Origin of the sequence: Actinosynnema sp. NPDC091369, from assembly GCF_044757065.1 — a bacterium.
Classification (GTDB): Bacteria; Actinomycetota; Actinomycetes; order Mycobacteriales; family Pseudonocardiaceae; genus Actinosynnema.
Genome location: NZ_JBIVUG010000010.1, coordinates 169,007 through 281,744, shown reverse-complemented (window position 1 = coordinate 281,744; position 112,738 = coordinate 169,007). Strand labels below are relative to the sequence as shown.

At 73.0% G+C, this 112,738-nt stretch carries 113 protein-coding genes and 2 pseudogenes (2 of these 115 cut by a window edge); 46 read left to right on the top strand and 69 right to left on the bottom strand.

Annotated features, from left to right (window positions below; translation table 11 throughout):
• The 6 genes in view from carB to pyrR are tightly spaced (each overlapping or abutting the next) and all read right to left on the bottom strand, a layout consistent with a single transcriptional unit that may run on beyond the window.
• Window positions 1-1,593: the beginning of a carbamoyl-phosphate synthase large subunit gene (gene carB / locus ACIQMJ_RS31530; RefSeq protein WP_499764631.1), read on the bottom strand. It extends 1,707 nt beyond the left edge of the window; only the first 1,593 of its 3,300 coding nucleotides appear in the window; it begins with the start codon at window positions 1,591-1,593; its stop codon lies off the left edge, out of view.
• The gene (carA, locus tag ACIQMJ_RS31525; protein ID WP_499764630.1) at window positions 1,593-2,720 is read right to left on the bottom strand and encodes a glutamine-hydrolyzing carbamoyl-phosphate synthase small subunit; all 1,128 of its coding nucleotides are present in this window, start codon (window positions 2,718-2,720) and stop codon (window positions 1,593-1,595) included. Before carA ends, carB begins: the two co-directional genes overlap by 1 nt.
• Window positions 2,717-3,202: a PH-like domain-containing protein gene (locus tag ACIQMJ_RS31520; protein WP_499764629.1), complete on the bottom strand. Its 486-nt coding sequence runs from the start codon at window positions 3,200-3,202 to the stop codon at window positions 2,717-2,719. Before ACIQMJ_RS31520 ends, carA begins: the two co-directional genes overlap by 4 nt.
• Window positions 3,199-4,482, bottom strand: coding sequence for a dihydroorotase (locus ACIQMJ_RS31515; protein ID WP_499764628.1), 1,284 nt, complete (start codon window positions 4,480-4,482; stop codon window positions 3,199-3,201). Before ACIQMJ_RS31515 ends, ACIQMJ_RS31520 begins: the two co-directional genes overlap by 4 nt.
• The gene (locus ACIQMJ_RS31510) at window positions 4,479-5,411 is read right to left on the bottom strand and encodes an aspartate carbamoyltransferase catalytic subunit (protein WP_499764627.1); all 933 of its coding nucleotides are present in this window, start codon (window positions 5,409-5,411) and stop codon (window positions 4,479-4,481) included. Before ACIQMJ_RS31510 ends, ACIQMJ_RS31515 begins: the two co-directional genes overlap by 4 nt.
• Window positions 5,408-5,980 carry a bifunctional pyr operon transcriptional regulator/uracil phosphoribosyltransferase PyrR gene (gene pyrR / locus ACIQMJ_RS31505; RefSeq protein ID WP_141982399.1) on the bottom strand — a complete coding sequence of 191 codons (573 nt, stop codon included), beginning with the start codon at window positions 5,978-5,980 and terminating at the stop codon, window positions 5,408-5,410. Before pyrR ends, ACIQMJ_RS31510 begins: the two co-directional genes overlap by 4 nt.
• Window positions 5,981-6,237: 257 nt before the next feature.
• On the opposite strand from pyrR, the gene bldD reads away from it, so the two are divergent.
• The gene (gene bldD / locus ACIQMJ_RS31500) at window positions 6,238-6,726 is read left to right on the top strand and encodes a transcriptional regulator BldD (RefSeq protein ID WP_015103676.1); all 489 of its coding nucleotides are present in this window, start codon (window positions 6,238-6,240) and stop codon (window positions 6,724-6,726) included.
• Between the two features lie 105 nt (window positions 6,727-6,831).
• Here the strand turns inward: bldD and nusB are convergent, their stop codons facing one another.
• Genes nusB through ACIQMJ_RS31485 form a run of 3 tightly spaced genes read right to left on the bottom strand, consistent with a single transcriptional unit; the run spans window position 6,832 to window position 8,962 of the window.
• Window positions 6,832-7,251, bottom strand: a complete 420-nt coding sequence (gene nusB / locus ACIQMJ_RS31495; protein WP_387496251.1) for a transcription antitermination factor NusB — start codon at window positions 7,249-7,251, stop codon at window positions 6,832-6,834.
• 1 nt (window position 7,252) lies between these two features.
• A complete protein-coding gene (efp, locus tag ACIQMJ_RS31490) occupies window positions 7,253-7,816 on the bottom strand; it encodes an elongation factor P (protein WP_073893456.1) in 564 nt (187 codons plus the stop codon).
• Window positions 7,817-7,876: 60 nt separating this feature from the next.
• Window positions 7,877-8,962, bottom strand: coding sequence for a M24 family metallopeptidase (locus tag ACIQMJ_RS31485; RefSeq protein ID WP_499764626.1), 1,086 nt, complete (start codon window positions 8,960-8,962; stop codon window positions 7,877-7,879).
• A gap of 136 nt (window positions 8,963-9,098) precedes the next feature.
• On the opposite strand from ACIQMJ_RS31485, the gene ACIQMJ_RS31480 reads away from it, so the two are divergent.
• Window positions 9,099-9,506, top strand: coding sequence for a hypothetical protein (locus tag ACIQMJ_RS31480; protein ID WP_499764625.1), 408 nt, complete (start codon window positions 9,099-9,101; stop codon window positions 9,504-9,506).
• Here the strand turns inward: ACIQMJ_RS31480 and ACIQMJ_RS31475 are convergent.
• The 6 genes from ACIQMJ_RS31475 to ACIQMJ_RS31450 form a co-directional block, all read right to left on the bottom strand.
• Window positions 9,503-9,889, bottom strand: coding sequence for a VOC family protein (locus tag ACIQMJ_RS31475; protein ID WP_499764624.1), 387 nt, complete (start codon window positions 9,887-9,889; stop codon window positions 9,503-9,505). The genes ACIQMJ_RS31480 and ACIQMJ_RS31475 overlap by 4 nt on opposite strands.
• On the bottom strand, window positions 9,886-10,992 hold the full coding sequence (gene aroB, locus ACIQMJ_RS31470; protein ID WP_499764623.1) for a 3-dehydroquinate synthase: 1,107 nt from the start codon (window positions 10,990-10,992) through the stop codon (window positions 9,886-9,888). The genes ACIQMJ_RS31475 and aroB overlap by 4 nt, the downstream gene beginning before the upstream one ends.
• A 19-nt stretch (window positions 10,993-11,011) precedes the next feature.
• Window positions 11,012-12,055 (bottom strand): DNA glycosylase AlkZ-like family protein, encoded by a 1,044-nt coding sequence (locus ACIQMJ_RS31465; RefSeq protein WP_499764622.1) that lies wholly within the window; start codon window positions 12,053-12,055, stop codon window positions 11,012-11,014.
• On the bottom strand, window positions 12,056-12,574 hold the full coding sequence (locus tag ACIQMJ_RS31460) for a shikimate kinase (RefSeq protein ID WP_499764621.1): 519 nt from the start codon (window positions 12,572-12,574) through the stop codon (window positions 12,056-12,058).
• Window positions 12,571-13,770 carry a chorismate synthase gene (gene aroC, locus ACIQMJ_RS31455; protein WP_499764620.1) on the bottom strand — a complete coding sequence of 400 codons (1,200 nt, stop codon included), beginning with the start codon at window positions 13,768-13,770 and terminating at the stop codon, window positions 12,571-12,573. The genes ACIQMJ_RS31460 and aroC overlap by 4 nt, the downstream gene beginning before the upstream one ends.
• 79 nt (window positions 13,771-13,849) lie before the next feature.
• Entirely contained in the window at window positions 13,850-14,800 is a 951-nt protein-coding gene (locus ACIQMJ_RS31450) for a hypothetical protein (RefSeq protein WP_499764619.1), read from the bottom strand.
• Window positions 14,801-14,876: 76 nt separating this feature from the next.
• Here ACIQMJ_RS31450 and ACIQMJ_RS31445 point away from each other — a divergent pair, with 76 nt between their 5' ends.
• Genes ACIQMJ_RS31445 through ACIQMJ_RS31430 form a run of 4 tightly spaced genes read left to right on the top strand, consistent with a single transcriptional unit; the run spans window position 14,877 to window position 17,398 of the window.
• On the top strand, window positions 14,877-15,320 hold the full coding sequence (locus tag ACIQMJ_RS31445; protein WP_499764618.1) for a YbaB/EbfC family nucleoid-associated protein: 444 nt from the start codon (window positions 14,877-14,879) through the stop codon (window positions 15,318-15,320).
• Window positions 15,317-15,622 (top strand): hypothetical protein, encoded by a 306-nt coding sequence (locus ACIQMJ_RS31440; RefSeq protein WP_499764617.1) that lies wholly within the window; start codon window positions 15,317-15,319, stop codon window positions 15,620-15,622. The genes ACIQMJ_RS31445 and ACIQMJ_RS31440 overlap by 4 nt, the downstream gene beginning before the upstream one ends.
• A complete protein-coding gene (locus tag ACIQMJ_RS31435; RefSeq protein WP_499764616.1) occupies window positions 15,619-16,941 on the top strand; it encodes a WXG100 family type VII secretion target in 1,323 nt (440 codons plus the stop codon). Before ACIQMJ_RS31440 ends, ACIQMJ_RS31435 begins: the two co-directional genes overlap by 4 nt.
• Complete coding sequence (locus ACIQMJ_RS31430) at window positions 16,925-17,398, top strand: DUF6346 domain-containing protein (RefSeq protein WP_499764615.1); 474 nt, start codon at window positions 16,925-16,927, stop codon at window positions 17,396-17,398. The genes ACIQMJ_RS31435 and ACIQMJ_RS31430 overlap by 17 nt, the downstream gene beginning before the upstream one ends.
• Here the strand turns inward: ACIQMJ_RS31430 and ACIQMJ_RS31425 are convergent.
• The 3 genes from ACIQMJ_RS31425 to ACIQMJ_RS31415 form a co-directional block, all read right to left on the bottom strand.
• On the bottom strand, window positions 17,387-17,944 hold the full coding sequence (locus ACIQMJ_RS31425) for a prepilin peptidase (RefSeq protein WP_499764614.1): 558 nt from the start codon (window positions 17,942-17,944) through the stop codon (window positions 17,387-17,389). The genes ACIQMJ_RS31430 and ACIQMJ_RS31425 overlap by 12 nt on opposite strands.
• Before the next feature lie 87 nt (window positions 17,945-18,031).
• Window positions 18,032-18,484, bottom strand: a complete 453-nt coding sequence (locus ACIQMJ_RS31420; RefSeq protein ID WP_499764613.1) for a PTS sugar transporter subunit IIA — start codon at window positions 18,482-18,484, stop codon at window positions 18,032-18,034.
• Entirely contained in the window at window positions 18,481-18,717 is a 237-nt protein-coding gene (locus ACIQMJ_RS31415; protein ID WP_033427848.1) for a PTS sugar transporter subunit IIB, read from the bottom strand. Before ACIQMJ_RS31415 ends, ACIQMJ_RS31420 begins: the two co-directional genes overlap by 4 nt.
• 165 nt (window positions 18,718-18,882) lie before the next feature.
• Between ACIQMJ_RS31415 and ACIQMJ_RS31410 the strand changes: the two genes are divergently transcribed.
• The 4 genes from ACIQMJ_RS31410 (at window position 18,883) to ACIQMJ_RS31395 (ending at window position 21,948) form a co-directional block, all read left to right on the top strand.
• Window positions 18,883-19,653, top strand: coding sequence for a GntR family transcriptional regulator (locus tag ACIQMJ_RS31410; RefSeq protein WP_499764612.1), 771 nt, complete (start codon window positions 18,883-18,885; stop codon window positions 19,651-19,653).
• Window positions 19,650-20,954 carry a PTS transporter subunit EIIC gene (locus tag ACIQMJ_RS31405; protein WP_499764611.1) on the top strand — a complete coding sequence of 435 codons (1,305 nt, stop codon included), beginning with the start codon at window positions 19,650-19,652 and terminating at the stop codon, window positions 20,952-20,954. Before ACIQMJ_RS31410 ends, ACIQMJ_RS31405 begins: the two co-directional genes overlap by 4 nt.
• Window positions 20,955-20,986: 32 nt before the next feature.
• Complete coding sequence (locus tag ACIQMJ_RS31400) at window positions 20,987-21,256, top strand: HPr family phosphocarrier protein (RefSeq protein ID WP_499764610.1); 270 nt, start codon at window positions 20,987-20,989, stop codon at window positions 21,254-21,256.
• A 164-nt stretch (window positions 21,257-21,420) separates the two neighbouring features.
• Complete coding sequence (locus ACIQMJ_RS31395) at window positions 21,421-21,948, top strand: AAA family ATPase (protein ID WP_499764609.1); 528 nt, start codon at window positions 21,421-21,423, stop codon at window positions 21,946-21,948.
• A 3-nt stretch (window positions 21,949-21,951) separates the two neighbouring features.
• On the opposite strand, the gene ACIQMJ_RS31390 is transcribed toward ACIQMJ_RS31395, so the two are convergent.
• The 6 genes from ACIQMJ_RS31390 to ACIQMJ_RS31365 form a co-directional block, all read right to left on the bottom strand.
• Window positions 21,952-22,791 carry a shikimate dehydrogenase gene (locus tag ACIQMJ_RS31390; RefSeq protein WP_499764608.1) on the bottom strand — a complete coding sequence of 280 codons (840 nt, stop codon included), beginning with the start codon at window positions 22,789-22,791 and terminating at the stop codon, window positions 21,952-21,954.
• A 2-nt stretch (window positions 22,792-22,793) separates the two neighbouring features.
• Entirely contained in the window at window positions 22,794-24,014 is a 1,221-nt protein-coding gene (gene mltG / locus ACIQMJ_RS31385) for an endolytic transglycosylase MltG (protein ID WP_499764607.1), read from the bottom strand.
• On the bottom strand, window positions 24,011-24,523 hold the full coding sequence (gene ruvX, locus ACIQMJ_RS31380; protein WP_141982380.1) for a Holliday junction resolvase RuvX: 513 nt from the start codon (window positions 24,521-24,523) through the stop codon (window positions 24,011-24,013). Before ruvX ends, mltG begins: the two co-directional genes overlap by 4 nt.
• Window positions 24,510-27,182, bottom strand: a complete 2,673-nt coding sequence (gene alaS, locus ACIQMJ_RS31375) for an alanine--tRNA ligase (protein WP_499764606.1) — start codon at window positions 27,180-27,182, stop codon at window positions 24,510-24,512. The genes ruvX and alaS overlap by 14 nt, the downstream gene beginning before the upstream one ends.
• A 75-nt stretch (window positions 27,183-27,257) precedes the next feature.
• Window positions 27,258-27,527, bottom strand: a complete 270-nt coding sequence (locus ACIQMJ_RS31370) for a hypothetical protein (RefSeq protein ID WP_073893430.1) — start codon at window positions 27,525-27,527, stop codon at window positions 27,258-27,260.
• Window positions 27,524-27,919: a DUF948 domain-containing protein gene (locus tag ACIQMJ_RS31365; RefSeq protein ID WP_387496189.1), complete on the bottom strand. Its 396-nt coding sequence runs from the start codon at window positions 27,917-27,919 to the stop codon at window positions 27,524-27,526. The genes ACIQMJ_RS31370 and ACIQMJ_RS31365 overlap by 4 nt, the downstream gene beginning before the upstream one ends.
• Before the next feature lie 270 nt (window positions 27,920-28,189).
• Here ACIQMJ_RS31365 and ACIQMJ_RS31360 point away from each other — a divergent pair, with 270 nt between their 5' ends.
• From ACIQMJ_RS31360 to ACIQMJ_RS31340, 5 genes are read left to right on the top strand one after another with little or no spacing between them, the layout of a single operon-like run.
• Complete coding sequence (locus ACIQMJ_RS31360; RefSeq protein ID WP_499764605.1) at window positions 28,190-29,572, top strand: pyridoxal phosphate-dependent decarboxylase family protein; 1,383 nt, start codon at window positions 28,190-28,192, stop codon at window positions 29,570-29,572.
• Window positions 29,569-31,239, top strand: a complete 1,671-nt coding sequence (locus tag ACIQMJ_RS31355) for an IucA/IucC family protein (RefSeq protein WP_499764604.1) — start codon at window positions 29,569-29,571, stop codon at window positions 31,237-31,239. The genes ACIQMJ_RS31360 and ACIQMJ_RS31355 overlap by 4 nt, the downstream gene beginning before the upstream one ends.
• Complete coding sequence (locus ACIQMJ_RS31350; protein ID WP_499764603.1) at window positions 31,236-31,814, top strand: GNAT family N-acetyltransferase; 579 nt, start codon at window positions 31,236-31,238, stop codon at window positions 31,812-31,814. Before ACIQMJ_RS31355 ends, ACIQMJ_RS31350 begins: the two co-directional genes overlap by 4 nt.
• Window positions 31,811-33,109: a lysine N(6)-hydroxylase/L-ornithine N(5)-oxygenase family protein gene (locus ACIQMJ_RS31345; RefSeq protein WP_499764602.1), complete on the top strand. Its 1,299-nt coding sequence runs from the start codon at window positions 31,811-31,813 to the stop codon at window positions 33,107-33,109. The genes ACIQMJ_RS31350 and ACIQMJ_RS31345 overlap by 4 nt, the downstream gene beginning before the upstream one ends.
• Window positions 33,102-34,847 carry an IucA/IucC family protein gene (locus tag ACIQMJ_RS31340; RefSeq protein ID WP_499764601.1) on the top strand — a complete coding sequence of 582 codons (1,746 nt, stop codon included), beginning with the start codon at window positions 33,102-33,104 and terminating at the stop codon, window positions 34,845-34,847. Before ACIQMJ_RS31345 ends, ACIQMJ_RS31340 begins: the two co-directional genes overlap by 8 nt.
• 51 nt (window positions 34,848-34,898) lie before the next feature.
• Here ACIQMJ_RS31340 and ACIQMJ_RS31335 read toward each other — a convergent pair whose 3' ends face one another.
• On the bottom strand, window positions 34,899-35,627 hold the full coding sequence (locus ACIQMJ_RS31335) for an SAM-dependent methyltransferase (protein ID WP_499764600.1): 729 nt from the start codon (window positions 35,625-35,627) through the stop codon (window positions 34,899-34,901).
• A gap of 41 nt (window positions 35,628-35,668) precedes the next feature.
• Window positions 35,669-37,003 (bottom strand): replication-associated recombination protein A, encoded by a 1,335-nt coding sequence (locus ACIQMJ_RS31330; RefSeq protein WP_499764639.1) that lies wholly within the window; start codon window positions 37,001-37,003, stop codon window positions 35,669-35,671.
• Window positions 37,004-37,108: 105 nt separating this feature from the next.
• On the opposite strand from ACIQMJ_RS31330, the gene ACIQMJ_RS31325 reads away from it, so the two are divergent.
• From ACIQMJ_RS31325 to ACIQMJ_RS31310, 4 genes are read left to right on the top strand one after another with little or no spacing between them, the layout of a single operon-like run.
• A complete protein-coding gene (locus ACIQMJ_RS31325; RefSeq protein ID WP_499764599.1) occupies window positions 37,109-37,873 on the top strand; it encodes a type VII secretion target in 765 nt (254 codons plus the stop codon).
• Window positions 37,873-38,892 carry a CHAP domain-containing protein gene (locus ACIQMJ_RS31320; RefSeq protein WP_499764598.1) on the top strand — a complete coding sequence of 340 codons (1,020 nt, stop codon included), beginning with the start codon at window positions 37,873-37,875 and terminating at the stop codon, window positions 38,890-38,892. Before ACIQMJ_RS31325 ends, ACIQMJ_RS31320 begins: the two co-directional genes overlap by 1 nt.
• On the top strand, window positions 38,889-39,167 hold the full coding sequence (locus tag ACIQMJ_RS31315) for a YbaB/EbfC family DNA-binding protein (protein WP_499764597.1): 279 nt from the start codon (window positions 38,889-38,891) through the stop codon (window positions 39,165-39,167). Before ACIQMJ_RS31320 ends, ACIQMJ_RS31315 begins: the two co-directional genes overlap by 4 nt.
• Window positions 39,155-39,409 carry a hypothetical protein gene (locus ACIQMJ_RS31310; protein WP_499764596.1) on the top strand — a complete coding sequence of 85 codons (255 nt, stop codon included), beginning with the start codon at window positions 39,155-39,157 and terminating at the stop codon, window positions 39,407-39,409. The genes ACIQMJ_RS31315 and ACIQMJ_RS31310 overlap by 13 nt, the downstream gene beginning before the upstream one ends.
• Window positions 39,410-39,519: 110 nt before the next feature.
• On the opposite strand, the gene ACIQMJ_RS31305 is transcribed toward ACIQMJ_RS31310, so the two are convergent.
• Window positions 39,520-40,290: an ESX secretion-associated protein EspG gene (locus tag ACIQMJ_RS31305; RefSeq protein WP_499764595.1), complete on the bottom strand. Its 771-nt coding sequence runs from the start codon at window positions 40,288-40,290 to the stop codon at window positions 39,520-39,522.
• A 54-nt stretch (window positions 40,291-40,344) separates the two neighbouring features.
• Between ACIQMJ_RS31305 and ACIQMJ_RS31300 the strand changes: the two genes are divergently transcribed.
• The gene (locus ACIQMJ_RS31300; RefSeq protein WP_499764594.1) at window positions 40,345-41,112 is read left to right on the top strand and encodes a helix-turn-helix transcriptional regulator; all 768 of its coding nucleotides are present in this window, start codon (window positions 40,345-40,347) and stop codon (window positions 41,110-41,112) included.
• On the opposite strand, the gene ACIQMJ_RS31295 is transcribed toward ACIQMJ_RS31300, so the two are convergent.
• From ACIQMJ_RS31295 to ACIQMJ_RS31275, 5 genes are read right to left on the bottom strand one after another with little or no spacing between them, the layout of a single operon-like run.
• Window positions 41,039-41,575: a hypothetical protein gene (locus ACIQMJ_RS31295; protein WP_499764593.1), complete on the bottom strand. Its 537-nt coding sequence runs from the start codon at window positions 41,573-41,575 to the stop codon at window positions 41,039-41,041. The two genes, ACIQMJ_RS31300 and ACIQMJ_RS31295, sit on opposite strands and share 74 nt — an antisense overlap.
• Before the next feature lie 29 nt (window positions 41,576-41,604).
• A complete protein-coding gene (locus ACIQMJ_RS31290) occupies window positions 41,605-42,243 on the bottom strand; it encodes a hypothetical protein (RefSeq protein ID WP_499764592.1) in 639 nt (212 codons plus the stop codon).
• Window positions 42,236-42,502: a hypothetical protein gene (locus ACIQMJ_RS31285; protein ID WP_387496153.1), complete on the bottom strand. Its 267-nt coding sequence runs from the start codon at window positions 42,500-42,502 to the stop codon at window positions 42,236-42,238. The genes ACIQMJ_RS31290 and ACIQMJ_RS31285 overlap by 8 nt, the downstream gene beginning before the upstream one ends.
• Entirely contained in the window at window positions 42,499-43,716 is a 1,218-nt protein-coding gene (locus ACIQMJ_RS31280) for a PPE domain-containing protein (protein ID WP_499764591.1), read from the bottom strand. Before ACIQMJ_RS31280 ends, ACIQMJ_RS31285 begins: the two co-directional genes overlap by 4 nt.
• A complete protein-coding gene (locus tag ACIQMJ_RS31275) occupies window positions 43,713-44,177 on the bottom strand; it encodes a hypothetical protein (RefSeq protein WP_499764590.1) in 465 nt (154 codons plus the stop codon). The genes ACIQMJ_RS31280 and ACIQMJ_RS31275 overlap by 4 nt, the downstream gene beginning before the upstream one ends.
• Window positions 44,178-44,314: 137 nt before the next feature.
• Here ACIQMJ_RS31275 and ACIQMJ_RS31270 point away from each other — a divergent pair, with 137 nt between their 5' ends.
• From ACIQMJ_RS31270 to ACIQMJ_RS31255, 4 genes are all read left to right on the top strand, one after another.
• Window positions 44,315-44,920 carry a uridine kinase family protein gene (locus tag ACIQMJ_RS31270; RefSeq protein ID WP_499764589.1) on the top strand — a complete coding sequence of 202 codons (606 nt, stop codon included), beginning with the start codon at window positions 44,315-44,317 and terminating at the stop codon, window positions 44,918-44,920.
• A 30-nt stretch (window positions 44,921-44,950) separates the two neighbouring features.
• A complete protein-coding gene (locus ACIQMJ_RS31265) occupies window positions 44,951-45,370 on the top strand; it encodes an SRPBCC family protein (RefSeq protein ID WP_499764588.1) in 420 nt (139 codons plus the stop codon).
• A gap of 113 nt (window positions 45,371-45,483) precedes the next feature.
• Window positions 45,484-46,776: an MFS transporter gene (locus ACIQMJ_RS31260; protein ID WP_499764587.1), complete on the top strand. Its 1,293-nt coding sequence runs from the start codon at window positions 45,484-45,486 to the stop codon at window positions 46,774-46,776.
• 141 nt (window positions 46,777-46,917) lie between these two features.
• Entirely contained in the window at window positions 46,918-48,048 is a 1,131-nt protein-coding gene (locus ACIQMJ_RS31255) for a lytic polysaccharide monooxygenase (protein ID WP_499764586.1), read from the top strand.
• A 27-nt stretch (window positions 48,049-48,075) separates the two neighbouring features.
• On the opposite strand, the gene ACIQMJ_RS31250 is transcribed toward ACIQMJ_RS31255, so the two are convergent.
• The 4 genes and pseudogenes from ACIQMJ_RS31250 to ACIQMJ_RS31235 form a co-directional block, all read right to left on the bottom strand.
• Window positions 48,076-48,849 (bottom strand): energy-coupling factor ABC transporter ATP-binding protein, encoded by a 774-nt coding sequence (locus ACIQMJ_RS31250; protein WP_499764638.1) that lies wholly within the window; start codon window positions 48,847-48,849, stop codon window positions 48,076-48,078.
• A 63-nt stretch (window positions 48,850-48,912) separates the two neighbouring features.
• Window positions 48,913-49,410: pseudogene (locus tag ACIQMJ_RS31245) on the bottom strand (energy-coupling factor transporter transmembrane component T family protein); the annotation flags it as partial.
• 89 nt (window positions 49,411-49,499) lie between these two features.
• Window positions 49,500-49,802 (bottom strand): PDGLE domain-containing protein, encoded by a 303-nt coding sequence (locus ACIQMJ_RS31240; RefSeq protein ID WP_499764585.1) that lies wholly within the window; start codon window positions 49,800-49,802, stop codon window positions 49,500-49,502.
• Window positions 49,799-50,488 carry an energy-coupling factor ABC transporter permease gene (locus tag ACIQMJ_RS31235; protein ID WP_499764584.1) on the bottom strand — a complete coding sequence of 230 codons (690 nt, stop codon included), beginning with the start codon at window positions 50,486-50,488 and terminating at the stop codon, window positions 49,799-49,801. The genes ACIQMJ_RS31240 and ACIQMJ_RS31235 overlap by 4 nt, the downstream gene beginning before the upstream one ends.
• 277 nt (window positions 50,489-50,765) lie before the next feature.
• Between ACIQMJ_RS31235 and ACIQMJ_RS31230 the strand changes: the two genes are divergently transcribed.
• The 8 genes from ACIQMJ_RS31230 to ACIQMJ_RS31195 all read left to right on the top strand — a co-directional run bounded on the left by ACIQMJ_RS31230 (window position 50,766) and on the right by ACIQMJ_RS31195 (window position 61,658).
• Window positions 50,766-53,249, top strand: coding sequence for a DEAD/DEAH box helicase (locus ACIQMJ_RS31230; protein WP_499764583.1), 2,484 nt, complete (start codon window positions 50,766-50,768; stop codon window positions 53,247-53,249).
• A gap of 44 nt (window positions 53,250-53,293) precedes the next feature.
• On the top strand, window positions 53,294-56,281 hold the full coding sequence (locus ACIQMJ_RS31225) for an AfsR/SARP family transcriptional regulator (RefSeq protein WP_499764582.1): 2,988 nt from the start codon (window positions 53,294-53,296) through the stop codon (window positions 56,279-56,281).
• Between the two features lie 310 nt (window positions 56,282-56,591).
• Window positions 56,592-56,900 carry a hypothetical protein gene (locus ACIQMJ_RS31220; RefSeq protein ID WP_499764581.1) on the top strand — a complete coding sequence of 103 codons (309 nt, stop codon included), beginning with the start codon at window positions 56,592-56,594 and terminating at the stop codon, window positions 56,898-56,900.
• Window positions 56,901-56,936: 36 nt separating this feature from the next.
• A complete protein-coding gene (locus tag ACIQMJ_RS31215) occupies window positions 56,937-57,776 on the top strand; it encodes a LytR/AlgR family response regulator transcription factor (protein WP_141982336.1) in 840 nt (279 codons plus the stop codon).
• Window positions 57,773-58,159: a DUF485 domain-containing protein gene (locus ACIQMJ_RS31210; protein WP_360449541.1), complete on the top strand. Its 387-nt coding sequence runs from the start codon at window positions 57,773-57,775 to the stop codon at window positions 58,157-58,159. Before ACIQMJ_RS31215 ends, ACIQMJ_RS31210 begins: the two co-directional genes overlap by 4 nt.
• Entirely contained in the window at window positions 58,156-59,877 is a 1,722-nt protein-coding gene (locus ACIQMJ_RS31205; protein WP_499764580.1) for a sodium/solute symporter, read from the top strand. The genes ACIQMJ_RS31210 and ACIQMJ_RS31205 overlap by 4 nt, the downstream gene beginning before the upstream one ends.
• A complete protein-coding gene (locus ACIQMJ_RS31200) occupies window positions 59,874-61,046 on the top strand; it encodes a histidine kinase (RefSeq protein ID WP_387496113.1) in 1,173 nt (390 codons plus the stop codon). Before ACIQMJ_RS31205 ends, ACIQMJ_RS31200 begins: the two co-directional genes overlap by 4 nt.
• A 57-nt stretch (window positions 61,047-61,103) precedes the next feature.
• Entirely contained in the window at window positions 61,104-61,658 is a 555-nt protein-coding gene (locus ACIQMJ_RS31195) for a hypothetical protein (RefSeq protein WP_499764579.1), read from the top strand.
• A 79-nt stretch (window positions 61,659-61,737) separates the two neighbouring features.
• Here the strand turns inward: ACIQMJ_RS31195 and ACIQMJ_RS31190 are convergent, their stop codons facing one another.
• The 3 genes and pseudogenes from ACIQMJ_RS31190 to ACIQMJ_RS31180 form a co-directional block, all read right to left on the bottom strand.
• Complete coding sequence (locus tag ACIQMJ_RS31190) at window positions 61,738-62,538, bottom strand: alpha/beta fold hydrolase (RefSeq protein ID WP_499764578.1); 801 nt, start codon at window positions 62,536-62,538, stop codon at window positions 61,738-61,740.
• A 16-nt stretch (window positions 62,539-62,554) separates the two neighbouring features.
• Window positions 62,555-62,806 carry a hypothetical protein gene (locus ACIQMJ_RS31185; protein WP_499764577.1) on the bottom strand — a complete coding sequence of 84 codons (252 nt, stop codon included), beginning with the start codon at window positions 62,804-62,806 and terminating at the stop codon, window positions 62,555-62,557.
• A gap of 103 nt (window positions 62,807-62,909) precedes the next feature.
• A pseudogene (locus ACIQMJ_RS31180) lies at window positions 62,910-63,251 on the bottom strand (transposase); the annotation flags it as partial.
• A gap of 417 nt (window positions 63,252-63,668) precedes the next feature.
• On the opposite strand from ACIQMJ_RS31180, the gene ACIQMJ_RS31175 reads away from it, so the two are divergent.
• Genes ACIQMJ_RS31175 through ACIQMJ_RS31165 form a run of 3 tightly spaced genes read left to right on the top strand, consistent with a single transcriptional unit; the run spans window position 63,669 to window position 66,674 of the window.
• Window positions 63,669-64,514, top strand: a complete 846-nt coding sequence (locus ACIQMJ_RS31175) for a metallophosphoesterase family protein (RefSeq protein WP_499764576.1) — start codon at window positions 63,669-63,671, stop codon at window positions 64,512-64,514.
• Complete coding sequence (locus ACIQMJ_RS31170) at window positions 64,511-65,170, top strand: 4'-phosphopantetheinyl transferase family protein (protein ID WP_499764575.1); 660 nt, start codon at window positions 64,511-64,513, stop codon at window positions 65,168-65,170. Before ACIQMJ_RS31175 ends, ACIQMJ_RS31170 begins: the two co-directional genes overlap by 4 nt.
• A gap of 25 nt (window positions 65,171-65,195) precedes the next feature.
• Complete coding sequence (locus tag ACIQMJ_RS31165; protein ID WP_499764574.1) at window positions 65,196-66,674, top strand: glutamate-cysteine ligase family protein; 1,479 nt, start codon at window positions 65,196-65,198, stop codon at window positions 66,672-66,674.
• Between the two features lie 99 nt (window positions 66,675-66,773).
• On the opposite strand, the gene ACIQMJ_RS31160 is transcribed toward ACIQMJ_RS31165, so the two are convergent.
• The 6 genes from ACIQMJ_RS31160 to ACIQMJ_RS31135 form a co-directional block, all read right to left on the bottom strand.
• Window positions 66,774-68,003: an SEL1-like repeat protein gene (locus ACIQMJ_RS31160; protein ID WP_499764573.1), complete on the bottom strand. Its 1,230-nt coding sequence runs from the start codon at window positions 68,001-68,003 to the stop codon at window positions 66,774-66,776.
• A 53-nt stretch (window positions 68,004-68,056) separates the two neighbouring features.
• Window positions 68,057-68,338, bottom strand: a complete 282-nt coding sequence (locus ACIQMJ_RS31155) for a hypothetical protein (RefSeq protein WP_499764572.1) — start codon at window positions 68,336-68,338, stop codon at window positions 68,057-68,059.
• Between the two features lie 87 nt (window positions 68,339-68,425).
• Window positions 68,426-69,853 (bottom strand): cellulase family glycosylhydrolase, encoded by a 1,428-nt coding sequence (locus ACIQMJ_RS31150; RefSeq protein WP_499764571.1) that lies wholly within the window; start codon window positions 69,851-69,853, stop codon window positions 68,426-68,428.
• Between the two features lie 116 nt (window positions 69,854-69,969).
• Window positions 69,970-70,362 (bottom strand): hypothetical protein, encoded by a 393-nt coding sequence (locus tag ACIQMJ_RS31145; RefSeq protein ID WP_499764570.1) that lies wholly within the window; start codon window positions 70,360-70,362, stop codon window positions 69,970-69,972.
• Window positions 70,363-70,401: 39 nt separating this feature from the next.
• Entirely contained in the window at window positions 70,402-70,809 is a 408-nt protein-coding gene (locus tag ACIQMJ_RS31140) for a hypothetical protein (RefSeq protein ID WP_499764569.1), read from the bottom strand.
• A 4-nt stretch (window positions 70,810-70,813) separates the two neighbouring features.
• Window positions 70,814-71,362 carry a TetR/AcrR family transcriptional regulator gene (locus ACIQMJ_RS31135; RefSeq protein WP_499764568.1) on the bottom strand — a complete coding sequence of 183 codons (549 nt, stop codon included), beginning with the start codon at window positions 71,360-71,362 and terminating at the stop codon, window positions 70,814-70,816.
• Window positions 71,363-71,408: 46 nt separating this feature from the next.
• Here ACIQMJ_RS31135 and ACIQMJ_RS31130 point away from each other — a divergent pair, with 46 nt between their 5' ends.
• Window positions 71,409-73,016, top strand: a complete 1,608-nt coding sequence (locus ACIQMJ_RS31130; protein ID WP_499764567.1) for an AMP-dependent synthetase/ligase — start codon at window positions 71,409-71,411, stop codon at window positions 73,014-73,016.
• On the opposite strand, the gene ACIQMJ_RS31125 is transcribed toward ACIQMJ_RS31130, so the two are convergent.
• From ACIQMJ_RS31125 to ACIQMJ_RS31090, 8 genes are all read right to left on the bottom strand, one after another.
• Complete coding sequence (locus tag ACIQMJ_RS31125) at window positions 72,983-73,696, bottom strand: DUF998 domain-containing protein (protein WP_499764566.1); 714 nt, start codon at window positions 73,694-73,696, stop codon at window positions 72,983-72,985. The genes ACIQMJ_RS31130 and ACIQMJ_RS31125 overlap by 34 nt on opposite strands.
• 83 nt (window positions 73,697-73,779) lie before the next feature.
• On the bottom strand, window positions 73,780-74,766 hold the full coding sequence (locus tag ACIQMJ_RS31120; RefSeq protein ID WP_499764565.1) for a LacI family DNA-binding transcriptional regulator: 987 nt from the start codon (window positions 74,764-74,766) through the stop codon (window positions 73,780-73,782).
• Window positions 74,767-74,820: 54 nt separating this feature from the next.
• A complete protein-coding gene (locus ACIQMJ_RS31115; RefSeq protein WP_499764564.1) occupies window positions 74,821-76,530 on the bottom strand; it encodes a discoidin domain-containing protein in 1,710 nt (569 codons plus the stop codon).
• Window positions 76,527-77,789, bottom strand: a complete 1,263-nt coding sequence (locus ACIQMJ_RS31110) for a DUF1996 domain-containing protein (RefSeq protein WP_499764563.1) — start codon at window positions 77,787-77,789, stop codon at window positions 76,527-76,529. The genes ACIQMJ_RS31115 and ACIQMJ_RS31110 overlap by 4 nt, the downstream gene beginning before the upstream one ends.
• Window positions 77,790-78,045: 256 nt before the next feature.
• Window positions 78,046-78,624, bottom strand: a complete 579-nt coding sequence (gene idi, locus ACIQMJ_RS31105) for an isopentenyl-diphosphate Delta-isomerase (RefSeq protein WP_499764562.1) — start codon at window positions 78,622-78,624, stop codon at window positions 78,046-78,048.
• 25 nt (window positions 78,625-78,649) lie between these two features.
• Window positions 78,650-80,002, bottom strand: a complete 1,353-nt coding sequence (locus tag ACIQMJ_RS31100) for a class I adenylate-forming enzyme family protein (RefSeq protein ID WP_499764561.1) — start codon at window positions 80,000-80,002, stop codon at window positions 78,650-78,652.
• 6 nt (window positions 80,003-80,008) lie between these two features.
• Entirely contained in the window at window positions 80,009-81,082 is a 1,074-nt protein-coding gene (locus tag ACIQMJ_RS31095; protein WP_499764560.1) for a 3-dehydroquinate synthase II family protein, read from the bottom strand.
• Window positions 81,083-81,167: 85 nt separating this feature from the next.
• Window positions 81,168-81,965 (bottom strand): 2-amino-3,7-dideoxy-D-threo-hept-6-ulosonate synthase, encoded by a 798-nt coding sequence (locus tag ACIQMJ_RS31090; protein WP_499764559.1) that lies wholly within the window; start codon window positions 81,963-81,965, stop codon window positions 81,168-81,170.
• A 211-nt stretch (window positions 81,966-82,176) separates the two neighbouring features.
• Between ACIQMJ_RS31090 and ACIQMJ_RS31085 the strand changes: the two genes are divergently transcribed.
• The gene (locus ACIQMJ_RS31085) at window positions 82,177-83,133 is read left to right on the top strand and encodes a LysR family transcriptional regulator (RefSeq protein WP_499764637.1); all 957 of its coding nucleotides are present in this window, start codon (window positions 82,177-82,179) and stop codon (window positions 83,131-83,133) included.
• An 87-nt stretch (window positions 83,134-83,220) separates the two neighbouring features.
• On the opposite strand, the gene ACIQMJ_RS31080 is transcribed toward ACIQMJ_RS31085, so the two are convergent.
• From ACIQMJ_RS31080 to ACIQMJ_RS31060, 5 genes are all read right to left on the bottom strand, one after another.
• Complete coding sequence (locus ACIQMJ_RS31080; RefSeq protein WP_499764636.1) at window positions 83,221-83,484, bottom strand: AfsR/SARP family transcriptional regulator; 264 nt, start codon at window positions 83,482-83,484, stop codon at window positions 83,221-83,223.
• Window positions 83,485-84,020: 536 nt separating this feature from the next.
• The gene (locus tag ACIQMJ_RS31075; RefSeq protein WP_499764558.1) at window positions 84,021-84,386 is read right to left on the bottom strand and encodes a cupin domain-containing protein; all 366 of its coding nucleotides are present in this window, start codon (window positions 84,384-84,386) and stop codon (window positions 84,021-84,023) included.
• Between the two features lie 173 nt (window positions 84,387-84,559).
• Window positions 84,560-84,901, bottom strand: coding sequence for an MmcQ/YjbR family DNA-binding protein (locus ACIQMJ_RS31070; protein WP_499764557.1), 342 nt, complete (start codon window positions 84,899-84,901; stop codon window positions 84,560-84,562).
• 21 nt (window positions 84,902-84,922) lie between these two features.
• Window positions 84,923-85,339, bottom strand: coding sequence for a hypothetical protein (locus ACIQMJ_RS31065; protein ID WP_499764556.1), 417 nt, complete (start codon window positions 85,337-85,339; stop codon window positions 84,923-84,925).
• Window positions 85,336-86,706, bottom strand: a complete 1,371-nt coding sequence (locus ACIQMJ_RS31060; RefSeq protein WP_499764555.1) for a hypothetical protein — start codon at window positions 86,704-86,706, stop codon at window positions 85,336-85,338. The genes ACIQMJ_RS31065 and ACIQMJ_RS31060 overlap by 4 nt, the downstream gene beginning before the upstream one ends.
• A 103-nt stretch (window positions 86,707-86,809) precedes the next feature.
• Here ACIQMJ_RS31060 and ACIQMJ_RS31055 point away from each other — a divergent pair, with 103 nt between their 5' ends.
• From ACIQMJ_RS31055 to ACIQMJ_RS31045, 3 genes are all read left to right on the top strand, one after another.
• On the top strand, window positions 86,810-88,198 hold the full coding sequence (locus ACIQMJ_RS31055; protein WP_499764554.1) for an SDR family NAD(P)-dependent oxidoreductase: 1,389 nt from the start codon (window positions 86,810-86,812) through the stop codon (window positions 88,196-88,198).
• Window positions 88,199-88,448: 250 nt separating this feature from the next.
• Window positions 88,449-89,399: a P-loop NTPase family protein gene (locus ACIQMJ_RS31050; protein WP_499764553.1), complete on the top strand. Its 951-nt coding sequence runs from the start codon at window positions 88,449-88,451 to the stop codon at window positions 89,397-89,399.
• Entirely contained in the window at window positions 89,396-91,675 is a 2,280-nt protein-coding gene (locus ACIQMJ_RS31045; protein WP_499764552.1) for a hypothetical protein, read from the top strand. Before ACIQMJ_RS31050 ends, ACIQMJ_RS31045 begins: the two co-directional genes overlap by 4 nt.
• A gap of 99 nt (window positions 91,676-91,774) precedes the next feature.
• On the opposite strand, the gene ACIQMJ_RS31040 is transcribed toward ACIQMJ_RS31045, so the two are convergent.
• From ACIQMJ_RS31040 to fxsA, 4 genes are all read right to left on the bottom strand, one after another.
• Window positions 91,775-92,959, bottom strand: a complete 1,185-nt coding sequence (locus tag ACIQMJ_RS31040) for a hypothetical protein (RefSeq protein WP_499764551.1) — start codon at window positions 92,957-92,959, stop codon at window positions 91,775-91,777.
• Window positions 92,960-92,990: 31 nt separating this feature from the next.
• Entirely contained in the window at window positions 92,991-93,953 is a 963-nt protein-coding gene (locus ACIQMJ_RS31035) for a hypothetical protein (RefSeq protein WP_499764550.1), read from the bottom strand.
• Window positions 93,954-93,972: 19 nt separating this feature from the next.
• Window positions 93,973-97,734 carry an FxSxx-COOH system tetratricopeptide repeat protein gene (gene fxsT / locus ACIQMJ_RS31030; RefSeq protein WP_499764549.1) on the bottom strand — a complete coding sequence of 1,254 codons (3,762 nt, stop codon included), beginning with the start codon at window positions 97,732-97,734 and terminating at the stop codon, window positions 93,973-93,975.
• 122 nt (window positions 97,735-97,856) lie between these two features.
• Window positions 97,857-98,024 (bottom strand): FxSxx-COOH cyclophane-containing RiPP peptide, encoded by a 168-nt coding sequence (gene fxsA, locus ACIQMJ_RS31025; protein ID WP_366201900.1) that lies wholly within the window; start codon window positions 98,022-98,024, stop codon window positions 97,857-97,859.
• A gap of 213 nt (window positions 98,025-98,237) precedes the next feature.
• Between fxsA and ACIQMJ_RS31020 the strand changes: the two genes are divergently transcribed.
• The 5 genes from ACIQMJ_RS31020 (at window position 98,238) to ACIQMJ_RS31000 (ending at window position 105,594) form a co-directional block, all read left to right on the top strand.
• Window positions 98,238-99,350, top strand: a complete 1,113-nt coding sequence (locus ACIQMJ_RS31020; RefSeq protein WP_499764548.1) for an FxsB family cyclophane-forming radical SAM/SPASM peptide maturase — start codon at window positions 98,238-98,240, stop codon at window positions 99,348-99,350.
• Window positions 99,347-100,489, top strand: coding sequence for an aKG-HExxH-type peptide beta-hydroxylase (locus ACIQMJ_RS31015; RefSeq protein ID WP_499764547.1), 1,143 nt, complete (start codon window positions 99,347-99,349; stop codon window positions 100,487-100,489). Before ACIQMJ_RS31020 ends, ACIQMJ_RS31015 begins: the two co-directional genes overlap by 4 nt.
• A 204-nt stretch (window positions 100,490-100,693) precedes the next feature.
• On the top strand, window positions 100,694-104,122 hold the full coding sequence (locus ACIQMJ_RS31010; RefSeq protein WP_499764635.1) for a TM0106 family RecB-like putative nuclease: 3,429 nt from the start codon (window positions 100,694-100,696) through the stop codon (window positions 104,120-104,122).
• A 71-nt stretch (window positions 104,123-104,193) separates the two neighbouring features.
• Entirely contained in the window at window positions 104,194-104,742 is a 549-nt protein-coding gene (locus tag ACIQMJ_RS31005) for a snapalysin family zinc-dependent metalloprotease (RefSeq protein ID WP_499764546.1), read from the top strand.
• Between the two features lie 198 nt (window positions 104,743-104,940).
• Complete coding sequence (locus tag ACIQMJ_RS31000; protein ID WP_499764545.1) at window positions 104,941-105,594, top strand: hypothetical protein; 654 nt, start codon at window positions 104,941-104,943, stop codon at window positions 105,592-105,594.
• Window positions 105,595-105,696: 102 nt separating this feature from the next.
• On the opposite strand, the gene ACIQMJ_RS30995 is transcribed toward ACIQMJ_RS31000, so the two are convergent.
• The 6 genes from ACIQMJ_RS30995 to ACIQMJ_RS30970 all read right to left on the bottom strand — a co-directional run bounded on the left by ACIQMJ_RS30995 (window position 105,697) and on the right by ACIQMJ_RS30970 (window position 112,118).
• Window positions 105,697-106,686, bottom strand: a complete 990-nt coding sequence (locus tag ACIQMJ_RS30995; protein ID WP_499764544.1) for a zinc-dependent alcohol dehydrogenase family protein — start codon at window positions 106,684-106,686, stop codon at window positions 105,697-105,699.
• Window positions 106,683-107,483, bottom strand: coding sequence for a carbohydrate ABC transporter permease (locus ACIQMJ_RS30990; RefSeq protein ID WP_499764543.1), 801 nt, complete (start codon window positions 107,481-107,483; stop codon window positions 106,683-106,685). The genes ACIQMJ_RS30995 and ACIQMJ_RS30990 overlap by 4 nt, the downstream gene beginning before the upstream one ends.
• Complete coding sequence (locus ACIQMJ_RS30985) at window positions 107,480-108,454, bottom strand: carbohydrate ABC transporter permease (protein ID WP_499764542.1); 975 nt, start codon at window positions 108,452-108,454, stop codon at window positions 107,480-107,482. Before ACIQMJ_RS30985 ends, ACIQMJ_RS30990 begins: the two co-directional genes overlap by 4 nt.
• Window positions 108,455-108,485: 31 nt before the next feature.
• On the bottom strand, window positions 108,486-109,829 hold the full coding sequence (locus ACIQMJ_RS30980) for an ABC transporter substrate-binding protein (protein ID WP_499764541.1): 1,344 nt from the start codon (window positions 109,827-109,829) through the stop codon (window positions 108,486-108,488).
• Between the two features lie 69 nt (window positions 109,830-109,898).
• On the bottom strand, window positions 109,899-110,660 hold the full coding sequence (locus ACIQMJ_RS30975) for a DeoR/GlpR family DNA-binding transcription regulator (RefSeq protein WP_499764540.1): 762 nt from the start codon (window positions 110,658-110,660) through the stop codon (window positions 109,899-109,901).
• Between the two features lie 384 nt (window positions 110,661-111,044).
• On the bottom strand, window positions 111,045-112,118 hold the full coding sequence (locus ACIQMJ_RS30970; RefSeq protein WP_499764539.1) for an alkene reductase: 1,074 nt from the start codon (window positions 112,116-112,118) through the stop codon (window positions 111,045-111,047).
• A 139-nt stretch (window positions 112,119-112,257) separates the two neighbouring features.
• Here ACIQMJ_RS30970 and ACIQMJ_RS30965 point away from each other — a divergent pair, with 139 nt between their 5' ends.
• Complete coding sequence (locus ACIQMJ_RS30965; protein ID WP_499764538.1) at window positions 112,258-112,731, top strand: MarR family winged helix-turn-helix transcriptional regulator; 474 nt, start codon at window positions 112,258-112,260, stop codon at window positions 112,729-112,731.
• On the opposite strand, the gene ACIQMJ_RS30960 is transcribed toward ACIQMJ_RS30965, so the two are convergent.
• Window positions 112,715-112,738, bottom strand: partial view of a glycoside hydrolase family 13 protein gene (locus ACIQMJ_RS30960; protein ID WP_499764537.1) — the 3' portion only. 1,497 nt of this gene lie beyond the right edge of the window; 24 of the gene's 1,521 nt are visible here — the last part of the coding sequence; its start codon lies off the right edge, out of view — the gene reads right to left on this strand; it ends in the stop codon at window positions 112,715-112,717. The two genes, ACIQMJ_RS30965 and ACIQMJ_RS30960, sit on opposite strands and share 17 nt — an antisense overlap.

Genomic DNA, 112,738 nt, shown 5'->3' with positions numbered 1-112,738 from the left:
GGCGGCGCACGTGTCGACCGTCTTGAACACCGGCCGCACGCCCAGGCGGTGGCGCAGGGCGCGGACGCCGTCCTCGCCGGCCAGCTCCGGGCGCAGCGCGGCGACCTGCCGGTCGGACAGGCCGGCCCGCTTGGCCTTGCGCAGCAGCCGCTCGTCCAGCACCGGCGCGGTCTCGATCTCCCGGCGCAGCTCCACCAGCCAGGCCAGCTGCTCCAGGAACCACGGGTCGATCCGCGAGGCTTCGTGGACCTGCTCGATCGTCGCGCCCAGGCGCAGCGCGCGGTCCACCGTGTACAGCCGGCCGTCGTGCCCGCTGCGCAGGGCGTCCAGCGTGGACTCCAGCGTCTCGTCCGGGTCCGGCGTGGTCCAGAAGCCCGCGGCCTTGGTCTCCATGGACCGCAGCGCCTTGCCCATCGCCTCGATGAAGCTGCGGCCGATGGACATGGCCTCGCCGACCGACTTCATGGTCGTGGTGAGGGTGCGGTCGGCGCCGGGGAACTTCTCGAACGCGAACCGCGGGATCTTCACCACGACGTAGTCGAGCGTCGGCTCGAAACTCGCGGGCGTTTCCCCGGTGATGTCGTTGCGGATCTCGTCCAGGGTGTAGCCGATGGCGAGTTTCGCGGCGATCTTGGCGATCGGGAAACCCGTCGCCTTCGACGCCAGGGCGGACGAGCGGGACACCCGCGGGTTCATCTCGATGACGACCATGCGGCCGTTGCCCGGGTGGATGGCGAACTGGATGTTGCAGCCGCCGGTGTCCACCCCGACCTCGCGGATGACCGCGATGCCGACGTCGCGCATGTGCTGGAACTCGCGGTCGGTGAGCGTCATCGCCGGGGCCACGGTCACCGAGTCGCCGGTGTGCACGCCCATCGGGTCGATGTTCTCGATGGAGCAGACGACCACGACGTTGTCGTTGCGGTCGCGCATCAGCTCCAGCTCGTACTCCTTCCAGCCGAGCACGCTCTCCTCGATCAGCACCTCGGTGACCGGGGACTCGGCCAGGCCGCTCGCGGCCAGCCGCTCCAGCTCCTCGGGGGTGTGCGCCATGCCCGAGCCGAGGCCGCCCATGGTGAACGAGGGCCGGATGACGACCGGCAGGCCCAGCTCGGCCACGGTCGCCCGGACGTCGTCCATGGTCTTGCACACCGCGCTGCGCGGCACGTCCGCGCCGATCCGGCGGACCAGGTCCTTGAAGATCTGCCGGTCCTCGCCGCGCTGGATGGCGTCGATGTCCGCGCCGATCAGCTCGACGTCGTACTTCTCCAGCACCCCGCGCTCGTGCAGCGCGATGGCGGTGTTCAGCGCGGTCTGGCCGCCCAGCGTGGCCAGGATGGCGTCGGGCCGCTCGGCCGCGATCACCTTCTCCACGAACTCCGGCGTGATCGGCTCGACGTAGGTGGCGTCGGCGAACTCCGGGTCGGTCATGATCGTCGCCGGGTTCGAGTTGACCAGGGAGACCCGCAGGCCCTCCTCGCGCAGCACCCGGCACGCCTGGGTGCCGGAGTAGTCGAACTCGCAGGCTTGGCCGATGACGATCGGGCCGGAGCCGATGACCAGAACGTGCTTGAGATCAGTCCTCTTCGGCATCAGCGGCCCTCGCCCATCATCGTCACGAACTCGTCGAACAGCGGTGCGGCGTCGTGCGGACCGGCCGCCGCTTCCGGGTGGTACTGCACGCTGAACGCGGGCACGTCCAGCACCCGCACGCCCTCGACCGTGCCGTCGTTGGGGCAGTAGTGGCTCAGCAGCACGCGGCCGAAGTCGGAGGTGAACTCCTCGCCCGGCTCGCCCTCCAGCGCGAACCCGTGGTTCTGGGAGGTGATCGCCACCTTCCCGGTCGCCACGTCGATCACCGGGATGTTGATGCCCCGGTGGCCGTAGCGCATCTTGTAGGTCTCACGGCCCAGCGCCCGGCCGAGGATCTGGTTGCCGAAGCAGATGCCGAACAGCGGCACCCGCCGGTCCAGCACGCCCCGGGTCAGCTCGACCGCGTGCGCCTGGGTGGCCGGGTCCCCCGGCCCGTTGGACAGGAACACGCCGTCCGGCTTGACCGCGACCAGGTCGTCCAGGGTCGAGGTCAGCGGCAGCACGTGCACCTCGATGCCGCGGGCGGCCATCATCCGCGGCGTGTTGGACTTGATGCCCAGGTCCAGCGCGGCCACGGTGAAGCGGCGCTCGCCGACGGCCTCGACCACGTACGGCTGCGGCGTCGTCACGTCGCCCGCCAGGTCGGCGCCCTTCATCTGCGGGGCGTTGCGGACCCGTTCCAGCATCTCCTCGGCGCTGCCCAGCTCGTCGCCGGAGAACACGCCGGCGCGCATCGCGCCCTGCTCGCGCAGGTGACGGGTCAGCATCCGGGTGTCGATGCCCGAGATGCCGACGACGCCCTGCCGGACCAGCTCGTCGTCCAGGCTGCGGGTGGACCGCCAGTTGGACGGCACGCGGGCCGGGTCCCGCACGACGTACCCGGAGACCCAGATGCGGCTCGACTCGTCGTCCTCGTCGTTCCAGCCGGTGTTGCCGATCTGGGGCGCGGTCTGCACCACGATCTGGCGGTGGTAGGACGGGTCGGTCAGGGTCTCCTGGTAACCGGTCATGCCGGTGGAGAACACCACCTCGCCCAGGCTCGCACCCACCGCGCCGTAGGGCTCACCGCGGAACACGCGGCCGTCTTCCAGCACCAATGCCGCGTTGGTCTTGACCGAGTTGTTCATGCGGGGCCTCCCAGCGCTTGCACCCACTGCTCGTACACGTCCTTGTCGTCGCCCCGGAACCCGGTGTCGAACACCCGGTCGCCGAGGTGCCAGCGCACGACCAGCAGGCCGTCCGCGGTCATCACCTTGCCCGCGAGCCCGCGGGCCGTGCGGGCGCCGTCGAGCTGCGCCGTGGGGATCCACAGGGCGCTCGCACCCGTGCGCTCCACCAGCACGCCCTGCTCGGTGAGCTTGAGGGTCGCCTCGGCCCGGTGGCCGATGTCGCCGACCGCGACCCGGTCCTGCCAGTCGTCGCCGATCGTGGTGCCGACGTACACGCCGGTCGTCTCCAGCATCGTCGCGCCGGTCTCGGCGGGCGGCTGGGGGAACTCGGGCAGCACCTCGGCCTGCCGGCGGGCGCGGCGCCGCCAGCCGTGCCACATGCCGTACAGGCACAGCAGGAAGATCGCCAGCACGGCGACGGACAGCAGCACGCGCGTCATTCGGCGATCCTTCCGCCGAGCGCCGTCACGCGCCCGCGCAGCAGCGTCGCCACCACCGCGCCGGGCAGCTCCATGCCCTCGAACGGGGTGTTGGCGGCGATGCTGGCGAACTCCGCGCCGCGCACCGTCCAGGTGGCGTCCGGGTCGACCAGGGTGAGGTTGGCGGGCTCGCCGACCTCGATCGGCCGGCCCTGGTCGGGCAGCCCCGCGATCTCGGCGGGCCGCTCGCTCATCACCCGCGCCACGCCCCGCCAGTCCAGCAGACCGGTCCTGACCATGGTCTCCACCACGATCGACAGCGCGGTCTGGAGGCCGAGCATGCCGGGCCGGGCCGCGGACCACTCGCAGTCCTTGTCCTGCACGGCGTGCGGCGCGTGGTCGGTGGCCACGCAGTCGATGACGCCCTCGGCCAGCGCCCGGCGCAGCACCTCGACGTCGGCCGCCGTGCGCAGCGGCGGGTTGACCTTGTTCACCGGGTCGTAGGTGGCCAGCCGCTCGTCGGTCAGCAGCAGGTGGTGCGGCGTGACCTCGGCGGAGACCTCGGTGCCGCGGGCCTTGGCCCAGCGCAGCACGTCCGCGGTGCCCGTGGTGGACACGTGGCAGACGTGCAGCCGCGCGCCCGCGTGCAGCGCCAGCAGGCAGTCCCGCGCCACGATCGACTCCTCGGCGGCGGCGGGCCAGCCCTGCAACCCGAGCCGGGACGCCTGCTCGCCCTCGTGCGCCTGCGCGCCGACGGTCAGCCGGGGTTCCTCCGCGTGCTGCGCGATGACCACGTCCAGCGCCTTGCTGTACTCCAGCGCGCGCCGCATGATCAGCGGGTCGTGCACGCAGTGGCCGTCGTCGGAGAACACCCGCACGCCCGCCTTCGCCATGGTGCCCAGCTCGGCGAGCTTCGCGCCCTCCAGGCCCACGGTGACCGCGCCGACCGGGTGCACGTCGACCAGGCCGACCTCCCGGCCGCGCCGGGCGACGTGCGCGACGACCACCTCGTTGTCGGCGACCGGGTTCGTGTTGGCCATGGCGAACACCGCCGTGTAGCCGCCCAGCGCCGCGGCGGCCGAGCCGGTGGCGATGGTCTCGGTGTCCTCGCGGCCGGGTTCGCGCAGGTGGGTGTGCAGGTCGACGAAGCCGGGCAGCAGGACCGCGCCGTTGCCGTCGACGACCTCCGCGCCCTCCTCCGCCACGGACCCGATCGCGGCGATCACGCCGTCGCGGACCAGCACGTCGACCGGGTCACCCTCGCCGTAAGGCCGTACTCCCCTGAGGATCAAGGGGTTCACGCGGTTTCCTCCTCGTGGGCAAGCAGGTGGTAGAGCACGGCCATGCGCACGTGCACGCCGTTGCGCACCTGGTCGGTGATGGCGGCGCGGGGCGAGTCGGCGACCGCCGAGGCGATCTCCATGCCGCGCAGCATCGGACCGGGGTGCAGCACGACGGCGTGCTCGGGCAGCAGCTTCAGCCGCCGCTCGCTCAGGCCGTAGGCGATCGAGTACTCGCGGGCCGACGGGAAGAACCCGCCGTGCATCCGCTCGGCCTGCACCCGCAGCAGCATCACCGCGTCGAGGCTGGGCAGCTCGGCGTCCAGCTCGTGGGAGACGGTGACCGGCCAGCTCGCCACGCCGGTCGGCAGCAGGGTCGGCGGCGCGACCAGCGTCACGTCCGCGCCCAGGGCGGTGAGCAGGTGCACGTTCGACCGGGCGACCCGGCTGTGCAGCACGTCGCCGACGATCGCGATCCGGCGTCCCCGCAGGTCGCCGAGGCGTTCCCGCAGGGTGGCCGCGTCGAGCAGGGCCTGGGTGGGGTGCTCGTGCATGCCGTCGCCCGCGTTGACCACCGACGTGCCCGCCTCGCGCAGCCAGCCGGCCAGCCGGTGCGCCGCGCCGGACGCCGGGTGCCGCACGATGACGCAGTCCGCGCCCGCCGCGGCCAGGGTCAGCGCGGTGTCGCGCAGCGACTCGCCCTTGCTCACGCTGGAGCCGGAGGACGAGACGTTCACCACGTCCGCGCTCATCCACTTGCCCGCGATCTCGAAGCTGACGCGCGTGCGGGTGGAGTTCTCGTAGAACATCGTGATGACCGTGCGGCCGCGCAACGTCGGCAGTTTGCGCACCTCACGGCCTTCGAGGGCCTGCTTGAGGCTCGCCGCCGTGTCCAGGATGGCGGTCGCCTGCGCCGGGTCGATGCCCTCGGTGGTGAGCAGGTGCTTCACCGCAGCACCACCCCGTCGCGCTGGTCGAACTCCTCCAGGAGCACGTGGACCTCCTCGGTGCGGGCCGTGGGCACGTTCTTGCCCACGTAGTCCGCGCGGATCGGCAGCTCGCGGTGCCCGCGGTCGACCAGGACGGCCAGCTGCACGGCGCGCGGGCGGCCGTGGTCGCGCAGGGCGTCGAGGGCGGCGCGGATCGTGCGGCCGGAGAACAGCACGTCGTCCACCAGGACCACGAGCTTGTCGTCGATGCCGCCCTCGGGCAGCTTCGTCGCCTCGAGCGGGCGGGTGGGGCCCCGGCGCAGGTCGTCCCGGTAGAGGGTCACGTCCAGCGTGCCGGTCGGCACCTCGACACCCGAGAACTCGGCGATCCGCACGGCCAGGCGGCGGGCCAGCGGCGCCCCCCGGCTCGGAATCCCCATCAGGACTACTGCGGGTGCGCTCGGTGCATCAAGAGCGGTCTTCTCGATGATCTGATGGGCCATTCGGGCGACAGTGCGCGCGACGTCGCCGGCCGACAGGAGCTCGCGCTCCCCGGCCGGGTCCGTCGCGCCACGTTGACGTGGCGCCACGGTTGGACCTCCTTCCCCGCCTCGCTGGACGGGTCCTTAAAGGACGTCGGACACCCGGCTGCGCCGGGCTGACCAGCACCGTATCAGGCGCGCGCGGTCAATCTTCCGGGTGGTGTGCGTGGTCTCGCCCACCTGTCCCATCGAGATCAGCTTGACCTGGTGACCACGGAGAGCAATCATTACTCTGCGTATTGATCTAAGCCTCCCCGCGGCAGTCCCCTACCGGCTGACGGGGCGAATGAACGGAGAACCGCCACATGGGCGACTACGCCAAGGCGCTGGGGGCAAAGCTCCGCGCGATCCGCCAGCAGCAGGGCTTGTCTTTGCACGGCGTCGAGCAGAAGTCCGGCGGTCGCTGGAAGGCCGTGGTCGTCGGCTCGTACGAGCGCGGCGACCGCGCCGTCACCGTGCAGAAGCTCGCCGAGCTGGCCGACTTCTACGGCGTCCCCGTGGCCGAGCTGCTGCCGGAGGGCCGGGTCCCGTCCGGTGCGGAACCCGCCACGAAGATCGTCATCAACCTGGAACGGCTGCAACAGCTGCCGGCGGAGAAGGTCGGGCCGCTCGCGCGGTACGCGGCCACCATCCAGAGCCAGCGCGGTGACTACAACGGCAAGGTGCTGTCCATCCGGACCGAGGACCTGCGCTCGTTGGCGATCATCTACGACATGACGCCCGGCGAGCTGACCGAGCAGCTCATCGACTGGGGCGTGCTGCCTCCCGAGGCCCGGCCGGCCAAGGAGGACTGAGCGCGCGAAAAGGGCCACCCGACGGGTCGGGTGGCCCTTTCGGCCTGGTCACGCGGGCCGCGGGGACGCGACCGGAGCACGGGCCGGGCCGGTGCGCGGTGTCGGCTAGAGCACGGCCCGGAGCTGGTCGGCGATGACCGCGATCCGGCCGAGCACGCCGTTGACGAACCGCGGCGAGTCGTCCGTGGAGAGGCCCTTGGCCAGCTCCACGGCCTCGTCGATCGCGACCGCGTCCGGCACGTCCGCCGCCCACAGCAGCTCGTAGAGCCCGATCCGCAGCACCGCGCGGTCGACCGCCGGCATGCGCTGGAGCGTCCAGCCCTCCGCGTGCTCGGAGATCAGGTCGTCGATGCGCGCCCGGTGCGCCGTGACGCCCTCCACCAGGACGATCGTGTAGTCGTTCACCGGCGGCACGTCCGTCGAACCGACCCGGTCCGCGAGCAGCGTCACCGGGTCGGCACCCCGCAGGTCGGCCTCGTAGAGGACGTCGACCGCGCGTTTGCGGGCCTTGCTCCGTGCGCCCATCTCAGCCGTTCACTCGGCCCAGGTAACGGCCGTCGCGGGTGTCGACCTTGATCTTCTCGCCGGTGGTGACGAACAGCGGCACCTGGATCTCCGCGCCGGTCTCCAGCGTGGCGGGCTTGGTGCCGCCGGTGGAGCGGTCGCCCTGCAGGCCCGGGTCGGTGTGCTGGATCACGAGCTCGACCGAGGTCGGGAGCTCGACGTAGAGCGCGACGCCCTCGTGCATGGCGACGATCGCTTCCTGGTTCTCCAGCATGTAGTTCGCCGCGTCGCCGACCGTCTCGGCCGGGATGCTGATCTGGTCGTAGGTGTCGCCGTCCATGAAGACGAAGTCGGCGCCGTCCTTGTAGAGGTAGGTCATGCCCCGCTTGTCGACGGTGGCCGTCTCGACCTTGGTGCCCGCGTTGAAGGTCTTGTCCACGACCTTGCCGGACAGGACGTGCTTCAACGTGGTGCGCACGAAGGCGCCGCCCTTGCCCGGCTTCACGTGCTGGAACGCGGTGACGGTCCACAGCTGGCCGTCGAGGTTCAGCACCAGGCCGTTCTTCAGGTCGTTGGTGGTGGCCACGGTGGTGGGCTCTCCTGTTGCGTGAGTGGAGGACGACGTCGGCGGGACCGACGATCCGCTTCAGATGACCACGAGCTCCTTCGTGGTCAGGGTGAGGAGCTCCGGGGCGCCTTCGCGCACCACGAGCGTGTCCTCGATGCGGACACCACCCTTCCCGGCCAGGTACACACCGGGCTCGACGGTGACCGCCATGCCGGGCAGAAGTGTACCGTCACCCGCCTTCGACAGCGCTGGAGCCTCGTGGATCTGCAGGCCGACGCCGTGCCCGAGGCCGTGCAGGAACTCGTCGCCGCGCCCGGCCTCCTCGATCACGCCGCGCGCCGCGGCGTCCACGTCCGCGAACGGCGTGCCGACCCCCAGCGCGGCCCGGCCCGCCGCCTGCGCGGCCGCGACCAGTTGGTACAGCTCCCGCTGCCAGTCCGCGGCCCGGCCGACGACCAGCGTGCGGGTCATGTCGGAGTGGTAGCCGTCGACCAGCGCGCCGAAGTCCAGCTTGACGAAGTCGCCGTCGCGGACCACCGCGTCGGTGGGCCGGTGGTGCGGCACGGCCGAGTGCGCGCCGGCGGCCACGATCGACTCGAACGACGGCCCGGCCGCGCCGTGGTCGAGCATGCGGCTCTCCAGCTCGCGGGCGATCTCGCGCTCGGTGCGGCCCGGCCGCAGGCCGCCGTGCTCGATCAGGTCGGCCAGCGCCCGGTCGGCCGCCGCGCACGCCATGCGCAGCGCCTCCACCTCGGCGTCGTCCTTGACCAGCCGCAGCCGTTCGACCAGGTCGGCGGCGCGCACCAGCTCCGCGCCGGCGGCGGCGTCGGCCAGCGCGTCCAGCCCGTCCACGGTGACGTGGCCGCTCTCGAACCCGATCCGGCCCGCCCCCGCCTTCACCGCCCGCTCGACCAGCGCCACGTCGCACGGCCGGTCGATGACCCGCTCCAGGTCGGGCACCTGGGCGGCGGCCTGGGTGAGGTAGCGGCCGTCGGTGCAGAACACCGCGGCCTCGTCGGCGTCGGCCCGCACCAGCAGCGCCGCGTTCGACCCGGTGAACCCGGTCAGGTAGCGGACGTTGAGCAGGTTGGTCACCAGCAGGGCGTCCAGCTCCCGGTCCCGGAGCGTGGCGCGCAGGGCGGCGCGGCGAGTGGAGTGCGGCATGTCCAGCAGCGTAAGGCCCGGTGGACCACCTCACCGTGACACTCGATCGGGTGAACCGTGCTGAATCGTGCGACTGGACGCGTGACGGACCGTGCCGGGCTGGGACGGGCGACCGGCCGCGCTTAGGGTGGGGTGCATGCGCGCGTGGCTGGTCCGAGGGTTCTGGCTGGGGTTGTTCCACGGCGGGGTGCAGACCGGCACCTCGGCGGTGGGCGTGCACAGCCCCGAGGCGGCCTCGTCGACCCGGTACATCGCGATCGGGCTGGTCGTCGTCATCGGCGCGCTGTGGGGCGCGCTGGACGCGTGGCGGGGTCTCGAAGGCCGCGGCGTGGTGTGGTTCGCCGCCGCGCTGGTGGCCGGTCCGCTGGCCGGGGTCACGGGCGTGGTCGGCCGGTCGCTGGTGGACCAGACCGGGCTGGAGTCGCTCGGCCCGGCGCTGACCGGCGGCGCGGCGTTCACCGCGTTGCTGGTCATGGCCGCGGCGGCGGTCGGGATGGGCGTGGGCAACGCCCTGCCCCAGCCCGACCAGGCCCGGACCCGCTAGCCCGCCACCAGCTCCACCTCGAAGCCGTCGGTGTTCTCCAGGTAGGCGGCGTAGTGCTCCGGGCCGCCCGCGTGCGGGTACCGGTCGGCGAACAGCGGCGACCACCCGTGGCCGGTCGCGGCGGCGGCCAACCGGTCCACCTCGGCCCGGCCCGCGACGTGGAACGCCAGGTGGTTCAGACCCGTGCCGAGCCGGTGGTGGGCGTCCAGCGCGGGCGAGTGCTCGACCACCAGGTACGTGGGGCCGAGCCGCCAGCTCACGCCCGCCGACCAGCGCTGGTGCTCGACCCAGCCCAGCTCGCCGAGCAGCCAGCCGATGCTGCGCTCGGCGCGGGCCAGGTCGGGCACCCACAGCTCGACGTGGTGCAGCTGACCGGCCGTCACAGCAGGACGCTGCCGCCCGACTTCGGCTCGTTCGCGACCGCGGAGTAGGCCGCCGCGATGAGCGCCGGGTCCGGGCCCTCCAGCCGACCGGGCTTGGCCAGGCCGTCGAGCACCACGAACCGCAGCACGCCCGAGCGGGTCTTCTTGTCGGTCTTCATGCCCTCCAGGAGCTGGCCGAGCGCGTCCGGGTCGTAGCCGGTCGGCAGGCCGAGCGAGGACAGGATCGAGCGGTGGCGGTCGGCGGTGGCGTCGTCCAGCCTGCCCGCGAGGCGGGCCAGCTCGGCGGCGAACACCAGGCCGACGCTGACCGCCGCGCCGTGCCGCCAGCGGTAGCGCTCGCGGCGCTCGATGGCGTGCGCCAGGGTGTGGCCGTAGTTCAGGATCTCCCGCAGGTCGGACTCGCGCAGGTCGGTCGACACCACGTCGGCCTTGACCTGGATCTTGCGCCGGACCAGCTCCTCGATCACCTCGCCGGACGGGTCCAGCGCGGCCTGCGGGTCGGCCTCGATCAGGTCGAGGATCACCGGGTCGGCGATGAAGCCGCCCTTGACCACCTCGGCCATGCCCGCGACCAGCTCGTTGCGCGGCAGCGTCTCCAGCGTGGCCAGGTCGACCAGCACGGCGCTCGGCTCGTAGAACGTGCCGACCAGGTTCTTGCCCGCGTCGGTGTTGATGCCGGTCTTGCCGCCGACCGCGGCGTCCACCATGCCCAGCAGCGTGGTCGGCACGTGGACCAGCTTCACGCCGCGCATCCAGGTGGAGGCCACGAAGCCCGCCAGGTCGGTCACCGCGCCGCCGCCCAGGCCGATCACGACGTCGGTGCGGCCGAGGCCGATGCGCCCGAACACGTCCCAGCAGTACCCGGCGACCCGCAGGTCCTTGCCGTCCTCGGCGTCGGGCACCTCGACGCGGTGCGCGTCGATCCCGGCGGCCTCCAGCTCGCCGCGGACCACCTCGGCGGTCTCGGCCAGCGTGGGCGTGTGGACGATCGCCGCCTTGGCCGTGCCCTTCAGGGACTCGACCAGGTCGCCGAGCAGGCCGCGGCCCACCACCACGTCGTACGGTCGTTCCGCGGCCACGCGGATCCGCACCGGCTCGCCCATCACCACTCCCCTCGTCGGGTCACCATTCGACCACGTCCGCTCCCAGGGCGTTCCCGCCCCACACCCCGGCCAGCACGTCGGCCTGCTCCTTGACGGCCCGCCGTGCCGAGCCCTTGACCTCCGACCAGCCCGTGACCTGGAACGTCACCGTGCGCCCGCAGAACTCGTGCCGCCACGCGCCCGCGACGCGGCCGTGCAGCACGAGCGCGCCGGGGCTGCCGACGGGCCGCCACACCCGCTTGGCCACGTCCGGGTCGGCGACCAGGTGCCGCGGGCCGAGCAGGTAGGGGTCGCGCGGGAACAGCAGCAAGCCGGCGGGCGGGTCCGGCGCTTCGGCGACGTCCTCGGCGGCGAGGTCTTCGGCGGCGAGCAGCCGCTTGCCGTCCACCCGGACCGGGCGCAGGTCGGGCCAGGCGTCCTGCGGGCCCGCGCCGAGCCACTTCTCCGCGTCGGCCTTGGCGAACGGGCCGACGAGCCGCGCGTAGTCGCGCAGCAGCGTCGGCTCGCCGGGCTCCTCGACGTCCGGTCTCGCGGTCGGGCGGCGGAAGACGAGCTTCGGGCCCAGGTGCTCGAGCTCGATGCCCGCGAGGAGGGTGGCCAGGCGGAACACGTTCTCGATGACGTGCTCCGCGCGACAGGTCGGGCAGTGCGGGGTGACGACGGCGGGCAGCAGCGGGCTGATCGCCGCGGACAGCTCGCCCTTGGTGGCCGTCTCGCCGGGGAACTCGCGGTGCAGGAGGTCGACGACCAGGTCCACGTGCTCCAGGCCGGGCACGGGGTGCGCGCCGCACCAGGCGGCCAGTTGCCGCGGGGTGCGCGGCCGGAGCCGGCGGCGCAGCGCGGGCAGGTCGTCGCGGCGGTGCAGGTGCGGCGCGCCGCGCAGGCTCAGCACCCGGACCAGGTCCTCGACGCCCGCACGGCGTCCTCGCACGCCCAACGCCGCCGCGCCGGTCTTCGGCGGGCTGTCCACCACTCCCAGCGGCAGCACCGCGTCGGGGTCGTCGCCGTGCAGGCCCTGCGCAGCGGCGCGGTGCGCGAGGACCTGTGCCCCGGTCAGGTCCACTCAGGTCCCTTGCGCCGGCTCCGTCGGGCGCAGCACCGCGTCGACCACCTGCTCCGGGGTGAGGTCGTCGGTGAGCACCTCGATCGTGGCGACTTCCCGGTACAGCGGCAGGCGGGCGTCCAGCAGGGACTTGAACGTGGCACGCGGGTTCACGCCCGCCAGCAGCGGGCGCGCGGTGGACAGGCCGGTGCGCCGCACGCCCTCGGCCGTGCCGACGTTGAGGAAGACCACGGTGTGGTCGGCGAGCCGGCCGCGGGTGGTCGGGGACAGCACCGCGCCGCCGCCCAGCGCGAGCACGCCGTCGTGGTTCTTCAGCCCTTCGGCGACGGCTTCTTCCTCCATCGCGCGGAACGCGGGCTCGCCGTCGTCGGTGAAGATGTCGGAGATCGGCTTGCCCGCAGTGGCCACGATGTCGTCGTCGGTGTCGCGGAAGGCGACGCCGAGTCGTTCGGCGAGCAGCAACCCGACCGTCGTCTTGCCGGCCCCGGGCGGGCCGAGCACGACGTAGCGCGGGCTCACAGGCCCTCCCAACGCGCTTCCAGCGCCTCCAGGTAGGAGGCGACGTTGCGCTTGGTCTCGGCGATCGAGTCGCCGCCGAACTTCTCCAGCGCGGTCTCGGCCAGCACCAGCGCCACCACGGACTCCAGCACCACGCCCGCGCGCGGCACCGCGCACACGTCCGAGCGCTGGTGGATCGCGACCGCGGGCTCTCCCGTTCGGACGTCCACAGTGGACAGCGCACGGGGCACCGTCGAGATCGGCTTCATGGCGACGCGCACCCGCAGCGGCTCGCCGTTGGTGATGCCGCCCTCCAGGCCGCCCGCCCGGTTGGAGCGCCGCGTGACGCCCTTCACGCCGGTGCCGCGGTCGATCTCGTCGTGCGCCTGGCTGCCCCACCGCTCGGCCGTGGTGAAGCCGTCGCCGATCTCCACGCCCTTCATCGCCTGCACGCCCATCAGCGCGCCGGCCAGCCGGGCGTCGAGGCGGCGGTCCCAGTGCACGTGCGAGCCGAGGCCCGGCGGCAGGCCGTAGGCGATGACCTCGATCACGCCGCCGACGGTGTCACCGGCCTCCTTCACCGCCTCGACCTCGGCCACCATCGCCTCCGTGCCGCGCGGGTCGAAGGCGCGGACCGGGCTGGCGTCGACGGCGGCCAGGTCGCCCGGGCCGGGCACGGGCGCGTCGGCGGGCGTCTTGGCCTTGCCGATGGAGACGACGTGGCTGACCACGTCCACGTCGAAGACCTGCTTGAGGAAGTGGCGCGCGACCGTGCCGAGGGCGGTGCGGGCGGCGGTCTCGCGGGCGCTGGCGCGTTCGAGCACCGGGCGGGCCTCGTCGAAGCCGAACTTCTGCATGCCGGGCAGGTCGGCGTGGCCGGGGCGGGGCCTGGTCAGCGCCTCGTTGCGGCCGGTCGGCTTGAGCTCGGACGGGTCGACCGGGTCGGCGGACATCACCTTCTGCCACTTGGGCCACTCGGTGTTCCCGATCCGGACCGCGATCGGGCCGCCCTGCGTGAGCCCGTGGCGGACACCGCCGAGGATCTCGACCTCGTCGGCCTCGAACCCCATGCGCGGGCTGCGGCCGAAGCCGAGTCGGCGGCGCTCGAGTTGAGCGGTCAGGTCGGCAGTGGTGACCTCGACCCCGGCGACCATGCCTTCCAGCACGGCGACGAGGGCCGGTCCATGGGACTCCCCAGCGGTGATCCAGCGCAGCACGACGACGATCCTTCCACAGTGTGAACAAAGGCCGGACGTCCAGGTCACGCGCGTCGGACGTGTCCCGCCAGGTGGACGCTCAGCCGGCTCCGACCGCGCTGCGCAACGCCCGGACCAGGGCGTCCGACGCGATGTCCCAGGACAGCCCCGACGAATCGGCCAGGTTCAGCCGCAGCGGTTCCCCGAGCCGGTCGAACACCACCGCGAGCTCCACCCCGGTGAACCGGTGCCACCGCGGCGGCCAGTCACCCGGCAGCGCCTTCGGTGAAGCGAACGCGTCGACCACCGCGCCCCGCGTCACGAGGTGCCCGCGGGGCGGGCGCGCGGGATCCGCCGGCAACACCAGCTCCGCCGCGAGCACGGCCGGGAGCAGGTCGTCCTGGGCCAGCTCCCCCTGGTGGACGAGCCGCAGCACGGCTTCCAGCTCGTTGGCCGGCTCGACCTCGGCGGGCTGGTCCGCGACGGGTGCGGACGCGGCGGCCCCGGGTGGGGCGGGCGGTGCGGTGGCTCGGGGCGGGGCGGGGTTCGGGGGTGCGGAGGGAAGGGCCGGCGCAGGTGGCTCGGCGGCCACCGACCCGGCGGGATGGGCCGGCGCGGAAGGGGTGGTGGCCATCGGGCCGGTACCCACGGGTCCGGTCGGGCGGGCAGGGGCGGGCGGGCCGGGAGGTGCGACACCGGGTGGCGCGACGGGGTGGGCAGGCGCGGGTCGACCGGCAGTCGCCGCCCCGCTACCCGTGGGCAGGCGGGCAGGCACCGCACCGGCTGGTGCGGCGGGGCGGGTGGGCGTCGGTGGAGCGGTGGCGCTCGTGGTCGAGGGAGCGGCGGTGGGTGGGGCCGGGCGGTAGCGGGGGTTGGGGACGTACTGGTCGGTGATCTCGCCCCGACTGTCCACGAGGTACCGGCCGATCACCGCCTCGGCCGGGGGGATGGCGGTGGAGACGCGGTGGTTCGGGTCGACCACGTGCAGCCAGGCGTTCGGGGTCGTGCGCGCCCTCGCCCGCATCTCGGGGGTGATCGGTGGTCGGTTCATTTCCGCCTTTCGCCGTGCGCGGTCGTGGGTTCGTGCCACGATGGCCGCGTTTCTCGACCGACCGATGTAGGGAACCATGACCGACCCGCACCAGTACGTCGAACGCTTCGAACAGCAGCTCCAAGACGCGCAGCGCAAGGCCGACGCGATCCAGGGCGCCTTCCGCGAGTCCCGCGCCGAAGCGCGCAGCCCCGACGGGGCGGTCGTGGTGGCCGTCGCCTCGGGCGGGCGGATCGAGTCCCTCCAGCTCACCCCGAAGGCGATGGACCTCGGCCACACCACGCTCGGCCGCACGATCATGGACACGATCCGGCGCGCGCAGGTCGAAGCCGCGCGCAAGATCGAGGAGTCGGTGCGCCCGCTGCTCGGCGACGGCGAGAGCATGCGTTACCTGCGCGAACAGGTCGAGCAGGGCATCGCGGTGATCGACCCGGGTGCTCCGCCGCCCGAGCAGCCGACGGCGAAGCGCCCGGCGAACCGCGACGACGACGACTTCGAAGGCGGCACGTTCCTGCGATGAGCGGTTTCGAAACCAGGGCCGACGCGGTCGAGGCGCACGGCAAGCTGCTGTCCGACCAGCTCGCGGCCGACCTCCAGGAGGCGGTCTCCGCCTCGCACACCAAGCTCGGCGCCGACGTCATGGGGCTGATCTGCCAGGTGTACACGTTCGTGTTCGACGACGAGTTGCGGCAGGCGCAGGACCTCGTCGCCAAGCTGCCCGCGGCGGTGGAGACCACCGGGGTCGAGCTCAAGGCGACCGCCGCCACCTACCGCGACGTCGACGGCGGCAACGCCACCGGGTTCGAGGGGATCAACGCGTGACCAACGAGCTGATCGCCAAGCCGCAGAAGGACACCAAGGTCCTGACCGGCGCCGGCCCGTTCGACACGGCCGAGGACCTCGTCCGCGACATCGCGCTGCCGTTCCAGGAGGGCAAGTCGATCGACCCGGTCGCGCTGGGCATCGACTCGGCCGCGATGGCGATGGACGTCGCGGGCGCGGTCGCCGACCCGCTGGGCACGCTCGCGTCGTCGGTGGTGGGCTGGATCATCGAGAACGTCGAGTTCGTGCGCAAGCCGTTCGACGACCTGGCGGGCGACCCGGCCGCCATCGAGGCCGCCGCGACCACGTGGACCAACATCGGCGCGCGACTCAAGGAGGTCCAGGAGGCGCAGCAGGCCGACCTGACCAAGCTCGCCGGGTGGACCGGACCCGCCGCCGACGCCTACAAGCAGCGGGCGGGCGACCTGATCACCGGCCTGGCGAACTCCGCCGAGGCCGCCGAGTCGGCCGCGAACAAGATCAAGGTCGCGGCGGCGCTGGTCGCGGCGACCCGCACGCTGATCCGCGACCTGCTCGCCGACCTCGCCGGCACGCTGATCGCCTGGGGCATCCCGGCGGCGGCTGCCGCGGTGCCGTCCGCGGGCGCGTCGATCGCGGCGTTCATCACCCGGGCGATCACCAAGGCCGTGCAGATCGGCGGCAAGGTCGCCCAGTTCCTGAAGAAGCTGTTCGGCGCGCTGGACAAGCTCTCCGCGCTGGCCAAGCGCGCGGGCAGCGCGATGCGCAAGCAGTCCGACGACCTGGCCGCGCTGGCGCGGCAGGCGCCGAACACCCCGCACGGCAACCAGACCGCCGCCGACCTGCTGCACCGCTCTACCACGCGGGCGTCCCGGGCGGACGGCCTCGACTCGGCGGGTGACCGCCTCGCCGACACCGCGACGCGCGGGCGCGACTCCCTCGACAACGTCACCCGCCGCGCCGACGACTGGGCCGCGAACACCAACCAGCGCGTCGGCGACTGGGCCGACCGCGTCAAGCAGGGCGGACCGGCGCGGCAGCAGAAGGTCGAGGACCTGTACGCCAGGCTCGGCCAGCCACCGCTGAGCACGCGCAGCGCCGACATGCCCGACCCCGGCAACGGCGTGCAGCGCGCCGGCGACCGGGTGGACAGCCGCACCGGCGGCGGCATCCTGGACGGCCAGAACTGGGTCCGGGCCGTCGCCAGCCGTGACATCGGCCACCTCATGCCCACGCCCGGCGACCTCGTGGCTCCCGTCAAGGAAGGCGCGAAGGAGCTGAACAAGCAGTTCCTCGCCGACGACGACCAGAAGTGGAACGAGCATGACCGCCCGCAGTAAGCGCTCCCGCCGCCTGCGGGCCCTCGGCTTGTTCCTGGTCGGCGCCTACTGCGCCTTCTTCAGCTTCGTCGTGTTCAGCATCGGCCGGGAGAGCGAGCCGTACTCGGGCGACGGGAGCCGGGAGGTCGACGGGCGTGCCCAGGACGTCACGTGCTCGCGCAACTGGCTCGTCCTCGGCGCCACCTGGTCGTGCGACGCGACCGTGGTCACGCCCGACGGCGGTCGCCACCGGTTCTCCAGCTTCGCGAACAGCCTGTCCCCCGAGGACGAGGGCGCGGAGATGACCGCCGACCGGACCCGCAGCGGCAAGAAGGCCACCACCTTCCACCGCACGAACGGGCCCACGGTGAACACGCTCGGGATGGTGGTCGGCGGGTTCGGCGGCATCGGCCTGGCGATCATCGGGCCGATCGTCGTGCTGGCGCGCAAGCGCGAGGACGCCGCCTCACCCGGCTGACACCGCGACCACCCACGTCGCCGCCAGCAGACCCGGCCCGTGCGGTAAGCCCCCACCACGCCACCACAGGCCCAGCACGAGCGTCACCGCGCTCGCCAGCACGGCGGCGAGCGGGAGGGCCAACCAGGAGACCGAGGCCAGCACCGCGCCCAGCGGCCCCGCCAGCTTCACGTCTCCCCCACCCATCGCCGACGGTGCCAGCAGCCGGACCAGCAGGTGGAAGCCGCCGAACAGCGCACCGCCGGCCAGCGCGCGCAACGGATCGGCGTCGCACAGCCACAACGTGACGCCGATCGCCGGGTACGCGGGCAGCGTCAACGCGTCCGGCAGGCGGCGGTGACGCAGGTCGGTCACGGTCAGCAGCACGCCGAGCCACCCCAGCAGCAGCGGCACGGGCAGCCACGACGGCGGGGCCAGCGCCCAGGCCACGAACCACAACACCGCCGTCGGCACGGCGCACCACAGCCAGCACACGTCCGCTCCGCGAGGCAGGCGGCGCAGCAACCCGGCGCCCGCGGCGCCGGCCAGGAAACCCGAGATGACCACGGGACCAGCGTCGTCCCGGGTTCACCGGGGGCGCAACGAGAAGCGCGGGTGAATGGTCCATTCACCCGCGCTCGTCCGTCCGGGGACTCAGCGCTGCCAGGAGAACAACGCGTCGCCCGGGGCCACCGGGCCACCGGCCTGGTCCAGCACCGCCTCCGGCGTCGCGTCCAACGCGATCACCGGGCAGATCGGCGCGTACCCCGCCGCCTCCACCTCGGCCGGGTCCCACGTCACCACGGGCTGCCCCGCGCGCACCGCCTCACCCTTGACCACGTGCAGCGTGAAGCCCTCGCCCTTGCGCTTCACCGTGTCGATCCCGAGGTGCACCAACACCGCCGCGCCCTCCGAAGTGGCCACGACGAACGCGTGCGGGTGCAGCGTCACCACGGTCCCGTCCACCGGCGACACGACGTCCGCGCGCCCCCGGTCCGGCTCGACCGCCACCCCCGGACCCACCATGGCCTGCGCGAACACCGGGTCCGGCACCTCGGTCAGCGGCACCACGCGGCCGCCGACCGGGCTGACCACGCGCAGCGTCACAGGAGGTCCTCGATGTCGCTGGCGATCGTGTCGGCCTCCGGCCCCACGACCACCTGCACGACGTTGCCCGCCCGCATCACGCCGTGCGCGCCCAGGCCCTTCAAAGCCTTCTCGTCCACCAGGGAACCGTCTTCCAGCTCACAGCGCAGGCGCGTGATGCACGGCTCGATCTCCACGATGTTGTCCGCACCGCCGAGCGCGGCGAGGATCCGCTCCGCCTTGTCGTCCGCCACTTGAAGTCCTCTCTCGACACCTGGCCTGAGGGTGCCACCGCTCGGGCACGGTCCCGTAACGGCGGTTGACACCCGGTCGGCGCGCGGAGCATCCTCCCCGCACCAACTGGTCTAGACCGGAAAGTACCAATCCCGGTGTGGACGCGCGAGCACCGGGGAGGTGTCATGAGCCGCAACCAGATCGTCGACGGGCCGAAGCCCAAGCACGCCCAGCTCCGCGACATCCTGCGGCGCATGGCGGAGCAGGAGCTCCCGCCCGGCTCGCCCATCCCGTCCGAACGCGACCTCGCCCAGCAGTACGGTGTGTCCCGCATCACAGTACGCGCCGCCGTCGGACAGCTCGTCGCCGAGGGCCTGCTCACCAGGGCGAAGGGCCGGGGCACGTTCACCGCCCGGCGCCGCATGGACGTGCAGCTGTACCTGGAGTCCTTCACCGACGACATGCGCCGTCGCGGCATGATCCCGGCGACCGAGGTGGTGGTGTGCCGCGAGGAGACGCCGTCGCCCGAAGCCGCCGCCGCGCTCGGCCTGCTGCCGCCCGAACCGGCGTGCCGCCTGGTCCGCGTCCGGCTGGCGGACGGCGTGCCGCTGGCCGTCGAACGCGGCTGGTACAACCCGCGCGTCGTGCCCGACCTCGACCAGCACGACCTCACGGCCTCGCTCTACACCCTCATCGCCGACACCTACGGGGTCCAGCTCGACCACGCGGCCCAGACCGTGTGGGCCGAGGGCGCCGATCCCGAAACCGCGAAGCTGCTGGGCGTCCGCACCGGCAGCTCGCTGCTCGTCTTCCGCCGGGTCTCCAGCTCACGAGGCAGGCCCGTCGAGGACATGACGTCCTGGTACCGGGGCGATCTCTACCAGGTGACCATGCAATTGGACCGGACCGACCCGGAATCCGGCCCGAACCACTCCGCCAAGGGAGGTACCCCATGAGCGCCAGCGCCCCACAGGCGACCGGCGGTCGTGAGATCAAGGGCCTGGCCGGGCTCCAGCGCTTCGGTCGCAGCCTCATGCTGCCGATCGCCGCGCTGCCCGTAGCCGCGCTCCTGCTGCGACTCGGCCAGGACGACATCCTGGGCAAGGACGGGCTGGGCTGGAACGCGGTGGCCGGCGTCATCGGCGGGGCGGGCAACGCCCTGTTCGCCAACCTGCCGCTGCTGTTCGCCGTCGGTGTCGCGATCGGCTTCGCCAGGCGCGGCGACGGTTCCACCGCGCTGGCCGCGGTGGTCGGCTTCGTGGTGACCGAAGCCGTGTTCAAGGCGATGTCGCCGCTCGTGCTGCCGCTGCCGGCGGACGCGGCGGCGGACGCCAAGCAGGAGCTGATCAACTACTCGGTGCTGACCGGCATCGTGGTCGGCTTGATCACCGCGGTGCTGTGGCAGAAGTACCACCGCATCAAGCTGCCCGCCTACCTGGCCTTCTTCGGCGGCCGGCGGTTCGTGCCGATCCTGGTCGCGGGCGTGATGATCCCGGTCGCGGTCGTCATGGGCCTGATCTACCCGTGGTTCGACGCCGGCCTCACCTCGGTGGGCGAGGCGATCTCGGGCAGCACGATCATCGGCGCGGGCATCTACGGCACCATCAACCGCCTGCTGCTCCCGCTGGGCCTGCACCACATCCCGAACACGTTCATGTGGCAGGTCTTCGGCGAGTACGAGGGCAAGACCGGCGACATCCAGCGGTTCTTCGCGGGCGACCCGTCCGCGGGCACGTTCATGACCGGCTTCTTCCCGATCTTCATGTTCGCGCTCCCGGCGGCGGCGCTGGCCATCGTGCACACCGCGCGGCCGGCGCAGAAGAAGGTCATCGCGGGCATCATGGGCTCGGCGGCGCTGACCGCGTTCATCACGGGTGTGACCGAGCCGCTGGAGTTCGCGTTCATGTTCGTGGCGTGGCCGCTGTACGTGATCCACGCGGTGCTCACCGGCACGTCGCTGGCCATCAGCAACGCGCTCGACATCCACAGCGGGTTCGGGTTCTCCGCGGGCGCCATCGACTACGCGCTCAACTTCAACATCTCGACCAAGCCCCTGCTCATCCTGGTGCTGGGCGTGATCTACGCGGCCATCTACTACTTCCTGTTCCGCTTCGTCATCACCAAGTGGAACCTGAGGACGCCGGGCCGCAACGAGGACGAGGACCCGGAAGCCGACCCGAGCGTCGTCGACGGCGAGCAGACCGCCAAGACCGCGAAGGGCGACAGGGAAGGCCGGTCGGACGCCACCGCGTCCTGACCCGGCGAGCAGAGCAACGAGAGGAACGGGTCATGCCTGAGCGACGGGTCACCGTGGCGAGCAAGGTCGGACTGCACGCGCGCCCTGCCGCACTGCTGGCGAAGGCGGCGGCCGGGCAGCCGGTGAAGGTCACCATCCGCAAGGACGACGGCCAACCGGTCGAGGCGGCGAGCGTGCTGGGCCTGATGACGCTCGGCGCGATGCACGGCGACGAGGTCGTGCTGGCCGCCGACGGCGACGGCGCGGACGCCGCGCTGGAGGCGATCGCGGAGATCATCGCCACCGACCTCGACGGGGGCTGATTCCCTCAGCACGCACCGCTGGGCCCTGCTCGCACGTTCGCGAGCAGGGCCCAGCGGCGTTCCGAGCGTTGAATTCAGGGGTCCTGAACGTAGGACTCTCGGGACCTGAACGTAGGACTCTCGGGACTTGGGGGTTCGACTCGCGGGGGTGGGAGGATGTCGGGGTGGGGGCGGTGGTGGTGATCACGGGGGCGATGGCGGCCGGGAAGTCGACGGTGGCGCAGTTGCCGGCGGAGGCGTTGCCCAGGGCGGCGCACGTGCGCGGTGACGTGTTCCGGCGGATGGTGGTGTCGGGGCGGGCGGAGGTGCGGCCCGACGACGCGGAGGCCGAGGCCCAGTTGCGGCTGCGCTACCGGCTGTCCGCGATGGTGGCCGACGAGTACGCCGCGCACGGGTGGACCGCCGTGGTGCAGGACGTCATCCTCGGCGACCACCTCGCGGAGTACGTCGACGCCGTGCGCACGCGGCCCCGGTACGTCGTGCTGCTCGCGCCGTCGGCCGACGCGCTGAGGGCCCGCGAGGAGCAGCGCGCGAAGACCGGGTACGGCGACGCGTGGACGGTCGAGGACCTCGACCGCGGCCTGCGCGAGGGCACGCCGCGCCTCGGGCTGTGGCTCGACACCACCGAGCAGACCCCCGACGAGACCGTGCGCACGATCCTCGACCGCTTGGACGACGCCCGCGTCGACTGACGGCTAGATCGGCAGCGGCAGGATGTCGTCCGTGGCGGCGCGGAGGGCGGCGCGCATCGCCTCGCGCGGCGCCGGCCGGCCGGTGAACTGCTCGGACTGGCCGAACGCCTGGTGCAGGAGCATGTCCAGCCCGGTGGCCAGGGTGCGACCGCGCGCGGTCACCGCCTCCGCCAGCGGCGTCGGCCACGGGTGGTAGATGACGTCCAGCACGCACGGCGCTTCCGCCAGCGCCGTGGCGATCGGCCCGGTCGCGTCCGGCGGCACGGTGCTGATCAGCACGTCCGACGACGAGGCCAGCGCGGCGAAGTCCGCCGCGTCCCAGGTGACCACGTCGAGGGCCAGGCCCAGGCGCGACGCGCACGACTCCGCCTCCGCCGCCCGGCTCGCCGAGCGGACCACCAGCGACACCGAGCGGACCCCGACCGACGCCAGCGCCACCAGCGCCGCCGTCGCCGTGCCGCCCGCGCCCAGCAGGACCGCGCGCGTGCCCGACGTGAAGCCGCACGACGCGCGCAACGCGCCCAGCACGCCGTCCACGTCGGTGTTGTCCGCACGCCACCCGCCGTCGACCGGCACGAGCGTGTTCGCGGCCCCCACCCGCACGGCCCGCTGCGTCGCGGAGGTCGCCACGGCCAGCGCGGCGCGCTTGTTCGGCATGGTCACCGACAGCCCCGCCCACGCCGCGTCCAGGCCCGCGACCAGCGACGGCACCCCGTCGGCCGCGCACTCGACCCGCGTGTACTCCCAGTCGGACAGGCCCAGTGCCGCGAACGCGGCGTTGTGCAGCACCGGGGACAACGAGTGGGCCACCGGCGAGCCGATGACCGCCGCACGGCGCGCCACGGTCAGAAGACGCCTTCCTCTTGCGCCCTCTTCGACACGGCGCGGTGCTCGTCGTAGGTGTTCGTGAAGCACGAGGTGCCGTCCTTCTGGCACTTCACGAAGTACATCCACGGCCCGTCCTCGGGCGTGATCGCGGCGGTGATCGCCTCCCGGCCGGGTGAGCCGATCGGCGTCGGCGGCAGGCCCTGCACCTGGTAGGTGTTGTACGGGCCGGACTTCTCGCGGTCCTCGTCGCTGGTGGTGATGATCGGCCGGTCCAGCTTGTAGTTGACCGTCGAGTCCAGCTCCAGCTTCTGCGGCTTCGCGAGCCGGCTGTAGATCACCCGCGAGATCTTGCCGAAGTCCTTGGTCAGACCTTCCTTCTCGATCAGCGACGCGATGACCAGCACCTCGTACGGCCGGAAGCCCGTCTTGCCCGCGCCGCTGGGGATGCCGTAGCCCTGCAACCGGCCCAGCGACGTGGCGATCACGCTGTTGAGCAGCTCGACCGCGTTCGCGCCCGGCTTCAGGTGGTACAGGCCCGGCACGATCAGCCCCTCGAGCCGGTTCTCCTTCGGCGCGGCGGCGACGTCCGGAGCGGCCCAGTCGGGGATGCCGAGCGCGGCCGGGTCGGCGTTCTCCGCCGCGTCGCGCAGCTCCTGCGGCGTCACGCACTGCTTCGCGCCGCCCAGCTCCACGCACGACGCCTCGGACAGCCGCGACAGCACGCCGGGGGTGACCTTGCCGTCGGGCGCGGTGATGTCGTGCAGCACGTAGCCGCCCTTGACCTCCAGCGGCACGACCTTCGACGCCGGGTCGACCATCCGCGCCACCGCGGCCTCGCCCGACATCCTGGTCTTCATCAGGTAGAACCCGGGCTGGATGGCGGTGACCCGGGCGTCGTTCGCGCCCGCCTCGGTGAACGCCCGCGAACTCGCCACCACGCCCTGGTCCTTGAGCGTGGTCGCGATGGTGGTGACCAGGTCGCCGTCCTTGACCTCGACCACCACGTCCGCCTCGCCCGCGCCGGCGAAGTCGTCGTACGAGCCGATGCCGCTCAGCGTGCGGTACCCGTAGTACGCGCCGACGCCGCCGCCGGTCAGCACCAGCGCCACCACGACCCACAGGATCGTGCGCTTGCGCCGGCGCTTGGCACGGCGGGCCGCGGCGTCGCTCCTGCCACGCGCCGCCCGCTCGTCCTGGCGGGTGTCGGGATCGGTGAACAACCCGAGGTCGTCGTTCACGAGCCGTCCTTAGCTCCGGGGGCCCGCTCCGCGGCGGAGCGAGCCACTTGTCGCGCCCGTGCGTCCAGCCAGGACTGCAGGATCTCGACCGCGGCAGCCTGGTCGACCACGGCGCGCTGCTTCTTGCCGCGCACCCCGCGCTCGGCGAGCACCCGGCTCGCCGTGACGGTGGTCAGCCGCTCATCGGTGAGCCGCACCGGAACCGGTGCGACGCGCTCGGCCAACGCCGCAGCGTACGCCGCGGCGGTCTCCGCCGCCGGCCCGTGCTTGCCGGCCAGCGTGCGGGGCAGGCCGACCACGACCTCGACCACGTCGTGCTCGGTGACCAGGCCGGCCAGGTCACGCAGGTCCTGTCCGGTCTTCACGTCACGCGCCAGGGTAACCAGTGGCGTCGCCAGGAACGCGCCGGGATCGCTCAACGCCACCCCGACGCGCACCGCGCCGACGTCGACGCCCAGCCTCCGACCGAGGCCGGGGTCGTCGACGCCGGGGCGGTCAGCGCTGCTCAAGGGCGCGGTCCACCTCGGTGCGCAGGGCGGCGATGGCGTCGTCGACACCGGCCGGGTTCGTGCCGCCGCCCTGGGCCAGGTCCGGCTTGCCGCCGCCACGACCACCGACGGCCGGGGCGAACGCCGGCACCAGCCTGCCGGCGGCCAGGCCCAGGTCGCGGGCGGCGGACGTGGTGGCCACCACGAAGCTGACCTTGTCGCCGTCCGGGGCGAACAGGCCGACCACGCCCGGCTTGTCGCCGAGCCGGTTGCGCACCTCGCCGGCGATGGTCCGCACGTCGGCGCCCGACGTGCCCTCCGGCAGCCGCAGGGCCACCAGGGACACCCCGCGCACGTCCAGGGCCTGCTCGGCCAGGGACCCGGCGTTGGCGACGAGCTGGGCGGCCTTGACCTTCTCCAGCTCCTTCTCGGCCACCCGCAGCCGCTCCACCAGGGCCTCGACCCGGGCGGGCACCTCGGCGTCGGGCACCTTCAGCATGGCGGCGACGTTCTGCACCAGGGCCCGCTCCTGGGCCAGGTACTTGAACGCCTCGATGCCGACGTAAGCCTCCAGGCGGCGCACGCCGGAGCCGACCGACGACTCGCCGATCACCGTGATCGGACCGATCTGGGACGAGTGCTCGACGTGCGTGCCACCGCACAGCTCGCGCGACCACGGCCCGCCGATCTCGACCACGCGCACGGTCTCGTCGTAGGTCTCGCCGAACAGGGCGACGGCGCCCATCTCCTGGGCCCCGCCCATGTCGGTGTAGACCACGCGCACCGGCAGGTCCTTGCGGACGGCCAGGTTGGAGACCTCTTCGATCTCGCTGCGGGCCTCCTCGGACAGGCCGCCGGTCCAGGCGAAGTCCAGCCGCAGGTAGCCCGGCTTGTTGTACGAACCGCTCTGCAGGGCGGACGGGCCGAGCACCTGGCGCAGGGCGGCGTGCACGACGTGCGTGCCCGAGTGGCCCTGGCGGGCGCCGACGCGCCACTCCTGGTCGACCCTGGCCTCGACGTGCTCACCCTCGGCGACCTCGCCGCTGACCACGCGCACCTGGTGCACCCACAGCTTGCGGGCGACCTTCTGGACGTCCACGACCTCCAGCTCGGCGTTGGCCGTGACGATCGTGCCGGCGTCGCTCTCCTGGCCGCCGGACTCGGCGTACAGCGGCGTGCGGTCGAGCACGACCTCGACGATGTCGCCTTCCTTGGCCGAGCGGACCCGCTTGCCGCCGCTGACGATGCCGCGCAGGGTGGCCTCGCTGGCCAGCTCGGTGTAGCCGGTGAACTCGGTGGCGCCGAGCTCCAGCAGCTCCCGGTACACGGTCTGGTCGCCGTGGCCGGTCTTCTTGCCGGCGGCGTCGGCCTTGGCGCGGGCGCGCTGCTCGGCCATCAGCTTGCGGAACCCGTCCTCGTCCACGGTCAGGCCGGCCTCGGCGGCCATCTCGAGGGTGAGGTCGAACGGGAACCCGTAGGTGTCGTGCAGCTGGAACGCCTTGTCACCGGGGAGGGTGGCGCGGCCGTCGGCCTTGACCTGCCCGGCGGCCGTCTCGAAGATCCGCGACCCGGCGTCGAGCGTGCGCAGGAACGTGTCCTCCTCGGCCTTGAGCACCTGCTCGATGCGGGCGAAGCCGGAGACCAGCTCGGGGTAGGAGGGGCCCATGGCGTCGCGCACGACCTCGGCGAACTGCACGAGGACCGGCTCGGTCACGCCCAGCAGGCGGGCCGAGCGGACGATGCGGCGCAGCAGGCGGCGCAGCACGTAGCCGCGGGCCTCGTTGCCGGGCGTGACGCCGTCGCCGACCAGCAGCACGCCGCTGCGGGCGTGGTCGGCGATGACGCGGAAGCGCACGTCGTCGGTCTCGTTGGCGCCGTACTTGCGGCCGGAGAGCTGCTCGGCCTTGGTGATGACGGTGCGGACGAGGTCGGTCTCGTAGACGTTGTCCACGTCCTGGAGCAGCATGGCGACGCGCTCGACGCCCATGCCGGTGTCGATGTTCTTGTCCGGCAGCTCGCCGAGGATCGGGTAGTCCTTCTTGGCGCCGCCCTCGCCGCGGACGTTCTGCATGAAGACGAGGTTCCAGATCTCCAGGTACCGGTCCTCGTCGACGACCGGGCCGCCTTCCTTGCCGAAGGCAGGGCCGCGGTCGTAGTAGATCTCCGAGCACGGGCCGCACGGGCCGGGCACGCCCATCGACCAGTAGTTGTCCTCGATGTCGCGGCGCTGGATGCGCTCGGGCGGCAGCCCGGCGACCTTCTGCCACAGGCCGGCGGCCTCGTCGTCGTCCAGGTAGACGGTCACCCAGATGCGCTCGGGGTCCAGGCCGTAGCCGCCGTCGGCGACCGGCTTGGTGACCAGGTCCCAGGCCAGCCGGATGGCGTCTTCCTTGAAGTAGTCGCCGAACGAGAAGTTGCCGGCCATCTGGAAGAACGTGTTGTGCCGGGTGGTCTTGCCGACCTCGTCGATGTCCGGGGTGCGCACGCACTTCTGGATGCTGGTCATCCGCGGGGCGGGCGGCGGGGCCTCGCCGAGGAAGTACGGCTTGAACGGCACCATGCCGGCGTTGACGAACAGCAGGTTCGGGTCGTCGAGCAGGAGCGAGGCGCTGGGCACGTACTTGTGGCCGGCGTTCTCGAAGTGCTCGCGGAAGCGCTTGATGATCTCGTGGGTCTGCACGGGTCTTGTCCTTCGGGAGTGTGGAAGTCACGTCGGCCGAGCCGACGATCGGGCGCGGCGAGGCGAACGAACGGCCTACCTGGCGTCGTTCGCCCTGCGCGCTCGCCGACCCGGCGTGAAGCCCGTCTGACGTTCCACGGTGTCCTGCAACTCCTGTTCGCGCTCCGACATCCCCGCCCGCACCTCGGCGCCGAACGAGCCGATGGCGCCCGCGAGCTCGCGCAGGCCCTGGCCGACGTTCTCGCCGATGCCGGCCGGCGTGGCGGCGTGCGCGGCCTGGCCCGCCTTGCGGGTGGCGAACACGCCCGCGGCGATGCCGAGCCCGAACCAGAACAGCCGCCTCATCGCCTGCCCCTGCGTCGAGTGTGCTTGCTGGGAGCCTCCTTGGCCGCGCGCCGGGCGCGGATGGCCTTGCTGACGCCGTAGGACAGCGCGGCGGCCTTGACCAGCGGCCCGCCCAGGGTCGCGGTGAACAGCGAGGTGAGGGCGGAGACGTTGCCGGTGACCGCGCGGGCGTTGGCGGTGATCCCGTCCACCCGCTCCAGCTGCGTGTTCACGTGCGTGATCGTCGTGTTCGCGCCGGTGAAGAGCGGGTCGCTGTTCTGGTGCGCCTTGCGGATGGCGATGGTGGCCTCGTCGAGCGTCCGGCCCAGCTTGATCAACGGGATCGCCAGCAGGAGCACAAGCAGCACGAACGCGCCGGCGGCGACCAGCGCGGCGATCTGCCCTGGCGACACGGATCCTCCTGGTGGATTGCAAGGCTCAAGGTGGTGGCCAAGGTTACCGCGACCCCGCCGGCGCCTCCGAACGAGATCGGGGCAGGGGGCTGTGCCACGTGGTGGGACGGCGGACAAGACCCCCCATTTGGCCGTCGATTCGATCGTGGTCGCGGCGGCTAGCGTGGGCACGCGAGTGATCGTCACACCACGGATGGTCACGGAGGGCTTGACACCCACCACACCGACTAGATGAGGTAAGCCTAGCCTTAGTCGATCGCCGGAGGTGCCGTGTTCGCCGTCAGTCCCTCCGGCCGGCCGGTACCGCCGGGCGAGCCCGCCGACGTGCTGGCCCACGCCCGCCGGGTGCTCGGCGAGCTGCCCGAGCACGGCATCGGCGCGGAAGCCGCGCTGGCCCGCGTGACGACCGCGCTCACCGACGGCGGCATCGACCTGACCAGCCCGTTCGCCGCGGCTCACCTGCAACCGCCGCCGCTGGCCGTGGCCGTCACGGCGGATGCGCTGGCCAGCGCGTCCAACGCGTCGCTGGACACCTACGACTCCGGGCCGGCCGCGCTGGCCGTGGAGCGGTGGGTGGTGGCGGCGCTGGCCCGGCTGGCCGGGTTCGACGCGGACGCCGACGGCGTGTTCACCCCCGGCGGCACGCTGTCGAACCTCACCGCGCTGCTGCTGGCCCGGGACGCGGCGGCGGTCCGGCTCGGCGTGGACGTGCGGTCCGACGGCGTGACCGCGCTGCCCGACCCGGTCGTGTTCTGCTCGGAGCTGGCGCACTTCTCGGTGGCGCGGGCGTGCGCGGTGCTGGGCATCGGCGAACGGGCCGTGCGCACGGTGTCGGTGGACTCGCGCCGCCGGATGCGGCCGGACGCGCTCGCGGCGATGCTGCGGGCGGGCGGCACGCCGGTGGCCGTCGTGGCGACCGCGGGCACCACGGACTTCGGCTCGGTGGACCCGTTGCCGGAGCTGGCCGCGCTGGCCCGCGAGCACGGCGCCTGGCTGCACGTGGACGCCGCCTACGGCTTCGGCGCGGTGTTCTCGGCGAAGCTGGCCGGGCTGGTGGACGGGCTCGCGCTGGCCGACTCGGTGACCGCGGACCTGCACAAGATCGGCTGGCAGCCGGCCGCGGCGAGCGTGCTGCTGGTGCGGTCGGCGGCGCTGTTCGGGCCGCTGGAGCGGTCGGTGGCCTACCTCAACCCCGAGGACGACCGGGTCGAGGGCTACGACGGCGCGCTCGGCCGGTCGTTGCAGACCACGCGCCGGCCCGATGCGGTGAAGGTGGCCGCGACGCTGCTCGCGCTGGGCCGGGCCGGGCTGGGCGCGCTGGTGGACCGGTGCCACGAGCTGGCCGGGCACGCCGCCGCGCTGATCGCCGCCGACCCGTCGTTCGAGCTGGTCGGCGGGGCGACGCTGACCACCGTGGTGTTCCGCTACCGGCCGGCCGACCGGTCGCTCGCCGACGAGGTGAACGCGCGCCTGCGCCGGGCGTTGCTGCGCGCGGGCGCGGCGCTGATCGGCCGCACCGTGGTGGACAAGGCGACGTGCCTGAAGCTGACCCTGCTCAACCCGAACGCCCGGGAGGCGGACCTGGTGGCCCTGCTGGCCCTGGTCCGCGAAGCCGGTTCCGCCGCCGAACGACTCGTGAAGGGAGCGGCATGAGCCCGGATCCGCTGGAAGGCGACCCCAGGTCGACCTCGGAGCACGCGCACCTGGAGGCGTTGCTGCGCTGTTGGGTGCGGGAGCGGGGCGTGCCGGTGGACCCGGGCGGGCGGGTGCGGGTCGACGTGCTCGGGCTGCCGCTGGAGGCGGACGTGCGGTACGCCTCCCCCACCGGGCGGCACCGGTTCGGGCCGGTGACGCTGGCGGGCAGACCGGCCGACCCCGTGGTGGCGGTGGCGCTGGTCGGGGCGGAACTGGCCTCCGGCGGAGCCGGCGATCACATCGCGGACCTGGTGGAGCGCACGGCCGAGTCGGTGCGGCGGGTGACCGGGTTCGTGGAGTACCGCCGCCGCGCGCCGGTCGGACCGGCGGACCGGTTCCTGGACAGCGAGCAGCGGTTGATGCTCGGGCACCTGCACCACCCCGCGCCCAAGAGCCGCGACGGCCTGTCCGACGGCGACAACGCCCGGTACGCGCCGGAGCTGCGCGGATCGTTCCCGCTGTTCTGGTTCTCCGCGGCCGAGGAGGTCGTGTCGCACGGGTCGGTGTCCGGGCCGGACGCGGTGACGTTGCTGTCGACGCTGGCCGGGCGCAGCCCCGAACCGGGCCGGGTGCTCGTGCCCGCGCACCCGTGGCAGGCGCACGACCTGCTCGGCAGGCCGCGGATCGCGTCGTTGGTCTCGCGGGGCCTGCTGGAGCCGCTGGGCGAGTTCGGGCCGGCGTGGTCGCCGACGTCGAGCCTGCGCACGGTGTACCGGACCGGCGCGCCGGTGATGCTGAAGCTGTCGCTCGGCCTGCGGGTCACCAACTCCCGCCGCGAGTCGACGTCGACCGAGCTGCGCCGCGGCTCGGAGGTCCACCTGCTGCTGGAGTCCGGCTACGCGGCGGGCACGGAGAAGGCGCACCCGGAGTTCAGCGTGGTGCGCGACCCGGCGTGGCTCGCGGTGGACGAGGGCGGCGAGGTCACCGGGCTGGACGTGGCCGTGCGCGAGGTGCCCGAGGACATCGGCGACTCGCGCTGCCTGGCCGGCATGGTCGCGCCGCGGCCGGGCATCGGGCGTTCGCTGCTGGGCGAGCTGGTGCTGCGGTTGAACGCGGCGGAGTGGGTCGCCGACTACACCGACCGCGTGCTGGTGCCGATGCTGCGGCTGTACGCGGAGACCGGCATCGGGCTGGAGGCCCACCAGCAGAACACGCTGGTGCGGCTGGACCCGGCGGGCCGGGTCGTCGGCGGGCGCTACCGGGACAACCAGGGCTACTACCTGGCCTCCTCGCACCTGCCGAGGGTGCTGGAGCGGCTGGGCGTCGAGGAGTCGACGCTGGCCGTGGTGGACGACGCGGTCGTGGACGACCGGCTCACCTACTACTTGCTGCGCAACCAGGCGTTGGCGGTGATCGGCTGCATCGGCGTGGAGGGGCTGGCCGACGAGCGGGACCTGCTGGGCGTGCTGGCGTCGCGGTTGGAAGCGGCGCTGCCCGCGCTGGCCGAGGCGGGCCCGGACGGCGACCGGCTGGCCCGGCGGTGGCTGGAGGCGGACGTGCTGCCGTGCAAGGCGAACCTGCTGACCAGGCTGGAGGGCATCGACGAGGTGCTGGCGCCGCTGGACGCGCAGTCGGTGTACTTCGACGCGCCCAACCCGCTGCGGGAGGGCAGGTGCGCCCGGTGACCCACCTCGACGCCTACCGGCCGACCGACGACCTGTCCGGCGTGCCCGGTCCACCGCTGCCGGTCCTCGCCGACGGCTGGCACGCCCGCGCCGTCGACCCCGGCACCCGTGACCTGGACCTGGTGCACCGCTGGATGCAGGCGCCGCACGTGGTCGCGTTCTGGCACCAGGCGTGGCCGCGCGAGCGGTGGGAGGAGGAGCTGCGCAGGCAGCTGTCCGGGCGGCACTCGCTGCCGGTGCTGGTGAGCCGCGACGACGACCCGGTGATCTACCTGGAGGTGTACCGGGCGGCGCGGGACGTGGTCGCGCAGGTCTACCCGGCCCGGCCGCACGACCTCGGGCTGCACGTCGCCGTGGGCGAGCTGGGCATGACCGACCAGGGCCTGGTGCGCCGGTTGCTGCCGGTGCTGACCGAGGCGCTGTTCGAGGCCGACCCGAGGTGCACGCGGGTGCTGCTGGAGCCGGACGTGCGCAACCGGCGGGCGATCGCGTCGTTCACCGCGGGCGGGTTCGCGCCGGTGGGCGAGGTGCTGCTGCCGGACAAGGTCGCGCTGCTCATGGTGCGCACGCGATGAACCCCAGGACAGTGGTCACCGACGTCGTGGCGATCGGCTGCGGCCCGTTCAACCTCGGGCTGGCCGCGCTGGCGTCCACCGTGGACGACCTGGACGTGGTGGTGCTGGAGGCGCGGCCGGAGCTGCGCTGGCACAGCGGGATGATGTTCGGCGACGCGGTGCTCCAGGTCAGCTTCCTGGCCGACCTGGTGACGCTGGTCGACCCGACGCACCCGCTGTCGTTCCTGGCCTACCTGCGCGACGCGGACCGGCTGTACCCGTTCTACGTGCGGGAGAGGTTCCACCCCACCCGGCGCGAGTACGAGGACTACCTGAGGTGGGCGGCGTCACGGCTGCCGGTGCGCTTCTCGCACGCGGTGACGTCCGCGCGGTGGGAGGACGACCGGTTCGTCGTGTCGGGCCCGGGGTTCTCGGTGGACGCGCGGCACCTGGTGCTCGGGGTGGGCACCACGCCGTCCGTGCCGCCCGCGCTGGCGGGTCTCGGCGACCGGCTCGTGCACAGCTCCGACTACCTGCACCGGACGATCTCCGCCGACCGGGTGACCGTGGTCGGGTCGGGCCAGTCGGGCGCCGAGGTCGTGCTGGACCTGTTGCGGCGCAACCTCGACGGCGGCCCGGCGGTCGCGTGGCTGACCCGCACGCCGGTGTTCGCGCCGCTGGACTACACCAAGCTGGTGCTGGAGATGACCACGCCCTCGTACGTGCGGCACTTCCACTCGTTGCCACAGGACCGGCGGGACGCGGTGCGCGCCGAGCACTGGCGGCACTACCGGGCGATCTCGGCGGAGACGCTGGAGGAGCTGCACGACCTGCTGTACCGGCGGGAGTGGGAGCACGGGCTCGCGCCGGTCGAGCTGCGGCCCGGCGTGACCGTGGTGTCGTCGTCGGTCTCCGGTTCCGAGGTGGTGCTGGAGTGCGCGCACCGGGACACCGGCCGCGCGTTCCGGCACCGCACCGACCTGGTCGTGGCCGCCACCGGGTACCGCCAGGCGCCGACGCCGTTCCTGGAGCCGCTGGAGCCGTTCATCCGGCGGGACGCCGAGGACCGGTACGTCGTCGCGCTGGACCACTCCATCTCGCTGGACCCGTCGGTCACCGGCCGGGTGTTCGTGGCGAACGCCGACCTGCACAGCCACGGCGTGGCCGCGCCCGACCTGGGCATCGGCGCGGTGCGCAACGCCACGATCGTCAACGCCGTCACCGGCCGCGAGGTCTACCCGCTGCCCCAGCACACCGCCTACACCAGCTTCGGCGCCCCGAGAGACGCCGGACGACCTGGAGACGACCTTGACTGACCTGTGGCGCGAGTGCTCGGCGGCGTTGCTGGCCAAGGCGATCGGCGAGCTGTGCTTCGAAGGGCTGCTCACCCCCACCGGGGGCTACGAGCTGCGGTTCGACGACGCGGTGTACGCGTTCTCGGCCACGCGGACGGCGTTCGGCGGGTGGCTGGTGGAGCCCGGGTCGGTGCGCCGGGCGGCGGCCGGCATCCTCGGCGACGACGTCGTGGAGCCGTGCGACGACGTGCAGCTGTTCGTGGTGGACGCGTTGCGGTTCCTGCGGGTGGACCCGGCCACGACCGCCGGTTTCCTGGCCGAGGTGACCGCGACGCTGGCCGCCGACGTGGCGCTGGCGGCGACCGCGCGGCCGGTGGCGGAGCTGGTGCCGCTGCCGCGGGCCGAGCTGGACGGGCACCTGACCGGGCACCCGTGGCTGATCGCGAACAAGGGGCGGGTCGGGTTCTCGGCCGACGACCTGGCGCGGTACAGCCCCGAGGCGCGCACGCCCGTGCGGCTGCCGTGGCTGGCCGTGCACCGGGGGCTGGCGGAGTTCCGCGGCACGTCGTCGCTGTCCGAGGACGGCGTGCGGGCGCACGAGCTGGACCCGGTGACGGTGGAGCGGTTCACCGAGACGGTGCAGGAGGCGGGGGTCGACCCGGCGGCCTACGTGTGGCTGCCCGTGCACCCGTGGCAGCTCGACCACGTCGTGCGGACGTTGTGGGCGCCGGAGCTGGCCACCGGCCGGATCGTGGAGCTGGGCGAGGCGCCGGACTGGCACCTGCCCACCCAGGCGATCCGCACCATGGTCAACGTGGACGCGCCGCGGCGCTACCAGGTCAAGCTGCCGCTGCGGGTGCTGAACACGTCGGTGTACCGGGGCATCCCGCCGCACTGCACGCAGGCCGCGCCGGTCGTGACGCAGTGGCTCGCGGGGCTGTGGGGGGCGGACAAGCTCATCGGCGAGTGGGGCACGCAGCTGCTGGGCGAGGTCGCGTCGGTGACCGTGCGGCACCCGCGGCTGTCCCGGGCCGGGGAGGTGCCCTACCAGTGGCTGGAGACGATGGGGTGCATCTGGCGCGAGCCGGTGGCGCTGCGGCCCGGTGAGCGCTCGTGGTCGTTGGCCGCCCTGCTGCACGTGGACCGGTCCGGGCGGCCGCTGGTGCTGGAGTACCTGGGCCGGACCGACCCGGCGGAGTGGTTCGCGGCGCTGCTGCGGGTGCTGCTCCGGCCGCTGCTGCACGTGCTCTACACCTACGGCATCACGTTCAACCCGCACGGCGAGAACGTCGTGGTGATCACCGACGACGACCACGTGCCGGTCCGCGTCGCCCTGTTCGACCTGGTGGACGACGTGAACGTGTCGGTGGACCGGGTGCCGGCGCGTGGCCTGGAACCGGACGCCCACGACCCGGTGCTGCCGCGCAAGCCGTGGCCGGTGCTGCGCCAGTACATCGTGGACGCCCTGCTGGTCGGCGTGTTCCGCCCGCTGTCGACCCTGCTGCCGCTGGACCACGACCGCTTCTGGGGCATGGTCCGGGGCGAGGTGGACGCCTACCGCGTCCGCTTCCCGGACCTGGCCGACCGGATGGACGCCGGCTCGCTCACCGAGCGGGAGTTCCTGCGCTACCCGCTCAACGGCTACCGGCTCACGCTGGGCTACCGCGACCTGACCGCCCGGCCCCCGGTGCCGAGGACGGGCACCCTGCCCAACCCGCTGCACGACGTGACCCCGGTGCCGCCGCCGGACGGCTGGTGACGGATCGGCCGCCTCGTCCGGTATCCCCGGCCGGGCGAGGCGGCCGGGGTCCTAGGGGCGGGCCAGGGTCAGGTAGGCCAGGCCGAACTCGCCCCGGTAGCCCTTGAGCCAGCCGTCGCGGTGCTCGTCGACGATCGCGCGGACCTCGGCGGCTTCCGGGTGGTCGGGGTTGTCCAGCAGCCAGCGCTCCCGGGACGCGCACCAGCGGGACTCGAAGCTGTCCCACTCGTCCCGGCCGGCCGCAGTGAGGGCGAGCAGGCGGTAACCGCAGCCCAGGGCCAGGTCGACCAGCTCGTCCAGGGTGCCGAACTCGCCCTCGCCGAAGATCTCCAGCGAACGCGCGCTCGGCGACCGCTCCCAGAACCCGTCGCCGATCAGCAGGGTGCCGCCGGGTCGGGTACGGGCGTGCAGCGCTTCGAGGGTGGCCTTCGTGCCGCCCCAGGCGTGGGACGCGCCGATCGAGATCGTCACGTCCGCGGGCTCGGCGTCCCACCCGGTGACGTCGGCGAGGTCGAGCGTGACGCGGGACGCCAAACCCCTGGCCTGCACGTTCGCCCGACCGCGGGTGATGGCGTACTCGTCGCTGTCCACGCCGGCGCCGGTCACCCCGGTCTGGTGCTCCACCGCCCGCAGCAGCAGTTCCGCCCAGCCGCACCCGTAGTCGGCCACCCGGTCCCCCGGCCGCAGCCGCAGGCCGTTGATCAGGTCGTACGCCTTGGCGTCCGAGAGCGGGGCGTTGAAGTCGAGCAGGGCGTGGCCGTTCAGGGGGGCGTCCGTCACGGGCCATACCGTGTCAGAACGCGACCGGATCGGAAATGGATTTACTCCTGGCCGCGGACGACCTTGCGCAGCTTGGGCAGGCGTTCGGCGAGCACGCGCTCGCCGCCGCGGCCGGTCGGCTGGTAGTAGTCGCGGCCGACCAGGTCGTCCGGCGGGTACTGCTGGGTCAGCACGCCCTCCGGCACGTCGTGCGGGTAGCGGTAGCCCTGGGCGTTGCCGAGCTTGGCCGCGCCCGCGTAGTGGCCGTCGCGCAGGTGCGCGGGCACCGAGCCGATCATGCCCTTGCGCACGTCCGCCATGGCCTCGCCGATCGCGGTCGTGACGGCGTTCGACTTCGGCGCGGTGGCCAGGTGGATGGTGGCCTGGGCCAAATTCAGCGCGCACTCGGGCAGCCCGATGAGCTGCACCGCCTGCGCCGCCGCCACGCACGTCTGCAACGCGGTCGGGTCGGCCATGCCGACGTCCTCGCTGGCGTGGATGACGAGCCGGCGCGCGATGAACCTCGGGTCCTCCCCCGCCTCGATCATCCGGGCCAGGTAGTGCAGCGCCGCGTCCACGTCCGAACCGCGGATCGACTTGATGAACGCGCTGGTCACGTCGTAGTGCTGGTCACCCTGCCGGTCGTAGCGCACGGCCGCCTTGTCGACCGTCGCCTCCAACGTCGCCAGGTCGAGCGCGCCACCCTCGCCGACCGCGTCGGCCGCGGCCTCCAGCGCGGTCAACGCGCGCCGTGCGTCACCGCCGGCCAGCCGCACCAGGTGGTCCTCGGCGTCCTGCTCGACGGTGATCGCGCCACCGAGGCCGCGTTCGTCCCGCACCGCGCGCCGCACCAGGGCGCGCACCGCGTCGTCGGTCAACGGGCGCAGTTGCAGCACCAGCGAGCGGGACAGCAGCGGCGAGACGACGGAGAAGAACGGGTTCTCCGTGGTCGCCGCGACCAGCAGCACGATCCGGTCCTCGACCGCGCCCAGCAGCGCGTCCTGCTGGGTCTTGGAGAAGCGGTGCACCTCGTCGATGAACAGCACGGTCGACTCGCCGGAGCGGATTAGGCGGCGGCGCGCCTCCTCGATGACCGCGCGCACCTCCTTCACGCCCGCCGACAGCGCCGACAGCGCGGCGAACCGCCGGCCGGTGGCCTGGGAGACGAGCGTGGCCAGCGTCGTCTTGCCGGTGCCCGGCGGGCCGTAGAGCATGACCGAGGCGGGCGACGAGCCCTCCACCAGCCTGCGCAGCGGCGCGCCCGGTCCGAGCAGGTGGTCCTGCCCGACCACCTCGTCCAGGGTGCGCGGGCGCATCCGCACGGCCAGCGGCGCGTTGGCGGCGATGCGCGCCGCCTTCTCCTCCGGGTCGACGCCGAACAAGCCGTCGTCGAACAGGCCACCCTCGTTCACGTGTTCGACTGTAGCTCCCCTGTGCACTGCCGCTGTCCGAGCGTGCAACGGCGGTTCCGCCGCTGGTCACGGCAGTGCAGGGTGTGCGGCATGAGCAAGTTGAGTCCGGAGCAGATCGCCCGGCACGCGCACGACGCGGGGTTCCGCGGGCAGGACCTGACGATCGCGGTGGCGGTCGCGCTGGCCGAGTCGGGCGGCGACCCGCGGGCGCACAACGCCACCCCGCCGGACAACTCCTACGGGCTGTGGCAGATCAACATGCTGGGTGCGATGGGCCCGGCGCGGCGGCGCGAGTTCGGGCTGGAGTCGAACCGGGAGCTGTTCGACCCGGCGGAGAACGCGCGGGCGGCGAACAAGATCTCCGGTGACGGGCGGTCGTGGACGCCGTGGAGCACGTACACCAACGGGGCGTACAAGCGTCACCTGGACGAGGCGCGGCGGGGCGTCGAGGCGATGAAGCGCGGCGGGTCGCGGGGTGGCTCCGGGGGCGGCGGGGGCGGCGGCGGGTCGCGAGGGGGTGGCGGCGGGTTCTCCGTGGACGCCGGCGTGCTCCGCGACTACGCGCAGCGGACCCGGAACTCGGCCGACGACCTCACCGCCCTGGGCCGGCGGCACGTGCGCGAGGTGCGCGAGATCGCCGACGACAGCTTCGGCCGCATCGGCAAGCAGTCCGGGTTCGCCGACGCGCTGGACAACTTCGGCGCGGCGCTGCGCAAGCAGGTCAAGGCGGTCGCGCACAACACCGACGCGCTGGCCACGTCCGCGAGCCGCGCCGCCCGCGCGTACAAGGAGCAGGACGACGACGTCGCGCGGTCCCTGGGCGGTCGCGCGATCACCGGCGGGGGTGAGGGCTGATGGACACCCGGGCGATGGCTCGGCACTTCGCCGAGAGCATGATCGGCCACCGCAACTCGTTGGCGGGCAAGGCCGAGGACGCGGTGAAGGTCCAGTACGCGCTGCACCAGACCGCGACCGGCCTGACCGACCGGCACGACGACCAGCGCAAGGCCGCCAAGACCGTGCTGGAGCACTGGAAGGGCGACAACTCCGAGGGCTTCGAGAAGCGCGCCGGCCGGCTGGGCAGGCAGCTGCGGGTCACCGCGGACGCCGCCCGTGACGCGGAGAAGATCGTCGCCGGCGTCACCAGCGCGTTGACGACCGGGCACACGCGGGCGCGGCAGGCCGTGGACGAGTACCTCGACGCGGCGACGCGGCTGCTCGACGCGGGCAAGGCCGTCGGCACGCAGGCCGCGCTGCTCAAGGCCGTGGCGCAGGCCGCGGACCTGGAGCCGAAGTACACCAAGGAGACCGCGGGGACGGTCCGGCACGTGCGGGGCGAGCTGGAGGACGCCGCCCGCAAGCTGCGCGCGTTGGAGAAGGAGGTCGAGCACGACGGCGTCGCGGACGGCCGGGCCGAGCGCACCCGCGGCTCGACCAAGCCGTCCAAGGCGCGGGCCCGCGGCCGTTCGCGGACGATCATCTCGGCCGCCCGCAAGGAGCTGGGCACGCGGGAGAACCCGCCCGGCAGCAACCGCAACCCGTACGGGCCGACGGCGGCGTGGTGCTCGTCGTTCGCCACCGCGATGTGGCGCAAGGCCGGGGTGGACATCCCGCTCCTGCCGTTCACCGGCGACGTGTTCCGGTGGGGGCAGAAGCGCGGCAAGGCGTACACGTCGTTGAGCGCGGTGAAGCCGGGTGACGTGCTGCTGTTCGGCAGCGGGCCGAGCAGCCCGGCGACCAGCAAGCACATCGGGATCGTCGAGAAGGTCTCCGGCGGGACCGTGACGCTGATCGAGGGCAACTCGGGCGACAGCGTGCGGCGCAACACGCACCGGCTGAGCTCGGCGACGTTCTACGGAGGGGTGCACCCGTGATCACGGGGAACGCGCACGACCCGGACACGGGGATCTCGGTCGAGGTGGGGCCCGGCGGCGGGCTGCGCGACCTGGTGCTGGACCCGCGGTCGTTGCGGCTGGGGCAGTCGGGGCTGGCGCGGGCGATCCTGGCGCTGGTCGACACCGCGACGGCGCGGGCGAACGCGCGGGCGGTGCACGTGGTCGGCGACGAGGTCGCGGCGTTGGGCCTGGACGTGCAGGCGAGGCTGGTGGAGTCGGTGGAGGACACCACTCCCGAGACGTGGCGGGTGTGATGGGGCTCGGTGAGCGGTTGGACTCGATCCGGTGCGAGGCGTCCGGCCGGGGCGTGACGGTGGTCGTCGACCTGCACGGCAAGCCGGTGGACCTGGCGTTCACGCGGGAGGCGCTGGCGATGCGTCCCGCGGAGCTGGCGGGCGTGATCCGGGAGCTGGCCGCCGAGGCCGCCGAGGCCGCCGTCGCCGAGGGCATGGCCATCCTGACCGACGTCGTCCCGCCGGACCTGCTGACGTCCTGAGCGTTGAACTCGGGGTACCTGAACGTAGGACTCTCGGGACCTGAGCGTTCGACTCTCGCGAGAGTCCTACGTTCAGGTCCCGAGAGTCGAACGTTCGGGTACCCCGAGTTCTACGGTCGGGTGCCGCGGGCCCGGGTGAGCAGAGCGGTCAGGTGGCGGGTCAGCCACGGGGTGTCGGCGGGCGAGAGGTGGACCCACTCGGTGTCCGGTGACTGCTCGGTGGTCAGGGCGTACCGGCCCGCGGCGGTCTCGGTCCAGCTCAGGACGCGGGACCGGCCGCCGGGGCCGGTGGCGGCGAGCTGACCGGTCGACTTGCGCGGCGAGTCGACCAGCGTGGTGATCGACCGGGTGGCGCGGCCGGTGATGCCCGCCTGGGCCAGCGTGCGTTCCAGCGCGGTGTGGCCGGACTGGGCGTAGGCGTCCATGGCGGCGGCGAAGACGGGCCGGGGCATGCGCACCTGCTCACCGGGGCCCGCGGGCGCGTCGCCGATGACGCGCGTGATCGCCGACGTCAGGTCGGTGACCGGCTCCAGGGCCACCTCGCGGTCGTTCAGCACGGCCAGCACGCCCTGCCTGCCCCGCGACGTCGCCAGCACGCGCCACGGGTGCGGCCGGAACACCAGCGCGTCCACCGACACCTCGCCGTGCGCGAGCAGCGTGAACAGGTCCTCCAGCTCCGGCGCGACATCCTCGCCGTCGGCCAGCCCCGCCTCGGTCAACGTGCGCAGCACCTCCGACCCGAGGGCGTCGCGCTCGTCCATCGTCTCGCCGTGGGACGGCACCTCGAGCGGGTAGGGCGGCTCACCCGCGCCCAGGTCCTCCCACAGCAGGTCGAACTCCAGGTGGGACAGGACGACCGCGGTCGCCGAACGTCGCGCCATGAGGCCAGAAGGTAGCGGTCGGCGGCGGCTTTCGCGGCCGGTTGGGCAACACCGGTGGCTACGCTGCTCGGCGTGGACGTCGCCGGCGGGTTCCTGACTGTGCGGGCTTCCGGCGCGGCGGCGGCCAAAGCCGCGCTCAGCGGGGGTGCGGGCACCCCGGAGCACATCCAGCTGCTGGTCGGCTGCACGGTCGCGGGCGGCGTGCCCGGCAACGGCGCCGCGCTTCGGTTTCCCGATTGCGCGTTGCACGTCCTGCCCGACGTGGTGATGCTGACCGTCGCCGAGGCACGGCTCACCGTCGGCTTCGGCGAGCTGAGACCGCTGATGTTCCAACAGGTCCCCGTGGACGCCGCGCTGCACGCCGTGTTCTCGGGCGCGGTCGGGCACGTGCTCGCCGCCGCCCACGCCCTCGACCCCCACGGCCTGTCCCACCACCTGCTGGGCTTGGCCGAACTCGTGCTGCGCAGCGCGCTGCGGGCCGAGCTGGAACGCGTGGACTCCCTGGTCGCACGGCGGCGCGAGGCGTTGGACTACATGCGCGAGCACCTGGCGGACCCGACCCTGAGCGCGGACCGGGTCGCCGAGGCGTTGTTCATCTCCCGCCGCCGCCTCTACCAGCTCTTCGACGACGGGCAGGGTGTGTCCGAGCGCATCCGCGGCCTGCGGATCGACCGCGCCAAGGCGCTGCTCGCCGACCCCGCGAAGGCGATGCGCGGGATCGGCGAGATCGCCAAGGACTGCGGTTTCGTCAGCGCCGCGCACTTCTCCCGGACGTTCCGCCAGGTGGTCGGGCAGACGCCGAGCGAGTTCCGGCACCGCTGAACTCGACGCCCGACACGAACCGGCCCGCGATGCCCGCCACCTCCAGCCAGCCGCGCCCGGTCGGCGAGTGCAGCGTGAACACCGCGATCCGCGGGTGGTCCGGGTCGGTCACCACGACCTGGAGCTGGGCCCCGGGCCCGGTGACCGGGATGCGCTCCACGATCACCACCGGGTAGCCGGTCGCGGTCTCGCCCCGGGTGACCTCGCGGATCGCCGGGCCGTCGAGGTGGAAGCCCAGTTCGCCGGGGTCGGTGGGCCGGTCGACCGGCACCACGCCCGCCATGAGCAGCGCCGGGTCGGCGTCGCGGTGCTCGACCACGGCCAGCAGGCCCGCGCCGTGCTGGTGCGCGAGCTCGGCGGCCTGCGTGGCGGACACCTCCAGCCCGGGGTCGTGGGTGCCCTTCAGGCGACGCAGGACGGCTAACAGCTCCGCCGCGGTGCGTTCAGGGGTGCTGAGTGCCACCGGGGTCACCCCCGGCACGGGAGCGAGTCTCACCCCAGGCCCGCCCGGAACGCCGCCGCCGCGCCCCTGGTGGACGCCGGTCGAGGTGGGCCGAGCAGCACGGACGCCAGCTCGGCGGTGAGGGACGAGAAGCCCGTCAGCGTGTCGGCGATGGCCGTGGACGGCTCCTCGGCGCGCAGCCGTTCGGCGACCCGCCTGGCTTCCGCGCGGTGGTCGCGCTCCAGCAGCCGGGCCTCCTCCAGCACGTCGTCCAGTCGCCGCCGCAGCTCGTCGTGCCGCGCCACGGCCCGGTCGTGCGCCTCGCCGTCGGCGGCGGTGAACGCGGCCATCGCCCCGGTCCGGTCGACCTCGTCGGACGCGTCGGCGAGCTCGCGCCGCAACGCCAGCGCACGCCGGTCCAGCTCCTCGGCCCGCCGCTGGTTGCCCAGCAGCGTGGTGGCCCAGCCGTCGAGCACCTCGGCCGCCGCCCGCATCGCGCGCCGCACCGCCGTCAGCTCCGACACCACCGCCTCCAACCGCGTCCTGAACCCGTCCGCCGCCGCACCCGTCCACTGCTCCGGTGGCGCGCCGGTGACCGTGAAGGCGACCGACAGCCGTTCGCTCGCCGCCGCCACCGCGCCCGCGTGACCGGGCGCGGGGTCGAACCCCAGACCCCGGTAGTCAGTCATGGCGCAGCTCGTCGGCCTGCCGGTACACCTCACCCGCCGCGCGCAACGCGTCCGCCAGCGCGTCCAGCTCCACGCCGCGCAGCACCCCCGCCCACTCGGCCACCAGGTGCTCGACCGCTTCGGTGACGCCCTCCGGGCCGAGGTCGCCCGGCGGTTCCGCCAGGCCGGCCGCGACGGCGCGGACCTCGTCGGCCGCCTCGTCCAACCGACCCGCGAACGCGCCCAGCGCGTCCGGGTCGACCTGGTAGCCGCGGCTCATTCGCCGAGCACCGGCGGGAACGCGGGCGGCAGGTCGTCGAGCAGGTCCAGGCCGTTGTCGTAGCGGTTGCGGTGCTCGCCGTCCTCCTCGCGGTTGCCCGGCGCCATCGGCGGGTACATGCCGAAGCCCTGCGGACCGCCCGCGCCGACCACGGGTCCGACGCCGCCGCGCGCCCCCGCGCCGCCCGGCACCGCGCCGAGCACGCCGGACGCGCCGCCCGGACCGACCGGCCCGAACCCGCCGTGACCGCTGCCGCCGCCGTGGAGGCCGCCGCCGTGGACCCCGCCCGCGCCGGGGCCGAACGAGCCGTGACCGGGGTTCGCGCCGCCGAACCCGCCGGGACCGCCCGGGTACCCGGGTCCACCGACGGCCGGTCCGCCGGCCGCGGCCACGGTCGTGGTGCCTTCGGGGCGCGTGCCGGTCTCGTACGGCGGCCGGCCCGCGGGGTCGGTCCGGTCGGGGTGCTCCCACACGGGCGGCGTGGGCGTCGGCTCCTGCCACGGCAGCGGCAGGCCGGGCGTCCACTGCTCCACGTCCCGCTTGGCCACCTCCGGGGCCTGCTCGAACACGGGCAGCTCCTTGCCGATGCCGTGGGCGGCGGCCTCGTACTGCTCCATCACCCGCACGGCCCGGTCCATCGCCTCGCGCTGCTCCTGCTTGGACGGCCGGTGGTCGTCCAGGAGCTGGTCGAGCATGTACGAGCCCTGCGGCCCGTCGAGCGCGGTCACGTCGTAGCCCTGCGCGAACCACTTCTCCGCGTCCGGGTGCACCGGCTCGGGGATCGCCTGCGCCGCCTCGGCCACCGCCGTGGTGTAGCCGTCGAGACCACCGCCCACCAGGAACGCGCGGTCGGACGCGTCCGAGCCCCACCGGGTCAGCCGCGTCACCGACTCGGACGCCGCCACCGCGGACGGCCCGCGCCACGACAGCGTGAGGCTCTGCACGATCTTGCGCACGTCCGCGGTCGCCTGGTCGATGTCCTCGGCCAGCCGCTTCCACTCGTACGTCCGGGTGGCCATCTGCGCGGCGTCCGCCGACTTGACCATGTCCCAGAGCTGCCGGTGCGTGTACGCCCGCCAGTTGATCTTGCCGAAGTTCTCCGGCTTCCGGTTCTCCCGGCGCAGCTTGACGCGCTTCTCGTGCTGCCGGCGGTGGGCCGGCGAGTAGTCGTGGAAGTCCGACCAGAACCCGCCCTTGCGCTCGCGCTCGTTCACCGCAGCCGCTCCAAAGCCTGTGCGACGTAGTCGTCCTGCACCTTCTGGGTCTTGCCGACCTGCTGCAACGCCTCCTGCAACGCGGCCAGCTCGGCCAGGTAGGACCGCAGCGCCGCGCGCACGCCGCCGCCGAGGTCGCTGCCGCGCAGCCCGAACGCCTCGCGCATGTTGCGCGCGACCGGGCCCTTGCCGTCGCCGAGGGGCTGCTCCAGCTCCTGCTCCGCACGACGCAGCAACCCGCTCAGCACGCCGTGCAGCCGGTCGAGGTCCGCGACCGCCCGGCCGAAGGAGTCCAGGTCCAGCTCGATGAAGTCACCGCCCTCGGCGACCACGCCCGCCGCGCCCGCACCGCTCGGCGCGGACACCTCCGGCAGCGCGACGGGGCGCGACCCGCGCACTTCCTCGCGCAGCTCTTCGCGCATCTGCTTGGCGTGCTCGACGCCACGCACCCTGACGACCATGGAGCACATCGTGGTGTGCCCGCGCGCGGGTGACCAGAGCGGGTGCACAGCGGGAGCAGCGTCGGTGCACGGTCGGACAAGGCGACCGCAAGGCTGCGGTGCCGGACCGGACGGGTGGTGTGCGAAAATCGTCTCCCGTGCCGTCACCTGCCGTTCACGCGCGCGCCGTGCTGCTCGCCGGCCCCTCCGGTTCGGGCAAGTCCACCCTCGCCGCCCACCTCGGCCTGCCCGTGCTGCGGCTCGACGACTTCTACCGCGAGGGCGACGACCCGCTGCTGCCCCGGGACGAGGCGGGCCGCCCGGACTGGGACGCCGAGGGCTCCTGGAACACCGCCGACGCGCTGGCCGCCGTGGTCGAGCTGGCCACCACCGGCACGGTCGAGGCGCCGGTCTACGCGCTGGGCGAGGACCGGCGGGTGGGCTGCCGGACCGTCACCGCGCCGGGCCTGTTCATCGCCGAGGGGCTGTTCGCCGACCGGCTGGTGGCGGGCTGTCGCGAGGCGGGCGTGCTGGCGGACGCGATCGTGCTCGCGCCCAACGCGCTGGTGACGTTCGCGCGCCGGTTCGCCCGGGACGTGGCCGAGGCGCGCAAGCCGGTGCCGCTGCTGGCCCGCCGGGGTCTGCGGCTGCTGCGCGAGCACCCCGGCGTGGTGCGGCGCTGCGTGGACGCGGGCATGCGCCCGGCCCGCCCGGACCGGGTGGAGCTCGCCACGATCGGGGGCATGGCACCCGCGGCGGTGTAACCCGGTCGTGCCGGGGGTACTGCTGCCGGCATGGCTGAGTACGAGCACGAGCAGACGATCCCGGTCGACGCGCGGGTGGTGTTCGACCTGGCCCGGGACGTGTCCGCGATGGAGGCGTGGCTGCCCGACGGGGTGCAGGTGGAGCCGAGCGGGCCGGAGCGGGTCACCGGGCGCGTGTCGATGGGCGACGAGATCGACGAGGCCGAGGGCTACCTGGCCGCGGACGACGAGCAGCGCCGGCTGGAGTGGGGCGACCTGGAGGGCGGCGGCTACTCGGGGTGGCTCCAGGTGGACGACGCGGGTCCCGGACGCAGCCGGGTGGTGCTGCACCTGGACGTCGGCGGCGAGCACCCGGCGGCCGTCGGCGGCGAGGCGCACGAGATCACCGACGAGCACCTGGAGCAAGCCCTCAACCGGCTCGCGACGCTCGCGATGCAGAGCGTTACGTGAGCGTTTTCACTGTTCACCAGGTTTGAACGCGGAAAAGCGACATTTACTGTTGCTGCCGTTCACCTGGGCACGTCTGCACGTCGAGGCCCCGGATCGTCTTCTAGGGAGCTTCGATGTTCCGCGCTCTGCGCGGCCGCAACTACCGCCGCTGGGCGTTCGCCGACCTGATCTCGGTGACCGGCTCGTGGATGCAGTTGATCGGCCTGAACTGGGTCGTGCTGGAGAGCACCGGCTCGGCCACGTCGGTCGGCCTGTCGGTGCTGCTGGCCACGTTGCCGTCGGTCCTGCTGGGCCCGTGGGCGGGCTCGGTGGCCGACCGGTTGCCGGTGCGCCGGATCATCCTCGCCTGCCAGGCGCTGCACGCCGTGCTGGCCGCCGTGCTGGCGCTCGTGGTGTGGCAGGGCGCGCCGATCGCGGCGGTGCTCGCGCTGACGTTCGCCGCGGGCCTGGTGACGGTGTTCGACGGGCCCGCGCTGGGCCGGTTCGGCGCGCAGGTGGTGTCGCGGGAGGACCTCGGCAACGCGGTCGCGCTGGGGTCGGTGCTCAGCTCCACGGGCCGCATCCTGGGCATGAGCAGCGCCGCGGTGCTCGCCGCGGCGCTCGGCCCGCCCGCGCTGTTCCTGATCAACTCCGTCAGCTTCCTGGCCGTGACGCTGGCCGTGCTGACCATCCGCCGCGACGAGCTGCACCCGTTGGCGCAGAGCCCGTCCGACCGGGTCGGCGTCACGGCGGGCCTGCGGTACGTCGCCGCGAGCGGGCGGCTGGTGCTGCTGTTCGCGGTCGGGTTCACGCTGTCCAGCCTGGGCCGCAACTACCAGGTCACGATGGCCGCGATGAGCCCCGACGCGACCGCGTACGGCCTGCTGTCGACGGTGTTCGCGATCGGCACGGTGCTGGGCGGGCTGGCCGCGGCGGCGCGCAAGGCGCTGACCGTGCGCCTGCTGCTGGTCGTCGCCTGCGCGACGAGCCTGCTCCAGGTGACCAGCGGGCTGGTGCCGGGCACGCTCGGCTTCGCGCTCGTGCTGCTGCCCATCGCGGCGGGCGCGGTCGTCATCGACACCACCATGAGCACGCGCATCCAGCTGGACACCGCGGACGGCATGCGCGGGCGGCTGCTGGCGGTCAACTCGGCCGTCGGCGCGGCGGCGGGCGCGGTGGGCGCGCCCCTGCTGGGCTGGCTGTGCGAGCGGATCGGCGCGCCGGAGACGCTGGTGCTCGCGGGCGCGTTGACGCTGCTGGTGACGGTGTTCGCGGCCTCCGTGCTGGCCGCGCCGCAGCACCGGCGGACCGCGCTGGCGCACCGCGTGCTGCGCAGGCCGCACCAGCCGGCACCGCCCGCCGGTCACCCGCACGGCCCAGTGCGCCCGGCGAAACGCGCGAGGCGGCGTACCCGCGTCCGGGTGTAGCGCGCTGCGTCCGTAAAGCGGCAGGCACTGCGCCGCTGAGATGCACTGTGTAGTCGCCCATTCACAGATCGACGTACTCGCGGTTACAGTCATGCCTGTTCCTGGGAGCGCTCCCAGAACCTCAACGAGGAGGTGAACGACGTGACGGCCCGACGATGGATCGCACTGGCCGCGGCCGGCGCGGCCGGCCTGCTGATCGCGACGCTCGTCAACGTGATCGGTCCGACCGCGGCGTCCGCACACGGCGCCATGATGACCCCGGGCAGCCGGACCTTCCTGTGCTGGAAGGACGGCCTGTCCCCGCAGGGCGACATCCGGCCGCAGAACCCGGCGTGCGCCGCCGCGGTCGCGGCAGGCGGCACCAACGCGCTCTACAACTGGTTCGGCGTGCTGCGATCCGACGGCGCAGGCCGCACCAGCGGCTTCATCCCCGACGGCAAGCTGTGCAGCGGCGGCAACCCGACGTTCTCCGGGTTCGACATCGCCCGCAACGACTACCCGGTGACCCACCTCACCGCGGGCGCGACCTTCAACTTCACCTACAACAAGTGGGCCGCGCACCCCGGCACGTTCCACCTCTTCGTCACCAAGGACAGCTGGAGCCCGACCCGGCCGCTGGCCTGGAGCGACCTGGAGAGCACGCCGTTCGACAGCGTGACGAACCCGCCGGACAGCGGCGCGGTGGGCACGGTCGACGGCAAGTACTACTGGAACGCGAAGCTGCCCTCCGGGAAGTCCGGTCGCCACATCATCTACTCGGTGTGGACCCGCTCGGACAGCGCGGAGACGTTCTACAACTGCTCGGACGTCGTGTTCGACGGCGGCAACGGCCAGGAGACCGGCATCGGCAACGGCGGTGGCACGACGACGACCACCACCACGACGACGACGTCGACCAGCACCTCCACGTCGACCACCACCACGACCCCGACCAGCACGACCACCACCACGCCGACCACCCCGGGCGACGCGAACTGCATGGCGATCTACAAGATCAGCAGCGCGTGGTCGGGCGGCTTCCAGGCGGAGGTCGAGGTCATGAACCACAGCAAGAGCGCCTACAACGGCTGGACCGCCACGTGGACGTGGGGCGGCAACCAGTCGATCACCAGCCTGTGGAGCGGCGTCAAGTCCGGCTCCGGTCAGCAGGTGGTGGTCAAGAACGCGGCGTGGAACGGCACGGTGGCGCCCGAGACGTCGGTCAAGTTCGGCTTCACGGCCAACTTCTCCGGCACGAACTCGCTGCCCACGGTGACCTGCACCAGCCCCTGATCCCCCGGTCGGGCTGATCCGGGGCGTTCACAGGCGGAACCCGAACGGGAGCTCCAGGCGGTGCCGGGCGAGCAGCTCGGCGTCGGCCAGGAGCTCCCGCGTCGGTCCGTCGGCCACCACGACACCACCGTCGATCAACACGCTGCGCGGGCACAGCTGCAAGGCGTAGGGCAGGTCGTGGGTGACCATCAGCATGGTGCGGTCCAACCCCAGCAGCACCTCGGCCAGCTCTCGGCGGGCCACCGGTTCCAGGTTCGCCGAGGGCTCGTCGAGCACCAGGACCTCCGGGTCGCAGGCCAGCACGGTGGCCAGCGCCACGCGGCGGCGCTGCCCGCCCGACAGGTGCAGCGGCGACCGGTCGGCGAACCCGGCCATGCCGACCGCGGCCAGCGCGCGGTCCACCCGTTCCTCCAGCTCCGCGCCGCGCAGCCCGAAGTTCGCCGGGCCGAACGCCACGTCCTGCCGCGCGGTGGGCAGGAACAGCTGGTCGTCGGGGTCCTGGAAGACCACGCCGACGCGGCGGCGGATCTCCTTCAGGTTCGCCTTCTCCACCGGCAGCCCGGCCACCTCGACCCGGCCGGAACCACCGCCCAGCACACCGTTGAGGTGCAGCACGAACGTCGTCTTGCCCGCGCCGTTCGGCCCGAGGACGGCGACCCGCTCACCGCGTTCCACCCGCAGGTTCACCCCGTAGAGGGCCTGGTGGCCGTCCGGGTAGGCGTACGCGAGCCGCTCCACCACCAGCGCGGGGGCGTCGCGCCGCGGTTCGACCACCGCACCGCCGCCACCGCCGTCGGGCATCCGGCCCGTCCAACCGCGCGACACCATCGCCAGGTGCACCCTCTCGCCGCGTTCGTAGGATCGGATGAACAGGCTGCCCACGCCGCGCGCGGTCGCGCCGAGCTGCCACAGGAACCGCGGGTCGTCGCCGCGGGAGATCCGGGCCACCCGCATCCGCCGGGCCTCGCCCACGATCACCTCGGCGTAGCGCAGCATCAGCGTCGCGATGGTGACCAGCACCGACGGCATCCGCAGCCGTTGCAGCCCGAGCAGCAGGTCGTGCGGCGCGGTGGTCGCCGCCAGGGTCAACGACGTGAGCAGGCCGAGCGTGCCCTTGGCCAGGATGTTCCACCCGGCCAGCGCGCCCTCCGCCGAGACGGGCACGCCCAGCACGTCCACCCGGTCGCCGCCGCCGGTGAACGGCAGCACGAGCGCCAGCACCACGAACGGCAGCTCGATCACCGACCGCGCGGCGAACCACCGCACCGGGACGCGCGCCACCGCCCACACCGCGCCGAGCGCGAGCAGGTACGCGCCGAACGCCCAGAACGCCTCCCGCGGCGTGGCCACCACGCCCAGCACCGCCACCACCGCGACGACGATCTTCACCTGCGGCGCGAGGCGGTGCACCGGCGAGTCGCCCGGCCGGTGCAGGAAGCCGTGGCCCGCGCTCACCCGGACCCGGTGTCGGTGTCGGCGCCGGAGCGCCTGCGCAGCAACCAGAACAGCCCGCCCGCGACGACGAGCGTGAGCACCACGCCGACGACGCCCGCGAGCCCGGTGAGCCGGTCGTCGCCCGCCACCGCGTAGTCGGCCAGCGGTCCCCCGCCCAGCGGGTGGTCCCGGGCGTGCTCGGCGATGCCGTGCTGCTCGGTGACGTGGTCGAGGCCGTCCGGGTCGGAGTCGGCGAAGTAGGACACCACCCCGGCCAGCAGCAGGCTGACCACCGCGAACCCCAGGAAGAAGCGCTTCACGCCCTCAGCTCCAACTTCTGCGGCACGCCGCGCAGCAGGTGCACCAGGTCGGGCCGGACCGTCGCGACCGCGGTCACGGTGACCGCGGTGATCAGGCCCTCGCCGATGCCGATCAGCACGTGCACGCCGAGCACCGCGGCCGCGACCGTGCCGAACGCGACACCGCCCTGGCCGCCGATGGCGTACTCCAGCACGAAGCCGAACGCCGCGAGCACCGTGTTGACCAGCGCGGACACGAACGCGACCGCGGCCAGGCCGCCCTTGTTGCGGGTCGCGAGCCGGCGCAGCACCACCGCCGTCAGGTACCCGACCGCCGTGCCGACGAGGGCCATGTTGGTGACGTTCGCGCCGAGCGCGGTGACGCCGCCGTCGGCGAAGAAGAGGGACTGGACGACCAGCACGATCGTCACGCACAGCGCGCCGACCCACGGACCGACCAGGATGGCGGCCAGCGCGCCGCCGAGCAGGTGCCCGCTCACGCCGGGCAGCACCGGGAAGTTCAGCATCTGCGTGGCGAACACGAACGCCGCCACCAGACCGGCCATCGGCGCGGTCCTGTCGTCGAGGTCGCCGCGCGCCTTGACCAGCGCCACGCCCACCCCGGCCACGGCGACCGCGACGAACAGCAGCGAGGTCGGCGCGTTCAGCAGGCCGTCGCTCATGTGCATTGCTACCGGTTCGGACACGCGCACCACGCTAGTTGCAAGTACTCCGCAGTGGCCAGATCCATGCAACAAAGAGTCCGATCACACCGACGGGGTGAAACCAGGTCACCTACGCCGAGGAAGAGGCGTGCCGGCACGGCGCGGTGGCCGAGTACGAGTACTGCACCAGCACCCTGGAGTCGCTGGGCGTGTGGCGCTACCACGCGTACGAGGCGTGCCCGGAAGCCGCCAAGGGGTAGCGACCGGCCGCATCGGGCGGGTCGGGGTCACCGGGCGCAGCCACTATGCTCTGCCTGCGATGACTCTCACCGACCGCCTGCCGGCCACCCCCGACCCCGACCTCCTCTACGACACCTTCGCCGAGTGGGCGCGGGAACGGGGGCTGTCGCTGTACCCGGCGCAGCAGGAGGCGCTGATCGAGATCGTCTCCGGCTCGAACGTCATCCTCAGCACGCCGACCGGCTCCGGCAAGTCGCTGGTCGCCATCGGCGCGCACTTCGCCGCCATGGCGGAGGGCAAGAGGACGTTCTACACCGCGCCCATCAAGGCGCTGGTGTCGGAGAAGTTCTTCGCCCTGATCGAGACGTTCGGCGCGGAGAACGTCGGCATGATGACCGGCGACGCCAGCGTCAACGAGACCGCACCGATCATCTGCTGCACGGCCGAGATCCTGGCCAACATCGCCCTGCGCGACGGCACCGGGGCCGAGATCGGCCAGGTCGTGATGGACGAGTTCCACTTCTACTCCGAACCCGACCGCGGCTGGGCCTGGCAGGTGCCGCTGATCGAACTGCCCCAGGCCCAGTTCCTGCTGATGTCGGCGACCCTGGGCGACGTCACGTTCTTCGAGAAGGACCTGACCCGCCGCACCGGCCGCACGACGAGCGTGGTGCGCTCCGCCGAACGCCCGGTTCCGCTGAACTTCCAGTACGTCACCACTCCCCTGCACGAGACGATCGAGGAGCTGCTGCACGGCCGCGAAGCCCCGATCTACGTCGTGCACTTCACCCAGGCTTCGGCGCTGGAACGCGCCCAGTCGCTGATGAGCGTGAACGTCGCCACCCGCGCCGAGAAGGACGCCATCGCGGCCATGATCGGCCGGTTCCGGTTCACCTCCGGGTTCGGGAAGACGCTGTCCCGCCTGGTCCGGCACGGGATCGGCGTGCACCACGCGGGCATGCTGCCGAAGTACCGGCGGCTGGTGGAGCAGCTCGCGCAGGCCGGCCTGCTGAAGGTCATCTGCGGCACGGACACCCTGGGCGTCGGCATCAACGTGCCGATCCGCACGGTCGTGTTCACCGCCCTGTCCAAGTACGACGGGCAGCGCACCCGCCACCTCAAGGCCCGCGAGTTCCACCAGATCGCCGGCCGGGCGGGCCGCGCGGGCTACGACACCGTCGGCACGGTCGTGGTGCAGGCGCCCGACCACGTGGTGGAGAACGAGAAGGCGCTGGCCAAGGCGGGTGACGACCCGAAGAAGCGGCGCAAGGTCGTGCGCAAGAAGGCGCCCGAGGGCTTCGTGTCGTGGAGCGACCAGACGTTCGAGCGGCTGAAGAACGCCGAGCCCGAGCCGCTCACGTCCAGCTTCCAGGTCAGCCACGCCATGCTGCTCAACGTGATCGGCAGGCCCGGCGACGCGTTCGCCGCGATGCGGCACCTGCTGGAGGACAACCACGAGGACCGGCCCGCGCAGCGCAGGCACATCCTGCGGGCCATCCAGATGTACCGGGGGCTGCTGGCCGCGGGCGTGGTGGAGCGGCAGGGCGGCGACATCCGGCTCACCGTGGACCTCCAGGTCAACTTCGCGCTCAACCAGCCGCTGTCGCCGTTCGCGCTGGCCGCGATCGAGCTGCTGGACCGCGAGTCGCCGTCCTACGCGCTGGACGTGCTGTCGGTCGTCGAGTCCACTCTGGACGACCCGCGCCAGGTGCTGTCCGCGCAGGAGCACAAGGCGCGCGGCGAGGCCATCGGGGCGATGAAGTCCGAGGGCATCGAGTACGACCAGCGGATGGAGCTGCTGGAGGAGGTGACCTACCCGAAGCCGCTCGCCGAGCTGCTGGAGGCCGCGTTCACCACCTACCGGCGCGGGCACCCGTGGGTCGCCGACCACCACCTGTCGCCGAAGTCCGTGGTGCGGGACATGTTCGAGCGGGCCATGACGTTCGCCGAGTACGTCTCGTACTACCAGTTGGCGCGCTCCGAGGGCCTGGTGCTGCGGTACCTGGCCGACGCGTACAAGGCGCTGCGGCAGACCGTGCCCGAGGACGCCAAGACCGAGGAGCTCAGCGACCTCCAGGAGTGGCTGGGCGAGCTGGTCCGCCAGGTCGACTCCAGCCTGCTCGACGAGTGGGAGAAGCTGCGCAACCCCACCGAAGAAGCAGTGGAGGCGTCGATCGGCGACACGCCACCGGCCGTCACGGGCAACGTGCGCGCGTTCCGGGTGCTGGTGCGCAACGCGTTGTTCCGGCGGGTGGAGCTGGCGGCCCGGCGCAACTACTACGAGCTGGGGCAGCTCGACGGCGACGCGGGCTGGACCGCCGACGACTGGCAGGACGCGCTGGAGCCGTACTTCGAGGAGCACGACGAGATCGGCATGGGTCCCGACGCGCGCGGCCCGGCGCTGCTGCTGATCACCGAGGAACCGGGGCTGTGGCGGGTCCGTCAGGTGCTCGACGACCCGGCGAAGGACCACGACTGGGGCTTCACCGCCGAGGTCGACCTGGCCGAGTCCGACGAGATCGGCACGGCCGCCGTGCGGATCACCGAAGTCGGCCGGATGTAGCGGGGTCCATCCGGTGGTACTCCGGTGCCGACCGGGGTTGGAGCATGTCAGACGTCGGGACGGAGCGGAGGCGGTTGACCCTGTCGCAGGACGAGTTCGGCGTGCTGGGGTCCCTCGTGGTACGCCGGAACGGCCGCTCGGTCCCGGTCACCGCCGCCAAGCACCGCATCGTCCTGGCGACCCTGCTGCTGGACGCCAACCGCTCGGTGCCCGCCAACGACCTCATCCGCCGGGTGTGGGGCGAGACGCCGCCCGACCGCGCCGCGCAGACGCTGCCGGTGTACGTGATGCGGTTGCGGCGCGCGCTCGGCGAACCGCCGCTGATCCACACCACGCCGACCGGCTACCGGATCGACCTGCCGCCGGGCACGCTGGACCTGCACCGGTTCGAGGAAGCGGCCGAGGAGGGCGCGGCGCTGGCCGCCGCCGACGACCTCGTCGCCGCCGCGCGGGCCTACGAGCGGGCGCTGGAGTGCTGGCACGGCCCGCCGCTGGCCGACGTGCCGTCGGAGTCGCTGCACGAGATCGAGGCGGCGGGCCTGGTCGAGCAGCGGCTGCGGGTGACCTCCGAGCTGGTGGACGTGAAGCTGCGGCTGGGCCGGTGCGACGAGGTGATCGCCGACCTGCGCCGGCTCACCGCGCAGCACCCGCTGCGGGAGCGGTTCTGGTCGCAGCTGATGGTGGCGCTGTACCGGGTGGACCGGCAGGCCGACGCGCTGGACGCCTACCGGCAGGCGTCCACGGCGTTGGCGCGCGAGCTGGGCGTGGACCCCAGCGACTCGCTGCGCGCGGTGCACCACGCGATCCTCACCGGAGACCCGGCGTTGCAGCAGCCCGCCGCGAGCACGTGGGCGCCGGTGTCGCAGCTGCCCGCGCCGGTCGGCAACTTCGTGGGTCGCGGCGCGGAGCTGACCCGGGTGAAGGGGCTGCTGACGCGCGGCACGGCGACCGCGGTCGTGTGCGGGCCGCCGGGGGTGGGCAAGACGGCGTTCGCCATCTCGGTGGGGCACGCCGTGCGCGACCGCTACCCCGACGGCCAGCTGTACGTGAACCTGCGCGGGCACTCCACGTCACCGCCGCTGCCGACGTCCGCGGTGCTGGCGCGGTTCCTGCGGGCGATGGGCGTGCGGGCCGACCACATCCCGGTGGACACCGAGGAGCTGGTCCGCGCCTACCGGGCCCGGTTGCGCGGCAGGAGGGTGCTGATCACGCTGGACAACGCCGCGTCGGTGGACCAGGTGCTGCCGCTGCTGCCCGGCGACCCCGGCTGCTCGGTGCTGGTGACCAGCCGCAACGAGCTGCGGCTGAGGGCCACGACGGTGCGGCTGGACGTGCTGCGGGGCGACGAGGCGTGGAAGCTGCTGGCCCGGTCGCTGGGGCCGGAGGCGGCCGTGGCGCAGTTCGACGCTCTCGGCGAGCTGGCCCGGCTGTGCGGGTACCTGCCGCTGGCGCTGCGGATCGCGCTGGGCAACCTGGTCGGCTCGTCCCACGTGGACGTCGCGGCGTACGTGGAGGAGCTGCGCGGCGGTGACCGGCTGGCCGCGCTGGCGGTGGACAACGACGACACGGCGGCGGTGCGGCGGGCGTTCGACCTGTCGTACGCGGCGTTGGCGCCGGACGCGGCGCGGCTGTTCCGGTTGGCCGGGCTGCTGCCGGGTCCGGACTTCAGCGTGTTCGGGGCGGCGGCGCTGCTCGACGCGCCCGAGGACGTGGCGCGGAGCCTGCTGGAGGACCTGGCGTCGGCGCACCTCGTGCAGCGGGTCGGCGCGGACCGGTTCGGGCTGCACGACCTGCTGCACGACTACGCGGCCGACCGCGCCGGGGCGGCGGGCGAGGACCTGGACGCGGCGCGGCGGCGGCTGTTCGACTGGTACCTGCGCACGGCGCTCGAGGTGGGTGACGTGCTGTACCCGGAGCTGGGCGCGTCCGGGCCGCCGCGGCTGGGGCCGGAGGAGGCCAGGGCGTGGCTGGACGCGGAACGGCCCAGCGTGCTGGCGGCGACCGAGCACTGCGCGGCGCACGGCCCGCTGCCGATGGCGTGGCGGCTGATCGACGCCGTCGGCGGGTACTTCGGCTCGCACGGGCACCACGTGGAGTTCGTGCACGCGATCGACGCGGCGCTGGGCGCGGCACGGGCGGCGGGCGACCACGACGCGGAGACGTTGATGCTGGTGTGGCTCGCGGCCGAGCACCGCAACCTGGGTGACCCGCGGGCGGCGCAGCGGTACCTGCGGTCGGCGCGGCCGTCCGGGCGGGCGGAGTGGCTGCACGCCGGGCTGGACGGGGTCGTGCACCTGGAGCTGGGCGAGCTGTCGGCGGCGTCGGCGGTGTTCGAGCGGCTGATGGCGTTGAGCGCGGAGGACTGGGCCGGGCCGCACGTGCGGATCGGCGCGCTGGCGGGGCTCGGCGCGGTGCGGATGATGAGCGGCGAGCCGGTCGTGGCGCGGGCGTTGCTGGCGGAGGGGTTGGAGCTGGCGCGCGCGGCCGACGGGGTGAACCTGGAGGCGGCGTGCGCGTCGCTGCTCGGGCGGTGCCACGCGGCGGCGGGTGAGCACGAGCGGGCCGTGGAGCTGCTGCGGCACGCGCTGGCCGCGTGGCACCGGACGGGGGCGCGGCACGCGCGGGCGGAGGCGATGGCGCACCTGGCGGCGGCGTTGTGCCTGGGCGGGGAGCACGCGGAGGCGTTGCGGGCGGCGCAGCGGTCGTTGGCGCTGGTGCAGGAGCTGGGCGGCAGCCCGCGCATCGAGTCGGAGGTGCACAACTCGCTCGGCCTGGTGCTGCGCCACCTGGGCAAACCGGCCCGCGCCGTGACCGCGCACCTGCGCGCGCTGGAGCTGGCCACGTCGTCGGACTTCCGCTACGGCGTCGTCCGCTCGCACGTCCACCTGGTGCACGCCCTGGCCACCGACGGCCGCCGCGCCGAAGCCGTCCGCCACGCCCGCGTCGCCCGTGACCTGGCCACCCGTTCGGGCTTCACCGAGTGCGAGTCCGCCGCCACCACCGCCCTCTCCACCCTGACCCCACCCCCGTGAGTCGAACCCCCAGGCCCCCGAGAGTCGAACGTTCAGGTCCCGAGAGTCGAACACTCAGGACCCCCGAGTTCAACGCTCAGGTCGGCGGGCGGGGGTACCTGAGCGTTGAACTCAGGGGTCCTGAACGTAGGACTCTCGGGACGCGAACGTAGGACTCTCGGGACCTGAGTGTTCGACTCTCGGGACCTGGAGGTTCGACTCGCGGAATTCGGGGCCAATTGAGACCACTCCTCCGGGTCGTTGACCGCGTGGTCGGTGAACGAGAACATCGGGTTTCGATGGTTCGGCGGCTCTACTCGTGGGGGATGTCATGGATTCCGATCCGCACGTCGGCCTGGCGCGGATCGCGGAGCCGGCGCCGCGCACTCCCGCCGAATTGGTCTGCGCGTTGACGGAGTTGGCGCGGGTCGCCAACGAGTGGTCGGAGGTGGTGCGCGGGCTGCACGAGCCGACGCGCCGGCTGGTCGGCAGCGCCGCCGCGGCCTCGGTCGCGCTGGCCGCGCGCCGGGCCGAGGAGGCGTTCCTGGAGCTGGAGATGACGCTCGGTGACGCCCAGGCCGCGCGCCGGTCATTGCCCTTGGCCACCCCGAAGGGTGAGGATAGGCGTCCGGTGGTCTAATCGCCGACGCTGCCGACCACACCGCATTGGAACTCCATGACCTCAGGACTTCCCTGCCCGCTCTGCGAGGGCCCGGAGCGCCGCGGGGCGCTTGAGCGAACACTGAGGGTGCTCGCCGTGGACGACGAGGCCCCAGCGCTTGAGGACCTCGTCTACCTGCTGCGCTCCGACCCGCGCGTCGCCCACGTCGAGGCCGTCACGGACGCGACGAAGGCCCTGCGCACGCTGCACCGCGCCATGGACGCCGGCCAGCCGGTCGACGCGGTGTTCCTCGACATCCGCATGCCCGGCCTGGACGGGCTGGACCTGGCCCGCGTGCTGTCCCGGTTCGCCCAGCCGCCGCGCATCGTGTTCGTCACCGCGCACCAGGAACCCGCGGTCGAGGCATTCGAGCTGAAAGCGCTCGATTACCTGCTCAAACCCGTTCGGGCGGAACGGCTGGCCGAGTCCGTGCACCGGATCGTGCACGAAGTCCTCGATTCCAAGGCGCCGGAAACGACGTCCGCCGCGCCCGCCGAGAAAACGCCCGACGTGGGCGACGAAGTCATTCCGGTCGAACTCGGCGGCATCACCCGGTTCATCCGCCTGGCCGACATCCGGTACGTCGAGGCGCACGGCGATTACGCCCGCCTGCACACCGCCACCGGCAGCGGGTTGGTCCGCGCCGCGCTCAACGGGCTGGAGGAGCGGTGGCGCTCGGCCGGGTTCGTGCGCATCCACCGCAGCCACCTCGTGTCGCTCGGCCACATCGACGAGCTGCGGCTGGAGGACGGCCACCTGAGCGTGAACATCGGCGGCGCGGTGCTGCCGGTCAGCCGGCGGCACGCCCGGCACCTCCGGCAGCTGCTGGTGCGCCGCAACCGGCAGCCGTCGTGACGTCGCCGCAGCGACCGCCCACCCAGCGGGTCGTGGTGACGAGCCCGCGCACCCGCGCGCCGCGCGCGCCCCGCCCCTACCCCGCGTCCCGCGAGATCGACGAGCAGAGCGAGCTGGGCGCGGTCTACATGCGGTCGCTGATCCGGACCCAGCGGCGGCTCGGGCTGCTGCTGTGCGCGGTCGTGTGCGGGAGCGTGGCGGCGCTGCCCCTGGTGTTCACGTTCGCGCCGCAGGTCGGCGCGCAGCGGCTGCTGGGCCTGCCGCTGCCGTGGCTGCTGCTCGGCTTCCTGGTGTTCCCGGTGTTCGTGCTCGCGGGCTGGTTCTACGTGCGCCAGGCCGAGCGCAGCGAGCGGGAGTTCGCCGAACTGGTGGAGCGTTCGTGAGCAGTGGGTACGGCATCGTCGCCGTGCTGGTCGTCGCGGTCGGCACCATGCTGGTGGGCACGTACGGGCTGCGGATCTCGCGCACGACGTCGGACTTCTTCGTCGCCTCGCGCACCGTCTCGCCGTGGTGGAACGCCTCCGCGATCGGTGGCGAGTACCTGTCGGCGGCGTCGTTCGTCGGCATCGCCGGGCTGATCTTCGCGCACGGGCCGGACATGCTGTGGTTCCCGGTCGGCTACACGGCGGGCTACCTGGTGCTGCTCGCGCTGGTGGCCGCTCCCCTGCGCCGCAGCGGCGCGTACACGTTGCCGGACTTCGCCGAGGCGCGGTTCGCGTCGCCCGCGGTGCGCGCGGTGGCGAGCGGGTTCGCGCTGGGCATCGGCTGGCTGTACCTGCTGCCGCAGTTGCAGGGCGCGGGGCTCACGCTGAACACGGTGACGGGCGCGCCGGACTGGGTGGGCGCGCTGGTGGTCGCGGTGGTCGTCACCACGAACGTGATCTCCGGCGGGATGCGCAGCATCACGTTCGTGCAGGCGTTCCAGTACTGGCTCAAGCTGACCGCGATCGCGGTGCCCGTGGTGTTCCTGGTGATCGCCTGGCAGGCGCACGGCGCGCGCGACCTGACCGGGCCGCAGTTCCCCGAGTTCCCGAAGCAGACCACGGTCACGTTCGACTCGGACACCGCGTTCGACGCCTCCCGCGCCACGCCCTACACCGGCGCGGGCCGGGTGGACGGGCACCGGGTCGACGGCGGCGGCGAGCTGACCGCGGGCCGGCACACGGTGGCCGCCGGGACGCGGCTGACGTTCCCCGAGGGCGCGGCCGTGCCGCACGTGCTGTCGATCCCGTCGAACACCAACGACGTGTGGGCGCTGCCGATGCGCGGCGGCGAGCGGTTCCCGCTGTACGCGGTGTACTCGCTGATCATCGCCACGTTCCTGGGCACGATGGGCCTGCCGCACGTGATCGTGCGCTTCTACACCAACCCGAACGGCCGCGCGGCGCGGCGCACCACGTTGATCGTGCTGGGCCTGCTGGGCGTGTTCTACCTGATGCCGCCGATCTACGGCGCGCTCGGCCGGCTCTACACGCCGGAGCTGCTGATGACCGGTGACACGGACGCGGTGGTGCTGGTGCTGCCGAGCCGGATGATCGACGGGCTGGGCGGGCAGCTGCTGGGCGCGCTGGTGGCCGGTGGGGCGTTCGCCGCGTTCCTGTCCACGTCGTCGGGGTTGATGGTGTCGCTGGCGGGCGTGCTGAGCCGGGACGTGCTGCGGTGGCGCGGGGTGCGCGGGTTCCGGATGTCGACGGTGCTGGCGGTGCTGGTGCCGTTGGGCATGACGTGGCTGGTGGGCAAGGTGCCGGTGGCGGACATGGTCGGCCTGGCGTTCGCGGTGGCCGCGTCGTCGCTGTGCCCGCTGCTGGTGCTGGGCATCTGGAGCACGCGCATCACCACGGTCGGCGCGGTGGCCGGGATGGTGGCGGGCGGCCTGCCCGCGCTGGTGGCCGGCCTGGTGACGATCAGCTCGCGCGGCGGCGGCGCGTGGTACCACGTGTTCCTGGCCCGGCCCGCCGCGTGGACGGTGCCGCTGGGGTTCGTCGTGATGTACGCGGTGTCGCTGATGACGCCGCGCAGGGTGCCGCCGGGGGTGAACCACGTCATGGTGCGACTGCACGCGCCGGAGAACCTGGGTCTGCGCAGTCAGGACCGGTTGTGACCGCGCTGTGGACGGCGGGCGCGATCCTGGTCGTCGGCCTGGCCGTGGTGATCACGCTGTGGTGGACGTCCCGCACCCGCAACGACTTCCTCACCCACGAGCAGCGCATCACGTTCGAGACGCTGCACACCGCGTGGTCCGCCGCTCCCCCGCTGCGCGCCGGGCTGGTGCCGGAGGCGGCCAAGAAGTCGGCCAAGCACCTGCGGACCCTGCTCGGCACGCCCGCCCTGGCGTTGACCGACGAGACCGAGGTGGTGGCCTGGGAGGGCGACGGCGAGCACCACGCGACCGAGGCGATGGGCCTGGCCGCCGACGTCTTCGAGACCGGCCGCACCCGGGCGTTCGACATCACGTGCTCCGCGCCGGACTGCCCGGTGCACACGGCCGTCCTCGCGCCGCTGACCGTGGAGGGGCGGGTGGTCGGCGTGCTGGCGGCGTACAGCCGGGAGGCGTCGGCGGGGTTGGTGCGGGCGACCAACGAGGTGGCGAGGTGGGCGTCGGGTCAGCTGGAACTGGCCGAACTGGACCGTTCGCGGACCAGGTTGGTGGAGGCGGAGGTGCGGGCGCTGCGGGCGCAGATCTCGCCGCACTTCATCTACAACTCGCTGTCCGCCATCGCGTCCTACGTGCGCACGGACCCCGAGCGCGCTCGCACCCTGCTGCTGGACTTCGCCGACTTCACCCGTTACTCGTTCCGCCGGGCCGGTGACTTCACCACGTTGTCGGAGGAGCTGAAGTCGATCGACCAGTACCTGGCGCTGGAGCGGGCCCGGTTCGGCGAGCGGCTGAAGGTGACGTTGCAGATCGCGCCGGAGGTGCTGCCGGTGACCGTGCCGTTCCTGTGCCTGCAGCCGTTGGTGGAGAACGCCGTGCGGCACGGGATGGAGGGCAAGGTCGGGCCGGGGCACATCTCGATCCTGGCGGCGGACGCGGGCGAGGAAGCGCACATCACCATCGAGGACGACGGCATCGGCATGGACCCCGACGCCCTGCGCCGCACCCTGGCGGGTCAGGTCGGCGCGACCGCCGGGATAGGGCTGGGGAACATCGACGAGCGACTGCGCCGGTGCTACGGCGACGACTACGGTCTGGTCGTGGAAACGGCCCAGGGGCTGGGGACGAAGATCAGCGTGCGGGTGCCGAAGTACCAGGCGGGCGTGCACGCCTAGCGGCCGAACCCACCGAGGCGGCCTCGTGCCCGCTCGGCGATGGGGCAGGCTGTCCCGATGTCGTGGACCGTCACCGCCTCCGTCATCAGTGCGATCGCCGGGTCTGTCTCCGCGATCGCCGGTGCCTTCTCCGCCGGGGCGGCCTACCGCACGGCCGCCAAGACCAGCGCCACTGCCGACGCCGCGACCCGCGCGCTCGCCATCGCCCTGCGCCCCAACTTCCAGGCCGAGATCATTCCGCAGCACGCCGGACCGGCCGCGAACAAGGTCCCGCTCCACAACGGTTCGCAGTTCGCCGCGGTCGACGTGATGGTGGAGGTCCGCACATCCCCGCAGCAGCTGCGGCAGGCGCTCAACATCCCGAGGGTGATGCCGCGCCCAGTCGATGCCCTTCGGACGACACTCGAGGTTCCTGTCGAGCTGGCTCCCCTGCGTGAGCGAGGCGACCAGCACGACTTGACCGTGACCGTTCGGTTCGATGACGAACAGGGCCTGCGAAGGTGGGAGCAGCAGTTCCACCTGGTACGAACACTGGACGACCCGGGCAGCGCGACCTACACCTGTTCGACCCGGATCTCCGGCGGCGAGATCGTGCCCTACGTCCGGCGCTGACCAGCCCGGCCGGCTGTCGGGTCGCACGCCCACGTCCGGCCGGTTCCAGTGTGTCCGCGGCTTCCGCGAAGCTGTTCGGCTAGGACGCGTCGGCGCGGGTCCACAGGTCGGCGAGGGCGGCGTTGACCGCGGTCGGCTGCTGGACGTGCGGGTAGAAGCCGGGGACGGTCAGCAGGGTGGCGCCGATCCGGGCGGCGATCACCTCGGCGGCGGCTTGGAGGGGGATGCCCGCCAGGCGCCGGTAGGTCTCGGGGGCTCCCGACCAGTCGCCGCGGATCACCACGGCCGGGAACGGGGCGGTGGCCGGCGGGGGCAGGGGGACGTCGGCGTCCCAGCACGGGCGTTCGGCCATGGTGGTGCGGGCGGCGCGCAGGCGGGCCGGGGTCGGGTCCGGGGTGGGCATGCCGACGGACTCGGTGGACAGCCGCAGGTAGTCCTCCGGGGTCAGGTCCGGTGGGAGGCTGCCGGTGGCGGCGCGGGCGCGGGTCAGGGCTTCGGCGACGGCCGGGTGGGACTCGGCGGGGCGCAGCGCGCCCGGTTGGATCAGGCACAGCGAGCGCACCAGGTCGGGTCCGGTGGCGGCGGCGAGCATCGCGGCCACCGCGCCGTACGAGTGGCCGACCAGGTGGGCGCCGCCGGCAAGCAGGGCGACGGCGTCCGCGGCGTCCACCTCGTAGTCGGTGCGGTGCGGCCCGTCGAGGTCGGGGCTCTCGCCGTGACCGCGGCGGTCGACCAGGAGCAGTCGTCGGTGCGCGCCGAGCGGGCGCTGGTGGCCGAAGCCGTAGGTCTCGTCCGAGCCCCAGCTCAGCACCCCGTGCAGGAACACGGCCGGTGGCACGTCGGCGGGGCCCTCGACCACGGTCACGTGGACTGGCGTCATGACCCCAGTGAACCGGTCAGGCCGCGAGCGCCGCCAACCCCAGGGCCCGCGCGCCGGCGGCGGTGAGGCGGGCGGGCGCCCGGTCACCCGGCGCGACCGGCGTCGTCGCCTCGATCAGCCCCGCGCGCACCAGCGCGCGGGCCGTGGTCGGGTCGCAGAACGGCAACCCGTCCACCCGCACGTCCGGCTCGGCGCTGCGGGTCAGGTCGACCCGGTTCGCGGCGGTCGCCCTCAGCAGCGCGACCTCGCGTCTGGACAGCTCCTTCATGGCACAGCACCTCCATGGGGACGAACGGCGCGGCGGACGTCCCGGTTCACCGTTGGGACGTCCGCCTGGCCACCGCCGTTCCCCGTTCCGCTCAGCCCGCGGCGCGCGCGCCGCGCCGTTCCGCCGCTTCCAGCACCAGCCGCAGCCACTCGGCGTCACCGGCCGCGCCGTCCGCCACCGCCCGCCGCAGCCGCAGCCACAGCCCGGCCTCGCTCCACTCCTGGAACCGCCGGTGCACGGTCGGCACGGTCACGCCGAACGTCGGCGGCAGGTGCCGCCACGCGCACCCGCTGGTCAGGACGAACACGATCGCGGTGAAGATCGCGCGGTCGGACACCCGGCCCCGGCCGCCGCCCTGGCGGCGCACCTTCGCGGGTGGCAGCAGCGGCTCGACCACCGCCCACAGCGACGGCGGCACCAGGCGCACGGCCAGTTGCTCGATCACGTCGGCGTGCGGCGGTCGGGGTGGCGCTTCGGGCGCCCGGCGCACCCACGGCTCCTGCCGCTGGGCGTCGCCGCGCTGGCGGGCGCGCAGCAACATGGCCAGGGCGGCGTCGTCGGTGCGCCTGGGTGCGACCGCCGGGTGTGCGTGCTGTTGCACCTGTCGGGCGATCTCCGCGCCCACCGTCCGACCGAACGGCTGCGCTGGTCGTACGTAGTTGGTCATCAGGTCCTCCGCCCAGGACGTCGTGATGCCCATCACGCTAGGAACACCGAAGCTCCCTGGTAAGGGAACGCGCGCCGAACGGGAGTGGTACAGCGTCACGCGGCCCCCGGCACCCCGCCGAACGGCCACACACGAGCGACGAGCGGATGAGCGGTCACTCCCCGATACCGGCTGTGCACGGATACGCTCGAAGGTGTGAGCACTGCGCCGCGACTCCTCGCCACCAGCGACCTGCACGTGACGTACCAGCAGAACCGCGAGTTCGTCGACGCGATCCGGCCGCACTCGCCCGACGACTGGCTGATCGTGGCGGGCGACGTCGCGGAGAAGTTCGACGACGTCGAGTGGGCGCTGGGCGTGCTGCGGGGCCGGTTCGCCAAGGTGGTCTGGTCGCCGGGCAACCACGAGCTGTGGACCACGAAGGACGACCCGGCGCAGTCCCGCGGCGAGGTGCGCTACAAGCAGCTGGTGGAGCTGTGCCGGGGCATCGACGTGCTCACGCCCGAGGACGAGTTCGCGGTGTTCGAGGGCGCGGGCGGGCCGGTGGCGGTGGCGCCGCTGTTCACCCTCTACGACTACACGTTCCGGCCGGCGGGCACGACGGACAAGGCGTCGGCGCTGGCGGTGGCGCAGGAGGCCGGGGTGATCTGCACCGACGAGTACTTCCTGCACCCCGACCCGTACCCGAGCCGCGAGGCGTGGTGCGCGGCGCGGGTCGAGGAGAGCGAGCGCCGGTTGCGCGCCGTGGACCCGTCGTTGCGCACCGTGCTGATCAATCACTGGCCGCTCGTGCGCGACCCCACGTTCGTGCTGCGGTACCCCGAATTCGCCCTGTGGTGCGGCACGGAGCGGACCGCGGACTGGCACCTGAGGTTCCGCGCGGCGGTGATGGTCTACGGGCACCTGCACATCCCCCGGACGCTCCGCAAGGACGGAGTCCGCTTCGACGAGGTGTCGCTCGGCTACCCGCGGGAGTGGCAGCCGCGCGGCTGGACCGGCGCGCCGCTGCTGGACGTGCTGCGTGAGGGGGATGCGCGGTGATCACGGACCTGCTCGCGTCGCCGGTGGCGGCGGTCGACGTGTTCGACGACCCCGACGGGGTGATGTTGTTCCCCGAAGAGGAGGAACACATCGCCCGAGCGGTGGACAAGAGGCGCAAGGAGTTCACCACCGGCCGGCACTGCGCGCGCACGGCGCTGGCCGCCCTCGGGTTCCCGCCCGTGCCGCTGCTTCCCGGTCCGAAGCGCGAGCCGACGTGGCCCGAGGGCGTCGTCGGCAGCATCACGCACTGCAAGGGCTACCGGGCGGCGGCGGTCGGCCGGACGTCCGAGGTGTGGACGATCGGGATCGACGCCGAGCCGAACGAGCCGACCCCGGACGGCGTGCTGGAGGCCATCGCGGTGCCCGCCGAGCTGGCCCGGATGGGTGAGCTGCGGGCGTCGGGCGACAAGGTGGCGTGGGACCGGCTGCTGTTCAGCGCGAAGGAGACGGTTTACAAGGCGTGGTTCCCGCTGGCGCGGACGTGGCTGGGGTTCGAGGATGCGGAGGTGGCCATCAACCCGGACGACGGCACGTTCACCGCGCGGATCCTCATCGAGCCGCCGGTGGTGGACGGCGTCGCGCTGGACGGGTTCACCGGTCGCTGGCTGGCACGGGAGGGGTTTGTGGTGACCGCGATCGCGGTACCCGCGCGCTGATCAAGGGTGTTCGGAAGGCGGCGGTATGGGCGACGAGGTCGGGCGACAGCAGTTCACGCGCGAAGACCGGACGCGGTACCGCACGAAGGTGCGCCGGTGCCTGGACGTGTTCGCCCGGATGCTGAGCGAGTCGCGGTTCGAGTTCGACCGGCCGACCACCGGGTTGGAGATCGAGCTGAACCTGGTGGACGACGCGGGCGACCCGGCGATGCGCAACGCCGAGGCGTTGGCGGCCATCGAGGACCCGGACTTCGTGACCGAGCTGGGCCAGTGGAACCTGGAGATCAACGTCGCGCCGCGGCTGCTGACCGGTGGCGGCATCTCGGCGTTCGAGGACGTCGTGCGGCGGTCGTTGAACGAGGCCGAGCACAAGGCGCGCGGCGTGGACGCGCACATGGTGATGATCGGCATCCTGCCGACGTTGCAGCCCAAGCACCTGGCGGTGGACGCGCTGTCGGGCAACCCGCGCTACACGCTGCTCAACGAGCAGGTGCTGGCCGCGCGGGGCGAGGACCTGCACATCGCGATCAACGGGGTGGAGCGGTTGCAGCTCACGGCCGACTCGATCGTGCCGGAAGCGGCGTGCACCAGCACGCAGTTCCACCTCCAGGTGTCGCCGGAGGACTTCGCGGCGTACTGGAACGCGGCGCAGGCCATCGCGGGCGTGCAGGTGGCGATCGGGGCCAACTCGCCGTTCCTGCTGGGCAAGGAGCTGTGGCGGGAGACGCGGATCGCGTTGTTCCAGCAGGCCACGGACACGCGCAGCGACGAGCTGAAGGAGCAGGGCGTCCGGCCGCGGGTGTGGTTCGGGGAGCGGTGGATCACGTCGATCTTCGACCTGTTCGAGGAGAACGTGCGCTACTTCCCGGCGCTGCTGCCGATCTGCGACGAGGAGGACCCGTTGCAGGTGCTGGAGCGCGGCGACACGCCCTCGTTGGCGGAGCTGCGGCTGCACAACGGCACGATCTACCGCTGGAACCGGCCGGTGTACGACGTGGTGCGCGACCAGCCGCACCTGCGGGTGGAGAACCGGACGCTGCCCGCCGGGCCGACCGTGGTCGACATGCTGGCCAACGGCGCGTTCTACTACGGGCTGGTGCGCGTGCTGGCGGAGGAGGAGCGGCCGCTGTGGTCGCAGATGTCGTTCAGCGCGGCGGAGGAGAACTTCACGGCGGGTGCGCGGTCGGGCATCGACGCGCAGGTGTACTGGCCGGGTCTGGGCACCGTGCCGGTGGCGGAACTGGTGCTGCGCCGCCTGCTGCCGATGGCGCACGAGGGCCTGGTGCGGTTGAAGGTCGACCCGGCCGAGCGGGACCGGCTGCTGGGCGTGATCGAGCAGCGCTGCCTGACCGGCGTGAACGGGGCGACGTGGCAGGCGCGCACGTTCCACCGGCACTACGACCACACCGCGCTGGACCGGCCCGAGGCGCTGCGGCGGATGCTGCGCACGTACCGGGACCTGATGCACAGCAACGAACCCGTGCACACCTGGCCGGTGTCCTGAACCCCGGAATTGTCGGACCTCGCCGGCAGAATGAAAACAGGGGTCCCCCGGGCGGGGACCCCTGCGCGGCGTTCGGGCCGGCCCGCCGGGCGTTTCTGCTCAGTCGGGCGCGTGCGACGCCGCCGCGGCGTCCGCCTGCCGGGCTCCGATGGCGCGCCGCCACCACAGGTCGCCCTCCGGACGGCCCTTGTGCAGGACGGACAGGCTGACCATCGCGTCCGGGTGGCCCGCCTCGGCGGCACGGGTGAACCAGGTCTCCGGCTGGTCCGACGACGGCTCGACCCGGCGGCCCGGCCGGTGGGCGGCGGCGCGCGTGGCGGCGCTGCCCCAGCGGGTCAGCAGCATGCCCAGCTCGTACATCGCCTGGGTGTTGCCCGCGCCCGCGGCACGGCGGAAGCAGCGCTCGGCCCCGTCCACGTCGTCCCGCCGCCGGGCCAGCAGGCCGAGCACGACCAGCCCCCAGGTCGCCGCGTCGCGTTCCCGCCGCTCCAGCGCGCGGGAGTCCAGCGGTGGCAGGGCGGACCACAGGCCGTGGTCCACCTCGACGCCGGCCGAGGTCGCCGCCCGCTCCCACCGGTCCTCGGCCTCGCCGACCTCGCCCCGGTGCAGCAGCACCAGCGCGAGGTCGGACATCGCGGACCGGCGACCGGCCCCGGCCGCCTCCCGGTACCACTGCTCGGCCTCACCCACCCGGCCCCCGGCCACCAGCACGGCGGCGAGGTGCTCCATCGCGTCGACGTGACCGGCCGAGGCGGCACGCCGGTGCCAGTCCTCCGCCTCCTCGACGTCACCCCGCTCGGCGAGCAGCGACCCCAGCTCCACCATGAAGAACGGCTCACCGGTCGTCTCCACGGCCCGCCGCGACCAGCGCTCCGCCTCGGCGAGCTCTCCCCTGGCCCGCAGCCGGGTGCCGAGCACCGCGAGGGCACGCGGGTTGCCCGCCTCGGCGGCACGGCGGTACCAGTCGTCGTCCGTCGGCGGCCCCGCGTCGGCCAGCGCCATCATGGCTTCCTGGTCACCGCGGTCGGCGGCTTCCCGGTACCAGCGCTCGGCCTCCGCCGACCGGCCGTCCCGCCGCGCCAGACGGGCCAGGCCGTGCATCGCGACCGTGTCCCCCGCGGCCGCCGCACGGCCGTACCAGCGCAGCGCCTCGGCGAACCCGCCGCGTTCCTCGCAGAGCAGCGCCAGCAGGTTCATCCCGTCGACGTCACCGCGGTCGGCGGCGGCGCGGTACCACACCTCCGCCTCGGCGACGTTGCCGCTGCGCGCCGCGGCGACCCCTAATCCCACTACGGCCGCCGTGTCACCGGTGCCCGTCTTCTCGCCCACGTGCGCCCCCCTGATGTCGTCCCCCCGATGCTCCCGCACCGCGGACCGACCTCTCAAGGCCGCGTGGCGTCCGCCAGCCAGGCCGTGCTGCGCAGCAGAACGCCGTCCTCACCCTGGAACGGCCGGAAGGCGTCGGTGAGAGCGGCACGGGCGCTCGGCACGTCGGCCTCCCGCACCGCGCCCCGGAACGCGCCCCACAGCAGGACGAAGTCGGCGGCAGCGGCGGCGTCCGGGGCGATCGGGACCAGTTCCGACACCGACCGCACGCCCACGTCGCCGAACCCGGCCCCCGTGAGCACGTCGGCGATGAGGTCGGGTGCGGCCAGCGAGTGCACGGTCGGCCCGACGAGCCCACGAACTACGCCAGCATGGGAGTACGGCGTACGCACACTTGAGCGTACGCCGTACCCGTATGGAAGCGGTCAGCTCGTCGGGAAGTCGTCCGGGGTCCGCATCCGGTCGCGGATCCAGGCGCCGGCGGGCTTGAGCACGCCCGTGCCGGCGAACGAGGAACCCGCGCAGGTGCCCTCCTTGAACACCGCGCCCGAGCGGAAGTCGTCGGAGAAGTTCCAGTTCGTCCAGCCGATCTTGTTCGCGGCCAGGAAGTCCAGGTACTTCTGGCTGTAGGTGAAGTCGTTCGCGCCGTCACCGGTGTAGGTCTGGGTGCCGAACTCGGTCACGAAGATCGGCAGCCGCGCCGCCGCCCGCTGCAACGCGGCGAAGTACTCGTCCTGGTGCGACGCCGCGTAGAAGTGGAAGGTGTACATGAAGTTCGTGGCGTTGATCGGGTTGGCGATGATGTCCTGCTCGCTGCGCCCGTCGGAGATCCCGAGCGACCCCCAGCCGTGCGTGCCGACGAACACCACGCCGTCGGGGTCCTGCGCCCGGATCACCGGGATCATCTGCTCGGCGTAGGACTTGATCCCCGCCCACGACACGTTGTTCGGCTCGTTCGCGATGTCGTAGATGATGTTGGTCTTGTCGCGGTGCCGCTGCGCGACCTCGGTGAAGAACGTGCGCGCCAGCGAGATGTTCGCGTTCGGGTCGCCCGGGTCGAGCTGGTGCCAGTCGACCAGCGCGTAGAGGCCGCGCCGGGTGGCCTCCTCGATGTAGCCGTGCACCAGGTCGGTGAACTTGCGCGGGTTCGTCTCGTACCCGCCCTCCTGCACGTACAGCGAGATGCGCAGCACGTCCGCGCCCCAGTCGTTCGCCAGCGCGTCCAACGACGCGGGCTTGACGCACTGCGCGTACCACTGGATGCCGTGGGTGCTCATGCCGCGCAACTGGATCGGCTTGCCGTACTGGTTGCACAGCTTCACGCCGCACACCCGCAACTGCCCGTTGACGTCCGCGGGCCGGCCGGCGCCGGCCGTGCCGGTGTCCACGGTGAGCCGGTCGAGGTTCGGGCCACCGGTGGCCGTGGTAGCGGTGGCGCGCACGCGATTCGCGCCGGCGGCCAGCGACACGGTCGCGGCGGCGGTGCTCCACGTGGACCACGCGCCGGTGGAGGGGAACGCGACGCTCACGCCGGCCGAGCCGCCGACCGTGACGCTCACCGGCCGGTTGGCCGTGGTGCCGTTGGCGTAGCGGAAGGACAGGGTCGCCGGACCGGCGGTCGCGGCGGTCACGGTGAACTCGACGTACGCGCCGGCCACGTTGTCGTAGTTGACGAATCCGGCGCCGGTGTAGCCCGCGTGGTTGGACTCGACCAGGCCGTTGGAGATCGACGCGCTCTCCGCCTGGTGCTCGGTCACGGCCGCCGCGACGACGTCCGCCGACGCGGTCGGCACGGACAGGACGGCCGCGACGAGCGGCGCCAGCAGGGGTAGTACGGGCCATCGGGGTGCCACGGGGTGCCTCCCACGGTTCAGGGATGAGGTGGAACACGGTGGCGGCGGTTCAGTTAGGAAAGTTTCCTATCTGTTGCGTGGGATCACAGCACCCCGGGACAGCCGCTGTCAACGGTTCAGGCGACCGGGACGGGGACGGGACGGGCCCGCAGGTGGGTGCTCGCGCTCCACGCCGACACCAGGCCGGGCAGCAGCACGCGCCACGGCAGGCGGGCGAGCACGTCCCGCCGCACGGCAAGCACGATCCGGCCGGAGGCCCCGCCGTCGAACCACACCACGCGCAGCGGCACGCCACCCGGCACGTCCTCGACGGCGGCCAGCGGCACGAGGCTCGGCGGCAGCACCACCCGGTGGACGCACGAGTCGGCGGTGACGCCCTCGGCGCGCAGCACCTCGTGCCGCACGAACAGCGACCGCACGGCGGCGACCAGCCGTCGCTCGCCCAGACCCGCGCGCACCTGGACGGTCATGGACTCGTACCCGGCGATCGCGACAGGCCGTGTGGACACGCAGCGCCTTCCCTCTGGTTAGGTCAGGCTAAGTTAGCACTAGTAGTCGTCCCCGCCGAAGAACGTTTCCTCCAGCCGGTCCGCCGTGCCCGCGAGCAGCGCCAGCGGCTCGGTGAACTCGTGGATGTCCAGGTCCACCAACGGCAGCGAGTGCCGCAGCACCACGTGGTCGCCCATGATCGCCGCGCCGCAGGCGATGGTCGAGTTGCCCACCTCGGTGAGGAACGCGTGCAGGTCGACGTTCGCCGCCAGGCCGATCGGCGAGGCGATCTGCACCCACTCGTGCAGCTTGTCGAGCACCTCGCGGACCAGGACGACCACCTGCGTCCGCTCGTCGTCCTCGTCGTACTGCTCGAAGTTGAACAGGATCCGGATCTCGTCCTCGTTCTCCGCGATCACGTCGTAGGTGTCGTGCACGTACGCGGCGAGGTCGCCCCAAGTGGCCATGCGATCACCCTACGGGCGCGACCACCGCCCACACCGCATCACCGACCTGATCGGACGCCACGACCAGGTCCAGCGACCCCATCAGGTAGCGCCGGGCGCACTCGTGCGCGGGCCCCATCACCACGGGGTCCAAGGACCACAACGGGATCTCGCGCAGCTCCCCCGCCGCCATCCGGGCCGTGAACCAGCGGGCGACCGGCTCGAACACCTCGGCCTTCACCGCGGGGTCGGCGGTGGACGGCGCGGCGTAGAGGAACCGCGCCCGGCCGGGGTGCTCGGCCACCCAGAGGAGGTACCGCGCCACCAGCGCCCGCACGGCCCGCTCGGCGTCGCCGGCGTCCAGCGCGGGCAGCATCGCCGCCACGCAGTGCGCGAAGCTCTCGCCGTACAGCACCGCGAACACCCCGGCCCGGCTGCCGAAGTGGTGGTACACGCTGCCGTTGGAGACGCCGGAACGGGCGGTCAGCGCGCTGATCGTGACCGCGTCCAACCCGCCCTCGTCGACCAGCGCGAGGGCGGCGTCCAGCACGGCCCGCCGGCCCGTCGTTCCCACGGGGTTAGAGTACCGCTCTAGAGCGCCGCTCCCCCAGGAGGTCACCGTGGCCCGTTCCATCCCCGATCTGCTGCGCGAACGCGTGCGGGAGACCCCGGACGCCGAGGCCCTGCGCCACCGCACCGGCGACACCTGGACGTCGCTGACCTGGGCCGAGGTCGGCGAGCGCGTGCGCAGGCGGGCGCTGGGGTTCCGCGGGCTCGGCGTGCGGGACGAGGCCAGGGTCGCGATCATGGCCACCACCAGCGTCGACTGGATCCTGACCGACCTGGCCGTGCTCGCCGCGGGCGGCGTCACCACGACGATCTACCCGAGCAGCACGCCGGACGTCGTCGCGCACATCGTCCGCGACTCCGGGAGCGTGCTGGTGGTCGCCGACCCCGAGCTGGCGGACAAGGTGGACGCGGAGGTCGTCACGACCGACTGGGAGCCCGACCGCGTCGAGGGCGACTACGACGCGATGGTGGACGAGCTGACGCCCGAGCGGCTGGCCACGCTGATCTACACGTCCGGCACCACCGGCACGCCCAAGGGCGTCGAGCTGACCCACGACAACTGGCTCTACACCGCCGAGGCGATCCGCGAGCTGGGCGTGCTGACGCCGCAGGACCTGCACTTCCTGTGGCTGCCGATGTCCCACGCGTTCGGCAAGGTGCTCCAGGTGGGCATGCTGGCGACCGGCGCGCCCACCGCCGTGGACGGCGACGTGGACCGGATCGCGGCCAACCTGCTGGAACTGCGCCCGACCGTGGTGGCCGGCGCGCCGCGGATCTTCGAGAAGATCCACCAGCGGGTCGTGGCGTCGATGCGCGAGGCCGGCGGCGTGAAGGCCAAGCTGTTCGACTGGGCGTCGGCGGTGGCCGAGCACCCGGAGTGGAAGGTGCGGCGCCGGATCGCCGACAAGCTCGTGTTCAGCAAGCTGCGGGCACGGGTCGGCGGACGGGTGAAGTACTTCGTGTCCGGTTCGGCGCCGCTGTCGCGCCCGGTCGGCGAGTTCTTCGACCGGGCCGGGATCACGATCCTGGAGGGCTACGGGCTGACCGAGTCGTCGGCCGCGTCGTTCGTCAACCGGCCGGGTGCGAACGAGCTCGGCACGGTCGGTCAGCCGCTGGTGGGCACCGAGGTCCGGATCGCCGACGACGGCGAGGTGCTGATCGGCGGGCGCGGCGTCATGCGCGGCTACCACGGGCTGGCCGAGGAGACCGCGGCGACGTTGCAGGACGGTTGGCTGCACACCGGTGACATCGGCGAGCTGGACGAGGCGGGCCGGCTGCGGATCACCGACCGGAAGAAGGAGCTGATCAAGACCTCCGGCGGCAAGTACGTCGCGCCGCAGGCGGTGGAGGGGCTGGTCAAGGCGGGCAGCCCGTACATCGGCAACGTGCTGGTGCACGGCGACGGGCGCAACTACTGCGTCGCGCTGGTCACCGTCGACGCCGACCTCGCGCCCGCCGACCTGGACGCGGACGCCGAGGTCGGGCGGGCCGTGGAGGCGGCGAACCGGAAGCTGGCCCGGCACGAGACGATCAAGAAGTTCGCCGTGCTGCCGAAGGACTTCTCGGTGGACGACGGCACGCTCACCGCCAGCCTGAAGATGCGGCGAAAGGAGATCGAGAGCCGCTACAAGGACGTGCTGGACGGCTTGTACGCCTGAGGCGCCGCGGCGGGCCGCCGGGTCGCCACGACCGCCCACACGCCCGCCACCAGCACGGCGACCACCTCGGTCAGCACCAGCACCCGCTCGACGTACCCGAGCGGGATGACCCGCCACCAGGACGTGCCGACGACCGCGTTCACGCCGATCGCGTACAGGATCGGCGTGAACGCCAGGGCCGACAGCACGCCGAACCGGAACGTCCACCGGGCGTGCGCCCCCCACACCGGGTCGCGCCGCCAGGGCCGGGCCAGCAGCAGCGCCGCGACCGGCAGCGCGACGAACGCGAGCAGGCTGCCGAAGCGGTGGATGCTGCCGCTCGCGCTCGGGCCGATCGCCCAGTCGTTCTTCGGGAAGATCACCACCAGCGTCAGGCCGACCGACCACGCGGCGAACGCCACCGAGCCCACCGAGTTCCACCTCGCCACGCCCCGGGCGACCAGCACGGCCAGGATCGCGACCGACCCGGCCACCAGCAGCAGCACCGCCGTGTCGAACACCCAGCGGTGCGGGCCGAGGGCGTACTCGCTGATCGTGCGGCGCAGGTGTCTCGTGGACTCCCCGAGCCGGTAGAGGTCCAGCCCGCCGACGAGGGCGACGGTGAGCACGACGGCGACAGCGCCCGCGAGGGCGACGTAGCGGGCCGGGGAACGGGTCGGGGCGAGTTCGGCGGTCAGCACAACGGACAGAACGGACGGCGACGGGCGCGTTGTTCCGGTGTCCGGCGGATCGACAGCTCGCCGACAGCCTCGCGTCGGCCGGATCAGCTGGAGCGGCGGACCACCAGCGTCGGGGCGAACACGACCGAGCTGACCGGGCGGTCCGGGCGCTGCACCCGTTCCACGAGCAGGCGGGCCATCTCGGCGGCCATGTCCTCGACCGGCTGGCGCACCGTGGTCAGCGGCGGGTCGCACTCGACGGCCGGGCTGCTGTCGTCGAAGCCGACCACCTTGACGTCCTCGGGCACCCGCCGCCCGTCGTGGCGCAGCACCGGCAGCGCACCGGTCGCCATCAGGTCCGAGGCGACGAACAGGCCGTCGAGCTCCACGTCCCGCAGCCGCCGTGCCGCCTCCGCGCCACCCTCGCGGGAGAAGTCGCCCTCCACCACCACCGGCTCGGGCAGGCCGTGCCGGGCCACCGCCTCGCAGAAGCCGCGCAGCCGGTCCTGGCCCGCCGGGGTCTCCAGCGGGCCGGTGATGGTGGCCAGCCGGCGGCAGCCCGACGAGACGAGGTGGTCGGCGGCCAGGGCCGCGCCCGCCGCCTGGTCCACGTCGACGTAGGTGATCGACATCGGCCGGACCGGGCGGGCGGCCAGCACGACCGGCAGGTCGGCCTCGATCAACTGGCGGGGCAGGGGGTCCGCGCCGTGGGTGTGGATGAGGATCACGCCGTCGAGCCGGTGCTGCCGGATGTCGTCCACCACCTCGCGGTGGTCACCCGTGGTCAGCACCAGTTGCACGCCCAGCGGCCGGATCACCGGCAGCACGCCGCTGACCACCCGGCCGAAGTACGGGTCGTGCACGGTCCGGCCCTCCTCGGGCAGGACGAGGCCGATCGCGCCCGCCCGGCGGGTGACGAGCGAACGCGCCGCGCGGTTGGGCGTGTAGCCGGTCGTGGAGATCGCCTTCTCCACGACCTGGCGCAGCTCACGGTCCACCGTGGCGACCCCGTTGACGACCCGGGACACCGTGGCCCGGGAGACCCCCGCGATCCGCGCGACCTCTTCCAACGTGACTGGTCTGCGGTCCACGTCAGCCTTTATACCGGGGGTGCGGCCACGCCGAGGCGTGACCGCACCCACCCGTCACTGGTAGACGCGGACGTAGTCGACCAGCATGCGCTGCGGGAAGACCGTGGTGGCGTCCGGCGGACCGGGCCAGTCACCGCCCACCGCGTTGTTGAGCAGGATGAAGAACGGCTTGTCGAACACCCACGGGCCGCGGGTCGCCTCCACCGTCGCCTTGTCGATGGTGAGGACGGTCACGTCGTCGATGCTGAACACCATGCCCTTGCTGTTCCAGTCGACCCGGAAGACGTGGAACGCGTTGGCGTAGTCCTGGCCGATGTCGTGCACCTTGCCGATGCCGCCCCCGCCGAAGTAGGCCGGGCCGTGGATCGTCTGGTACGCGGTGTTCGGCTCGCGGCCCAGGTGCTCCATGATGTCGATCTCACCGCTGGCGGGCCACGGCGTGCCCTTGAAGATGTCCGTGCCGAGCATCCAGAACGCGGGCCACAGGCCCTTGGTCCCCGACACCCGGACGCGGGCCTCGAACCGGCCGTACGTCCACGACGCCTTGCCCTCGGTGATGATCCGGGCCGACGTGTACTGGCACGTGCCGCTGCCGCTGACAGGGTCGACCGGGCACGCCGAGCCGGGCGTGACCTCCCGCCTGGCCTCCAGCACCATGTTGCCCGCGCCGTCGGTGGCCGCGTTGCGGTTGTCGGTGTAGTACTGCAGCTCCGCGTTCTGCCCGGTGCCGGTCTCCGGTCGCCACTTGGCGGCGTCCGGCCGCGTGCCCGCGGGCGCGTTGAACTCGTCGCTCCACACCAGCCGCAGCGGGGTGCCCGGGTCGGGCGCCTGCAGCGGTGGCGGCGTGGGGCTGCCGCCGGTGCCGTAGACCTGGAACTCCCACAGCGAGTAGCCGTACTGGCCGCTGCGCTTGGTCAGGTTCACCCGCACGTACCGGCCCGTGCCGCTCACCGCGAACGTCTGCTTGAACCCGGTGCCGTTGGTGACCGCGTGGATCGTGGTCCAGCTCGACGCGTTCGCCGAGGTCTGGATCTCGAACCCGGTGGCGAACGCCGGGTCCCACTGCAGCACGACCTTGCTGACCTGCGCGGTCGCGCCCAGGTCGACGTAGATCCAGCCCGGGTCGACCCAGCCGGTGGTGGCGCTGGTGGCCCAGCGGGTGGCCGGGTTGAAGTCCAGCGCCTTGGCGGGCGTGCACTGCGGGCACGCGCCGTCGTCCTGGAACGACGAGGCGAACGCCGGCTTGTTGTAGGACAGCAGGGCCTCGCCGCCGCCACCGGAGTTCGTGCCCGTGCGGACGGCGAACTCCCACAGGGACACGCCGTACTGGGTGGCGCGGGCGGTGGTGTAGACCCGCACGTAGCGGCCCGTGCCGCTGAAGGTGACGTTCTGCGTGCCGCCGGTGCCGGTCGTGGTCTGGTGCACGGTGGTCCAGGCGTTGCCGTCGGCCGACGTCTGGATCTGGAACGCGGTCGCGTACGCGGCCTCCCACTGCAGCGTCGCGCCGCACACCTCGCGGCTCGCGCCCAGGTCGACCCGCAGCCACTGCGGGTCGCTGAACGCGCTGGACCAGCGGGTGCCGGCGTTGCCGTCCACCGCCGAGGCGGCCGTGAACGGGCTGCCGGTCTCGACCGACGACGCGGTGACGGGCGCGTTCAGCGCCGCGTTGGCCGTGCCGCACTCCGCGGCCCGGACCGCGGTGACCGGCACGACGAGCGCGGTGAGCAGGGCGAACGCCGCGCCCAAGCGGATCGGGGTCCTCATGGGCGGCCGTCCGCGCCGCACTTGATGATCGGGTTGATGCAGTCGCGCACCCGGCGGGCGAGTTCCGCTTCCGGCCACGCGTTGAAGAAGTCGCCGTGCATGGTGAAGCCCGGCCCGGAGGCGAGCCTGAACCGCGCCGGGTCGCCGTTCACGGGGTAGCGCAGCACCTGGCGCAGCTTCGGCACCGGCACCGGGTGGGTCGACGGGCAGTCCGCGTTCACCGGGTAGGCCATGTGGCTCTTGTGGTCCGGCGAGTCGAGGTCGCGGCCGTTCCAGCACTGCGGGAAGTCCAGGTAGGACTCCAGCATGGTGCCCGCCGGGCAGTTCACGAAGTCCTTGGACGCGCCCACGTGGCCGGCGTGCAGGCAGGACCAGCGGGAGATCGTGCTCGCGTCGGGCTGGGTGGCCTTGGCGTTGCCCGCCACGATCCGCAGGCCCAGCGGGAACGGCTGGATGCGCGCGATCACGTCGTCGCGCACGCCTTCGCCCAGGTAGTAGAACGTGGTGCCGGTCGGTTCCACGGGCTGGTTGTCCGCGTAGAGGGTCGGCACCCAGTAGGACGACAGGTCGACGCCCGGGTTGCAGTTGCTGGTGCCGGCCAGCAGGGACTGCGTGGTCGAGTGGGCGTTGGTCGTGCGGTTGCCGAAGAAGCTGTGCATGTGCGACGCGCCGGGCAGGTTGGGCGCCACGATCGGGTCGTCCGGCAGCCGGTGGCTGTACGGGCACTCGGCGAGGAACTCGGCGACCCGCACGATCGGGCCGCTGGTGTTGGGGACGCCGAACACCTGGAACTCCCACAGCGACACGCCGTACTGGGTGGCGCGGGCGGTGGTGTAGACCCGGACGAACCGGGTGGTGGCCGAGACGGTCAGGTTCTGCACGCCGACGTTGCCGGACGCGGTGGCGATGGTGGTCCAGGCGTTGCCGTCGGCCGAGGTCTGGAGCTGGAACGAGCGCGCGTAGGCGTTCTCCCAGTTCAGGGTGACCTGGCTGATGGCGGTGGACGTGCCGAGGTCGACCCGCAGCCACTGGGGGTCGGCCGCGGCGCTGGACCAGCGGGTGCCGGCGTTGCCGTCGACGGCGGCGGACGCGGGCGTGCCGCCGTTCTCGGTGGAGGACGCGGTGACGGGCCTGCCCTGGGACAGCAGTTCCGGGGCGGCCGAGGCGGGAGCGGTGACGAAGGTCAGTGCGGACGCGGTCAGCACCGCGACGGTGGTGGCGGTGACCAGACGACGCCATCGGCGAATGGTGGGGATCACGACTCCCCTTTCGGAGGGCGATGCAGGGAGGGTTCAGAGAGCGCTCTCACAGCGGAACGTAAGACGGCCACCTGTATCAGTCAAGGAAAGCCGGGAGTTCCGGTCATCCCGGAACGCGGACCAAGAGAGCGCTCTCTGACCTGAGCGTTGAACTCAGCCGTTCCGAACGCAGGACACACGCGTTCCGAACGTAGGACTCACGCGTGTGTCCTGCGTTCGGAACGGGTGAGTCCTGCGCTCGGAGTGGGGCGGGAGGTCAGGAGAGGCGGGCGGCGGGTGGGAGGGAGGCCGGGGAGGCGACCGGCCAGGACAGGGGGTCGGGGCCCAGGGCCCACAGCTCGGCCACCTGGAGGGCGCACCACGGGGACACCGGGCGGGCGCCGGCCAGGACGGCGGGGGCGAACTCGGCCCAGGGGGCCCACTCGAACGAGTCCACCTCGTCCGGGTTCGGCTCCGGGTCGGTGGCGACCACGCCCCGGAACACGGGGCACATCTCGTTCTCCGTGACGCCGTTCTCCATCACCGCCCGGTAGCGGAACGCGGGCAGCACCAGCTCCAGCGGCACGTCGGCCAGGCCCAGCTCGTCGGCCAGCCGCCGCGTCACGGCCGACACCATCGGCTCGTCGGGCGCGGGGTGGCCGCAGCACGAGTTGGTCCACACCCCCGGCCACGTCTTCTTGTGCAGGGCGCGCCGGGTCAGCAGCAGCCTGCCCGCCTCGTCGAACAGGTACGACGAGAACGCCAGGTGCAGCGGGGTGGACGCGTGGTGCACGGAGGTCTTGTCGGCCACGCCGACCCCCGCACCGGACTCGTCCAGGAGCACGACTTGTTCCACGCCACCCACCCTGCCACACCGGCGATCACCGCGCGTCGGCGAGCACCTCGGGGTTGCGCACCAGCTTGCCGCTCGGCGTGCGCGGCAGGGCCCGCAGCACGTGCACCCGCTGCGGCCGCTTGAACTCGGCCAGCCGCTCCGCGCACCACGCGGCCACCTCGTCCGGCGTGAGCGCGTCCGACGCGGTCGCCACGTACGCCTCGATCACCTCGTCGTGCACCGCGATCGCCTCGGTCACCAGCGGGTGGGCCCGCAGCGCCGCCTCCACCTGGGTCAGGTCGACGTTGCTGCCGCGCACCACGACCAGCGAGTCGGCCCGGCCCAGCAGCCGCAGGTTGCCGCGCGCGTCGAACTCGCCCCGGTCACCCGTCCGGAACCACCCGTCCAGGTAACGGGAGGGGTCGGTCTCGCCCAAGTACGGCGACTGGTCCAGCGCCACCTCGACCAGTCCGTCGCGCACCCTGATCGTGGTGTCGGACAGGGGCTTGCCCACCGACGGCCGGGTCGTGCCCGCCGCGTCCATGGTCAGCGCACCGGTCTCGGTGGTGCCGAAGCACTCGCCGACGGTGAAGCCGTAGGCGGCGGCGAACCGCTCGGCCACGTCCGGCCGCATCAGCTCGCCGCCCGCGAACGCCCCGCGCACCGTGCGCAACGAGGGCCGGTCGGCGGCGGCGGCCAGCAGCTCGAAGTGGAACGGCACGCCGGTGATGAAGTCGACCCGGTGCCGCGCCGCGGTGGCCAGGACGTCCTCGGCCGACAGCTTCCCGGCGAACACCAGGTGCACGCCCGCCGCCAGCGCGTGCAGCAGCCCGCCCATCAGGCCGAAGCTCTGCGCGGTGGAGTTGAGCACCAGCATCCGCTCGCCGCGCTGCGGCATGCCCTCGGCCGCGCCGAACCGCATCACCTCGCGGATGATCGACTCGGTGCTGCGGCCGACGACCTTGGGCCGCCCGGTGGAGCCGGACGTGAACTGGACCAGCCGGTGCCGGGTCTCCGCGGGCCGCCCGTCGGACCTGCGCTCGGTCACCAGCTCGTAGCGCTCGCGGAAGATGCCGACCGGCCGGCCGGAGGCGCGCACGAAGAACTGCGGGCGCGTCAGCTCGCGCAGCACGTCGACCTCGGCGGGGGTGAGCCGGTGGTCGATGGAGATCACCCGGGCGCCGAGGCTCCACAGCGCCGGCACCACCTCCAGCTGGGTGAAGCTCGGCGGCACGTGCAGCGCGACCGTGCTGCCCTCCCCCACGCCGGACGCGGCGAACAGGCTCGCCTCGGCGGCGACCGAGGCCCGCAGCGCGCCGTGGGTCACGGTGTGCTCGTGGCTGAACACCGGCACGTCGTCGCCGTGGCGGCGCAACAGGTCGGTGACGAACTCGCGCATCTCGGCTCAGGTCTCCTTGCAGAACTCGCCGATGGGGATGCCCACGTGCCGCTGCTCGGTCGCGATGTAGCCGAGCAGCTCGTCACCGCGTTGCAGCTCGGTGACGTTGCGGACCTTCCCGCCGGGGCCGAGCACCCGCACGTGCCAGTCGTCCTGCACGGTCAGGCACACCTCGACGCCCTCCGGCGAGTGCGCGGTGATGGTGAGGATCGGGCGCGACTCCAGCTTGGCCCGGCCGACGGTGAGCTTGCGGGTGCGGCCCTCGGAGTTGACGGCGAGCACCGTGCTGCCCGAGCGCAGCTCGGACAGGTAGTTGGTGCGGTTGTCCGGGCCGAGCACGTAGGAGTGCAGCGCGCCCGCGTTGACCCGGAACGGCCGGGTCGGCATGTAGGGCAGCGGGTGGGTCTCGCTGCAGCACAGGATGAAGCCGGAGGAGAAGGAGCCGACGAGGATGCCCTCGTCCTCCTGGAAGTGCGAGGCGGTGTCCACGCAGACGCGGTCGCCCAGGCCGTTGTGGGTGATGCCGTCGACCGTCAGCGTGGTCAGGTCCAGCGGCGGCGTGGTCGCCTCCAGCAGCCGGGCCAGCTTGAACACGTCGTTGGCGTCGCGCGGCGCCATCAGCACGCCGTCCGAGCCGTGCTCCAGCACGTCGAGCACGATCGCGGCCTCCTCGAGGTCGGCCACGACGGTGATCAGCTTGCCGGGCGCGCCGTCGGCGGCGGCGATCACGATCTCCAGCGGGATCTTCGTCGGATCGGTGAACGCGACCACGGTGTGCCCCAGCCGCACCGCCGCGGCGCACGCCAGCTTGAGCGTGCGGTCGTCGCGGACCTGCACGAACGCCGCGTCGGTGGTGAGCCGCTCCAGCGCGTCCTGGTCGTCCACGACCACGGTGACCAGGTGGGGGCTGTCGACCGCCGCGTCGGCGACGAGCACCCGGGTGATCGTGGGCGGCAGCGCGTCCAGCAGCGCCGGGTCGTCGGCGACCACGCCGGCCAGGCGGGCGTGCACGGCGGCGTCCACGACGGCCTCGCGGTGCGCTTCGGGGACGGTTCGGAGGTCGATCCAGGCGAACTTCAACGGTTCTCCAAGGGGTGAGAGCCCGATCGGCGTGCGGACGGGCCGCCGCTGGTCGGGTGACCGGCGGCGGCCGCGGGCGACGGGGTCATGACGAGGCCACGACGCCCGTCATCGCGCGGACCAGGTCCGCTCGGGTGTCGTCGTGGACGATCGAGGCCAGTTCCGCGACCAGCGACATGGGCGCGGGCGCGGTGAACACGCGGCGGCCGACGGCCAGGCCGGCGCAGCCGACGGCCATCGCGGTGCGGGCGTGGTCGACCACGCTGCCGCCGGTGGCCGGGCCGCCCGCGACCAGCACCGGGATGGGGCAGCTGGCGATCACCTCGGCCATCCGGCCCGCGGGCTGGGCGAGGTTGGTCTTGACGATGTCGGCGCCGAGGTCGACCGCGATGTTGACCACGTGCGCGAGCAGCGCGGGGTCGTTCGGGTCGGCGATGCGCGGCCCGCGCGGGTACACCATGGCGACCAGCGGCACGTTCCACTCGTCGCACGCCTTGGCGACCACGCCGAAGTCCGCGAGCTGGCGCTCCTCGGTGTCCGAACCGATGTTGACGTGCACGCTCACCGCGTCGGCGCCGAGCCGCAGCGCCTCGTCCACCTCGCCGACGATGACCTTGGCGTTGGTGTCGGCGGCGTGCGCGGTGCCCGCGCTGAGGTGCACGACGAGCGCGCAGCCCGCCAGCACGTCCGGGTCGATCGTGCGCACCCGTCCTTTGTGGACGATGATGGCGTCGGCGCCGCCCACCACGACCGAGTCGATGAGCTCGTGCCACCGGTCGCGCGGCACCACCGGACCGTCCGAGACGCTGTGGTCGAGCGGGACGAAGAGGTACCTGTCGTCGCGCGGACGGGAAAGGCGCCGCAGGCGCAGAGCTTTCGTCATGTCGCTCACACCTCCTCGGTGATCGGTGCCGGCCACCCAGCAGGGTGGTCGAACGGATGAGCGCGGCGGGAGGTGTGAGGTGGCGATAACTCGCCAGTTATGCACCTGTTGGAGCAACGGGCCGCGTCCCGCTCGACGCGGGGTCGCGCACCTCGCCACACGCACGGTCGGTGTCCGGTTCGTCTCGTTGCCCTAGGCTGCCGCAGTGAACATGGAGCTCAGGCACCTCCACGTCGTGCTGACCGTGGCGGAAGCGGGCAGCATCAGCCGGGCCGCCTCACTGCTGAAGATCGCGCAGGCCGGGTTGACCGCCCAGCTGCGCCGCATCGAACGGGGGTTCGGTGGTCCGCTGTTCCTGCGGCGCACCGACGGCGTCGAGCTGACCGAGCTGGGCCGCCACGTCGTGCTGCGGTCACGCGACCTGGTGGAGCGGTTCGACGACCTGCTGGTCACCGCGCGCAAGCTGGCGGCGGAGAGCGACGTCACGGGCATCCGGCTCGGCGGCGTGGCCGGTTCGCTGACGCCGTTGCTGGTCGCGGTGGTGCGCTCGCTGCTGCCGACGCACCCGCAGACCACGCACGTGGAGCGCTCCAGCGACGCCGTGCTCGACCTGGTTCGGGCCGGGAAGCTGGACCTCGCGCTGGTGACGGAGTACCCGCGCGGTCCGCTGCGGATTCCCGAAGAGGCCGACTGCCGGACCGTCGTGACCGAACCGATGTTGGTCGGGATCGGGGTCGGCCACCGGTTGTCGGCGCGCGCCGAGATTCGGCTGTCCGAACTGGCCGACGAGGAGTGGGCGGTCTCGGACGAGAGCTACGGCGGCGGGAAGCTGAACCTGCACCTGGCCTGCGAGGCGGCCGGCTTCACGCCGCGGTGCGCGCACTTCGGGGTGGACCCGGCGGCGGCGGCGGAGCTGGTGCGGTCGGCGCAAGCGGTGGCGTGCTTCTTCCCGACCGGGCAGGACTTGCCGGGCGTGCTGCTGAAACCGATCGTGGGCAACCCCGTGCACCGGCGGGTGACCGTGGTGTGGCGGCGGGACTGCCTGGCGGCGGAGTACGTCGACGAGATCCACGCCGCGCTGGTGCGGGCCTACCAGGAGCGGATCTGGGTTCACGGCCCGCGCACCGCGAAGCTGGCCGCCACCGGGCTGACCGCGGCGGCGAGCTGACGTCCCGACCGGACGGCGGGGGTGCCGCCCGGCACTGACCCGCGACCCGGTGTGCCCGCACGGTGCCCGAGCGCGGTGAAGCGGCGCCTAAACGCCCAGCGCTTCGCGGTACAGCTCGCGCAGCTGCGGCCCCGGCGGCACGCCGAGCTCGTCGGCCGGCGTGCGGCGGACGTCCTGGAAGACGAACAGCGCCTCGGTGCGCCTGCCGCACGCCGGCAGCGCGGTCATGAGCTGGTAGCGCAGGTTCTCCGAGAACGGGTGCTCGGCCACCAGCGGCGTCAGCGCCTCGACCGCCTGGGCGTGCCTGCCCAGCGCGAGGTCGGTGTCGACGGCCGCTTCGAGGGTGGCCAGGTGGTGCGCCTCCAGCGGCGCGCACAGCCAGGCGCAGCGGTTCGGACTCCGCGCCCGCCACCGGTGTGCCGCGCCACAGCGCCAGCGCGCGGGTGTAGAGGTCGCGGCGGCGTTCGAGGTCCGCGGTGACGGCGGCGCGCGCGGTCAGGTCGCGGAACCGCAGGGCGTCCACCTGGTCCGGTTCGGCCCGCAGCACGTAACCGGAGTCCTGGTGCGCGACCGGCACGCCCGCGGCGCGCAACGCGGAGACGTGCACCTGGAGCGACTTGCGGGCGCGCGGCGGCAGGTCCTCGCCCCACACCAGGTCGAGCAGCCGGTCCACCGGCACCCGCTTGCCGCAGTGCGCCGCCAGCACGGCCAGGACCTGGCTGGGCTTGCGCCGCAGCGCCCGCGGCCCGTCGCCGTCGCGCCGCACCTCGACCGGGCCCAGGATCCGGAACTCCACGCCCACCCCCAGTCGCGGTGAAAGTTCACCAACAATGACGCGACTGTGACGAATCCTCTTGTTCCGCGGTTCCACCGACCGGGTGGACGGGTCAGCGCCCGTCCTCGTCGCGGGCGCTGAAGCGCTCGGCCATCTCCACGTCCCACCAGGCGGCGAAGAACTGGAAGTCGGCCTCGCCGTCGTTGACGAGCTGGTGCTCCTCGTACGGGCGGAAGTGCACGATGTCACCCGCCGCGAACGGCGTCCGGCCCTCGCGCGTGACGATCTCCGCCTCGCCCGACACGGCCACCCAGACCTCGTGCTCCCGGTGGGCGTGCGTGCTCGACTCCGCACCCGGCTGCACCACGCACCACGAGCCGTCGAACGGCGCGTTCACCAGCGGCCACGGCATCAGCCTGCGGGCCACCAGCCCGCTGTCCCGGACCAGCTCGCCGGGGTCGAGCCGACGCACCTCCACGGCTACCGCCCCACCGCGGCGGCAGGCTCCACGTGTCCCACGATGTTCTCCCAGGCGCCGACCGGAAACCGACGTTGTCACCGGCGGGCGCCCGGACGTGACCGCCGGGGAACACCGCCACGGCACGCCGGCGCGGGTGATCCCTCCGCCACCGAACGGCCCACCGCCAGAACCTATAGACCGAGGTGCTCGGCGGCCACACGCTTCGGCACGCACATTCGCCACGCGTCCACGACGAGTTCGGTCAGCTCGTCCTCGTCCACCGCGGCCAGGGTGCACTCGACCCAGTTGTAGCGCAGGTCGGACGCCCCGGGCAGGTGGAACCGGTCCGGGGCGGCGGCCACCAGCGCGTCCCGCTCGTCCTTCGGGAACGCGAAACCCAGCGTCCGCTCGTCCCACGACAGCGCCAGGTACACGATCCGGCCGATCCGGAACTTCACCCGGTCCCGGACCACGGCCTCCTCGGTGCGCGGCAACGACCGCGCGATGCGCCGGACGTCCTCGACGGTCGCCATCGGCCGATCATCCCGCGCCGGTCAGCGGTCCGCGTGCCGGAGCACGCTCTCCACCTCGGTGCGGAAGGCGTTGACGCCGTCCTCGCCCTCCGGCGCGCCGTGCGCCTGGAGCAGGTGCAGCAGCGCCACGCCGTTCGCGGACCGCCGGGAGAGCGCGCGGAACGAGAACGCGGCCTCGTAGACGCCGACCGCCGTCGCCAGCGCCGCCGCGACCGTGGCCAGGAACGCCCACAGCGCGCGCCGCCCGTCGTCGGCCACGGCCACCGCGCCCAACGCCGCCGCTGCGGTGAACAGCAGCACGGTCACGGCGGTGGTCCAGCGGCGTGCCGCGGTGTAGCGGGCCTGCGCCTGCTCGAAGCCCGCGAGCCGTTCGCCGACCCGGTGGCGCAGGTAGGCGCGGAGGAACTGCTCGCGGTGGTCGTCCACCAGGGTCGTCATGAGCGGCTCACCGATTCGTGCCGGAGCCGCGCCACGGCCGTCGCCAGCTCGCGGGCGCGCTCTTCGCGCTCGGCGTCGTCGGCGGCGGGTGGTGCGGCGAGGTGGTCGAAGTACAGGGCGCGCAACTGCTCGGCGCGGACCTTCGCGTCGGGGTCCTCCCCGCCGCGCGCCACGACCGCGAGCACCGCCGCGGCCGCGCCGGACACGGCGAGCAGCACACCGGGCCACGGCTGGTCGCGCAGCCAGACCTGCAACGCGGCGAACACCGTGGTGCCGAAGCCCGCGGCGATGGCGAGCACCACGAGCAGCCGCGCGCGTTCCCGCGACCGGAGGGCGACGACCTCGCACTCGTGCAGCGCGGGCGCGACGGCCTGGTTGGCCTCGTGGATCGCGTCGGCCAGCAACGGGTAGTCCAGCACGTAGCCGGGATCGATCACGGGGTGCGGCTCGGGCGCCCGGAACCGCAACCGGGGCCACACCGCGGGCGGCGGCACGTCGGCGTGCAGCTCGGCACCGGGCCGGTTGCCCACCACCCGCCGCACCACGGCCACGACCTTGTCCGCGCCCTCGTCCAGGTGCACCAAGGCGACCTGGCCGCTGCGGACCAGGATGTCGAGGTCGTCGTCGCGCTCGGCCGGCGCGTCGCGCTCGACGGCATCGACGTCCGGGGCGAGCCGGACAGCGGCGGTGTCAGGGGCGGGGTGGACGGCGGCCGTGTCAGGCGTGGGCCGGAGGGCGACGGCGTCGGAGGCAGGCCGGACAGCGGCCGTGTCGGGGGTCGGGTCGGCGGGGGCCGGGTCGGCCGCGCCGCCCGCGATCTCGTCCGCCAGACCGCCCGTGCCCGCGAGCACGAGCAGCGGCCGGTCGCGGCCCAGGTGGTCGACCAGCGCCGCGCGGGCCAGGTCGCCGCCGCCGATCAACAAGGCCAGCGCGGGGCGCTTCGACCCGGCCACCGCGTCCACCGCGCGGAACAGCGCGGGCAGCTCCTCGCCCCACTTCGAGCCCGGCACGAGCACCGCCGTGTCGTGGTTCACGTTGAGCCGTACCTCACCGTCGGCGGGCTCCGCGTCCTCCACGGCCACCCGGCCCGACGGCGCCACGCCGACCATCCGGGGCCACCGGCCGTCCAGCGACTCGGCGGCCAGGCCGAGCAGGTGCGTGACTCCGGTGTCGGCCCCCGCCGTGATCACCACGGCATCCGCCGAGGCAGCCGCGGCGAGCACCGCACGCAGCACCGGGAGCACGGAAGCGGCCAGGTCGGTGTCCAGTGCGTCGGCCGAGCCGAACACCGCGAGGACCGGTCGGCCTCGGGGCAGGCCGAGGGCACGCGGCCGGACGTCGGCGTCGGGGTGGTCCAGTCGTCGCACCCGTGGGCCGGTACCCGCTGTAGGCATGCCGGGCACCCTAGCGGTGGCTCACGCGAATTTCACCCGTCCGGGGGCGGATTTCGCCGCAGGTAGAGTGCTGGACGTGTCGATTGACCCCGCCGAGCTGGAAATCGCCCTAAGGGTGCTCGCCCAAGTGGACGAACTGGACACCGAGCACCCCGACGCGGTAGCCGTCCGCCGGGCCACCGCCGGCATCTGGAAGAGCCTCCGCAAGCGCCGCAAGGCCGACCGCCGCGCCTCCGTCACCGCCGCCGACCGCGCGGTCATCGAGGCGACCGCGACCGGCTCGCCGTCCCGCATCGACGACGAGACCCGCGGTCTACTGCTGCGCGAGCCCGAGCCCGGCGCGAAGGCGGGCACGCTGCTGCGCGCCCGGTCCTGCTACACGTGCAAGCAGCGCTACACCCAGGTCGACGCGTTCTACCACCAGCTGTGCCCCGACTGCGCGGCGCTCAACCGGGCCAAGCGCGACCAGAGCGCCGACCTGACCGGCAAGCGCGCCCTGCTCACCGGTGGCCGCGCCAAGATCGGCATGTACATCGCGCTGCGGCTGCTGCGCGACGGCGCGCACACCACCATCACCACCCGGTTCCCGCGCGACGCCGTGCGCCGGTTCGCGTCCATGCCCGACAGCGCCGACTGGCTGCACCGGCTGCGCGTGGTCGGCATCGACCTGCGCGACCCGGCCCAGGTCGTGCAGCTGGCCGACTCGGTGGCCGCCGCCGGGCCGCTGGACATCCTGATCAACAACGCGGCGCAGACCGTGCGCCGGTCGGCGGGCGCCTACGCGCCGCTGGTCGCGGCCGAGTCCGCGCCCCTGCCCTCCGGTCCACTGCCCGAGCTGGTCACGTTCGGGCACACCCTGTCCGCGCACCCGGTGGCGCTGGCGGGCACGCTGGCCGACACCATCCCCGCGGTCACGGCGCTGGCGCTGACCGCCGGGTCCAAGGAGATCGACGCGGGCGGCCTGGTGCCCGACGAGGCGCCGGTCAACAGCTGGGTGCAGCGGGTCGAGGAGGTCGACCCGGTGGAGCTGCTGGAAGTGCAGCTGTGCAACAGCACCGCGCCGTTCATCCTGATCTCCCGGCTGCGCCCGGCGATGGCCGCCTCGCCCGCGCGCCGCAAGTACGTGGTCAACGTCTCGGCGATGGAAGGGCAGTTCAGCCGCGCCTACAAGGGGCCGGGCCACCCGCACACCAACATGGCCAAGGCCGCGCTGAACATGCTGACGCGCACCAGCGCCGAGGAGATGCTGACCACCGACGGCATCCTGATGACCGCCGTCGACACCGGCTGGATCACCGACGAGCGGCCGCACCCGACCAAGCTGCGGCTGGCCGCCGAGGGCTTCCACGCGCCGCTGGACCTGGTCGACGGCGCGGCCCGGGTGTACGACCCGATCGTGCGCGGCGAGCTGGGCGAGGACCTGCACGGCTGCTTCCTCAAGGACTACGCGCCCGCACCCTGGTGAGCCGTTCGCCGCACCCGTTCGCCGCACACCGCAGCGCGGCGTTCACTCCCCCATTCCGTCGATTCCCGACCGTCGCAATCCGAATGGGCCGTTCGGGGTGCACCGGTTAACGGGAACGTGCCCGTGTGCGACTCTCCGTCGGTAGGCTGAAGCTTTCGCTAGGCCGCCGCGAGGCGACGGGGGTGGGCATGGACGGCGGGCGGGCCGGTCGAGCCGCCGCGCTGCCGCGCGTGACCGGGTCGGTGGCGCCGTGGTGACCGCGCCCCGCGTCAACCCGTTCCCGCTGCCGGGGTGGGAGAGCACGCCGATGCGGCCGCTGCGCCCGTGGCACCGACCCGCGCACCGCGACTACTACGTGCCCGTGGACGGCGCCGAGGACGCGTTCCGGCACTTCTGCGACGCCATGGGCGACCTCGGCGTGATGCTGGAGTACGGCCGGCTCGCGCTGGTCACCGGAGAGTCGGGCTGCGGCAAGACCGCGCTGGTCAACCGGTGCGCCGACTGGGTCGTCGGCGAGCTGCGCCGGCGGGACGTGCGCGGCGTCGTGCTGGACCTGACCGGCTGCCTGCCGACCGACCAGGAGCTGTCCATCGACCAGCGCACCGCCGAGGTGTGCGACCGGATGTTCGACCTGCTCGTGGACGCGGGGGCATTGCGCCAGGAGAGCGAGGAGCGGCTGGAGGCGGTCCGGGACGTGCCGGGTCGCGTGTTCCCGCGCCTGGGCCGGGCGCTGCGCGAGGACGTCGCGCTGGTCGTGCTGCTGCCCAGCCCGAACGAGCTGGTGGACGAGGTGATCCGGTACGCGCGGACGCTCAACAGCGCGAAGGTGCTGTTCCTGACGGAATCCGCGTACCTGGGTGCGGACGAGGTGGCCGACGTGGTGCGGCAACTGGAAACGTGGGTGCCGCCGATCACGCTGCACGTCGGTCCGCTCGACCCCGGTGACGCGCAGCGATTCGCCGAGGACCGGTTGACCCGGCACGCGGCGGCGGGAACCTATCCCCGGATGAGTGATGACGCGATCGAATTGGTGGCCAAGCACTGCCAATCGGTCGCGATGTTGCAAAGGTTCTTACACGGCACTTACGAACACAAACGTGCAACGGGACTAGGCTACGCCGAGACCGACCTGGTGACCGTGGAGGACATCAGGGCGTTCTTGAACACGAAGTCCCGGAATGGACCGGTGAATGGGCCATGAGCGACCGCAGCGATCTCCCGCCCTCGCGGAAGAACCCCTTCTCGCCGATGGCGGTCGCCCGGATCACGGACTTCGACGCCGATCCCGACGCGGTCGACGTGGCGATCACCACCGACGCGACGCGGCAGGCGCTCGCGCACCTCACGTCCTACCTCGACGCGCCGCCCGCGCGCGCCGGCCGTGACCGCACCGGCACCGTGGTGGCCGTGCTGGGCGACTACGGCACCGGCAAGACGCACCTGGCCGTGCGGCTGGTCCGGCACGCCCGCCAGGTGCTGGCCGACCCGACGCACGCGCTGTACCTGGACGCGACCGCGGAGAGCTTCATCGAGCTGTACCGGCGGTTCATGCAGAAGCTCGGCCGCGAGGGCGTGCGGGCGCAGGTCAGCGAGTACTACGCCGACATCGTCGCGGAGTCGTTGCAGAGCAGCGGCCTGACCAGCGACATGCTGGAGTGGCTGGGCAGCAGGCAGCTGGAGCCGCAGGAGGTCGTGGAGCGGCTGGGCCTGATGGAGAGCGCGTTGCTGCGCAAGGTCCAGGACACGCTGCGCGAGGTGACCAACAACAAGGACTTCGGCACCGCGCTCACCCTGCTGCTGCGGCCGGGGTTCGAGCACTCGGTGTGGTCGTGGCTGCTCGGCGGCACGCCCGACCAGGTGCTGGTGGAACGCGGCATCGGCACGCCGATCGACGACGAGGTGGCCGCGCTGGAGGCGATGGGCGTGTTCGCCCTGCTGTTCGGCGGCCGGCAGCGGCGGTTCGTGCTGGCGATCGACGAGCTGGACAAGATCTTCTCCGCCGACAGCCGGCCGCACGCCCGCACGATGGCCGCGTTCCAGACGTTGTTGCAGGTGTTCGGCAAGGCCGGGGCGTGCCTGGTGCTGTGCGGGCTGCCGGACTTCAAGTCCGTGCTGCCGCCCGCGGTGCGGCAGCGCATCCCGTACACGGTGGTGATGTCCGGCCTCAGCCAGGGCGAGGTGCGCGAGTTCGTCGAGCTGGCGCAGGAGCAGGTGTTCGGCACGCGGCAGCTCGCGCCGTTCACCGTCGACACCACCCGGTACCTGCGCGACCTGGCCCGGGGCAACGCGCGCAACGTGATCCGGCTGTGCCACCGGGTGTTCCGGATGGCCGACGACCTGTCCCGCGAGCCCGGCCACGGGTTCACCGTCACCGAGGACATGGTGCGGCAGGCGGCGCGCGACCTGTTCGGGTCGTTGAGCTCGGACGACATCGACGGCGTGGTGCGCCGGGTGCTCGACGCCAACGGCCTGGACTACCTGCACCGGCACCTGCTCGGCGCGGCCGCAGACTCGCTGGCGGACTTCTGGGTCACCTTCCCCGAGCAGGCGGTCGGGTGCGCCGTGCTGATCAGCCCGTCGCTGCTGGACAACGCCGACCTGGGCGCGGTGGTGCGGCGGATCTCGGCGGTGCGCGAGGCCGAGCCGGACGCGGAGCTGATCCTGCTGGTCAACGGGGTGGTGGCGGACGGCGTGGCGATCCAGCTGCGGGAGCTGCTCGGCCGGGAACCGCTCGTGTACGTCGACCGCACGTTCGCCGACGACTTCAAGGCGCTGGTGAACGCGGGCCGGCGGCCGGGCGGCGACGCGGACCCGCTGTCGGGGCTGCGGTGGCGGATGGACCAGCTGGCCAGGCAGCAGTCCAGCATCTACGGGTTCATCGAGCACCTGGCCGAGCACATGGACGGCGTGCGGGCGTCGTCGGACCGGCAGCTCGGCGCGATCGCGCGGCAGCTCGGCGCGTTGACCGGGACGCCCGGCCGGGCGGCGGAGGCCGCGCCGTCGAGGTTGCCGGGCGAGGTGGAGCGGCTGTTCCGCGACGCGGTGGACGCGTTGGAGGACGTGACGCAGGTCGACGTGATGTTCGAGGAGGCGTTCGACCACGCGCCGACCACCACCCAGGAGGCGGTGCACCGGCGGCTGCGGACACCGGAGTTCACGCAGGCGGCGACGCAGGCGGTGTTCATGCAGAAGGCCGTGCAGGCGTTCCGGGCGGCGGTGGCGCAGTGGTACTCGTCGTCCGGGGACGCCGACGCGGAGGAGCGGCTGGAGGAGCTGTGCGGGATCTACGACGGGATCGTCGAGTTCCTGCCGCTGTTCCTGCTGGACCCGCTGTTCAAGCTGCCGCCGTGGTCGGCGCGGGCGGGCGGCCTGGTGGCGGAGGTGAGCCAGGGTTCGCGCCGCACCCGCGTGCACGACGCGTTGCGCAACCTGAGCCCGCGCGTGCGCCGCGCCGTGTTCCGCTCGTCCCCGGCGTGACCCGAACGCAGGACTCACCCGTTCCGAACGCAGGACTCACGCGAGAGTCGAACGCCCAGGTCCCGAGAGTCGAACGCTCAGGTACCCCGAGTTCAACGCTCAGGGCGTCGGCTTCACCCGGTAGGGGGAAGCGGCGCGTGTGGGCCGCGGTGCCGGAGCGGGGTTGAGCGGGACGCGGGGGATGCGCTTCGGCGCAGGCGCGGGCACGGGCGGCTGGGGCGCCGGACGGCGTGCGGTCACGCGGTCGTAAGCGCCGTTCGCCACAGCGTGCAGCACGTTCACCACGACGACCGCCGGCGCGACCACGGCGATGGCACCCGGGAACGTCGGCTCCAGCAGCAGCGCCAGGATGATCGCGGTCAGCCCGTTCTGCTGCCCCAGCGCCAGCCGCACCCGGTCGCCGCGCCACCGCTTCGGCACGGTCAGCGCGAACGCCACCACCGCCTGCGCCCCGAACGCCGCCAGCCCGAGCACCGCGCCGACACCGGCCAGCACCCAGCTGAACTCCGCCGCCAGCACCAACCCGACCGCGGCCAACGCCAGCAGCAGACCCGCCTGCGCCAGCCCGTCGACCCACCGACCCAGGTTCGGCCGGAAGAACAGGCCCAGCAACGCCAACGCCAGCAGCAACGAGTGCTGCACCGCGACGAACCCGATCCCCAGCACCGCCAGCACCATCACGGCGCGCACCGCGTACCGGACCGCACGACCACCGGCCTCGGCCCGCTCCACGCGCCCGCGCACCAGCGTCCACAGCATGAACGCCACCCCGGCCAGCGCCAGGTTCAGCACCAGGTTGACCGCGAACGACCCCACGCCGCCCACCGCGCCACCACCCAGGGCGAACGCGGTGAGGTACACGGTGAGCAGCACGGTGATCGGGTCGTCGAACGACGCCCACGCCGCCAGCAGCGCCTTCGCCGAGTCCGACATCCGCGACTTGACCCGCATCGCGGCGACCGACAGCGGGTCGATCTGCGCGACCGCCACCGCCAGCACCAGGTGCCCCGGCTCGCGGAACCCCAGGAACATCACGGCGAAGATCAGCGCGACTTTCGCCACGACTCCGAGCGTGACCGCGATCAGCACCGTGCGGAGCTGCCTGCGGAATTCCGCGATCACGATCCCGCTCGTGCTGGCGTACAAACCGAAACCGAGCAACGCGGTGATGAAGAACCCGTACACCGGCGACCGGTCGACGTCACGGAGTCCGAACTGCCACGCCACGAGCCAGCCCGCGCCGAGAGCCGAGAGGAGCGCGGCCGAACGCATCAGGGGCGTCACCATTCCACGGTAGGCAGGGGTGGATGAGCGTTCAAGGACCGATTGGAGTGAGTTCTTCCGCCAGAGCGGACATTCGATCATCCGCCGCCCGCACCCGTGCCTGATCAATAGTGACGCCGACCAGGTATTCCCCCGCGCGCAACCGGTAGTAGTAGATCGCGCCCATCTCCACGTCCAGCACGAGCCGGGCCATCAGCCCTCCGACGACGGGGCTCACCGCCCGGTTCAGCTTCGTCGCCAGCGCGCCCAGCTCCTGCACGAACCCGTGGTAGAACCGGCGCCGCACGTCCACCGTGACCTGCCGGAAGAACGGCGCCAGCGACGGGTCGCCCAGGCAGTCGACCATCGACCGCACCTCCCCGCCGGCGACGTGCGCGACCAGGTGCAGGTCCTGCGCCCGCACCGCCGCCAGGCACGCGGTCAGCGGCCCCTCCCCCGCCGTCACGTGCGCCCGCACGTCCTGCTCCACGGGCAGCGGCACGACGTCCTCCGCGCTGTCCCACCCGCCGGGGTTGAGCGAGCCGAGGCTGAGCTGGCCGCGCAGCCGGGTGGCGAGCCCCGCCACCGCGCGGTCCGCCTCGTCCACGGCGGGGTGGCCGAACAGCGGCCCCGCGCCCGCGTGGTCCAGCACCAGGCCGACGACGTGCTCGGTCGGCACGACGGAGTCGCAGAACAGCGCGCCCTCCTCGGTGTGCAGCACGGTGCGGATCAGCCGGCCCGTGCGCACCTCCTGGAGGGCGCGGTCGAGCGTGGCGACCTGGAACGTCAGGTGCCTGCCCAGCCGCTTGAGCTCCTCGCGGCGCGTGCCGCCGGGCAGCGCGTCCGGCGCGGGACCGGCGTCGCCGAGCGCGTCGACGCCGAAGTCGAACACGCCGTTGCTGTAGTGCGCGAGGTAGTGCAGCGCCGGGCTGGCCTCGACCGCCTCGCGGCACGCCTGCCTGGCCAGCTCGAACTCCCGACCGACGTGCTCGGCCCGCTCCTCGTGCAGCTCCACGCCGGTCCCTCCTGCGCGCTCAGGTGTGCGGGATGTCGACATCGCACTCCCGCCAGTCCTGGTCGGTCGGGTTGCCCTGATCGGTCAGGTACGCCGCGAGCCGCACGTTGTGCGCCGCCGCGGCGGTGTGCGGGTGATCGTGCCCCAGGAACTCCAGGCAGTCGGTGTGGGCTTCGGCGATCAGCTCGGCGGCCCGGTCGGGCTCACCGGCCGCGGCGAGCACCCGCGCCTCGTCGATGGCCGCCGCCAGCGTCCACGGGTGCGTGTCGCCGAGCCGCGCGCGCAACGTCCGCGTCGCCTCCTCCACGTGGCCCACCGCGCCGCCGTGGTCGCCCGCGGCGCGCAGCGCCAGGCCGAGGCCCAGCTTGCACAGCGCCACGAACGGGTGGTCGTCGCGCAGCTCGACGTGGTGCTGGAACCCGGTCAGCGCGGTGCGCGCGAGCTCCACGGCCAGCTCGGGGTCGACCCCGACCCGGCGGTGGTCGGCGGCGAAGCTCAACGCGCAGCCCAGCGTGTACGGGTGGTGCGGGCCGAAGACCTCGCGGTAGTCCCGCAACGCCTTGCCGGTGCGCTCCTTGGCCTCCTTGACCCGGCCCACCAGCCGCAGCGCGATGGCCCGGTTCCACTGCACGCCGATCTGCAACTGGTTGGCGCCCGGCTGCTGCTGCAAGCGCTGCGACGCCACCAGCAGCGAGTCCAGCGCCTCCGGGTAGCGGCCCAGTTCCCGCTGGTAGAGGCCGATCTGCGCGAGCGTGGCCCAGGTCCGCACGTCGTCGGTGCCGAACAGCCGCCGCCGCCTGCGGTAGTTGTCCTCCTCCAGGGCGAGCGCGCCCGCCGCGTCACCGGACAGGAACATCGACGACGCGAGGTTGTTCGCGGCGCGGCGGGTGTCCGGGTGGTCCTCGCCGAGCACCGAGCGCAGGCCCTCCCAGGTCGCCTGGTCCTCGGCCAGCGCCTCGGAGAACAGGCCCAGCCCGCGCAGGTCGCCGCCGCGGCCCCGGGCCGTGATCAGCGGCCGGGGGTGGGTGAGGTCGAGCGCGCGGCGCTGCTGGGCCAGCGCGAGGTCGTCCAGCCGCAGCGCCTCGGTCGGCTCGCCGAGCACCCGGTGCACGTTGGCCAGCTCGGTGGCCAGCCGGTTGCGCAGCGGGTCGGCCGGCCCGAACCGCCGGGTCCACGCGTCCAGCAGCTCCCGGCCCGGTCCCAGCGCCGCCCGCCGCACGCCCGCGCCGCCGTCGGTGAACAGGAACCGCACCTGGTTGACCAGCCAGCGGCGCACGTTCGGGTCGTCACCGCCGAGCGCGCCGGACGGGATGACGTGCTTCTGCAACTCGGCGAACCGGGCGCGCCGGGTCGGCGAGGTGTCCTCCACCTCGGTCGGCGCGAACGCGGCCAGCGCGGTGAGCACGGCGGCCCGCCGTTCGTCCCGCTCGGCCGGGCTCATCCGGTCGCGCAGCGCGCGCTGCACCACCCGGTGCAGGCGCAGCGAGTACTGGTCGCCCCAGTCGACGCGGAACAGCCCGTACCGCGCGCCGTGCCAGAGCACCCGGTCGATCTCGGCGGCGTCCAGCTCCAGCGGCTCGGCGTCCACCCCGCCCGCCGCGATCACCCGGCCGAGGAACGCGGGCGAGCGCACCAGCCCCAGGTCCGCGCCCTCGGGCGAGAGGAACGCGCACAGCTGCGCCACCAGCACCGCCAACCGGCCGGTGGCGCTGTCCCGCAACGCCTCCACCGCCACGTCGACGACCCGCGCCACACCGTCCACTTCGGACCGGCCGAACCGCTCGAAGAGGGTGCGGGTGGCCCAGGCGGCGGCGTCGGCGTCCCGCGAGCCCGCGCCCACCTCCGACCGCGCCGTCTCGCCGAGCCAGCACGACGCCAGGTCCAGCGCCAGCGGCAGGTGGCCGACGGCGTCCGCGACCCGCCGCGCGTCGTCGGCGACCAGCCCCGGCACCCGGTCCAGCAGGAGGCGCGCGCTGTCCTCGGCGCGCATCGGCACCAGCTCGACGGCCCGCCCCTCCGCCGGGGCCGCGGTGATCAGCACGTGGCCGGTGGCGCCGGTCGGCAGCAGGTCGGTGAGCACGTCCGGGTCGTCGGCGTTGTCGTACACCAGCAGGAACCGCGCGTACGCCGGGTCGTTCGACAGCCGCTCCAGCGCCGAGAGCGTGCCGTAGTCGGTGGAGCCCGGCTGGCGCAGCCGCGCGGCCAGCTCCGCCAACCCGGTGAGCACCGACTGCCGGTCGTGCGCGGACAGCCACCACACCGCCGCGTAGTCCGCCGAGAACCGGTAGGCGTACTCCAGCGCCAACTCGCTCTTGCCCACGCCGGGCACGCCGTTCACCGTCACCACGGCCTGCCGGTCGCCCGCCGCCGCGAACCGGTCGCGCAACGCCTCCAGCTCCTCGTCGCGGCCGACGAAACCGCGGTGGCGCGGCGGCAGCTCGAACACCGCCGGGTCGCTGCCCGGCACCCGCATGCCCGGCTCGTGCACCGTGCCGGGCCGGTCGATGAGGCTGAAGTGGCTCAGCAGCCGGGCGCCCAGCGCTTCCGGCGAGTGGTCGTGCACGGACAGCCCGCCGTCGGCGGGGGCGTCCTCGGCCAGGTGCAGCCGCAGCACGGTCAGCGGCACGGCGGGCAGCTCCACCGGCCCCAGGTGCGGCGAGGTCAGGATCACCACACCCGGCGGCACGTCCGCCTCGAACCACTCGCGCGCGTCGGACAGCCGGCGCACCTGCGCGCCCGCGCGTTCCAACTGGCCGCGCACCCAGTCCGCCCAGGCCCGGTCGCGCGGCGCGTGCACGAGCGCCACGCGGTCCGGCTCGGTGGTCGACGCCAGCCCGAACACCCGCCGGTAGCGGGAGCGCAGCACCGGCGACACCGGCACCACCCCGGTGACCGCGCCGCCGGTGACCGCCGCGGCCAACCGGCCGTACTGGGCCTCCAGCGCGTTACCGGTCCTCGGCTCCTCCACCAGGATCGCCAGCAGGGGGTCGAACGCGTCGTACGGGCGGTAGGGAATCTCGATCGTGCCGCCGTCGGGCACCCGCTTCGCCTGCCCCGCCAGCAGTTCGGCGAACGCGGCGTGGATCGCCGAGCGGATGCGCTGCGCCCGCGACAGCTCGTCGGCGTCGTCGAACAACGTCGCCACCGGCACCACGTCGATCCTGATCGGCGCGCGCTTGCGCAGCCGCGCGGCCAGGTCCGCCGCGTCCGCTATCGCCCGGGGCCGCGGCCGGAAGCACACCACGGCCAGCTCGCACAGCGTCGCGATCAGCGTCAGCGACTCGTCGCCCGCACCGGTCGGCGCGTCGATCAGCACCTGGTCGTAGTCGGACTCGGCCAGCCGCGCGCGCAGCTCGGCGACCACGCCCGCGTCACCGTGCCCGGTCCCGGGTTGCGGCCGGCCCGCCGAGTCGGTCGGCACCGGCGACACCACGTCGACGTGGCCGGGCGCGGTGACGTCGCCCGCCGGCGGCGCGAACCGCTCCACCACCGGCACCGGGTCGTCCTCGCGCACCGCGTCCGCCCGGTACGCGGCCAGCAGGCCGCGGCCCAGCGCGTCCGGCAGGCCGCGGCGCGCCACCAGGAACGGCTCCAGGTACTCGCGCACCCGCGGCACCTCCGAGCCCCAGTCCACCACCAGGACCCGCTGCCCGGCCGCGGCGAGCACCCACGCCAGGTTCGCCACCGCGCTGGTGCGGCCGGTGCCCCCGGTCGCCGACAGGAAGGCGGTGACCCCGGTGCGGCCCGGTGTCGTTCGCGAGGTCGTGCGCGGGGTGCTCATCTGCTGCTCCAGAGCGGCGGGGGACTAGGGAATACCGTTGAACGCGGGCCGCGCGCCCGCGACTCAGCCGCGTTTCACCCGAACGGCAGCAGCGGTCACCGCGTTCACCGCGGTCCCAGCGGTCACAAGGAGCTCTCGAAGGCCGCGAACCGGTTCGGCAGCTCGGCGTTCTCCGCGAGGATCCGGTGCAGCGCGGCGCGCAGCGCGGTGTCCGGCAGCTCGGCCAGCCGGGCCAGGTCCACGCCCGTGACGTCCAGGAGTTCGGACTCCAGGACGGGTTCGGAAGCCATCCGACGTACCCCCTCACCGCAAAGCTGCGGCTTTCACCGCAGTCGCCTGATTGCCGGCAACGCCGGCGGCGCACTTCCCATCGTAGTGAACGACAACGGTCACCGTCGCGAATCCTCCGATTGGCGGAGGTAGCGGGCGGCGCGCTGTGTTTGATTGCAAGAGGCGTCGGCGATTGCTCGGGATGTCCGAAATATCCGGGGGGTGGGAAAACGTTGGCGTTCCGCCAGTTCGTGCTCAAGGTGCACGGCAGGTGCAACCTGGCTTGCGACTACTGCTACGTCTACGAACTGGCCGACCAGCGGTGGCGTTCCCGGCCGCGGGCGATGTCGCCGGAGATCGTCGCGCACACCGCCGAACGGGTGGCCGAACACGTGCGCCGGCACGGGTTGTCCGACGTGGAAGTGGTGCTGCACGGGGGCGAGCCGCTGTTGGCCGGGCGGACCGCGATCGAGTCGCTGGTCGAGCGGTTCCGCGCGGTCGTGCCCGCGCCGGTGCGGTTCACCGTGCAGACCAACGCGACATTGCTGGACCGCGAATTCCTGGAGCTGTTCTCCGCGCTCGGTGTCCGGGTCGGGGTGAGCGTCGACGGCACGCCGGAAGCGCACGACCGGCACCGCGTGCGGCCCGACGGCGGCGGCAGTTGGGCGGCGGTGCGCGCGGCGTTGGCGGAGCTGCGTTCGTTCCCCGGGGTGTACGGCGGTCTGCTGTGCGTGGTCGACGTGGGTGAGGACCCGTTGCGGGTCTACGGGTCGTTGCTGGAATTCGCGCCGCCCGCGGTCGATTTCCTGCTGCCGCACGGCAACTGGTCGGCGCCGCCGCCAGGACGCGTCGCCGACCCGGCCGTGACGCCTTACGCCGACTGGCTGATCGCCGTGTTCGACGTCTGGTACGACCGGCCGTCGACGCGCGTGCGGCTGTTCGAGGAGCTGCTGGCGGTGCTGCTGGGCGGGCGTTCCGGGGTGGAGGGGATCGGGTTGAGCCCGTCGGCGCAGGTCGTCGTGGAGACCGACGGCGCGGTCGAGGTGTCGGACATCCTGGCGTCGTCCTCACCGGAGGCGTCGACGACCGGGCTGCACGTGGCGCGGGACGCGTTCGACTCGGCGTGGGACCTGCCGGAGGTGCGCGCCGGGCGGTCGGGGCTGGCCGGGTTGTCCGCGCCGTGCCGCCGGTGCCCGGTGGTGTCGGCGTGCGGCGGGGGGCTGCGGGCGCACCGGTTCCGGGAGGGCGCCGGGTTCGACCGGCCCTCGGTGTACTGCCCGGACCTCGTGCGGCTGATCGGGCACGTGCGGTCGCGGGTGGCGGCGGACCTGGCGGCGTTGGCGTGACCGTCGGGCCGTTCCGGGTGTCGGCCTCGGACTTCGCCGCCCTGGCGCGCGGCGGGGGCGGCGCGTCGGCGGTGCGCACGTTGCGGCTGGCGCGGCGCAGCCGGACGCTGCTGCTGATCCGGTCCATCGCGGCGGACCCGGCGGCGCGGGCCGCGTTCGCGCTGCTGTGCGAGGTGGCGCGGGTGGCGCCGCAGGCGGTGGACCGGGTGCTGGACCACCCGTCGGTCGGCGCGTGGGCGACGCGGACGGCGTTGGCGATGCGGCGCGGCGGGGCGGCGCGGCCGGCGGAGCTGGCGTTCACGGCAGCCGCGGCGGCGGTGCGGGCCGGGGTGCCGGTGGACCTGGAGTTCCCGCCGGTGGACGTGTTCTCGCTGCCGTCGTTGGGCGTGGTGGTGGGGCCGGGGTTGGCCTACGAGCCGTTGCCCGAGGTCGACTTGGGCGGGTTCACGTTGCAGGTGGACCTGTGGGCCGGTGGCGGGGTGCCGGACGAGCTGCCGGTGGCGTCGGAAGTCGACGTGCCGCGGTGGCGTGACGCGTTGCGCGCGGCGTGGGACCTGCTGGTCCGCGACCACCCGGACCTGGCCGCGGAGTTCGCCGAGGTGGTGACGGTGGTGACGCCCATGCCGCCGTCGCCTTCGGGGACGAGCAGCGCGACGCTGGCCGACGCGTTCGGGTGCGTGTTCCTGTCGCCGACGCCGGACGCGGAGACGCTGGCGGTGACGCTGGTGCACGAGGCGCAGCACAGCAAACTGGTCGCGGTGATGGACCTGTTCGCACTGGTGCAGCCGGGTGGCGACGCGGTGTTCTACGCGCCGTGGCGGGAGGACCCGCGGCCGGCGGCGGGGCTGCTGCACGGCACGTACGCGCACTTGGGCGTGGCGGGATTCTGGCGTTCACGGCCCGGTCCGGCCGCGCGGGTGGAGTACGCGCGGTGGCGTTCGGCCGCGCTGGTGACCGCCGAGGCGCTGCTGGCGTCCGACGAGCTGACGGCGACCGGTGTGCGGTTCGTCCGCGAGCTGGCCGCCGTGCTGCGCGCGTGGTGCGCCGAGCCCCTGCCGCCCGCCGTCGAGGCCGCCGCCGCCACCGAGGCCGCTTCCCACCGTTCCCGCTGGCGAGCCGCCCACGGCCCGCTGACCTGAGCGTTGAACTCGGGGTACCCGAGCGTTCGACTCTCGGGACCTGAGCGTTCGACTCTCGCGAGAGTCCTACGTTCGGGACGCGTGAGTTGAACGTTCGGGACGCGTGGTGCAGGCCGCAGTACGGCGACTCGCCGGGCGTGGTCCGCGGGGTTGGCCCGTTCGGCCGCGATACTGCCCGCCATGCTCACCGCCGACGGCCACCTGGTGCACTCCCCGGCGGACCTGGTGGACCTGGTGGAGTGCGATCACCGGAGCAGGCTCTCGCTGGCGCTGGCCGTCGGGCTGCCCGGCGCGCCGGCGCCCGACACCCGGCCGAACACGCTCGCCACCCGGCACGGCCACGCGCACGAGCAGGCCGTCCTGGCCCGGTTCCGCGCCGAGCACGACGTGGTCGAGATCCCCCAACCCGCCCCGACGCACGAGGCGCTGACGCTGGCCGCCGCCCAGACCGCACGGGCGATCGAGGACCGCGCGCCGGTGATCTACCAGGCCGTCTTCTACGCCGACGGCTTCCACGGCCGGGCCGACTTCCTGGTGGCCACCGACCGCGGCTACGAGCCGCACGACGCCAAGCTCGCCCGGCACGCCACCCCGGCCGCCGTCGTCCAGCTCACCGCCTACGCCAACGCCCTGAAGCACCACGCCGGCCCCGCCATGCACCTCCGGCTCGGCGACGGCACCACCAAGACGTTCCAGGTCGCCGACTTCCTGCCCCTGGTCCGCGACCTCCAGACCCGCCTCGCCGCCCGCCTCACCGCGCCCGCCACCCTGCCCGACCGCCTGTGGGACGACGAACGCCCCGCGTGCGCCACCTGCCGGTTCGGCAGGCACTGCGCCGCCGGCCGGGAAGCCGACCGGGACCTGTCCCTGGTCGCCGGCATCCGCGCCGACCAGCGCCGCAAGCTCGCCGCCGCGGGCCTCGGCACCATCGACGCCCTGGCCAACGCCACCCGCGCCGACCGCCCCGCCACCATGTCCGCGGCCACGTTCACCGGCCTGCGCGCCCAGGCCGCGCTCCAGGTCATCCAGGACGACTCGCGCACCGACGACGACCCGATCGGCAAGGTCGCCTACGAGGTCGTCGCGCCCGAAGCCCTGGCCACGCTGCCCGTGCCCAGCCCCGGCGACCTGTTCTTCGACATGGAGGGCGACCCGTTCGCGCTCAACGGGGAGGGCCTGGAGTACCTGTTCGGCGTGGTCGACCCGACCGAGCGGTTCACGCCGTTCTGGGCGCACACCCGACCGCAGGAGAAGGTCGCGTTCGAGCGGTTCGTCGACCACGCCACCCGCGCGCTGGAGCAGCACCCCGAGGCGCACATCTACCACTACGCGCCCTACGAGGTGAACGCGCTCAAGAAGCTCGCCGCCCTGCACGGCACGCGTGAGGACGCCGTCGACCACCTGCTGCGCTCCGGCGCGCTGGTCGACCTCTACGCCGTCGTGCGCAAGGCGCTGCGCGTGTCCCAGCGGTCGTACTCGATCAAGTACCTGGAGCCGCTCTACATGCCCGACGCCCGCGCGGGCGAGGTGACCACGGCCGTCTCCAGCATCGAAGCCTACGAGGAGTTCCTGGCGCTGAGGGACGTCGACCCGGCCCGCGCCGAGGACGTGCTCACCGGCATCGCCGACTACAACACCTACGACTGCGTCTCCACCCTGCGCCTGTACCGGTTCCTGCTGGAGGTGCGCGCGGAGGCGGGCATCGAGCCGCACGTGCCGGAGCCGTCGTTCAGCGAGGAGATCGAGGACGAGATCGCCGCTCAACGGCGGGCCGAGCGCGCCGAACGCCTCGCCGCCGTGGTCGACCCGCTGCTGGCGGGCCTGCCGGACAACCCGGCCGAGGCCACCGACGACGAACGCGCGCGGGCGCTGCTGGCCGCCGCCGTCGGCTACCACCGGCGGGAGACGAACCCGGCGTGGTGGGACTTCTTCCGTCAGATGGCCGCGCCGCTGAGCGAGCTGGAGTCCGACAGCGCGTGCGCGGTGCCGGTGTCGGTGCAGGCGCAGGACTGGGCGATGCCGTCCGGGCGGGTCCGCAAGGCCAAGCGCGAGCTGCGGGTGTGGTGCGACCCCGACCGGCCGCACCCGTTCGCGAAGGGCGACCAGGTGCGGCTGCTCTACCCCGGCACGCCCGCGAACGTGACGCGGGACGCGGTGGTGCTCGCCGAGTCGGCCGAGGACATGGTGGTGCTGGAGAGCGTCTCCCCCGACGAGGTGCACGGCGAGCGGCCGATCGCGGTGCTGCCCGGCAGCCCGGTCCGGCCCACGCCCAAGGACGAGGCGGTGTACGACCTGGCGCGGTCGGTCGTGGACGAGCTGCCGGCGCTCCCGCCGCACCCCGGCGTCGACCTGGTCCGCCGCACGCCGCCGCGGCTGAAGACCGGCGCGCTGCCCCGCGGCGACGACCTGATCGCCGACGTGATCGCGGCGGTGGACGCGCTGGACGGCTCCACGCTGGCCGTGCAGGGCCCGCCGGGCGCGGGCAAGACGTACCTGGCCGGGCGGCTGATCGCGCACCTGATCCGCGGCGGTCGCAGCGTCGGCGTGACGTCGACCAGCCACAAGGCGGTGGAGAACGTGCTGGGCGCGGCCCTGGCGGCGGGCCGTGAGCTGGGCGTGCCGATCCCGACCGCGAAGCGGGCCAAGGGCGCGCCCGCGAAGGACTGCGCGTGGGAGCAGCCGCGCGACAACCCGGCGCTGGTGCGGTGGCGCAACGACCAGGGCGGCGGGCACCTGGTCGGCGGCACGGCGTGGACGTTCGCCAACGCGGCGTTGCGGGAGCAGCCGTTCGACGTGCTGATCGTGGACGAGGCCGGGCAGTTCGCGCTGGCCGACGCGCTGGCCGTGTCGACGTGCGCGCGCAACCTGGTGCTGCTGGGCGACCCGCAGCAGCTGCCGCAGGTGGTGCAGGGCACGCACCCGGCGGGCGCGGAGGCGTCGGCGCTGGGGCACCTGATCGGTGACGCGGACGTGATCGGGCCGGAGCTCGGTTACTTCCTGGACCAGACGCGGCGCATGCACCCGGCGGTGTGCGCGCCGGTGTCGAACCTGTCCTACGCCGGGCTGCTGCACGCGCACCCCAGTGCGGCAGCGCGCGGGATCGACGGCGTGCCGTCGGGTGTGTACGTCCACTCGGTGCCCCATTCGCACAACACCACGTCGTCCATCGAGGAGGCGACGGCGGTGGTGGAGGTGGTGCGCTCGCTCATGGGTCGCCTGTGGACGGACGGGCCGGACGCGCGGGCGTTGGACGATTCGGACATCCTCGTGGTGGCGCCGTACAACCTCCAGGTGCGCCTCGTGCGACGTGAGCTGGAGAAGCACGGCTACGAGCACGTCCGGGTCGGCACCGTGGACCGGTTCCAGGGCCAGGAGGCGCCCGTGGTGATCACCACGATGACGTCGTCGGCCGCCGTGGACCTGCCGCGCGGGCTGGACTTCCTGCTGTCCCGCAACCGGTTGAACGTGGCGCTGTCCCGGGCGCAGGCCGTGGCGGTCGTGGTGTGCTCGCCGCGGCTGGTGGAGGCAGACATCCGCGACGTCGACCAGCTCCGCCTGGTCTCGGGGATGATCGGCCTGATGGGCGACGCCCGGCGGTGGGACATCGACGGGGTCTATGCCCAAACCCTATGACCGCTGCCGGTCATCGGCTCTTAACGTCATGGCACACGAGAACCTTCCTACCCTGCACCGAAGGAGATCGTGTGACGAAGAAGGTGCTGCGCCTCGTCCTCGGGGCGCTGTTCACGACCCTCGCACTGGTGGGGACGGTCCTGGTCGGCCCGGCGTCGGCGGCTCCCGCGCCGCCGTCGGCCCTGGCCAGGACCGTCTACTACAGCGCCTCCGGCTACTCGGCGGAAGCCGACCAGGCCGCGCAGATCTGGAACTCCAGGGTGCCGAACCTGCGGATGGTTCGCGGCGGCAGCGCCACGATCCGGATCTACGCGACCACCGGCGGCGGTTCCCGGGCCTATCCCTGCGGGCTCGGGTGCGCCACGATCTACATCGACTCGCGTGACATCGCGGCGGGTCACTCGTCGCTGCGGATCGTGGCGCACGAGATCGGGCACGGCCTCGGCCTGCCCGACACCTACAACGGCATCTGCTCGTACCTGATGTCGGGCGGCAGCGCGGGCACGTCCTGCCGCAACCCGTACCCGAACGCCCAGGAGGCGGACCGGGTCAACCAGCTCTTCGCGGGCGGCTTCGGCGTCTCGGCGGCGACGACGTCCGACGTCTACGCGAGGGGCTGACCGACGACGGGCGGTGTGGGGCCGGGTCGCACTCCCGGCCCCACACCGCCCGTCGTCCTTTCGCGAGGTTGAACCGTCCAGGCGACACACAGGTCACGAAACCCACGGTAAGTAGTTACCGAACCCCAGATCGTGTTGTGACCTACCACCCGATAGGGTGGCGCGGTTCTCCCTAGCCCTTCCCCCAGGAGCCCTCACATGCAGTTCGCCAGAGTCGGTGCCCTGGTCGGCGCCGCTGTCGCCGCCCTCGCCGCGACCGTCTTCGCCGCTGTCCCCGCCTCCGCGCACACCCCCAAGCTCGAGGCTTCGTGCAAGAACGGCACGACCACCCTCAGCGTGAAGCTCACGGCCTACGCGCAGAACAAGGCCAACCACGTCAAGGTGACGCTCGACGGCACCAAGGAGCTGGAGAACAAGGACTTCGGGGCCAGCTTCGAGGGCAAGTACTCGGCCAGCGGCGACGTCAAGCGCGTGTTCGTCGTCGAGGTGACCGCCGCCGACGACAAGAAGTACTCCTTCAAGGAGACGAAGACCGTCGAGGCGTGCGTCGTCCCCCCGACGACGACCACCACCACGACCACGACCACCGCGCCGACGACCACGACGCAGGAGACGACCTCGATCCCGTCGTCCGAGCCGAGCACCAGCAGCGTGTCGACGAGCCCGTCGGAGTCGTCGGCCCCGGCCACCACGACCACGACGGCCGCGGCGGTCGTGCCGGTCGCCGACACCGGTGACGGCCTGGCCAACACGGGTGCGAGCATCGCGATCCCGCTGGTGATCGGCGTCGTCCTGCTGGGCGGCGGCGCGGCGCTGCTGATCGTGCTGCGCAAGCGCGCGGCCAACAACTAGCACCGAGCGGACCGGCCCCGGTCACCCGTCACGGCGGGTGACCGGGGCCGGTCCACGTTCAGGGCAACCCGCTCAGGGCACCACCCTCAGGGCACTACCCCCTCAGGGCAGCACCTGGATCTTGCGCCCCTGCCCCGCCTGGAACCGCGACAGCGCCGAGGCGTAGTCCGCCAGCGGCAGGCGGTCGCTGATGAACACCTCCGGGTCGAGCACGCCCGCGGCGAACAGGTCGGCCGCGCGCTCGAACGAGTGCAGCACCGCCATCGACCCGGTGATGGTGATCTCCTGGTTGTAGATCCGGTACGGGTCGATGGTCACCCGCGCCGCGTAGTCCGACACACCGAACTGCAGGAACGTGCCGCCCTTCGCGACCCGGCCCAGCCCGTCCTGGATCGCCTTCTCGTTGCCGGTCGCGTCGATCACGACGTCCCACCCCTGCGGCCGGTCCAGCTCGTCCGGCGACGTCGCGGTGGCCGTGACGCCGAGCAGCTCGGCCGTGGCCAGGCGGTCGGGGTTGAGGTCGACCACCTCGATCGACGACGCGCCGGTGAGCTTGCCGAGCTGCAGCATCATCAGGCCCATCGTGCCCGAGCCGTAGATCAGCACCCGGCTGGCCAGCTGCGAGCGCAGCACGTCGTACCCGCGCACCGCGCACGACAGCGGCTCGATCAGCGCGGCGTCCTCGGTGCGCACGTGGTCGGGCAGCTTCACGCAGTTCGCCACCGGCGCGACGGCGTACTCGGCCGCCCCGCCCCCGGTCGTGACGCCGATCGCGGCCCACCGCTCGCACAGGTTGGCGCGCCCGGACCGGCACATCCGGCACTCGTGGCAGTACAGCGACGGGTCCACCGCGACCCGGTCCCCGACCGCGACCTCGGTGACCTCGGCGCCGACCTCGACGACCACGCCCGCGAACTCGTGCCCCGGCACGACCGGCAGCGTCGGCGCGAACTCGCCCTGGAGGATGTGCAGGTCGGTGCCGCACAGCCCGCACGCCGCGACGTCCACGACGACCTGGCGCGGACCCGGCGTCGGGTCCGGGACCTCGGCCACCTCCACCGCGCCGACACCGGTGATCACGGCTGCTTTCACTTCACGGCTCCCAGAGACAGGCCCTGGACCAGCTTGTCCTGGGCGGCGAACCCGGCGACGAGCACCGGCAGCGACACCACCACGGCGGCGGCGCACACCTTGGCCAGGAACAGGCCCTGGCTGGTGACGAACCCGGTGAGGTAGACCGGCGCGGTGCCCGCCACCACACCGGTCAGCACGCGGGCGAACAGCAGCTCGTTCCAGCTGAAGATGAAGCAGATCAGCGAGGTCGCCGCGATGCCGGGCATGGCGACCGGCGCGACGACCCGGCGCAGCGTGGTGACCAGGCCCGCGCCGTCCAGCGCGGCGGCCTCCAGGATCTCGCCGGGCACCTCGGCCAGGAACGACCGCATCAGCCACACCGCGATCGGCAGGTTCATCGACGTGTAGAGCACGACCAGGAACGAGATGTTGTCGAGCATGCCGGTGTACTGCGCGACCAGGTAGATCGGCAGCAGCCCGGCCACGACGGGCAGCATCTTGGTGGACAGGAAGAAGAACAGCACGTCCGACCACTTCTCGACCTTCTTGATCGAGAGCGCGTACGCCGCCGGGATCGCCAGCAGCAGCACCAGCACCGTGGAGCCGATCGACGCGCTCAGCGAGTTGATCAGCGGCGGCCACGGGTTCGAGTCGAAGAACTCGGCGTAGCTGTCGAACGTGATCGGCGCGGCCAGGGACGGCGGGTTGGTCGCCGCGTCCGGCTCGCTGTGCAACGAGGTGAGCACCATCCACGCCACCGGCGCGAAGAACAGCAGGCCGGCGGCCCACGCGGCCAACCCGAGGAGCTTGGTCATCCCCGGACCTCCGTTCGATTCACGGTTCGGCCGCCGTCCTCGCGCAGCAACGAGGACACCACGCGCAGCGCGAACGTGGCGATGACGATCGAGCCGACCACCACGACCACGCCCGCGGCGGACGCCTGGCCGTAGTCGTGCGCCTGGTAGAAGGTCTGGTAGATCGTGTACGGCAGGTTCGCCGTGCCCAGGCCGCCCGAGGTGATGGTGAAGACGGCGTCGAAGTTCTGCACCACGTAGATCGAGCCGAGCAGCGCGCCCAGCTCCAGGTACTGCCGCAGGTGCGGCAGCGTGAGGTAGCGGAACACCTGCCACGGCGTGGCGCCGTCGATGCGCGCCGCCTCCACCGCGTCCTGCGGGCGGCTCTGCAACCCCGCCAGCAGGATCAGCATCATGAACGGCGTCCACTGCCACACCAGCGCCGCCTCGACCGCGATCAGCGGCATGCCGCTGATCCACTCCGGCTGCGGCGCGTCGGCGCCGAACAACCACGTCAGCACACCGTTGAGCAGGCCGTACTCGGGGTTGTAGAGCGCGTGCTTCCACAGCAGCGCGGCGGCGACCGGCACCACCAGGAACGGCGCGATGAGCATCGTGCGCACCACACCGCGGCCGGCGAACCTCCGGTCCAGCAGCAGCGCCAGCCCCAGCCCGAGCAGCAGGCTGACCAGCACCACGGTCGCGGTGAGCAGGGCCGTGACGCCGATGGCGCTGCGCAGGTCCGGGTCGGTGAACACGGCGGCGTAGTTGTCCAGGCCCGCGAAACCGCGGTTGGCCGGGTCCAGCGAGTTCCACCGCATCAGCGAGATCACCAGCGTGGCGACGAACGGGAGCTGGGTGACCACGATCGTGAAGATCAGCGCGGGCAGGAGCGGGGCGCGCCGGGCCCAGCGCGCCGCCGCCGCCAACTGCCCGGTCCGCGCGGGCGGCGCGGGCTCGGTCCGCGCCGGCGCTTCCCGCACGGCGGTCACCGGGTCCTCCCGATGGGGGTGGGGTTCGCCATCACTTCCCCCGGTACTTCCCGGCGACGGTCTCGGCCAGCGCCTGGCTCTCGTCCAGCGCCGCGTCCACCGTGGTCGAGCCCGCGATGGCGGCGCTGATCTTCTGCGACACCTGCGTGCCCAGGTCGGTGAACTCCGGGATGCCGACGAACTGGATGCCGCTGGCGGGCCGTTCCTGCACGCCGGGGTCGGTGGGCTTGGCGCCCGCGATGGCCGCCTCCGCCTGCTTGGCGAACGAGCCGCCCGCGGCCAGGTACTCGGGCCGCTGGTAGGTCGACTTCCGCTTGCCGTCGGGCAGCTTGGACCAGCCCAGCGTCTTGCCGACCAGCTCCTCATAGCCCTTGCCGGACGCCCACGACACGAACTTCCAGGCGTTGTCGGTCTTCTTGCTGGCCTTCTGGATGCCGAACGCCCACGTGTACAGCCACGCCGAGCTGTCGGTCTTGACCACCGGCGCCTGGGCGAAGCCGAGCTTGCCCTTCACCGGCGAGTCGTCGGCCTCCAGCAGACCGGCCGCGACGGTGGCGTCGTACCACATGGCGACCTTGCCCTGGGTCATGTTGTTGAGGCACTCGGCGAACCCGGCCTGCGGCGCGCCCGCCTCGCCGTGCGCCCGGACCAGGTCCACGTAGAACTTCGTGGCCTCCTTGAACTCCGGCGCGTTGAGCTGCGCCTGCCAGTCCTTGGTGAACCACGTGCCGCCGAACGTGTTGACCACCGTGGTCAGGGGCGCCATCAGCTGGCCCCAGCCGGGCTGGCCGCGCAGGCAGATGCCCTTCATGCCGGGCTGCGCGCCGTCGACCTGGGCGGCGATGTCGGCGACCTGCTGCCACGTCGGCTTCTCCGGCATGGTCAGGCCCTTGGCGTCCAGCACGTCCTTGCGGTACATGAGGAACGACGACTCGCCATAGAACGGCTGCGCGTAGACCTTGCCGTCGGCGGCGGTGAGGGACTGGCGGATCGGTTCGAGGACGTCGTCCTGGTCGAAGGCCGAGTCCTTGGCCACGTGGTCGTCCAGCGGGGTCAGCCAGCCGTTCTTGGCGTAGATCGGCGTCTCGTAGTTGCTGATCGTGGCCACGTCGTACTGGCCCGCCTGGCTGGAGAAGTCCTGGCTGATCTTGTCGCGGACGTCGTTCTCGGGCAGCACGGTGAAGTTGACCGTGATGCCGGTGTCCTTGGTGAAGTTGTCCGCGGTCAGCTTCTGGAGGTCCTGCATCTGCGGGTTGTTCACCATCAGGACGTTGATCGAGTTCTCGGCTCCGCCGCCCCCACCGCCCGCGCCGGCGCACGCGGTCGTGGCCAGGAGCACCGCGGCCAGCAGGCCGCCATACCGCAATGACTTCATCGTCTTGCCTTCCTCGGGGCGAGCGGGACCAGGCCCCCGGTGCTCCGGGGGCCCGCGCGTGGGTTGGGGTCAGGCCCGGACGACCTTCGGTCCGAGCAGGGCGTAGCGGTGCGCCTCGCCCGCGGGCAGCACGGAGTCGGTGACGATCGCCTCCAGGTCGGCGATGCCGCCGAACCGGTGGAAGCTCGACACGCCGAACTTCGTGTGCACGCCGACGAAGACGCGGCGGCGGGCCGAGGCCAGTGCCTGCGCCTTGACCGCGCCCACCGCCGGGTCGGGCGTGGTCAGGCCGTACTCGCGGGAGATGCCGTTCGCCCCGATGTAGGCGAGGTCGATCACCATCTCCGAGAGCATGCGGGTGGCCCAGTGGTCGACCGTCGCGAGCGTCCGGCCGCGCACCCGGCCGCCGAGCAGCAGCACGGTCGCGGACGGCACCTCCGACAGCACGGCGGCGGTCGGCAGGGACGCGGTGATCACCGTCAGCGGCCTGCCGGTGGGCAGGGCCTCGGCGACCAGTTGGGGCGTGTAGCCCTCGTCGATGAACACGGTCTCCGCGTCGCCGAGGCGGTCGGCGGCGGCGCGGGCGATCCGCCGCTTCTCGGGCACCATCGAGGCGGAGCGGAACTTGAGCCCGGTCTCGTAGCCGGCGCTCTCGACCGGGAACGCGCCGCCGTGCGTGCGGCGGACCAGGCCGTGCTCGTCGAGGAGGCGCAGGTCGCGCCGCACGGTCTCCTGCGCGACCTCCAGCTCGGCCGCGATCTCGGCCACGTCGACCCGGCCGTCCGCCCGGGCTCGGGCCAGGATGCGCCGCTTCCGCTCGTCCGCCCGCACGTCGCCTCCTTGCCCGCTCGGACCGCCGCTGCCCGTTCGGGCCGCGCCTAAAGGTCTAACACCGCCGATTTCGTGTGGCCACCGCCACAACCGGGTGAACCCTGCCCGAGTTCCGCCCGCTTCGCCTGACCGAACACACACAAAACGGTGAATTCGTGCCCGAACCGGGCCGACTTCCTGCCCGTTCCCACTCCGCCCGGACAGGCCGAGGCCCCCGAGTCCCACTGGACTCGGGGGCCTCCCGGCTGCTCCGAACGTTCAACTCACCCGTTCCGAACGTAGGACTCACGCGTTCCGAACGTAGGACTCACGCGAGAGTCGAACGCTCAGGTCCCGAGAGTCGAACGTCCAGGTACCCCGAGTTCTACGCTCGGGACGGCGGGGTCAGGCGTTCGCGCCGGTCAGGGCGGGGTAGTCGGTGTAGCCCTTCTCGGTGCCGCCGAAGAACGTGGACGGGTCCGGCGTGTTGAACGGGCCGCCGGCGCGCAGCCGGGCGGGCAGGTCCGGGTTCGCCAGGAACAGCGCGCCGAAGCTCAACGCGTCGGCTGTGCCGTCGTCCAGCAGCGGCAGGTGGTCCGGGCCGGTCACGCCGTCGGGCGTGAACGGGTTGAGGATCAGCGTGCCGGCGAAGCGCTTGCGCAGGTCCAGCGTCAACGCCCGCTCACCGGTCTCGCCGATGTGCAGGTAGGCCAGGCCGAACGGGTTGATCGCGTCGACCAGCGCCGGGTACAGCTCCTCGGTCGACTCCTCGACGATGTCGTTGTAGGGGTTGGACGGGGAGATCCGCAGGGCGACCCGCCGCCCGCCGATCGCCTCGGACGTCGCCCGCACCACCTCGACCACGAACCGGATGCGGTTCTCCACCGAGCCGCCCCACTCGTCGGTGCGCAGATTCGTGTTGTCCGCCAGGAACTGGTGCAGCAGGTAGCCGTTGGCGCCGTGCAGCTCGATCCCGTCGAACCCGGCCTCGACGGCGTTGCGGGCCGCGGTGGCGAAGTCGGCGATGGTGGCCTCCACCTCCACCCCGGTCAGCTCCCGCGGCGTGACGAAGTCCACCATCCCGTCCCCGGCGAACAACTGGCCCGCGGGACGCACCGCCGACGCGCCCACGGGGTGCAGGTCGCCGGGCAGCAGGCTCGGGTGCCCGATCCGGCCGCCGTGCATGAGCTGCGCGAAGATCCGTCCGCCCGCCGCGTGCACCGCGTCCGTGACGCGGCACCAGCCCTCGACCTGCTCGTCGCTGTGCAGGCCGGGCGTGAACGGGTAGCCCTGGCCGACCGCGGAGGGCTGGATCCCCTCCGTGATGATCAACCCGGCGCTCGCCCGCTGGGCGTAGTACTCGGCCATGGCCGGCGTCGGCACGGTGTCGTACGCCCGGCTGCGGGTCATCGGCGACATCACGATCCGGTTGGCCAGCTCGATGCCGGCCAGGTCCAGGGGCTGGAACGCGGTGCTCATGGCTTCCTCCAGGTTACGCTCTTATCTGCCCGAACAGTAATCCGAACTCGGATGATTCCCGTGAGCGAATGTGACGACCCTCACTCGAACGGGCCGCTAGACTGGAACCATGGCCACGACAGGACAAAATCCCACGTCAGTGCCGGTTCCCGAGGTCGCCGAGAGCGGCCGGGTCAGCCACGCGATCTTCCGCGTCGCCCGGCTGCACCGCCTCCTGGCCAGTCAGTTGCTCAGGCAGGCAGGTCTGCACCCAGGCCAGGAGATGGTGATGATGTACCTGTGGGACTGCGGCCCGCGGCGGCTCACCGAGCTGTGCACCGTGCTGGGGACGGACTCGCCGACCATGACCAGGACCGTGCAGCGCCTGGAACGCGCGGGCTTCGTGCGCCGCTCGCCCGACCCGACCGACGGCCGCGCCGTGCTGGTCGAGCCGACCACCGCGAGCCAGGCGCTGCGGCACGAGGTCGAGCGCATGTGGCGCGAACTGGAAGAGGCCACCGTCGGCGAGCTGGACGAAGACCAGCAGGCCGAGACCCTGAGGGCGCTCGGCCTGCTGGAGTGCAACCTGGCGGCGCGGACCCACCGGCCCGCGATGGTCAGCGAGCGGGCTTGATCCAGAC

Coding starts and splice junctions, on each gene's coding strand:
- ACIQMJ_RS31320 (WP_499764598.1), top strand. CDS start 37,873: ATGGACACCCGGGCGATGGCTCGGCACTTCGCCGAGAGCATGATCGGC.
- ACIQMJ_RS30980 (WP_499764541.1), bottom strand. CDS start 109,829: ATGAAGTCATTGCGGTATGGCGGCCTGCTGGCCGCGGTGCTCCTGGCC.
- ACIQMJ_RS31355 (WP_499764604.1), top strand. CDS start 29,569: ATGAGCCCGGATCCGCTGGAAGGCGACCCCAGGTCGACCTCGGAGCAC.
- aroB (WP_499764623.1), bottom strand. CDS start 10,992: ATGGGCGAGCCGGTGCGGATCCGCGTGGCCGCGGAACGACCGTACGAC.
- ACIQMJ_RS30970 (WP_499764539.1), bottom strand. CDS start 112,118: ATGAGCACCGCGTTCCAGCCCCTGGACCTGGCCGGCATCGAGCTGGCC.
- ACIQMJ_RS31430 (WP_499764615.1), top strand. CDS start 16,925: ATGACCGCCCGCAGTAAGCGCTCCCGCCGCCTGCGGGCCCTCGGCTTG.
- ACIQMJ_RS31405 (WP_499764611.1), top strand. CDS start 19,650: ATGAGCGCCAGCGCCCCACAGGCGACCGGCGGTCGTGAGATCAAGGGC.
- ACIQMJ_RS31480 (WP_499764625.1), top strand. CDS start 9,099: ATGCGCGCGTGGCTGGTCCGAGGGTTCTGGCTGGGGTTGTTCCACGGC.
- ACIQMJ_RS31250 (WP_499764638.1), bottom strand. CDS start 48,849: ATGCCCGACGGCGGTGGCGGCGGTGCGGTGGTCGAACCGCGGCGCGAC.
- ACIQMJ_RS31260 (WP_499764587.1), top strand. CDS start 45,484: ATGTTCCGCGCTCTGCGCGGCCGCAACTACCGCCGCTGGGCGTTCGCC.
- ACIQMJ_RS31400 (WP_499764610.1), top strand. CDS start 20,987: ATGCCTGAGCGACGGGTCACCGTGGCGAGCAAGGTCGGACTGCACGCG.
- ACIQMJ_RS31190 (WP_499764578.1), bottom strand. CDS start 62,538: ATGACGCCAGTCCACGTGACCGTGGTCGAGGGCCCCGCCGACGTGCCA.
- ACIQMJ_RS31185 (WP_499764577.1), bottom strand. CDS start 62,806: ATGAAGGAGCTGTCCAGACGCGAGGTCGCGCTGCTGAGGGCGACCGCC.
- ACIQMJ_RS30990 (WP_499764543.1), bottom strand. CDS start 107,483: ATGACCAAGCTCCTCGGGTTGGCCGCGTGGGCCGCCGGCCTGCTGTTC.
- ACIQMJ_RS31100 (WP_499764561.1), bottom strand. CDS start 80,002: ATGCGCGAGTTCGTCACCGACCTGTTGCGCCGCCACGGCGACGACGTG.
- nusB (WP_387496251.1), bottom strand. CDS start 7,251: ATGGGCGCACGGAGCAAGGCCCGCAAACGCGCGGTCGACGTCCTCTAC.
- ACIQMJ_RS31000 (WP_499764545.1), top strand. CDS start 104,941: ATGCAGTTCGCCAGAGTCGGTGCCCTGGTCGGCGCCGCTGTCGCCGCC.
- ACIQMJ_RS31165 (WP_499764574.1), top strand. CDS start 65,196: ATGGGCGACGAGGTCGGGCGACAGCAGTTCACGCGCGAAGACCGGACG.
- ACIQMJ_RS31070 (WP_499764557.1), bottom strand. CDS start 84,901: ATGGCGACCGTCGAGGACGTCCGGCGCATCGCGCGGTCGTTGCCGCGC.
- ACIQMJ_RS31225 (WP_499764582.1), top strand. CDS start 53,294: ATGTCAGACGTCGGGACGGAGCGGAGGCGGTTGACCCTGTCGCAGGAC.
- ACIQMJ_RS31045 (WP_499764552.1), top strand. CDS start 89,396: ATGAGCGACCGCAGCGATCTCCCGCCCTCGCGGAAGAACCCCTTCTCG.
- fxsT (WP_499764549.1), bottom strand. CDS start 97,734: ATGAGCACCCCGCGCACGACCTCGCGAACGACACCGGGCCGCACCGGG.
- ACIQMJ_RS31445 (WP_499764618.1), top strand. CDS start 14,877: ATGACCGACCCGCACCAGTACGTCGAACGCTTCGAACAGCAGCTCCAA.
- ACIQMJ_RS31215 (WP_141982336.1), top strand. CDS start 56,937: ATGACCTCAGGACTTCCCTGCCCGCTCTGCGAGGGCCCGGAGCGCCGC.
- ACIQMJ_RS31275 (WP_499764590.1), bottom strand. CDS start 44,177: ATGGTCGTCAGGGTGCGTGGCGTCGAGCACGCCAAGCAGATGCGCGAA.
- ACIQMJ_RS31065 (WP_499764556.1), bottom strand. CDS start 85,339: ATGACGACCCTGGTGGACGACCACCGCGAGCAGTTCCTCCGCGCCTAC.
- ACIQMJ_RS31520 (WP_499764629.1), bottom strand. CDS start 3,202: ATGACGCGCGTGCTGCTGTCCGTCGCCGTGCTGGCGATCTTCCTGCTG.
- bldD (WP_015103676.1), top strand. CDS start 6,238: ATGGGCGACTACGCCAAGGCGCTGGGGGCAAAGCTCCGCGCGATCCGC.
- ACIQMJ_RS31440 (WP_499764617.1), top strand. CDS start 15,317: ATGAGCGGTTTCGAAACCAGGGCCGACGCGGTCGAGGCGCACGGCAAG.
- ACIQMJ_RS31325 (WP_499764599.1), top strand. CDS start 37,109: ATGAGCAAGTTGAGTCCGGAGCAGATCGCCCGGCACGCGCACGACGCG.
- ACIQMJ_RS31230 (WP_499764583.1), top strand. CDS start 50,766: ATGACTCTCACCGACCGCCTGCCGGCCACCCCCGACCCCGACCTCCTC.
- ACIQMJ_RS31450 (WP_499764619.1), bottom strand. CDS start 14,800: ATGAACCGACCACCGATCACCCCCGAGATGCGGGCGAGGGCGCGCACG.
- ACIQMJ_RS31085 (WP_499764637.1), top strand. CDS start 82,177: ATGGAGCTCAGGCACCTCCACGTCGTGCTGACCGTGGCGGAAGCGGGC.
- ACIQMJ_RS31090 (WP_499764559.1), bottom strand. CDS start 81,965: ATGACGAAAGCTCTGCGCCTGCGGCGCCTTTCCCGTCCGCGCGACGAC.
- ACIQMJ_RS31410 (WP_499764612.1), top strand. CDS start 18,883: ATGAGCCGCAACCAGATCGTCGACGGGCCGAAGCCCAAGCACGCCCAG.
- ACIQMJ_RS31345 (WP_499764602.1), top strand. CDS start 31,811: ATGAACCCCAGGACAGTGGTCACCGACGTCGTGGCGATCGGCTGCGGC.
- fxsA (WP_366201900.1), bottom strand. CDS start 98,024: ATGGCTTCCGAACCCGTCCTGGAGTCCGAACTCCTGGACGTCACGGGC.
- ACIQMJ_RS31140 (WP_499764569.1), bottom strand. CDS start 70,809: ATGGCCACTTGGGGCGACCTCGCCGCGTACGTGCACGACACCTACGAC.
- ACIQMJ_RS31220 (WP_499764581.1), top strand. CDS start 56,592: ATGGATTCCGATCCGCACGTCGGCCTGGCGCGGATCGCGGAGCCGGCG.
- ACIQMJ_RS31285 (WP_387496153.1), bottom strand. CDS start 42,502: ATGAGCCGCGGCTACCAGGTCGACCCGGACGCGCTGGGCGCGTTCGCG.
- ACIQMJ_RS31305 (WP_499764595.1), bottom strand. CDS start 40,290: ATGGCGCGACGTTCGGCGACCGCGGTCGTCCTGTCCCACCTGGAGTTC.
- ACIQMJ_RS31370 (WP_073893430.1), bottom strand. CDS start 27,527: ATGAGGCGGCTGTTCTGGTTCGGGCTCGGCATCGCCGCGGGCGTGTTC.
- carA (WP_499764630.1), bottom strand. CDS start 2,720: ATGAACAACTCGGTCAAGACCAACGCGGCATTGGTGCTGGAAGACGGC.
- ACIQMJ_RS31195 (WP_499764579.1), top strand. CDS start 61,104: ATGTCGTGGACCGTCACCGCCTCCGTCATCAGTGCGATCGCCGGGTCT.
- ACIQMJ_RS31115 (WP_499764564.1), bottom strand. CDS start 76,530: ATGAGGACCCCGATCCGCTTGGGCGCGGCGTTCGCCCTGCTCACCGCG.
- ACIQMJ_RS31485 (WP_499764626.1), bottom strand. CDS start 8,962: ATGCCGCACTCCACTCGCCGCGCCGCCCTGCGCGCCACGCTCCGGGAC.
- ACIQMJ_RS31265 (WP_499764588.1), top strand. CDS start 44,951: ATGGCTGAGTACGAGCACGAGCAGACGATCCCGGTCGACGCGCGGGTG.
- ACIQMJ_RS31290 (WP_499764592.1), bottom strand. CDS start 42,243: ATGACTGACTACCGGGGTCTGGGGTTCGACCCCGCGCCCGGTCACGCG.